Source organism: Streptomyces sp. NPDC026538 (assembly GCF_055567535.1).
Genome location: NZ_JBVHQG010000016.1, coordinates 85,274 through 198,112, shown reverse-complemented (window position 1 = coordinate 198,112; position 112,839 = coordinate 85,274). Strand labels below are relative to the sequence as shown.

Genomic DNA, 112,839 nt, shown 5'->3' with positions numbered 1-112,839 from the left:
TCGCGGTCACGGACGGCCCGCTGGACCTGCCGGGCCGGCCCGTTCCGGTGCACACGCCCGGCCACACCGACGGGCACACCGTCTACCACCTGCCCGACGCCGGGATCGTCATCTCCGGTGACGCCCTGGTCAGCGGCCACCGCACCGCGCGCCTGACCGGCCCGCAACTGCTGCCCGACATGTTCCACCACGAGCGCTCCCGGGCGGTGGAGTCGCTCGGCGTCATCGAGACGCTCGACGGGGACGTGCTGCTGCCCGGACACGGCCCCGTGCACCGGGGATCCGTCGCGGCGGCCGCCCGGCAGGCCCGCGAACGCGCCGTCTAAAGTCGGGCCATGGCCTTGCAGATCAGCGCCACCAACCCGGAGCACCCCGCGCTCCTGCTGGAACTCCCCTGGGACGTCCCGCTGGAGGAGTGGCCCGAGGACTACCTCGTGCCGCTCCCCCGCGGCATCTCCCGGCACGTGGTGCGCTACGCCCGGGCCGGCAGCGAGGTCATCGCCGTGAAGGAGCTGGCGGAGCGCCCGGCGCTGCGCGAGTACGAGCTGCTGCGCGACCTGGACCGGCTCGCCATCCCCGCCGTCGACCCGCTCGCGGTGATCACCGGCCGTACCGACGCGGTGGGCGAACCGCTGGAGTCGGTGCTCGTCACCCGGCACCTGGGCGGCTCGATGCCGTACCGCTCGATGTTCGAGACGACCATGCGGCCGGCCACCATGCACCGGCTCATGGACGCCCTCGCCGTGCTGCTCGTGCGACTGCACCTGGCCGGGTTCGCCTGGGGCGACTGCTCGCTGTCCAACACGCTGTTCCGGCGGGACGCGGGCGCCTACGCGGCTTATCTGGTGGACGCCGAGACCGGCGACCTGCATCCGCAGCTGAGCGACGGGCAGCGGGAGTACGACCTCGACCTGGCCCGGGTCAACATCAGCGGCGAGCTGCTCGACCTGGAGGCGTCGGGGGCCCTGCACCCCTCGCTGGACCCGATCGAGTTCGGGTTCGAGATCTGCACCCGGTACGGCGAACTGTGGGAGGAGCTGACCCGCACCTCGGTGTATCCGGCCGGCAAGTACCACTACATCGAGCGCCGGATCCGACGGCTCAACGAGCTGGGTTTCGACGTGGCCGAGATGCAGATCGAGCACTCCTCCAACGGCGACAGCGTCACCTTCGTGCCCAAGGTCGTCGACGCCGGGCACCACCAGCGCCAGCTGCTCCGGCTGACCGGCCTGGACGCCGAGGAGAACCAGGCCCGGCGGCTGCTGAACGACCTGGAGAGCTGGATGGCCACCCAGGACGACTACGCCCCCGGCGACCCCCTGGCCGCCCGGCCCGAGGTGCTGGCGCACCGGTGGGTGCGGGACGTCTTCCGCCCCACCGTGCGGGCCGTACCGCTGGAGCTGCGCGGCTCCATGGACCCGGCCGAGATCTACCACGAGCTGCTCGAACACCGCTGGTACCTGTCCGAGCGGGCGCAGCACGACATAGGTCTGGACAGCGCGGTCGAGGACTACATCGAGAACGTGCTGCCCAAGGCCCGCGAGACCCTGGAGCCGGTCACTCCCGAATGAGTCAGTCGTGCGGCACCACGGCCACCGGGCAGTCGGCGTGGTGCAGCACCCCGTGCGCGACCGAGCCGATGCGCGCGCCGACCGCCGTGCGGTGGGCTCGCCGGCCGACGACCATCAGCTGGGCCCGGCCGGCCACCGAGAGCAGCACCTGGCCGGCGCTGCCCATCTCCACGTGCTCGGCGACCGGTACGTCCGGGAACCGCTCCCGCAGCGGCCGTACCGCCTCGGACAGGGCCTTCTTCTCGTAGGGCTCCAGCCCGCCGGTCTCGTCCAGCAGCTTCAGCGAGCCCGGGCTGTAGGCGAAGACCGGCGGCAGGGTCCAGGCCCGGACCACGCGGACCGTCGCGCCACGGGCCGCCGCCGTCTCGAATGCGAACTCCAGCACGGCCGCGCTGTCCTCCGCCCCGCCCTGCTGGCCCACGACCACCTCCCGCCCGGCGGCCTCGGCCACGGGCCGGTCCCCGGCACGCACCAGGACCACCGGCCGGGCGGCCTCCGCGATCACCTGCTGCCCCACCGAGCCCAGCAGGAACCCGACGACCGGCCCGTACCCGCGCGAGCCCAGCGCCAGCACCTCGGCCCCGGCGGCCGCCTCGGCCAGTACCTCGACCGCCCCGCCCTCCAGGACGTCGACGCTCACCGCGAGCTCCGGATACCGCCCGGTGATCGCACGCACCGACTCGGCCACCCCGTCCGCCACCCACCCGTGCTGGGTCTCCCGGTCGCCGCCGAGCGCCTCCTGCTCCTCGTAGCGCCAGGCGTGCATCACCCGTAGCGGCAGACCGCGGCGCACCGCCTCCCGGGCCGCCCAGTCCAGAGCCGCGAGGCTCTCCTCCGTACCGTCGACCCCTGCCGTGATCGGGCGTGTCATGCACCGGCCTCCTCGTCGGTTCCGCGTCTGCGTGATCAGTCTTCCGCACGGACGGGTGCCCGCTGTGCACCGGCGTACAAGAGCGAAGGCGGGCGATCGAACATACGATGGGCGGGTGCGGTGGCCGCGCTTCTCCAGGAGGGCCCGCCGTACCGGGAAACCAACGGCTCGGGGTGGGAGACGTATGGCACAGGCTGCCGACGCAGCACGGACCGTCATCATGACCGTGGACGACGACCCGGGGGTCTCCCGTGCCGTCGCCCGGGACCTACGGCGCCGTTACGGCGCGTCCTATCGGATCGTGCGCGCGGAGTCCGGGGAGTCGGCGCTGGACGCGCTGCGGGAGCTGAAGCTGCGCGGCGACCTGGTGGCGGTGATCCTGGCCGACTACCGGATGCCGCAGATGAACGGCATCGAGTTCCTCGAACAGGCCCTGGACGTGTACCCGGGCGCCCGGCGCGTGCTGCTGACCGCGTACGCGGACACCAACGCGGCGATCGACGCGATCAACGTCGTCGATCTGGACCACTATCTGCTCAAGCCCTGGGATCCGCCCGAGGAGAAGCTGTACCCGGTCCTCGACGACCTGCTGGACTCCTGGCGGTGCAGCGACTACAAGCCGGTGGCGGCCACCAAGGTCGTCGGGCACCGCTGGTCGGCCCGGTCCTCGGACGTGCGGGAGTTCCTCGCCCGCAACCAGGTGCCCTACCGCTGGTACTCGGTCGAGGAGCCGGAGGGCCAGCGGCTGTTGGCGGCCGCCGGGGCCGACGGGCAGCGGCTGCCGCTGGTGATCACACCGGACGGCACGCCCCTGGTCGAGCCGGAGGCGCCCGAACTGGCCGCCCGGGTGGGGCTCGCGACCACGCCCACGGCGGACTTCTACGACCTGGTGGTCATCGGCGGCGGCCCGGCCGGGCTCGGCGCGGCGGTGTACGGGGCGTCGGAGGGTCTGCGGACCGTGCTCGTGGAGCGCGCGGCGACCGGCGGGCAGGCCGGGCAGAGCTCCCGGATCGAGAACTACCTGGGCTTCCCGGACGGCGTGTCGGGGGCTCAGCTCACCGACCGGGCCCGGCGGCAGGCCGCCAAGTTCGGCGCGGAGGTGCTGACCGCCCGCGAGGTCACGGCACTTGAGGTCAGCGGGGCCGCCCGGGTGGTGCACTTCGCGGACGGCTCGGCGATCGCCGCGCACAGTGTGATCCTGGCGACCGGTGTGCAGTACCGGCAGCTGGAGGCGGAGGGCTGCCTCGGCCTGACCGGCTGCGGGGTGTTCTACGGCTCCGCGCTGACCGAGGCCGCCTCCTGCCAGGGCCACGACGTGTACATCGTCGGCGGCGCCAACTCGGCGGGCCAGGCGGCCATGTACCTGTCCCGGTTCGCCAAGTCCGTGACGCTGCTGGTGCGCGGCGCCGACCTGTCGGCCTCGATGTCGTACTACCTGATCCAGCAGATCAACGAGGCCCCGAACATCTCGGTGCGCGGCCACACGGTGGTCGACTCCGCGCACGGGTCCGACCGGCTGGAGCGGCTGACGCTCCGTCACTCGGTGAGCGGCGAGACCGAGTCGGTCGAGGCGCAGTGGATGTTCGTGTTCATCGGCGCGGCTCCGCTGACCGACTGGCTCGGCGACACCGTGCTGCGCGACGGGCGCGGGTTCATCCTGGCCGGCCCCGATCTGACGGTCGACGGACGGCCGCCGACGGCCTGGGAGCTGGACCGGCCGCCGTACCACCTGGAGACCAGCGTGCCCGGAGTGTTCGTGGCGGGCGACGCTCGTGCCGAGTCCGCCAAGCGTGTCGCGTCCGCCGTCGGAGAAGGAGCCATGGCCGTGATGCTCGTCCACCGTTATCTGGAGCAGTCATGAGCGGGCAGCTGTGCCCGTGCAGCCCGAAGGAGATCGGCGCGCTCTTCCTCTTCGAGAAGCTGGAGCCGGAGCAGCTGGCGCGGCTGTGCGCCGCGGGCCGGGTCGAGCGGTTCGAGCCCGGTCCGGTCTACACCGAGGGTGAGCCCGCCACCTGCTTCTACGTGATGATCGAGGGCACCGTGGTGCTCTCCCGGCAGGTCGGCGGGGACGACGTCGAGGTCACCCGGACCTCGCAGACCGGGGTGTACGCGGGTGCCATGCAGGCCTACCTCGGGGACCGGGTGCGGCAGGCGTACAACAACTCGATGCGGGTGACCGAGCCGACGCGGTTCTTCGTGCTGCCGGCGGACACCTTCGCGGACATCATGCGCGAGTGGTTCCCGATGGCCGTGCATCTGCTGGAGGGCCTGTTCTTCGGCTCGAAGAACACCCAGGCGGCGATCGGGCAGCGCGAGAGGCTGCTGGCGCTCGGCTCGTTGTCCGCCGGGCTCACCCACGAGCTCAACAACCCGGCCGCGGCGGCCGTCCGGGCCACGTCCACGCTGCGCGAGCGGATCGCGAAGATGCGGCACAAGCTAGCGGTGATCGCCGAAGGGCCCTTCTCGCGGGAGCAGTTGGCCGGGCTGATCGAGATCCAGGAGCGCACCGCCGAACGGGTCGCCAAGGCCCCGGCGATGAGTCCGCTGGAGGCCACCGACCGCGAGGACGCGCTCTCCGACTGGCTCGACGACCACGGCATCGACTACGGCTGGCAGTTGGCGCCGACCTTCGTGCAGGCCGGGCTGGACATCGACTGGCTGGAGCAGGTCTCGGCGGCGGTGGACGAGGAGATCCTGCCGAACGCGGTCGGGTGGCTCAACTACACCATCGAGACCGAGCTGTTGATGAACGAGATCGACGACTCCACCACCCGGATCTCGAACCTCGTCGACGCGGCCAAGCAGTACAGCCAGCTGGACCGGGCGCCGTACCGGGTCGTGGACGTGCACGAACTCCTCGACAGCACCCTGCTGATGCTGTCCGCCAAGATCGGGCAGGACATCCAGGTGGTCAAGGAGTACGACCGTACGCTCCCGCCGGTCCCCGCCTACCCCGCCGAGCTCAACCAGGTGTGGACCAACCTCGTCGACAACGCGGTGTGCGCGATGAAGGACGGTGACGGCGTCGGGCAGGGCACGCTGACCGTGCGGACCGCGCTCGACCACGAGCACCTGCTGGTCGAGTTCCGGGACACCGGGACCGGGATCGCGCCGGAGATCAAGGACCGGATCTTCGACCCCTTCTTCACGACCAAGCCCGTGGGGCAGGGCACGGGTCTCGGTCTGGACATCTCGTGGCGGATCGTCGTGAACAAGCATCACGGCACCATGCGGGTGGAGTCGGTGCCCGGGGACACCCGGTTCCAGGTACTGCTTCCGCTGACCGCCGAAGCGCCCGAGGCAGAGGCGCCCCGATCATCTGAGGAGACGGTATGAGTGGCGACACCGCGATCGACCCGAGCATTCCGCCGAGCGGTGCCGGGTGTGTGGAGTGCGACAAAGCGGGGGGTTGGTGGTTCCATCTGCGGCGGTGCGCGCAGTGCGGGCACATAGGGTGCTGCGACGACTCGCCCGCCAAGCACGCGACGGCGCACTTCCACGAAACGGGGCATCCGATCATTCGTAGTTACGAGCCGGACGAGGGATGGTTCTGGAACTACGAGACGGAGGAAGTGTTCGAGGCGGGACCGGAGTTGGCACCACCGGAGAGCCATCCGGCGGACCAGTCCGTGCCGGGTCCTGCGGAGCGGGTGCCGGAGGACTGGGCGGAGGTATTGCGGGGTTGAGCGCCCAAAGGGGCGGGGGGTCTGTGTGTCTGGCGGGTGCGGGTGGATTGTGGCTGGTCGCGCCCACGCGGCGAAGCCGCATGTGGTACGGCCCCGCGCCCCTCGGGTGTCTCCCGTCGCCCTTCCCAAAAAGGAACTGTCGGCACTGCGTGTGAGGATGGGGCGTGTCGCAGAGATCCTTTTCCACTCCCCTGATCGGGCGCGAGGGCGAACGGGCCCGCCTTGCCAGGGCGCTTGACCGGGCCCGGGACGGCAGTGGGCAGGCCGTGCTGGTCGCCGGGGATGCCGGGGTGGGGAAGACCCGGCTGCTGGACGAGGTGGCCGGCCGCGCGGCTGCCGCCGGGGCCACCGTCGTCGTCGGGCACTGTGTCGATCTCGGTGACGTCGGGCTGCCGTATCTGCCCTTCACCGAGATCCTCGGGGTGCTGGCCGCCGACGCCCGGTTCGCCGCGGCCGTCTCGGCGCATCCGGGGGTGGACCGGCTGCTCGGAGCCGGGTCGGACGCCGCCCGGGACGCGGACGCGCGGCTGCGGCTCTTCGAGGGGGTCACCGGGCTCTTCGCGGACCTCGCCGCGACCACGCCCCTGCTGCTGGTCCTGGAGGATCTGCACTGGGCCGACCAGTCCTCCCGGGACCTGCTGCGGTTTCTGCTCAGCCGGACCGGACCGGCCCGGGGGCTGACCGTACTGGCCTCCTATCGTGCGGACGACCTGCACCGCCGGCATCCGCTGCGGCCGCTCCTCGCCGAGCTGGTGCGGCTGCCCGCCGTGGAGCGCCTTGAGCTCCGGCCGCTCGCCGACGCCGAGGTGACACGGCTGGTGCGGGCCCTGACGGAGCGGCCGCTGTCGGACGCGGCCGTGCGGGACATCGTCGAGCGGGCCGAGGGCAACGCCTTCTACACGGAGGAACTGGTGGCCGCCGCCGACGCGGAGGGGATGCCCTCCGGGCTCGCCGACCTGCTGCTGATCCGGGTCGAGCAGTTGCCGGAGACGGCCCAACGGGTGCTGCGTACGGCCGCGGTCGCCGGGCGCCGGGTGGGGCACGACCTGCTGCGGGACGCGGTCGGGCTGCCGGAGGAGGAGCTGGAGTCGGCGCTGCGGGAGGCGGTCGGACGGCAGCTGCTGGTCCCCGGTGACGGGGACACGTACACCTTCCGGCATGCTCTCGCACGGGAGGCGGTCTACGCCGATCTGCTGCCGGGGCAGCGGTCGCGGCTGCACGGCACCTTCGCGAGGCTGCTCGCCGCGGGCGGGGGCGGCGCGGCGACGGCGGCCGAACGGGCCCATCACTACCGGGAGAGCCACGATCTGCCCGAGGCGCTGGCCGCGTCCCTGGAGGCCGCCGACCACGCCCGGCGGGTGGGTGCCCCGGCCGAGGAGCTGCGGCAGCTGGAGACGGCCCTGGACCTGTGGCCGGCCGTGCCGGGCGAGGCGCGGCCAACGGGTGAGGGGCTGGACCGGGTGACCTTGACGCTGCGGGCCTCGGCGGCGGCCGCGCACGCCGGTGACGCGCACCGGGCGGTGTCCCTGACCCGGGCCGCGCTGGCCGGTACCGGACAGGACGCGGATCCCGAACTCGCCGCCCGGGTGCGCTACACGCTCGCCGGGAACCTGATGACCGTCGACAACCTCGCCGCCGCGTTCGCCTACAGCAGCGAGGCGCTCGCGATGATCCCCGCCGATCCGCCCTCGCGGACCTGGGTGTGGGCGGCGGCCACCCATGTGATGGCGGCCCGCCAAGTCGGCGACGACGACACCGCGCTGCGGGTGGCCCGGCAGGCCCTGGAGGTCGCCGAACGGATCGGTGCCACCGCGGCCCGCGCCGACCTGCTGATCTCCCTGGCCCGCCTCGAAGGCGGCGGCCGCCGCAGCCTGGAGGGGCGTGCCCGGCTCAGGGAGGCCCGCGAGCTGGCCCGGTCGGCCGGGGACGCGCCGGTGGAGATACGGGCGTTGTTCGCCCTGGCCACCGGCTGCTTCGAGGCGGGCGAGTTCCAGGAGTGCCTGCCGTGGATCAACGAGGGGCTCGACCGGGCCCGGCGCTCGGGGCTGCTGTCCTCGCCGTACGCCGCGGAGATGCGGTATCTGCGGCTGCTGGTGCTGTACACGCTGGGGCACTGGGACGAGTGCGTGGGCTCGGCCGACGCCGACCCGGCGCCCGGCTTCGCCAGGGGGCCCGCCCTGTACGTGGCGCTGGCCCGCGGCGAGCCGGATGTCGTGGAGCGGGGCCGGGCCCTGCTCGGGGAGCCCTTCGACTGGATGGGCCGGCTCGTCGGGGGCATCGTGCTCACCGACGCGGCGGCACTGCGCGGTGATCCGGAGGAGGCGGTGGCGGTGATGCGGGACTCGGTCGCCGCGCTGGCCGACGAGTCGGGGCGGCTCGCGGACGTGACGGTCCGGCTGGCGGCTCTGGCACTGGCGGCGGTCGCGGACCGGGCGGCCGAAGTGCGCGGCACCGGCGGCGAGGGCCGTTGGAGGGACCTCGCCGGCGAGCTGGTGGAGTCGGCCCGGGTCTCGGCCGCCCGGCAGGGTCCGGAGGGACAGGCCTGGCTGGCGCGGGCGGAGGCGGAGTGGACCCGCGCGGTGTCCGGGCCGGACGCGGCGGCCTGGGAGAAGACGGTGGCCGCGTTCGCGCACGCCGATGTCTACGAGCTGGCTCGGGTCCGGCTCCGGTACGCCGAGGCCCTGTCGGCCGACGGCCGCCGTGCGGAGGCCGAGGAGCAGGCGCGGGCGGCGCGGGAGACGGCCGTGGCGCTGCGGGCCGTGGTGTTGCTGGAGCGGCTGGACGCGCTCTTCGGCCGGCCCGCCGGGGTCCGGGTCTCTCCGCTCACCGCCCGTGAGCGGGAGGTGCTGCGGCTGCTGGCGCTCGGCCGCAGCAACCGGCAGATCGGCGAGGAACTGTTCATCACCGGCAAGACGGCGAGCGTCCATGTCTCCAACATCCTCGCCAAGGTGGGTGCGGCGAGTCGTACGGAGGCGGTGGCGATCGCCTATCGCGAGGGCCTGATCACCCCGGAGCCGACGGCCCAGGGGTGATCAGGGCATTGCACGGGTTCAGCGGTCGCAGTCGAGACCGGCCAGGTCGACGGAGTCGGCCATGGCCTGCATTCCCTTGTCGTTGGGGTGGATGTGGTCGCCGCCGTCGAGGAACGGCAGCATCCGCGCCTGGTCGTAGGGGCTGCGCAGGATCCGGTCGAAGTCGGCGGTCCCGTCGAACTCCCCGCTGGTGCGGATGTACTGGTTGACCTGCTGGCGTACGGCCTCGCCCGCCGGGTCCCACTCCGACCAGCCCTCGAACGGGCCGACGGTCGAGGCGACCACGCACTTGCCGGCCGCGTGCGCCCGCCGGGCGATCTCCTGGTAACCGGCGATCAGGTCGGCCGCGGTGACCCCGGTGTGGGCCTTGATGTCGTTGACCCCCTCGAAGAGGAAGACGGTACGGACACCCGGCTGGCTGAGGACGTCGCGGTCCAGCCGGTGAAGAGCCGCCTGCCCGGCGCCGTCCGCGAGGACCTGGTTGCCGGAGATCCCCTCGTCGGCCACGCCCTTGACCTCGGTGTCCGCCTTCTGGAGACGGCGGGCGAGGTAGTCGGGCCAGCGGCGGTCGAGGTCGGTGGTGGACGCCCAGCCGTCGGTGATGGAGTCGCCGAGCGCCACCACGGCTCCGGTGGCCGGGTCGGACGGCCGTACGGAGACCGAGTCCAGGTACCACCAGGAGCCGGTGGTCTCCCTCCAGTTGGCGGCGCTCTCCTCGGCGGTGTGGTCGCCCTGGGTGGCGTAGGAGGTCTGCATCGCCATCCAGTGGCCGGTGGCGGGGCCGGCCGCGTCCGGGCTGTGCAGGCTGACGACCAGGTTGCTGCCGGCGGGCAGGCTGCCGGGCAGCGGGTCGCTCCAGGCGGTGGCGCCCGCCGGCACGGTGACCGTGCGGGCGCCGTCGAAGGTGAGCCGCTTGTTGCTGCCCGGCCTGAGGGCGGCGCCCTGGCTCTGCAGTCCCGCCCAGACGCTGTCCAGGGTCAGCGGCCGGTCGCCGAAGGCGTTGGACAGGCGCACCCGCAGTCCGCTGCCGGCGGCGCTGGTGTGCACGACCAGCCGGTAGCCGCGGTCGGCGGTGCCCTGTCCCATCTGGTCGGCGCTGGCGCCCCAGGTGACGACGTCGTGCCGGGCGGAGACGGCGGCCCCGGAGGAGGGCTCCCACACGGGTGCCGCCTGGGCGGGCCCGGTCTGGCAGGCGACCGTCGCCAGCAATACGGCGGCGAGGCCGAGGAGGCGCGCGAACCGGCCGGTCACCGCGCGAGGTCCTTCAGCGTGACGGAAGCGCCGGGCTTCAGCGTGACCGTCCGTGACTTGCCGCCGTAGGCGACCGTCGTCGTGCGGCCGCCGACACTGCGGATCCGGGCCTCGGTCGGCTTGCCGTCGCGCCAGCTCAGGTCGACGACGAAGCCGCCGCGCGCCCCCGCTCCGGTGACCTTTCCGGAGGCGGCCCAGGCGGCGGGCAGGGCGGGCAGGAGTTCCAGGTGGCCGGGGCGGGAGTACAGCAGCATCTCCAGGATCGCGGCCGGGGTGCCGAAGTTGGCCTCGATCTGGAAGATGCCCCGCCCTTCCTCGACCTGGTAGATGTCGAAGAGGTTGGGTGAGGTGCCGTTGCTGCCGTTGTCGGAGGGGCGGAGGTTGCGGACGACGAGCTGGTAGGCCTTGTCGGCGTCCTTCAGGCGGGACCAGCACAGCGAGCGCCAGGCGTTGGCCCAGCCGAAGCTGTCCATGCCGCGGGCGGTGAGCAGGGCGGTGGCGCCCTTGACGATGTCGGCGGGGGTGGAACCGTCGGGGCGGATCCGGTCGCCGGGGAAGAGGTTGATCAACGGCGAGAGGTGGCGGTGGGTGGTCTCGCCGAGGTTGTCCGGGGACATCCACTCCTCCAGCCAGCCGGTCTTGGGGCTCACCACCGGCAGGTAGAGGCGGTCACGGAGCTTGCCGATGGTGTCCGCGTATCCAGCATCCCTCTTCAGCTCGGCGGCCGCAGTCCGGAAGTTGCCGAACAGCATCCACACCTGTTCCTGGGCGTAGGTGATGCCCTTGGCGTCCAGCGGTCCCTGCTCCGGCGACCAGTCGCTGTCCGCGATCAGCACCTCCTTCCCGTCGTCCAGGGTGGTGGTGAGCAGCCGCGCCTCCCAGAACTCGCAGGCGCCCTTGAGCAGAGGGTAGATCTTCTCCAGGTGGGCGCGGGACTGGGTGAACTCGTAGTGCTCCCACAGGCTCTGGCACAGCCATGCGTTGCCCGCCGGGTGCCACCACCAGCCGCCTCCGCCGAAGGGGTTGGTGGAGATGGCGACGGTCCAGCCGGCCACCTTGCCGCTGGAGTTGCGGTAGCGGTTGCGGGAGTCCTGGAAGAGCCGCTGGGTGAGGTCCGTCCAGGACGGGAGCTGGTCGACGCAGTAGTCGGTGTAGGCGTCGAAGCACTGGGACAGGCCGAGCCGGTCGGACATCCAGTAGTTCATCTGGATGTTGATGTCGGTGTGGTAGTCGCCCATCCAGTCCGGGTCGTTGCCGTCCAGCCAGAGGCCCTGGAGGCCCATCGGCAGACTGTCACGCGACCCGGCGATCATCAGGTAGCGGCCGAACTGGGCGTAGGCGGCCTCCAGTTCCGGGTCGGGGTCACCGGTGTCGGCGCGGGCCTGGATGCGCGCCCAGGTGTCGAGTTCGCGCTGGTCGGCCGTCGAGGTGCCGAGCGACAGGTCGAACTGCCCGAACAGCGCCCGGTGGTCGGCGGCGTGGGTACGCAGCAGCGAGTCCGCCGAGTGCCGGGCGGCCGACTTGACCTTGGTGCGGGCGAGCGCCCGCGGGTCGAGGGACAGGTCGCGGTAGTCGGCGGCGGCGTCCGGCGCGTAGTTCGTACCACCGCTGACCACGACCGTCAGCTCCCGGCAGTCGGTGAAGGTGATGTGCGAGCCGCTGACGCGCACGCTGCCACCGCTGCCGTACGCGTTCACGGCGGCCCCGTACTTCAGCCCGTTGGCGAAGGATCCGGCGAACGACTCGGCCGTGCCGCCGGTCTCGCCGTGGGTGCCCTCGAAGGTGAGGGTGCCGGTGTAGCGACCGCCGCCGTCCTGGCTGAAGTGCACCACGATCACGTCGTCGGGGCGGCTGGCGAAGATCTGCCGCCGGTAGGTCACCCCGGAGCGGACGTACGACGCCGAGACCACGCCGTTGTCCAGGTCGAGGGTGCGGCGGTAGTCGGAGACGGCGCCCAGGTCGTGGTCGGGTATCTCGACGACGAGCCGGGCCAGCAGGGTGAGCGAACCGAAGTCGGCGCGGCCGTAGGGGAACTGGCCGTCCGAGTCGAGGGTGTCGTTGAGACCGCCGGTCCACAGGGTGGCGTCGGTGATCAGGAGGAGCTCACGACCGGAGTCGTTGCTCGCGAGGGCACCGAGCCGGCCGTTGCCGACGGGCAGCCCCTGCGTGATCATCGACCCGTCGTCGGCGGGCGCCTGCCACCAGAGCCGGTGACGGGAGGAGGCGAGCGGCTCGGAGGACCGCAGCGGGGCGGCGGAAGCGGTGAAGGAGGGGAGCCCGGCGAGGGCTCCGGTGGCCGCGGCGAGGGCGAGGAAGCTACGTCTGCTGGGGTGATTCTGCATGACGGATCCTTTTGAAGTAAGGGCGAAACATCGCGCCCCTTTCGGGGGCGCGGGGAACTGCGCGGCCGGCCCCCACCGGCCGGCAGTTCCCGACGACGCACGTACCGGGTCGGCTACCGGGGAGACTTGGGAACGTCGATCCGGTCGACGTCCGGCGCGTACCCCGACCCGCTGTCGAAGGTGATCGTGTTCGCACCGGCCTTCAGGGTCACCGGCACACTCACCGTCGAGACGGTCCCCCAGTCCCCGGTGGACGGGAACTTGTGGCTGGTCCCGCCCCCGGAGTTGGCCGCGATCGTGGCCGGCCGCGAGTCACCGCTGACGTACGCGACCTTCACCAGATAGGTGCCCGCCTTGTCGACGACGACGTTGTTGAAGGTCAGCTTGCCGCCGAGGTACAGGTTTCCGACCTTCTTCTGACCCGAGCAGGCGTCGCACCCGGCGACGGAGGCGTTGCCGCTCAGCGTGTTGGCGCTCGCCTCGGCCTCATAGCCGGTGGCGGCCAGCGCGCTGCCCTTGGGCGTCACGGTGAACAGCCGCGAGCCGTGCGCCGGCAGCGCCTCGGTGATCTTGCTCGAGTACGAACCGAGGTTCTCGCGGTTCCACACGTCCCGCACCGACGCCTTGCCGGTGAAGCCCAGGGCCGTCCAGTCGGCGGTGACCGACGCGGGCGAGTCCGCGAGGTTGAACAGAGCCACCGTGTAGGTGCCGTCGGCGTTCTTCGCGGCCCAGACCTGCTGCGGGTCGGACGGGGTGATGGGCCGGGCCGGCGGGTTGTCGCTCTGGTCGATGCCGATGACCTCGCGGTTGGTCAGCAGCGAGACGCCGTAGTCGTCGAGCTTGGTGATGTCGTCGCCGGTGAACAGCGGCGACTTGGCGATGGCCCAGAGCGTGGCGTAGCTCTGCCGTTCGGCCTTGGTGAGGCCGTCCATCGCGCCGTTGCCGACGTCGAGGGAGTCGAGGTCGTTCCAGCCGCCGGGGCCCGCCTTGCCGGTCCAGGCCGGGGTGTCGTCCCAGCGGTCGTCGACCGAGTTCTCCCAGCTGACCAGTGTGTTGCAGTAGCACTCGACGTCGGTGTCGATGCGCCAGCCGTTGGTGTACTTCTGCCAGTCGGCGGCGTGCCCGAAGTCCAGGGACCAGGAGGCCTCCAGGTGGATCGGGCGGCCGGTGGCGGTGATCGCCTTGTTCCAGGCGGCCACGTCGGCGACGTTGTCGTACTGGTCGCCGCTCTTGCCGGAGCCGGGGCCGACGCCGTCGAGCTTGAGGAAGTCATAGCCCCAGCCGGCGATCAACTGGGCCTGGGAGTCTATGTACTTCTGCGCGCACGGCTTGTCGAAGTCGATCTTGTACGCGCTGTCCCAGCCGTTCGTGGTGCGCAGGTCGTCGTAGACGATGTCGGCGGTGGTGCAGCCGTCGGCGTTCCAGATCGGCGTCTTGCCGTCGCCGTAGGCGCCCTTCTCCAGACCGGCCGGGAGGTAGATGCCGGCTTTGAGGCCCTTGGCGTGGATGTGGTCGGCGACGGCCTTCATGCCGCTGGGGAAGCGGGCGGAGTCGGCCTTCTGGCGGCCGTACTGGTCGTAGCCGGACTTCCAGTTCCAGTCCATCCACCAGCCGGCGTCGATGTTGACGTACTCGTAGCCGTAATTCTTCAGCTTGCTCGCGAGGGCGTCGGTCTGCTTGAGGACGTTCGCCTCGGTGAGGTAGCTGTAGTCGCCCTGGTCGTTCAGGCCCGGGTACTTGGACGACTGCATGCTCCAGCTGGACCAGCCCATGTAGGGCTTGGCGGCGATCGGGGCGGGGGTCTGGGCCTGGGCGGCCGGTACGGCGGCCGCGAAGGCCGCGGTGAGGGCCAGCACGAGGACGGTTCTCAGCCCGCGTACGGGCAGGACGGATTGCGAAGGTGACCGCATGGGCCCTCCAGGGTTCGGGGTCTTGGGCGGCTCAGCCCTTGCCCATTGGGGTGGGAGACGAGGTGATGAAGGACTGGATCGCGGTGGCCGCGGCCCCGCGCGCCCACTCCTCGAAGGGGAGTGGACGGGTCTGTACGTCGCACTGCGCGGCGGAGCCGAAGGCGGCCGCGGTGAACGAGTCGAGGATCTGCTCGGCGAAGAGGTCGTAGGCGGCGAGTCCCTCGCCGGAGATGATCACGCGTTCGGGGCCGAAGAGGTTGGCCACGGTGGCGATGCCCCGGCCGATGGCCTCACCGGCGCTCGCGTACACCTCCCGCGCTCCGGGCACGCCGTCGTGGGCCAGGGCCACCGCCTCGGCGGAGTCGGTCACCTGGCGGCCGGTCACCTCGCGCATGCGGGTGACGATCGCGGCGTCCCCGGCGATCGCCTCCACGCAGCCGCGGTTGCCGCAGTGGCACAGGGGTCCGGCCGGGTCGATGGCCACATGGCCGATCTCCCCCGCCACCCCGTGCGCGCCCGCCACCAGCCGGCCGTGGATCACGAGTCCGCAGCCGATGCCGGCGCCGACGGTGACCACGGCGAAGTCGGAGAGCCCGACCCCGGCGCCGAACCACTGCTCGGCGACGGTCAGGGCACGTACGTCGTTGTCGACGACGACCGGCAACCCGGTCGTCATGGCGGCGAGTTCGGCCAGGGCCACGTCCCGCCAGTCCAGGAAGGGCGAGTAGCGCACGACCCCCTCGGCGCGGTCCACGTCGCCGGAGACGGCGATCCCGAGGCCCAGGACGGGGGCGCCGAAGTCCTCGGCCTCGGTGCGCAGTTCGTGGGTCAGTTCGGCGATGGAGGTCAGGACGGCCTTGGCGGCGCGGTCCGTGACCGGCAGCCGGCGGGCCAGCCGGATCCGGCAGCACAGGTCGGTGAGGACGGCGATGACCTCGTCGCCGGTGACCTTGACCCCGATGAACAGGGCGCGCCCGCCGTCGACCCGCACCAGGTTGGCGGGGCGGCCGAGGGCCGGCCGGGCCTCGCCGTCGACGTCCTCCGCGAGATACCCGGCCGCCAGCAGCGGCCGGACGGCCTTGGTCACGGCCGCCGCCGACAGGCCGGCCCGGCGGGCCGCCTCCAGTCGGGTGAGGGGGCCGTGGGACAGGACCGCGGTGAAGATCTGCGAGACGGCCGGCGTGTGGGCCGGGAACGTCTCGGCTCGGGAGGTGGAGCGCATGGCCGGGAACTTAGGTGGCTTATTTTCCGCTGTCAATAAAAGAAACAGGAATCACCTGAAGGTTGACTGTGAGGCTGCCGTGGCCTTCAAATGGCGGGTGACGTGGGGGCGTTGGCTCGTGTTCCACCAGTGACCTCGATCCGGTTCCACCAGTGACTTCGATCCGGTTCCACCGGGGGGAGCGATCCGGGTGCCCGGCCCCCCGACAGGGCACCCGGATCAGCGGTGTGGCGTGCCCGTCAGTGGCGGGCGGCCGGCGTGTTGGCCTCGGTGACGTTGACCGCGGCCCAGGCCTGGTCGACCGTGCGGTACTCGACGCCGCTCGCGCCGTAGAGGTCCTTGGCGGCCTTCAGCGTCGCGATCCGCGCGCCGTGGAAGTCGGTCGAGGAGACCATGTACCGGGTCAGGGCGCGGTAGAAGATCGCCGTGGCCTTGGCGCGGCCGATGCCCTGGACCGTGGAGCCGTCGTAGGTCGGCGAGTCGTAGGTGGTGGCGCCGATCTTCTTGTGGCCGCTGCCCTCGGCGAGCAGGTAGTACGCGTGCGAGGAGACACCGGAGCCGGCGTGCACCTCGGCGTCCGACACCTCGGGCGACCAGTAGTCGACCGTGCCTTCGAGGCGGTCGAGCGAGGGGTGGTCGAGGCGGCGCAGGAACTTCTGCTGCAGGCCGAGCTTCTCGCCGAGCAGGTAGTTCGGCGGGTTCTTCGGGTTGTTCGCGGAGAACTCCACGTTCGAGCCGAAGACATCGGCCAGCGACTCGTTCAGGGCGCCCGGCTCGCCGTACTGGTTGCCGTCGTTGTCGACACGGGTCGGTTCGAGCTTCGCGGTCGCGTCCACCACGCCGTGGGTCAGCTCGTGGCCGGTGACGTCGAGGACGACCAGCGGCTTCTTGATCTCCTGGCCGTCACCGTCGCCGTACAGCATGCAGCCGCAGTCCGAGTCCCAGAAGGCGTTGCCGACCTTCTTGCCCCAGTGGACCATGGCGCGGGCGGGCTTGGAGTTGTTCGCTATGCCCTTGCGGCCGAAGGTCTTCTTGTAGAAGTCCAGGGTCTTGGTGATGCCGTACTGGGCGTCGGCCGCGGCGCTGCCCCGGCTGCTGGTGGCGCCGTTTCCCCAGTTGTCGGTGGTGCTGGTGAACTTGGTGCCCTGCGCGAAGCTCTCGGTCTCCTTGCCCTTGGCGTCCCGGGTCTCGGTGCCGTACCGGGTCGGGTCCTTGAGCAGGAAGCTCTTGCGGGCGGTCTGCGTGGTGGTGAGCGGGACCTTGCCGACGAAGAGTGACTTGCCGAAGCCGTGCGCGGTCGCCGGGTAGCGGGCGGCGGCGGAGACGGACGCGCCGGCGAAGGCGTCGGCGTGGGCTCCGATGCCGGTGACCGGGTCGAGGGTCTCGCCGCGCTCGCGGAGGCTCTCCAGCACCTTGGGCGAGAGGAACTCGTCGTTGTCCGGCGTATTGCTGCGCACCGTGCCGGTGAGGGCGTCGACGACGACCGTACGGGAGCCGTCCGAGCCGTCGACCGTCACCTGGTAGGCCAGGGCGGAGGCACCGCCGCGGGCGTCCACCACGAGTGCGGCGGTGCCGGCGTCGCCGTCGGCGGCGGAGGCGGCCTTCTCCTCGGCCTGGCGGGCCGTCAGTTTCGCCTCGGTGGTGGCGGGCCGGACGGCATGGTCGGCCGCACGGGTGACGCCGATGTAGGCCAACCGACGGGAAAGATGGACGACGAGATCGCCGCCGAGTACCGGCATGCCCCGGTGGGTGCGGACGAAGCGGACATGACGCGCCCCCTCGGGGTCGATCATCACGTCCTGTGCCTGGAGTTCGTCGCCCGCGCCGACTCCGGTCGCCGAGGCGTGGGCGAAGGCCGCGGTCCGTGCCGCGGTCACCACCTGCGCGGCCGTCGTGGCGGCGGCCGTGGCCTGCTGTCCCACCCCCGTGATGGGACCGGCGAAGGCCGTACCGGTCAGGGCTGTGGCGGCCGTCGTCACGGCGACGGCGACCGCCACGCTGCGTATGTGCGCGCTACGCACTGGTCAGGGTTCCTTACGTTCGAAGACGGTCGGCATCGATCACCCACCGCCTTGCGGCACGGCGCCGTCGAGGCGCCAAGGGGGCTGGTCGGGCCCCCGGCCGCAACCCTTCCGGACGAGTCATGTCCATGTAAAGCGCAGTTCGTCGGTTTTCTTGCGTTTAGTAGCAATACTTTGCGATTCCGCACCGCGTGGTGATCGCGGAGTGACCAACTGTGCGTCGACTGTGGAGATGTGACGGGATGCGAGAGGGTTCCCTGCACCGAATGTGACCCATCTCGCATCAGAGGCAGACAGAAAGGAGCTGGGTCCGGATGGTCTCGGCAAGGATGAGCAGAAGTGCGGTGCTCGGAGCGGTGGCGCTGTCGCTGCTCGCGGTACCGGCCCAGGCGGCGCCCATGAAGGCGGGAGCGGAGCCCCGCCCGGCCGCCGCACTGCCGGCGCCGGACACCGCGGGCATGGCCGCGGTGCTGAACTCGGTGGTGGCGAAGGGCGCGCCCGGCGCGATGGCGCGGATCGACGACGGCACGAAGGTCTACAGGACCACGCGGGGCGTGGCCGACCGGACCACCCGGCGAGCCATCACCACCGGCGACCGGTTCCGCGTCGGAAGTGTCACCAAGACGTTCTCGGCGGTCGTCCTGCTGCAGCTGGTGGACGAGGGCAGGCTCGCCCTGGACGCACCGGTCAACCGCTATCTGCCGGGGCTGCTGCCCGACGACCGCACCACCGTGCGGCACGTGCTCAGCCACCGCAGCGGTCTGTACGACTACACCGACGACCTGTTCGCCAGCAGTGTGTCGGGGTTCGAGGCGGTGCGGAACAAGGTCTTCACCTACCGCCAGCTGGTCGACCTCTCCCTGAGGAAGCCGCGCACCAACGCGCCGGGGGCCGCCTACTCGTACTCCAACACCAACTTCGTCATCGCCGGGATGCTGATCGAGAAGCTCACCGGGCACAGCGTGCGTACCGAGTACGAGAACCGCATCTTCAAGCCGCTGGAGCTGCGCGACACCTTCTACGTGCACCCCGACACGAAGATCCCCGGGCAGCACGCCAAGGGCTACCTCACCGCCGACAAGGCCGGCGTCGCGGCCGTCGACGCGACGGACCAGACGGTGTCCTGGGCGCAGAGCGCGGGCGCCATCATCTCCACCGCCCAGGACCTCGACACCTTCTACTCGGCGCTGGTCCGGGGCAAGCTGACGTCGGCCGCCCGCCTCGCGGAGATGGAGCGCTTCACCCCGGTCAACTCCAACACCTCCTACGGCCTTGGGCTGCGCCGCCGTGACCTGTCCTGCGGGATCTCGGTGTACGGCCACACGGGCGCCGTGCAGGGCTACTACACGTACGCCTTCACCACCAAGGACGGCACGCGCAGCCTGACCGCGCTGGCCAACGCCTCCAACAGCTCGACCGTGCTCAACACGCTGGCGGACACGCTGGAGCCGGCGTTCTGCGGCAAGCGCGCGGCGACGGGGACGCGGAGCGCCGGGAAACCGGTAGAACGGGAGGACATCGCACCGGCCGCGCCACGGGAGCAGTAGCAGCGGGAGCGGTATGCCCCGCCCCCGGCGAGGGAACCTCGCGCCCGGGCCGGACGTTCTACCGGCGACTCCCCCACCGGGCGCGATGTTCGGCCCCTGACCTCGCAGAGGCGGCGCGATGAGCGAGCTGGTCCCCGGGGGCAATCTGCCCCTTCCGGACGGCGCGCTGACGCTGCGGGTGCCCGGTCCCTTCGACGTCTCCGCGCTGATCACCGACGAGAGCGGCAAGGTCGGCGGCGACACCGACTTCGTCTTCTACAACCAGCCGGACGCCCCCGGCGTCCGGCTGCGCGGCGACACACTGACCGTCGAGCCGGCCCGGCTGCGGACCGGCGCCCAGCGCGTCACCCTCACGGTCACCGCCGCCGAGCCGGGCACCGCACTCGGCCGGCTGCCCGCCTCCGCACTGCATGTCACCGACCGCCTCGGCCGGACGGTGGCCCGGTTCGCCCCGCCGCGCCCGCAGACGGAGACCCTGCTGCTGCTCGCCGAGATATACCGCCGGGACACCGGCTGGAAGCTGCGCGCGGTCGGACAGGGATACGCCGACGGACTGGCGGGGCTGGCCCGGGACTTCGGGGTCGACGTCGTCGAGGACCGGCAGCCGGCTCCGGCGTCGCGCCCCACGATCCCCGCCCAGCGCACCGCGGCCGCGCCGCCCCGGCCCTCGGCGGCCGCGCTCCCGGACCCGGACGGCCTGCTGGGCCTGGTCAACTCCGCCCGCGCCCGGTCCGGCCGCCCACCGGTGGCCCCGGACGCCCGGCTCACCTCCGCCGCTCGCGCCCATGCCACCGCGATGGCCGACGCCGGCCGCCTGGCCACCGAGAGCCCCGACGGCGTCTCGCTCCACCAGCGGATCGATCGCACCGGATTCGCGTATGTCACGGTGGGCGAGCATCTCGTCTCCGGCCCGCGCACCCCGGCCGAGTTCGTCGACTACTGCCTGCGCACCGAGGGGGCCCGGCGCACCCTGCTCGACCCGGCTTTCACCCACGCCGGCCTGGCCCACGTCCAGGGTCCGAGGGGCGGGGACTTCTACTGGACCGCGCTGTGGGCCAGACCCCTCACCCCGGCCGAACTGACCCGCACCCGGGACGAGGTCGTCGACCTCACCAACCGGGAGCGGGTCCGGGCCGGGCTGCGGCCGCTCGCGGTGGATCCGCAACTGGCCACGGCAGCACAGGCGTACAGCACGGACATGGCGACCCGGGACTTCTACTCGCACACCTCCCCCGAGGGAACCCAGCCCTGGGACCGGGCCGCCGCCGCGGGCTCCCGGCGGCGCACCATCGGCGAGAACATCGCCTGCGGCCAGCGCTCGGCCGCCGAGGTGGTGGACGGCTGGATGAACAGCCCCGGCCACCGGGCCAACATCCTCAAACCGGACTTCACCCACATCGGCGTGGGCTTCGCGGGCGGCGGCCGGGCGGGCACCTACTGGACCCAGCTGTTCGGTGCCTGAACCGATACGGTCCGTGATCTTGGCGGAACGGGTTCGTCCGGGACACCATGCCCGGCATGAAGGGTGATCTCTTTTCCAGTCAGCACATGGTGGAACCGGCCGTCGAGCCGGGCATGACGATCGAGAACGCGAAGTGCGTCCGGTATGCCGTGAACGGCGAGATGCACGCACGCCAGGGCGCGATGATCGCGCACCGCGGAAATCTGAAGTTCGAGCGCAAGGGCCAGGGCGTGGGCGGGATGCTCAAGCGCGCGGTCACCGGCGAGGGTCTGCCCCTGATGTCCGTGCAGGGCCAGGGCGAGGCCTGGTTCGCACACGAGGCACAGAACTGTTTCATCGTCGAGGTCGAGCCCGGCGACCAGTTCACGGTCAACGGCCGCAACGTCCTGTGTTTCGACGCTTCGCTGTCGTACGAGATCAGGACCGTGAAGGGGTCCGGCATCGCAGGCGGCGGTCTGTTCAACAGCGTGTTCACCGGACACGGCAGCCTGGGGCTGATCTGCGACGGCAATCCGCTGGTCATACCGGTCTCGCCGCAGGCGCCGGTATATGTGGACACGGACGCGGTGGTGGGCTGGACGACCCAGCTCCAGACCTCGCTGCACCGTTCGCAGTCCATCGGGTCGATGCTGCGCGGCGGTTCGGGGGAAGCGGTCCAGCTGATGCTCCAGGGCGAGGGCTACGTCGTGGTGCGGCCGAGCGAGGTGACCCCGCAGAAGGCTCAGCAGCACTGACACCCGCGCGCGGTGATCCACACCACGCAGGCAACCCCGGCGGCCGTACCGACGTCTTGATTCACAACAGCGAAGCCCTGGCCCCTGCGGCCAGGGCACAATTCGGACGCACTATACACAATATGTATACACATGATGTATAGACGACGTGTAGACGCGTCCCGCGTAGAGAGGCACCCATGTCACCCATGTACGGCAAGGCAGTCGCCCCGGAGTACCAGGGCGCGTTGACCTCCCTGTCCGTGAACTCGTCGCTCGTCGACGTGCTGGCCGAGGGCATCGATCGGCTGCGGGAGGCCGAGCGGTCGGGTCGGCACGACGAGGAGGCGCGCTGCGGTCTGGCCGTCGCCGAGGCACATCGGCGCCTCGGCCAGGTGGGGGACGCCGACCGGGCCTGGAAGGCGAGTTACCGTGCCGCCCGGGCGGCCGGGGACACGGCGGCGATGGCGTGGGCGCTGTGGAGCGGCGGCACCCTGGCCCGGCAGCGCGGCGCGTTCCCGCTGGCCCGGCGGCTGCTGGGGCTGGCGGCCGACCTCGGCGAGCGGGGCGGGGATGTCGTCGTACGGGGCTACTCACTGGCCGGTCTCGCCGAGACCGGCCGCATCCAGGGCGACTACGCGGCCGTGGGCCGGCTGCACGAGCAACTGCTCGCCGAGGCCCGGCGGCGCGGAGAGGCCCGGCACACGGTGTGGGCGCTGGAGGGCATCGCGCAGATGCATCGCAACACCGGGTCGTACGACCGGGCGTACGCGCTCTTCGAGGAGGCGGCCGGTATAGCGGCACGGGCGGAGGACCGGCGCGGGCACGCCTGGGCGCTGCGCGGGCTCGCGGACATCGTGTCGGTGCGGGACGGCGACAGCGAGCGGGCACTCGCGCTGCTGTCCGAGGCGGAGCGGTCCTGCCGGGCGATGAACCTGTCCAGCGCGCTGGCCTACAACCACAAGATGCGCGGCAACGTCCTCTACCGGGCCGGGCGTTATACGGAGGCGCGGGAGCTGTACGAGCTGGCCCTCACGGAGTTCCGCGCCATGAGCGAGCCGCGCGGCGAGGCGCTGTCACGGCTCGGGCTGGCCAAGTCGCTGGCCCGGCTGGGCCGTGACCGGGCGGAGACGGCGGCCGAACTCGCCGACCTCGCGGGCGTGCTGGAGCGGGCCGGCCTGCGGCACGCCCGGGACATGGTGACCCGGGCCCAGGCGGAGTTCGGCGTCGGGGCGGAGGCCGTCCGATGACCGCGCCCGCACCCGTCACCGCTCCCCCGCACGCGCTCGTCCGGTGCCGGGAGCTGGTGCGGCCCGCACTGGCCGCGGCGGTGGGACGGCTGCACCCCTGGGTCGGCGAGATGGCCGGGTACGCGTTCGGCTGGTGCGAGGTCGGCGGTTCCCCTGCCGCCGCCCCGGGCGGCAAGGGCGTCCGGCAGGCGCTGGCGGTGCTCGGCGCGGAGGCAACCGGCGCGCCCGCCGAGCGCGGGGTTCCGGCGGCGGTCGCGGTGGAACTGGTGCACGCCTTCTCGCTGCTGCACGACGACATCATGGACGGCGACGCCACCCGGCGCCGCCGCCCGGCCGTCTGGCAGGCGTACGGCACCGGACCGGCCGTCCTCGCGGGCGACGCCCTCTTCGCACTCGCGGTCGAGACCCTGGCCGCCGCTCCCGGCGGACCCGGCGCCCTGCGGCTGCTGTCGGCCGCACTGGCGGACCTGGTGCACGGGCAGGCGGACGATCTGCTGTTCGCGGCGCGGCCCTGGACCGGTGTGTCGGTACGGGAGTACCGGGTGATGGCCGAGCGGAAGACGGGCGCGCTGCTGGGGTGCGCCGTCGCGCTGGGGGCCGCGCTCGGCGGCGCGCCCGAGGCCACGGTGGGCGCGCTGGACCTGGCCGGACGCCATCTCGGCGTGGCGTTCCAGCTCGTCGACGACGTGCTGGGCATCTGGGGCGACCCGGCCGTCACCGGCAAGCCCGTGCACGGCGATCTGCGGGAGCGGAAGAAGACGTATCCGGTCCTCACCGCGCTCGGCTCGCCCGCCGGACCCCGGCTGGCCCGGCTGCTCGACACGCCGGGGCAAGCCGGGGCGGCGGCCGCGTTGACCGAGGAGGCGGGCGGACGCAAGGCCGCGCTCGCCGAGGCCCGCCGGCACACCGCCCGGGCCGAGGCACTGCTCTCCGGGCTGCCGCTCGCGTCGGCGGAACTGCGCGGCCTGCTGGACTACCTGGTGCGCCGGGACCTCTGATCCGGTCCGGCCGGCCCCGTTCACCCGGATACCGGGCGTTTCGCGGTGGGTCGGCCAGCGGACCGCAGCCGGGCTTTTACCGTCGGTTACCCGCAGGTCGGGGCCCGGCCATCGGCCATTTTCCTCAAGTCCCGAGTGCCGGACTCCGTTTGAATGGAAGGCAAGAAGGGGCTCGGAGTTGCAGATTCTTTGAACAAACCCGGGCGCGTCCCGCGTACCTCTGGTTAAGACGAGGCAGGGGTTCCAGCGAGGGATGACGATGGTCAAGGCGCATGTCTCCGCACAGCAGTTGGTCGCCGGCAGGTACCGGCTCCTCGAGGTCGCCGACCGCGAGCCGAACCGCATCAGCTGGTACGCGGAGGACGTGCAGGCCGAACGACCACGTCTGCTGACCCAGATCGTGCTTCCCGACGCCCTCACCGAGGACGTGATACGCCGGACCACCTCCCGGATCCTGCGCACGTCCGAGGCCATGGGCGCGCTGCGGCCCGGCCGGGTCGCCATGGTGATCGACGCCTTCGAGGAGGCGGGCACGCTGTGGACGGTCACGGAGGTGATCGACGGCACACCGCTCAGTGAACTGCTCGCCCAGCAGCCCACGTTCGACTTCGTGCGGGCCGCCCGGATCGCCATCGAGGTGCTGGACGTGCTGGACGGCGCGCACGGCGAGGGCTACACGCACGGCGAGCTCAGCCCCGGCCAGATCCTCGTCCGTGACGAGGGCCCGGTCGTGATCACCGGGTTCGGGCTGGCCGGCGCGACCCTGGCCCCGCGGGTCACCGCACCGTCGTACGCCTCGCCGGAGCAGGCCAGAGACGAGCGCATCGGGCCGGCCGCCGACCTGTGGGCGCTCGGCGCGATCCTCTACACGATGGTCGAGGGACGGCCGCCGTTCCGGGACCGCGGCCGGCCCGACGCCACGCTGAAGGGCGTGGACCGGCTGCCGCTGCGCACCCCGCTGCGGGCCGGCCCGCTCACCCAGGTCGTCCAGGGGCTGCTGCGCAAGAACTCCCGTGAACGGCTGAGCCGGCCGGTGGTCCGGCAGGCGCTGACACGTGTTCTGGACGAGGACCCCGACGCGATCGGGCAGCCCGCCCCGGTCCCCCGGCTGCGCGGCGCCTACGTGGCGGCGCGGGCCTCGGGATGGAGCCGGACCACGATGATCGGGGGGACCGCGCTGGCGGTGGTGACCGTGTCGGTCGCGGTGCTCGCCGCCACCCAGGGGCTCCCGGGCGTCGGCTCCCTGGCCGGCTCGCCGCCGAGCGCCTCCGCGGCGGCCAGCGACGCGGGCAACCGCACGGAAGGCAACGTGCCCACCGCCTCGCCCTCCCCTTCCGCACCTCCTTCTTCCGCTCCTTCCTCCCCTGCGGCCTCCTCCCCTGCCTCCTCCCCCTCGAAGACGGTGCCGTCGCCGTCGGCCACGGCCGGTGCCCTCCCGGCCGGGTACCACCGCTACACCGCCCCGGAGGGCTTCTCCGTGGCGCTCCCCGCGGGCTGGAAGCGCGTCGACACCTCGCGGGTCGACGACGTCGCCTACCGGGTCACCTTCGGCCCGGGCGGCGACGACCCGCACACCCTGGCCGTCACCCACAGCACCCAGGCAGGACCGGACCCGGTCGCGGTCTGGCGGGACGACGTGGAACCGCAGCTGCAACAGCTCGACGGCTACCGGCGGATCGGCCAGATCAAGGCGACCACCTACCAGGGGTACAAGGCGGCGGACATGGAGTGGCTGTCCGGCACGGGCGCCGACCAGGTGCGCACCTTCGGCCGCGGCTTCCTGCTCGGCGGCGGCCGCAGCTTCTCGCTGCGCATCACGGCCCCCGCCGCGACCTGGGACGACGCCGCGAACACGCTGGCGCTGAAGACCTTCCTGGCCACGTTCCGGCCCTCCGCGAGCTGAGCCGCGATCGCCTGGTCCCCGGCCGTGCGGCAAACCCTGGCCAATGGGTCGATATAGGCTGCCCGTCGGTACGTACGCAGTTCGGCAGCCTTCAGGAGTGTCCTCCGTGACCCTAGCGATCGACCCGTCCGAGACGTCCAGCGCGTCCCCGGCTCCCCTGTCCGACCTCGTGGCGCGCGACGCCCGGGAGTTCGGCGCGTATGTGCGCACCGGAGGCTGGGCGTTCGGGCTGATGGTGGCCCGCAGTGTGCGGCCGGGAGGGCAGGGCGCGGACGAGACGCCGAAGGTGTCGGCGAAGGAGTTCGCCGAGCTGGCCGGCTGTTCCCCGGAGCGGGTGATGCGCTACTACAAGGCGTGGGACAGGGCCGCCGACGACGGGGTGGTCCCGCACTTCGAGGCCCTCGCCCCGGGCCAGGAGGTCGAACTCCCGGACTCCGACGTCTGGCTGGACTACTACGTCTCCCGCAACAGTGCGACGTCCGAGCGCGGCACCGCCATCAGTCAGGCCGCCGAGGCCGAGGGCATCCGGCCCACCAAGGCCCTCGAAGTGGCCGAGAACCCGACCGCGTTGCGGGCCGCGATCCTCGCCGACCCCTCCACCGCCCGCGCGGCCCGCTCGGCACTCCTCGACCGCATCAAGGAGGACCCGGACCTGCAGACCGTGCTGGCCCGTGACGTGGTCCGCACCGCCGACCTGAAGAAGGCCGTCGCCACCGAGAGCCGCTCGGCTGACCGCATCGGATACGTCCGCCAGATCGCCGAGTCCGGCCAGATCAAGACACCCGCCGGGCAGACCGTGGACGCTCCCGTCGGACTGCGGCAGGAGGCCGAGCGTCACCTGTCGCTCCTCGACGAGCTGGACGAGGACGAGGACACCGGCGAGTGGGCGACCGAGGCCTACGACACCATGAAGAACCTGGTCGTCGAGACGGTCGAGGCGGACCCCGAACTGCGCGTCCAGGAGAAGCGCACCAGGTTCTACAGCAGCCTGCAGAAGGCGACCAAGGCGTTCGAGGAGCTGACCTTCGACGACGCCCAGGACTTCTACGAGGACGACATGGTGCAGCGCCTGGAGGAACTCCAGCAGGCCATCGGCTCCTGCCTGGCGGCACTGCGCGGCACGAAGGGCGACTCCGTGGTGGATACCACAGTGCCTACCGCAGCGGATTCCGCTCGCGATTGAGCGTTTTTCGTGTGAGAGGGGTACTAGAAGGCACCCAGCCGATCGTTCTCGGAGGCCTCTCGCGTGAACCCCATCGTGCACAGGACCCTGGTGGTACAGCTCCGCGCGGACGGGACCGCCCGCTGCCCCGTCCTCGCCCATCTGTCGTACGACGCCGAAGACCCGTTCGCCGTCACCGCGGTGTTCACCCTGGACGGCCGGGTGCTGGCCCGATGGCGGCTGGACCGGGAGATGCTGAACGAGGGTCTGAGAGAGCCGGTCGGGGTCGGGGACGTACGGCTGCGTCCGGTACGGCAGGGGCGCTGGAGGGAAGTGCGCATGGATTTCCTCGGCGATCCCCTGCCCGGCGGCGAACGGCACCACGCGGTGGTGTTCGCGTGGGCGCCCGCGCTCGCCTCGTTCCTGAGCGACACCTACCTGGCCGTGCCGCCCGGCCGGGAGGAGGTCCGGGTGGACGACCTGCTGGCGGAGATCCTCGCCACCGGCTGAGTAAGCGCATGCCGGGCTGAGTAGCCGTACTCATGTCCGCGCCCCGGCGCCGCGGCCACGATGGGGCTCCCACGACGAGGAGTCCGCCATGACCGCAGTGCATCCCGCCCCGCGTCCCGTTCCGCACCGTGTGCCACGCCGGGTGCCGCCCGCCCTGCTGGCCGGGGTGGTGGTGGCCGGCATGGCCGTGTCGGCGTGGGGTGCCCGGGACCGTACGACCTGGTTCCTGGAGACGGTGTGGGTGCTGGCCGGCCTGCCGCTGGTGGTGCTGACCTGGCGGCGCTTCCCGCTGACGGGGCTGCTGGCCGGGCTCCTCACCGCGCACGCGCTGGTGCTCGCCGTCGGCGGCCACTACACCTACGCCGAGGTGCCGGTGGGCGACTGGGTGCGCGACACCTTCGGCCTGGACCGCAATCCGTACGACCGCTTCGGCCACCTCATGCAGGGATTCGTACCGGCCGTCCTGGTCCGTGAACTGTTCAGCCGTACCTCACCGCTGCGCGGCAGCCGCTGGCTGGCTCCGCTGACGGTGTGCGCCTGCCTCGCGTTCAGCGCCTTCTTCGAGCTGCTCGAGTGGCTCGCGGCCGAGATCGGCGGCCACGGCGCGGACGCCTTCCTCGCCACCCAGGGCGACGTCTGGGACACCCAGTGGGACATGTTCTGCGCGCTGGTCGGGGCGACGGTGTCGGTGCTGCTGCTCAGCCGGGTGCACGACCGGCAACTGCGGGCGCTGGAGACGGCTCAACGGGTGGTGTGACGGCGCCGGGACCACAGCGGCAGGCCGTACCAGCACACCAGGTACCAGACGACGACGGCCACGACCACCCAGGTCATCTTGCTGCCGCCGGTGGCCACCCGGAGGATCAGCACCAGCGCGGAGGCCATCGTGGCCAGCAGCAGGGACAGGCCGATCTGGGTCAGCCCGGAGGCCAGCCGCACCGCCTGTGGCTTCACCTTGCGGCCGGCGACCAGCCGGTGCAGGGAGACCGGGCCGATGAGGGCGCCCGTGGCCGCGGCTCCCAGGACGACGGTCACGATGTAGATCGTCTGGTCCACGTCGGACAACTCGGCGTACTTCTGCTGGAAGACCACGGTGAGCAGGAAACCGAAGAGGATCTGCACACCGGTCTGGGCGACGCGGACCTCCTGGATGAGTTCGCCCCACATCCGGTCGGCGCGCTCCTCCTCGCTCTCGTCGCGCCCCCGCCGCCGCTCCTGGTCGGTCATGGAGTCCGTGTAACCGCCCGGCCCGCCGTTCAAACGGCCCGGGCCGGGAGCGGCACGGTGGTGCCGTCCCGGCCCGGCGGGTGCTACCAGCGGTTCTCGACCTGGTCCTTGATCCGGCGGTCGTAGAGGTCGCGGATGGCGGCGACCGTCTCCGCCGGCAGTTCCGGGAGCTTGGCGGCGGCCGCGTTGCCGCGGGCCTGCTCGGCGTTGCGGGCACCCGGGATCACCGTCGTGACGCCCGGCTGGTCGATGATCCAGCGCAGGGCGAGCTGGGCCGGGGTGTAGCCCTCGGGGGCGAGCGCGGCGAACTCGGCGGCGGCCTCCACGCCCGTCGTGTAGTCCACGCCGGAGAAGGTCTCGCCCTGGTCGAAGGCCTCGCCGTGCCGGTTGTAGGTGCGGTGGTCGTCGGCCGCGAAGACGGTGTCCTTGGTGTACTTGCCGGACAGCAGACCGGAGGCGAGCGGCACCCGCGCGATGATGCCGACGCCGGCCTCCCGGGCGGCCGGCAGCACCTCGCGCAGCGGCTTCATGCGGAACGGGTTGAGGATGATCTGCACGCTGGCCACGCCCGGGCGGGCGATCGCGGTGAGCGCCTCCGCGCACGTCTCGACGCTGACCCCGTAGGCGGCGATGCGCTCCTCCTCGACCAGGGTGTCGAGGGCGTCGAACACCTCGCCGGAGGAGTAGACCGGGGTGGGCGGGCAGTGCAGCTGCACCAGGTCCAGACGGTCCACGCCGAGGTTGCGGCGCGACCGGTCGTTCCACGCGCGGAAGTTGTCCAGGACGTAGTTCTCCGGGATCTGGTCGACCCGGCGGCCCATCTTGGTGGCCACCAGCACGTGCAGGTCCGGCCTGCCGCTCAGGAAGGCGGCGATGGTCTCCTCGCTGCGCCCGTCGCCGTACACGTCGGCGGTGTCGAAGAAGGTCACCCCCGACTCGGCCGCGACCTCCAGAACGGCCAGGGCCTCCTTGTCGTCCACGTCGCCCCAGTCGGCACCGAGCTGCCATGTGCCGAGGCCGACGACCGATGCCCGCTGCTGTGACCTGCCGATTACGCGTTCGTCCATGGCGTCAGTCTGTCACCCGCCGCCGACAACGGTGTCAGAGGCCTCTCCACCCTCACCCACCCGCGCATCCTTCACTCACACGGGTGATTGTGTTCGACAGAAACCGGTGAGGCGCCACCCCGGCCCTAGCGTGTCGGCGTGACCGATCGTTCAGCGGACAACTTCCCTGCCCCGGACGGCTGGAGCCGTCGGGGTTTCCTGCGGTCCGCCGCCGCGCTGGCCGCCGTACCGGTGCTGTCGGTGGCGGATCCGGCCGTGGCCGCGGCCGAACTGCCCGGCTTCCCGGCGGATGTGGCGCTGTACCGCTCGGCGTACCGCAACTGGGTCGGCGAGATCACCGCGGACGGGCTGTGGGCCTGCGCCCCGGCCGACGCGCACGAGGTGCTCACCGTCGTCGACTGGGCCTGGCGCAACGGCTGGCGGGTCAGGGCGCGTGGCTCCTCGCACGGCTGGTCACCGTTGACCGTCACGGAGGGGACGGCCGCCGGCGACAGGGTGCTGCTCGTCGACACCGGGGCGCACCTGACGGGGCTGTCCCTGGACTCCGGGTCACAGGTGCGGGCCGGGACCGGGGTCACCATGGAGACGCTGCTCACCTTCCTCGAGGGCCACGGTCTCGGGCTCACCGCCGCTCCGGCGCCCGGCGACCTGACGCTCGGCGGGGCGCTGGCGATCGACGCGCACGGCACCGCCGTACCGGCCGACGGCGAGCGGCCGCTGCCCGGGCACACCTACGGTTCGCTGAGCAATCTGGTGCTGTCGCTGACGGCGGTGGTGTGGGACGAGGACGCGGGATCGTATGTCCTGCGGACGTTCCGGCGCGCCGACCCGGACTGCGCGGCCCTGCTCACGCATCTGGGCCGGGCGTTGGTGACCGAGGTCGTGCTGCGGGTGGGCGGCAACAGCAATCTGCGGTGTGTGAGCCGGACCGACATCCCGGCCGGCGAACTGTTCGCCGCGCCCGGTTCCGGCGGGCGGACCCTCGACGGTTTCCTGGCGCGGTCCGGGCGGGTGGAGGCGATCTGGTTCGCCTTCACCGAGTACCCGTGGCTGAAGGAGTGGAGCGTCGCCCCGGCCAGACCGCTGACCTCGCGCCACGTGACCTCGCCGTACAACTACCCCTTCTCCGACGTCGTGCCGACCGTGGTCGCCGACCTCGTGGGTCGGATGGTGTCCGGCGCGGCCTGGTATCTGGCGCCGGTGCTGGGCAACGCGCAGCTGGACGTGGCGGCGGTCGGGCTGGTGTCGACGCTGTCCTCGGACATCTGGGGGGCGTCGAAGAACACGCTGTTGTATCTGCGGCCGACGACGCTGCGGATCAACGCGAACGGGTACGCGGTGCTGACCCGGCGGGCCGACGTGCAGCGTGTTGTGCACGAGTTCACGTCGTTCTACCGGGAACGGCTCACCGCGTACGCCGCGTCGGGGCGGTTCCCCGTCAACGGGTCGGTGGAGATCCGGGTGACGGGGCTGGACGAGCCGGCCGATGTGGAACTGACCGGCGCGCAGGTGCCGTTGCTCTCCGCCCTACGGCCGAGGGACGGGGCGGACACGGCGGTGTGGCTGGATGTGCTGACGCTGCCGGGGACGCCTCATGCGGAGGCGTTCCTGCGGGAGTTGGAGCGGTTCCTGTTCGAGCGGTACGAGGGGACTCGGGTGGAGTGGTCCAAGGGCTGGGCGTACACCGGGTCCGCTGTGTGGAGTGACGAGGAGGTGCTCGGTACGAGGATTCCGGGGTCGTTCGGGGGTGCGGTGTGGGATGCGGCGGTGGAGACGTTGGATCGCCTTGACCCACACCGGGTGTTCAGCAATGGGTTTCTGGATGGGGTGGTGGTGCGCCGATGAAGGGGCGGGGCCGGTGGGGGCTGGTCGCGCACACGCGGCCCTGGCCGCATGTCGAGCACAGCCCCGCGCCCTTGAAGGGGCGCGTTGCCGGTGCCGGAGCCTAGAAGTAGTGACCCTCTTCCAAGTCCGCGAGCAGGTCCGCCTGTTCCGGCTTCCAGCCCAGGAGCTTCCGGGTCCGCTCGCTCGATGTCGCGTTGTCGATCGCGGCCACCATGCCCAGCCAGCCGAAGTGCGCCTCGGCCTCTGTGGGCGCGATGCTCTTCATCGGGACGTCTAGGCCCTCGGCGATCGCCGCGGCGATGTCCTTGAACGGGACCCCCTGATCGGCCGCTCCGTGCAGGGCCGTGCCCGCCGGGGACGACTCCAGGGCCAGGCGGTAGAGATGGGCCGCGTCCAGGCGGTGCACGGCGGGCCAGCGGTTGGTGCCCTCGCCCACGTACGCGGCGACGCCCGTCCGGCGGGCGACGTCGATCAGCTGCGGCACGAAGCCCTGGTCGCCACGGCCGTGCACGGTAGGGGCCAGACGGACCACCGAGCTGCGTACGCCGCGCTCGGCGAGGGCGAGTGCGGCCAGATCGCAGGCGCCGCGGTGGACGGCCGGTGCCGGGGTGTCCTGCTCCGTCGCCACACCGTCGACCGCGGCGAGCATCAGGGTTCCGGAGGTGACGACGAAGGGCCGGTCCGACCCTTCCAGGGCGGCCCCGATCGCCTCGATCACGCGCAGGTCGGTCTCCACGGCTCGTGTCACGTCCGGGAAGTCGTCGTGGTTGAAGGCGAGGTGCAGCACGCCGTCGGTCCCCGCCGCCGCGCGTGCCAGGTCCTCGGGGTCGTCGAGGCTGCCGCGGTGCACTTCCGCGCCCGCCGCCTTCAGGGCCTCGGCGGACCTGTCCGAGCGGGCGAGGGCGAGAACCCGGTGCCCGGCGCCGAGGAGTTCGGGGACGGCCGCGGAGCCGATGAAGCCGCTGCCGCCGGTGACGAATACCCGCATGGCCGGTGCTCCTTCGAGGGAGGGGTTGGTGGCTCCATCATTCGGCCGACGGGCGGCGCGCGTCCAAAGCCTGATGCGCAATGCGCAATGCGTTTCAGGCATCGGCGCAGGTCGTCGGCCGTACCCTGGAGGCATGGCTGATCCCGCTTCCGGCCCTGACCTCGATCTGCGGCTCGTCCGGTACTTCACCGTCGTCGCCGAGCAGCGGCACTTCGGGCGGGCCGCCGGCGTCCTGCACATCACCCAGCCGTCGCTGAGCCGCCAGGTCCAGCGTCTGGAGCAGGTGCTGGGGGCGCGGCTCTTCGACCGGACCCCGCAGGGGGCGCGGCTCACCGAGGCCGGTGAGGTGTTCCTGCCGCGGGCGAGGGCGTTGCTGACGGCCGCGGGCGAGGCCGCGGCCGTCACCCGGGCCGCCGCCGAGCCCAGCCGGATCACCGTCGGGTACATCAACGGGATCTTCGTCACCCCCGCCGTGCGCGATCTGCGCCGCCGCTTCCCCGATGCCGACGTGCGGACCCTGCACCTCGGCTGGAACGAACCGCGCGAGGCCCTGCTGGCGGGGCGCGTCGACGCGGTCGTGACCCGGCTGCCGTTGCGCACCGACCGGTTGCGGGTGACGGTCCTCTACGACGAGCCGCGTGTCCTGGTGGTCCCGCTGGACCACCGGCTGGCCGGGAAGGAGTCGGTCACACTCGACGACATCGCCGACGAGCCGCTGCCCCGGGGACGGGATCCGCTGTGGAACGCGTTCTGGCGCGTCGATCCCCGGCCGGACGGCAGCCCGGCGCCCGACGGTCCGTTGATCGGCGCGGTGGAGGACAAGTTCGAACACGTAGCCGCGGGGCAGGCCGTGGCGATCGTGCCCCTGGTGCCCGGTACGGCCATCCGCCCCGACCTGACCACGGTCCCGTTGCACGGAGTCGAGCCGAGCCAGGTGGTCCTGGCGACCCGCGCCGGGGACCACCACCGGCTGCTGACGGCCTTCCGCAGGTCGGCCGAGGCGGTGCTGACCGGCCCGGAGCCGGACTAGGGCCGGACCAGGGCGTGCTCAGGGTTGAGATCACGGGTCGTTCCCGCGGCGACCGTCATCCGACAGACTCGCCCGTTTCCCGACCGGCTTGACGCATTCCGATATGGGAATACGATGGCTGCCATGGCACGAGCAGCGACGACCTCGGACGTCTTCAACGCGATCGCCGAGCCGCAGCGCCGGGAGATCCTGGTCCTGCTGAGGGCGGGTGAGCGGCCGGTGACCGAGTTGGCCCAGGAGTTGGGGATGACCCAGCCCGGCGCGTCCAAGCACCTGCGGGTGCTCCGGGAGGTCGGGCTGGTGCGGGACCGCAAGGCGGGCAAACAGCGCCTGTACGGCCTGGACGCCCGCGGGCTGCGGCCGGTCCACGAGTGGGTCGGCGGATTCGAGCGGTTCTGGAACGAGAGTTTCGACCGCCTGGACACCTACGTGCAGGACCTCAAGCAGACACGGCAGGAGGAATGACCGATGGCAGGAGCAGGGCAGGAAACGCGGGCGGAGCCGACGACGGCCGACCGGGAGATCGTGATCTCCCGGGTCATCGACGCCCCACGGGAGCTGGTGTTCGAGGCTTTCACGGAGGTCCGGCACCTGTCGCGGTGGTGGGGTCCGGACGGGTTCACCACCACCACGCGGTCCTTCGAGTTCCGCGAGGGCGGGGAGTGGGTCTTCGTGCTGCACGGGCCGGACGGGACCGACTACTCCGAGTGGATCCGCTGGCTGCGGATCGTCCCGCCGGAGCGGATCGCGCTGCTGCACGGTGAGTACCGCGACGACCCGAACGCCTTCGAGTCGGTCCTGACCTTCGCGCCGGACGGCGCGGCGACCCGGATCGTGATGCGCACGGTGTTTCCCACCAGGGAACTGCGCGACGAGGCGGTCGAGAAGTACCACGCGATCGAGGGCGGCCGGCAGACCCTGAGCGGCCTGGCGGCCTATGTCACCGGCCTCGCGCGGAAGGAAGCGGAGGGCTGATGGCCGGGAAGGTTTTCTTCAGCGTGTCGATGTCGCTGGACGGATTCGTCGCGCCCGAGGCCGTGCTCGCCCAGGACCAGCTCTTCGCGCCCGACAGGCAGGACGACCCGGACGTTCGGCGCTGGATGGCACAGTGGACGGAGCTGCAGCAGTGGGTGTTCCCGCTGCGGTTCTTCCGGGAGAACCTGAAGCTGGGCGAGGGCGGCGAGGAGGGCCGCGACAACGACGTCGCGCGGGAGACGTTCGAGCGCACCGGCGCGAGCGTCATGGGCAGGCGCATGTTCGATCTCGGCGAGCGGTCATGGCCGCAGGAGGCGCCCTTCCACACCCCGGTCTTCGTCGTGACCCACACCGGGCGTGACCCGTGGGAGCGGCCCGGCGGCACCACGTTCCACTTCGTCGACGACGGCATCGAGCACGCCCTCGACCGAGCCCGCGAGGCCGCCGGCGACCGCGACGTCCGCATCGCCGGCGGCGGCGCGACGATCCTGCAGTACTTGAACGCCGGCCTGGTCGACGAGTTCTCGATCACACTGTCACCGGTGCTTTTCGGCGCCGGCACCCGCCTGTTCGACGGCGTGGACGCGTCCAGGGTCGCGCTGGAGCCGCTCCGTTCGGAGCCGTCTTCGCGGGTGACACACCTGACCTACGCCGTGCACCCACGGTAGCCGCGCGCCACCACTCCACCCTCCAGGGCGGCCCGCGCCTCAGGGCGTCAACTGGGCCTGGACGGCGGGGCCGTAGCGGTCGGCGAGGTCGTCGATCGCCGAGTCGCGCAGCCGTGGGCCGCGGGCGATGCCGTACATCACGCCCAGGCCGATGAGCTGGGCGACGGCGAGTTCGGCGCGCAGGGGGGCGTCGGGCCCGGCGAGCCGGGCGGCGACGCGGTCGACCACCTGGGCGCGGAAGTTGGCGCGCAGCACGTCTCCGTGGTCGCCGTGCAGAGGGGCGAAGACGATCCGCAGCAGCGGGTCGGCGCCCCGGTCGCGCTGGCCCTCCAGGACGTGCCGGACCATGTGCCGGCCCAGGTCGTCCAGGGGTGCGTCCAGCAGGGCGGCCGCGTCGGCGTCGAAGGACATCACGCGGGCGAACAGGCCGTCCTTGTTGCCGAAGTACTTGAGGATCAGCGGCGCGCTGACCCCGGCGCGTTCGGCGACGTCCTTGAGGGTGATGTCGGCGTGCGCGTGCCGGGCGAGGAGGTGGCGTGCGGCCTTGAGGATGGCGGCCTTGGTGGCCTCCGCGTCCCGGCGGGCGGGCGCGGGCGCTTGGGTGGTGTCGTTGCCGGTGTCGGGTCGGGTGCTCACGGCACTCATGCTCCCTCCAGCGCGTCGTCCCGCGCGCCCTGGAGGCGGGCCTTGGCGCGCGGGGCGTCGTCCGTGGCCTTGTCGCCGGGTATGGACAGGGCGGCCGCGCCGGCCACCAGCGCGATGACACCGGCCATCGTGAACGACAGCAGATAGCCGTGCAGCGTGGGCACCAGGGCGCCGCCGACGCGGCTGGTGTGATGGGTGAGGACGGCCGCCACGGCGGCGCTAGAGGTGGCCTGGCCGATGGTGCGCATGAGGACGTTGACGCCGTTGGCGGAGGCGGTCTGGCTCGCCGGGACGGCCCGCAGGATCAGCGTGGGCAGCGCCGAGTAGGCGAGGGTGGTGCCGGTGGCGACGACGGTGGCGCCCAGGATGATCATCCACAGGTCTCGGCTGTCGGCGATGCGGACCACGTAGCCGCAGGCGATGACCGCGGCGCCGAGGGCGAGGGTGATGCGCGGGCCGCGGGAGGCGGAGATCCGGGCGGAGAGCGGCGAGAACAGCAGCATGGTGATGCCACCGGGGAGCAGGCAGAGGCCGGTGGCCACGATGGACAGGCCGAGGCCGTATCCGGTGGCCTTCGGCGCCTGCACCAGCTGGGCGGTGACCAGGGAGTTGGCGTAGAAGGCGAACCCGGTGAGCAGGGCGGCGACATGGGACAGGCCGACCCGGGGCCGGGACACCAGACGCAGGTCGACCAGCGGCTGCTCGGTCCGCAGTTGCTGCCACCACCACAGGGCCAGCACGACGACGGTGGCGGCGAACAGCCCGAGGACGCGCGGGCTGCCCCAGCCCCACTGGCCGCCCTGCGAGACGCCGAGCAGCAGACAGGTCAGTCCGACGGCCAGCCCGAGCGCGCCGAGCACGTCGAACCGCCCCGGTTCGCGCACCGGTGACTCCCGGACCGCCCACCACACGGCCGCCACGCCCAGCGCACCGAGGAGGCTGGTCAGCCAGAACATGGTGTGCCAGTCGTAGTACTGCACCACCAGCGCGGCCAGCGGCAGCCCCAGCGCGGCGCCGATGCCGACGGTGGAGCTCATCAGCGCCACCGCCGATCCCCGCCGCTCGGGCGGCAGTTCGTCACGCAGGATGCTGATCGACAGCGGTACGACGGAGGCGGCGGCGCCCTGCAGGGCGCGGGCGGCGATGAGCACGGTGATGTCGGACGACAGTGCGCACATCACGGAGCCCACGGTCATCAGGGCGAGCGCCCCGGTCAGTACCCGGCGCTTGCCGTACATGTCACCGGCCCGGCCGAGCACCGGAGTGAGGACGGCCCCGGCGAGCAGGGTCGCGGTGACCATCCAGGAGACGGTGCCTGCCGAGGACCGGGTGAGCCTGGGCAGGTCCGGGAGCAGGGGGACGACCACCGTCTGCATGACGGCCATCAGGATCCCGCCGAAGGCCAGCACCGGGATGGTCAGCCGCTCCCGCAGCCGGGGCGGTGCGGCGGACGAGCCCGAGGGGCCGGCTGTCGGGGCGGGGTGATCCATCGGCGCTCCTGCGGACGGCACAGATAAGAAGGTGAATACCAATTCACCCTATCGAGTGAATGGCCTTTCACCAACTCGTGCCGACGGCGGGCGACTACGACCGGGAGTGCAGGGCGCGCGCCGCCCGGGGCCCGAGCCACCGCTTGAGCCGGCGCAGCACCTCCAGCCGTCCGGCCGCCTTGTCGATGCCGTAGTAGAGCTGCGGTGGAACGTACGGCAGCAGCGGCGAGTGACGCTGGCCGAGCAGGGCGAACATGCGGTGCGGGGGGAGGCCGATATAGCGGGGCAGGTTCTCGTACCACTGGGCGCTCAGGCGGGCGGCGCTCTGGGCGGAGACCAGCTCGGCCTTGCGCTGCCGCTCGTAGGCGACGAGGGCCTGCGGCACGGCGCCGTGCTCGCGCAGGGCAGCGGCGAGGCACATCGCGTCCTCCAGGGCGAGGGTGGTGCCGGCGCCGATGGAGTAGTGCGTGGTGTGGGCGGCGTCGCCGAGCAGGACGAGGTTGCCGTGGTGCCAGGTGCGGCTGACGAGCGTGCGGAAGGTGGGCCAGGCGGCCGCCGAGGAGCCACCGATCAGCGGCCGGCCGTCGAGGATGCCGGCGAACAGCTTCTCCAGCAGGGCCAGCTGGTCGGCCTCGTTCAGCGTGTCGAGGCCGAGGCCGGTCAGGGTCTCGGGGGCGCACTCGATGACGCAGGTGCTGTGCCCGTCGTCGTAGGGGTATCCGTAGCACCAGACCCAGCCGTGCTCGGTCTCGGCGAAGGCGAAGGTGAAGGAGTCGAAGGCCTTGGTGGTGCCGAGCCAGACGTAGTGGTTGCGGCCCTCGGTGACCTCGGCCCCGAAGGCCTCGGCGTGCCGGGTGCGCAGGGCACTGTGGATGCCGTCGGCGGCGACGACCAGGTCCGCCTCGGGAAGGTCGTCGGGCGTGATCTCGCTCTCGAACTCCAGCCGTACTCCCAGGGACCTGGCGCGTGCGGCGAGGATCTCCAGGAGGCGGTGGCGGCCGATGCCGTGGCCCGGGTCGCCGGGCTGCCGGGCCACCTGGTCGCGGACATGGGCGATGCCCTGGTGCCAGCGCACAGAGCTCTCCTCGACGGCGCGTGCCGACTCGGGGTCGTACGTGTGCAGCCGGTCCATCAGGGCACGCCAGTAGGTGACGCCCCAGCCGTAGGTCGAGCCCTCGGGGTTGCGTTCATGGACGGTGATGTCGTGGGACGGGTTCTGCCGCTTGAGCAGGATCGCTAGATACAGGCCGGCGGGCCCGCCTCCGACGCAGACGACCTTCACACGTACCCCTGGGTCTCACTGAAAGTGGCCGATTGGCACCGCAGAGTAGCAGCGGTGACGGGCCCGGCCGGGTTTTCGAATCGCGCCAGATTGACGGCGTGAGCCACGACACCCGGACGGCGGACCCTTGCGAAAGATCGACGGAAACGCCCCCGCCCGGGCAAGGAATTCCCCGTTCCGGTACCGCCGAGCCCCCGGCCACGGCAAGATCATCTTCGTTCAATCTTGTATGACATGTAGTCAATTGTCCTGATCACAGCCAACCCGATCCGGGCGATTTCTCCCGCTCGGAAACCGGCGGATAGGCATACGGAGTCATCACCCGCACCCAGCACAGGAGCATCCGTATGCCCGAGCTCACCCGCCGTCGCGCGCTCACCGCGGCGGCCGCCCTCGCCGCCGCGGCCGGTGCCCAGACCCTGGTCGCCCCCGGCACGCCGGCCGCCGCTCACCCGCAGGAGGGATCCCTCGAACCCTTCGACGAGGTCTACAAGGGCCGCCGGATACAGGGCCGCCCGTCCGGCATGGGCGACATGGGCGGCATGGCCGGCATGAAGGACATGAAGGGCATGGGCGGTCACCACCACGGACACGGCACCGGTTACGCGGTGTTCGTGGACGGGGTGGAGCTGCACGTCATGCGGAACGCGGACGGCAGCTGGATCAGCGTGGTCAGCCACTACGACCCGGTGCGCACCCCGCGTGCCGCAGCCCGCGCGGCGGTCGACGAGCTGCAAGGCGCCGCGCTGCTGCCGTTCCCCGCCAACTGACCGCCCCCACAAGGACTTCCGGAGCCTCGAAGCACATGACCATACGCAAGAACCAGGCCAGTCTGTCCGCCGACGAGAAGCGGCGGTTCGTCGCCGCCGTCATCGAGCTGAAGCGCAGCGGGCGTTACGACGACTTCGTACGCACGCACAACGCCTTCATCATGTCCGACACAGACGACTCGGAGCGCACCGGCCATCGTTCGCCGTCGTTCCTGCCCTGGCACCGCAGATTCCTGCTCGACTTCGAGCAGGCGCTGCAGTCGGTGGACTCCTCGGTGGCACTCCCCTACTGGGACTGGAGCGCCGACCGCACGGTCCGTGCCGCGCTGTGGGCGCCGGACTTCCTCGGCGGCACCGGGCGCAGCTCCGACGGGCGGGTGACGGACGGCCCGTTCGCCGCGTCGAGCGGGAACTGGCCGCTCAACGTCCGTGTGGACGGTCGTACTTATCTGCGCAGGTCACTGGGGGCCGGCGTGCGCGAGCTGCCGACCCGGGCCGAGGTCGACTCGGTGCTGGCCATGGCGACGTACGACATGGCGCCCTGGAACAGCGCCTCGGACGGCTTCCGGAACCATCTGGAGGGCTGGCGCGGGGTCAATCTGCACAACCGGGTCCACGTCTGGGTCGGCGGGCAGATGGCCACCGGGGTCTCCCCCAACGACCCGGTGTTCTGGCTGCACCACGCCTTCATCGACAAGCTGTGGGCCGAGTGGCAGCGCCGGCACCCGCAGGCGGCCTATGTGCCGGGCGGCGGGACGCCGGACGTCGTCGACCTGAACGAGACGATGAAGCCGTGGAACGACGTGCGGCCGGCGGACCTGCTCGACCACACGCGGTTCTACACGTTCGACGTCTGAGGACAGTTGAGGACAGCTGACGGCGGCTGCGGACGTCTGACGACGGAGGCTCAGGCGTCCGCCGTGCGGCACTCCGGGTGGCCCCAGCCCTGCCCGTTCTTCGCGATCGGCTCGCCGGCCGCGTAGGGGCGGCCGCACAGGCAGCGGCCGGGGAACTTGGCCTTGATGGTGCGCGAGGAGGAGCCGCCGGCGGCGGTCTTGCGGGGTGCCGCCTTGCGGCGCGGGGCCCCGGCGGAGGCGGCGGGCGTCGGCGACGGCGGCGGCACCGGGGAGCCGAGGGCGCTGCCCGCGGCCTCCTGGACCGTCGCCGCCTGGCTGGCCGCGCGGTCGGCGAAGTCGTTCAGCGGGTCGCCGTCGACCTGGTGGGCTGCGACGTACCGGAAGTCGACCGTGCGGCCGTCGAGGAGTTCGTCGATGCGTACGACCAGGTCCTGGTTGGCGACGGGCTTGCCCGCCGAGGTCTTCCAGCCGTTGCGCTTCCAGCCGGGCAGCCAGGTGGTGACCGCCTTCATCGCGTACTGCGAGTCCATCCGCACCTCGAGCGGCACGTCCGGGTCGACGGCCGTCAGCAGCCGCTCCAACGCGGTCAGTTCGGCCACGTTGTTGGTGGCCTTGCCGAGCGGCCCGGCCTCCCAGCGGGCCGGCGTCTCCGCGTCGTCGGACACCACCCAGGCCCAGCCGGCCGGTCCCGGGTTTCCCTTAGAAGCCCCGTCGCACGCGGCCACCACTCGTTCACGCATGGGCCCGATCATGCCACGGCCGGACGGGGAGCCCGCCCGTGGCCCGGTGTACCTCCTGGTCAGACGTCCTTGACCTGCGGCTGCTCGCCCTCGGTGGTGGTGAGGTCGATCACCGAGAAGTTGGCGCCCTGCGGGTCGGTGAGCGCCGCGAACCTCCCGAAGGGGCTGCTCATCGGACCGAAGCGCAGCACCGCGCCCTGCTTGGTGGCCCTGGCGACGGCCTCGTCACAGTCGTCGACGGTGAAGTAGACGTTGATGTACGAGGCCACCTCGGGCGGGAAGTCGTCGGTCATCCCCATCCGGCCGAGGACCGTGTTCCCGCCCACGTCGAACATCCGGAAGTCGACGTTGTCGTCCTCGACCTGCCTGGCCGTGTAGGAGAAGACGGCGGTGAAGAAGGCGTCGGTCTTCTCGGGCTCGCGGGTGAAGACCTCCGCCCAGCAGTAGGCGCCGGGCACGGCCGTGGCCTCGAAGCCCTCGTGGACGCCGCCCTGCCAGATGCCGAAGACCGCCCCGCCGGGCTCACGCGCCAGGCACATCGTGCCGAAGTCGCCGACCTGCATCGGCTCCATCAGCACCTCACCGCCGTTCTCCCGGATCCGCTCGGCGACGGCCGCCGCGTCCGGCGAGGCGAAGTACAGACACCACTGCGAATGCCCCTCCTGACCGGACATGGGCGGTACGACCGCGGCGACGGCCTTGCCGTTCGCGTAGGCCTGGGTGTAGTTGCCGTACTCCGAAGTCGACTCGCCGAACGTCCAGCCGAGGACCTCGCCGTAGAAGCTCTTGGCCCCCTCCAGGTCGCTGAACATCGCGTCGGCCCAACAGGGGGTTCCTTCAGGTTGTACCGCCATGGCCGCGGCCCTTCCGATCGCACGGACTCTGCCGGTTCCTCACGCTAGCCATCCGGCCGACCGTCCGCGCGCCGAACTCCGGACTCCGGCGGACACTGGGAAGGATGACCGAGCGGCCTTCGGCGGACGGGGCGCGGCATGACGGACGTGATGCGGGCGTGGACGGTGGCGCGGCCCGGACCGGTCGAGGCGGATCCGCTGCGGCTCGTCGAGCGTCCGGTGCCGGTGCCCGGAGCCGACGAGCTGCTGGTCCGGGTGCGCGCCTGCGGGGTGTGCCGGACCGACCTGCATGTCACGGAGGGCGATCTGCCGGTGCACCGGCCCGGGGTGACGCCGGGGCACGAGGTGGTCGGCGTGGTCGCGGGCCTTGGCCCCGACGTGGCGGACTTCGCGGTGGGTGACCGGGTGGGGGTGGCCTGGCTGCGGCGCACGGACGGGGTGTGCGCCTACTGCCGGCGGGGCGCCGAGAACCTCTGCCCGCACTCGGAGTACACGGGCTGGGACGCGGACGGCGGCTACGCGGAGTACACGACCGTGCCGGCGGACTTCGCCTACCGGCTGCCCGGCACTCTCGAGGACGTGGCGCTCGCGCCACTGCTGTGCGCCGGGATCATCGGCTACCGCGCGCTGCGCAGGGCAGCGCTGCCGCCGGGCGGCCGGCTCGGCCTGTACGGCTTCGGCGGCAGCGCCCATCTGTGCGCGCAGGTGGCGCTCGCGGAGGGCGCGACCGTGCATGTGCTGACCCGGGGTGCCGAGGCCCGGCGGCTGGCCCTGGAGCTGGGTGCGGCCTCGGCCCGGGACGCCTCCGAGTCGCCGCCCGAGCCGCTGGACAGCGCCGTCCTGTTCGCCCCGGTCGGCGATCTGGTGCCGGTCGCGCTGCGCGCCCTGGACCGGGGCGGGGTGCTGGCGGTGGCGGGCATCCACCTCAGCGACGTACCGGCACTGAACTACGAGCGGGAGTTGTTCTACGAGCGGGAGCTGCGCAGCGTCACCTCCAACACCCGTGGCGACGGGCGGGAGTTCCTGGCTCTGGCCGAGCGGCACCACGTCCACGCGACCACCCACGTCTATCCGCTGTCCGCGGCCCCCCAAGCCCTGCGGGACCTGAAGGCCGGGCGCTTCGACGGGGCCGCGGTGCTGGTCAACGACTTTTCCTGAGCCCAACCCGGGCCGGCCCCGGGCACCGGAGCGGGCCACCGGCGCGTGATCGGGAAACGCAACCTTTTCCACCCCGAACACCAGGTTTGCGCAACTAAGGCGCACAACCGCCCCTTTCGCGCCGTACCCGTAGATCACCACGGCTGTTTGGCTGGTCCTTGCGCAACGCCACCTCGCACACCACCGACCCTCCGGGTCACCTCTGTTCGCCTCTCTGCTGGAGGGAATGTGTCCACACCGGACAGCGTCATCGGTTCCGCCGTCGACGAGCCCGAGCCGGATCCGACCACCAACGGGGAGCTCACCAGCCTGAGCACCCGGGCGGCACGTCAGCTCGCCACGACCACCAAGTCAGAACCGCAGATGCAGGCCATCACCTCCCGGTGGCTGCTGAAGACACTGCCGTGGGTGGACGTCAAGGGCGGCGCCTACCGTGTCAACCGGCGCCTCCAACTGCGCACCGGACGCGGCCGGGTGAGCTTCGAGCAGAACGGCGGGGACGACATCCGGGTCATCCCCGCAACCCTCACCGAACTGCCCGTCCTGCGGGGGTACGACGACCTGGACGCGCTGACCCAGATCGCCGAGCGGTTCCAGGCCCGCGAAGTGCGCGCCGGGCAGGTGCTGTTCGAGGCCGGGCAGCCGGTCACCGAGACCTACCTGGTCGTGCACGGCCGCTTCATCCGGTTCGCGGCCGGCAAGTACGGAGAGGAGGAGGTCGTCGGGGTCGTCACCGACGGCGACCAGATGGGCGACGAGGCGGTCGGCCAGACCGACCCGCTGTGGCTCACCTCGGTCCGGGCGGAGACGGCGGGCGTGGTGCTGGCGCTGCCCTGGACGGTCGTCGAGGAGGTCATGGACCGGGTGCCGTCGCTCGGTGCGCATCTCCAGGCGTACGTCGACCGGCAGCGGCTGCCGATGAACCGCAAGGGCGAGGCCGGGGTGCCGGTACAGGCCGGCCACCGGGGTGAGCCGACCCTGCCGGGCGGCTTCGTGGACTACGAACTCGCGCCGCGTGAGTACGAGTTGTCGCTCACCCAGACCGTGCTGCGGGTGCACTCCCGGGTCGCCGACCTCTACAACAACCCGATGGACCAGACCCAGCAGCAGCTGCGTCTCACGGTCGAGGAGATCCGTGAGCGCCAGGAGTGGGAGCTGGTCAACAACCGTGAGTTCGGGCTGCTGCACAACATCGACTACGGGCAGCGGATCAGCTCCTTCACCGGCCCGCCGACCCCGGACGACATGGACGAACTGATCTCCATGCGCCGCAAGACCAAGGTGATCCTGGCGCACCCCAAGGCGATCGCGGCGTTCTTCCGGCAGTGCAACCGGCGCGGACTGGTGCCCCCGAGCGCGAACATCGACGGGCACGAGATCCCGGCCTGGCGCGGGGTCCCGATCTATCCGTGCAGCAAGATCCCGATCAGCGACGACCACACCAGCAGCATCATCGCGCTGCGCACCGGCGAGACCGACCAGGGGGTCATCGGCCTCTACCAGACCGGGATCCCGGAGGAGTTCCAGCCCGGCCTGAACGTTCGCTTCATGGGCGTCAACGAGCAGGCCATCATCAACTACCTGGTCACCGCCTACTACTCGCTGGCCATCCTGGTCCCCGACGCGGCCGGGATCCTGGAGAACGTCCAGCTCGGCCGCACCGCCGACTGACGGCCTGGAGCACAGTCATCATGACCACACCCACCACCTCCTACGTCCTGCCCGGGCCGCCGGACATCGCGCGGAGTCTGCGCCCGGCCAGGCGCACCGGGGCGGTCCCCGGACTGCACTACCGGCCGGCCGTGCCCGCCGACCCCGCCAAGTCCGCCGAGCTGGACCGCCGCCTGGAGACCTGGGCCCGGGAGCTCGACCTGTTCCCCGAGGCCTGGAAGGGGGACTTCTCGGGCTTCCAGTTCGGCCGGGCCGTCGTACTCCAGCATCCGGGCGGTCTCGACCTGGACCGGCTCACCGTCGCCGGCAAGCTGCTGCTGGCCGAGAACATCGTGGACTCCTGCTACTGCGAGGAGGACGAGGGGCGCGGCGGATCCCGGCGCGGACTCGGCGGCCCACTGATCATCGCCCAGTCGGCGCTCGACCCCTACCACGGCATCCCGGAGCTGGAGGAGGAGTGGCGCGAGGGCATCCGGGCCGACGGTCCGCTGCGCTCGTACCACTTCGCTCTCGCGGACTTCGCCGGGTTCGCCACCCCGAGCCAGACCGATCGGTTCGTGCACGACATCGCCCGGCTGCACCTCGGGTACCTGGGCGAGGCCGCCTGGATGGAGACGCGGTACATGCCGCGGATCTGGGAGTACCTGGTGATGCGGCAGTTCAACAACTTCCGGCCGTGTCTGTCGATCGTCGACGCGGTGGACGGCTACGAGCTGCCCGAGCCGCTCTACGCCCGCCCGGAGATCCAGCGGATCACCGCCCTGGCCTGCAACGCGACCACGATCGTCAACGACCTGTACTCCTTCACCAAGGAGCTGGCGAGCGATCCGGACCACCTCAACCTGCCCCAGGTGGTGGCGGCCAACGACCGGCGCGGACTGAAGGCGGCCTACCTGAAGTCCGTCGACATCCACAACCGGATCATGGCGGCCTTCGAGGAGGAGTCGGCCGCCCTGGGCGCCACCTCACCGCTGATCGCGCGCTACGCGGAGGGCCTGGCCGCCTGGGTCTCGGGCAACCACGAGTGGCACTCCACCAACACCAACCGCTACCACCTGCCCGACTACTGGTAGCGGCGAGCCCATCCGAAACACCGTCGGAAACACTTCGAGGAGCAACTGTTGACCACCGCCCCTGTCGCTCGGAAGACCACCACGTCAGCCCCGGTGCCGACCCAGTCCAGGTACCAGAACAGCGTCGCGGAGTACTGGAACGCCGAGGAGAACCCGGTCAACCTCGAACTCGGAAAGATCGACGACCTCTACCACCACCACTACGGCATCGGCGAGGCCGACTGGTCGGTGCTCGACGAGAGCGACCCCGAGCTGCGCAAGGAGCGCGTCACCAGCGAGCTGCACCGCCTGGAGCACGCCCAGGCCGAACTGCTTGCCGGGCATCTCGGCCCGCTCACTCCGGACGACCGGGTCTTCGACGCCGGCTGCGGCCGGGGCGGTGGCAGCATCGTGGCGAACCTGCGCTACGGCTGCCACGCCGACGGGGTCACCATCTCCGCCAAGCAGGCGGGCTTCGCCAACGACATGGCCCGCAAGCGGGGGGTCGGTGACAAGGTCCGCTACCACCACCGGAACATGCTGGACACCGGCTTCGAGACGGGCGCGTACGCGGCCTCCTGGAACAACGAGTCCACGATGTACGTCGAGCTGGAGCTGCTCTTCGCCGAGCACGCCCGGCTGCTGCGCCGGGGCGGACGCTACGTCACGATCACCGGCTGCTACAACAACGCCTACGGACAGGCCTCGCGCGAGGTGTCCCTGATCAACGCGCACTACATCTGCGACATCCACCCGAGGTCGGAGTACTTCCGGGCGATGGCCCGGAACCGTCTGGTGCCGGTCCATGTGGAGGACCTCACCGAGGCGGCCATTCCGTACTGGGAACTGCGCAAGCAGGCCGACCACCTGGTGACGGGGATCGAGGACGCCTTCCTGACCGCCTACAAGAACGGCAGCTTCCAGTACCTGCTGATCGTGGCCGACCGGGTCTGACCCGGCGAGGCGCAGGCGCGGGGCGGTGTCCGGGGACACCGCCCCGCGTCGTCGTGCGGGTCACTCGCCCGCGTACGCCTTCTTCAGCGCGGCGATGTCGAGTTTGCCCATCGTGTACATGGCCCGCGTGGTGCGGGTCGCCCTCTCCGGGTCGGCGTCGCCGATCATCTCGATCAGTCCCTCCGGGATGACCTGCCAGGACACGCCGTACCTGTCCTTGAGCCAGCCGCACGGGCCGGGTTCGCCGCCGTTCTCGGTGAGCTTGGCCCAGTAGTAGTCGACCTCCTCCTGGCCGTCGCAGTAGATCTGGAAGGAGATCGCCTCGGTGAACTTGAACTGCGGGCCGCCGTTGATGGCGACGAACTTCTGCCCGTTGGCCGTGAAGTCGACGGCCAGCACGGACCCCGCCTCCCCCGGTCCGGCCTCGTTGTAGCGGCCGACCTTCCCGACGCTGGAGTTCTTGAAGATCGACACGTAGTAGTGGGCGGCCTCCTCGGCCTGGCCGTCGAACCAGAGACACGTGGTGAATCCGTCGGTGGTCATGGACACCTCCTGGGGCGTGGAACAGGGTCATCCGTACCGACCCCCATACGGCGGGAAACTCATCGCTGATCGCCCACCGGTCCACCTAGCATCCCGACCATGACCTCTTCGCCGGCTGTTGAACCGTTCCGCATCTCGATCCCCCAGAGCGACCTCGACGACCTCCACGCCCGGCTGGACCGCACCCGCTGGCCGGCCGAGCTGCCGGGCGCCGGCTGGGAGTACGGCGTACCGACGCCGTACCTCCGGGAGCTGGCCCGGTACTGGCGGCACGAATACGACTGGCGGGCCGCGGAGGCGCAGCTGAACGCGTGGCCGCAGTTCACGACGACGATCGACGGCGCCCACATCCACTTCGCCCATGTCCGCTCCCCCGAGCCGGACGCCACTCCACTGGTCATCACCCACGGCTGGCCGGGCTCGATCGTGGAGTTCCTGGACGTGGTCGGCCCGCTCACGGATCCCGCGGCGCACGGCGGGGATCCGGCGGACGCCTTCCATGTGGTGGTGCCGAGCGTCCCCGGTTTCGGTTTCTCCGGTCCGACCACGGAGTCCGGCTGGGAGGCGGGGCGGGTCGCGGACGCCTGGGCGGAGCTGATGACGCGGCTGGGTTACGAGCGGTTCGGTGCGCAGGGTGGTGACTGGGGCGCGGCGATCTCGCGGGAGCTGGGCCGTGCCCATCCCGATCGGATGATCGGCGTGCACCTCAATCTGCTGCCCGGTGCCCAGCAGGCCACCGAGCCCACCACCGAGGAACTGGCCGCCCTCGATGCCGAGGAGCAGGCGAACACCCTCGACTCCTGGCGCCGCTGGGCCGCCTGGTCCCGGGAGAGCACGGGGTACGCCGTCCTGCAGAGCACCCGCCCGCACACCCCCGGCTACGCGCTCACGGACTCACCGGTCGGGCAACTCGCCTGGATCGTCGAGAAGTTCCGGGAGTGGACGGACTCCGAGGAGCTGCCGGAGGAGGCGGTGGACCGGGACCGGCTGCTGACCGACGTGATGCTGTACTGGCTGACCGGTACGGCCGCCTCGTCCGCCCGCATCTACTACGAGCGGGCGCACGCCACCGGCGCCCGCGCCACCGCGCCCTCCCAGCCGTCGACGGTGCCGACCGCCGTCGCCCTGTTCCCGGCCGAGCCCCAGCGTCCGCTGCGGCACAAGGCGGACCGCACGGAGAACATCGTGCGCTGGACGGAGTTCGACCGGGGCGGGCATTTCGCGGCGATGGAGGAGCCGGACCTGCTGGTGGGGGACGTCCGGGCGTTCTTCCGGCAGCTGCGGGAGCAGGACGCGCGCTGAACCGCCGTCAGGCGACCAGGCACAGACCGTTGTAGGGCCCGGGCGCCGGTCGGCCCGCGGCGGTCCTCCGGGCGAACTCGGAGTGGACCAGGGACAGCAGGCCGCCGAGGTCGTGGCCGAGGGCATGGGCGGCGGCCGCGAGGACCTCGGAGGAGGCCTCCTTGCGGCCGCGCTCGATCTCCGACAGATACGGCATGGAGATCCGGGCCGCCTGGGCGACGTCCTTGAGGGTGCGCTCCTGGTCCAGTCGCTCCCGCCGCAGGACGTCTCCGACCAGGTCACGCCAGAGGGGTTCCCTGGGCTCCGGGTCCGGCTGCCGCGGGCGGAGCGGGATGACAGGGGCATGGTTCGGCGGTTGGCTGCTCACTCCGACAGCCTAAAAGCAGTGGCCCGCCGCGGAAGGGGATCGGCAAACTGCCCGGCATGGATGCGGTCGAGTTCATGGGTGCGGGGCCGGAGCTGCGGGACACCTTCGACCAGGACGCGGAGCGGTACCGGCGCGCACGGCCCCGCTATCCCCGCTCCCTGGTCGAGGAGCTGAGCCGGGTCACGGGCGCCGGCCCGGGGGTGCGCGTGCTGGAGATCGCTCCGGGCCCCGGCCAGCTCACCGTGGACCTCGCCGGGTCCGGCTGCGCGATCACGGCCGTGGAGCTGGGCCCTTCCCTGGCCGCGGTGGCCCGCCGGGAACTGGCCGCGTTCCCGGCGGTGGACGTCGTGACCGCGGACTTCGAACGGTGGGAGTTGCCGCCGGAGCCGTTCGACGCGGTGGTGTGCGCGACCGCGTTCCACTGGATCGACCCGGTGGTCCGGGTGCCCAGGGCGGCCCGGGCACTGCGCGCCGGCGGACTGCTCGCCGTCGTCACCACCCACCATGTGGCGGGCGGCTTGGAGGACTTCTTCGCCGACGTCCAGGAGTGCTACGAGCGGTGGGACCCGGCCACGCCGCCGGGTCTGCGGCAGACCACCGAGTCGGAGATCTCCCCCGACACGACCGAGCTCAGCGGCTCCCCCTACTTCACGGACGTCACCGTCCACGGCCACGCCCAGGAGATCACGTACACCACCGATACCTATCTGGACGTCCTCCTCACCTACTCCAACCACCGCGCCCTGCCCGACGCCGCGCGGAACGGGTTGCTGGACTGCGTCCGGAAGCTCATCGACTCGCGGTACGACGGTGTGGTCACCAAGCGGTACTGGCACGAGCTGATCACGGCCGTACGCGTCGGGGTGTGAGCGTCTCCCCGCTGATCGCCGCCGAACGTCACCGGCTGTTTTCCGCCAGCCCGGTGAACGGTACGCATGCGGTGCGTCACCCCGGGTACCCGTCCGTCAAGCACGCATGAGATGTCCGATAGCGGGTACCCGGGCCAGGGCCATCAACTGGACAAGGCCGGAACGACACAGGCCGAAGAGGCACACGCCGTACCGTGACTTTCGTGGGGAGAGGTAATGAACACCGCCGGGATCCGGTCGGAAGCAGTGAGCACCGCGCAGTCTGTCGGGGAGCGCCAGGCGGAGGGGGAGCTGCCCGGGATAGAGGACCCGAAGACCGTGGCCCCGCGGGACGCGCGGGAGCTGTCCCGCCAGTTCTTCCGGCGGATCGGCGAGCTGGAGGAGGGCACACCCGAATTCCAGTACGCCCGCAACACTCTCATTGAAATGAACATGTCTCTCGTGCGGTTCGCGGCCGGACGGTTCCGCAACCGCGGCGACGACATGGAGGACATCGTCCAGACCGGGATGATCGGCCTGATCAAGGCCATCGACCGGTTCGAGCTGTCGCGCGAGGTCGAGTTCACCTCCTTCGCGCTGCCGTACATCGTGGGCGAGATCAAGCGGTTCTTCCGTGACACCACCTGGGCCGTACACGTTCCGCGCCGGCTCCAGGAACTGCGGGTCGAACTGGCCAAGGCGCGCGAGGAACTCTCCAGTCGCCTCGACCGGGAACCGACGGTCGCCGAGCTCGCCACGCTCATGAACCTGTCCGAGGGCGAGGTGGTCGAGGGGCAGCTGGCCTCCAACGGCTACAACTCCTCCTCCCTGGACGCCGCGCTCACCGGCGACGGCCCCGAGGACGGCGAATCGGTGCTCGCCGACTTCATCGGCGTCGAGGAGGACGGGCTGCGGCTCGTCGAGGACTTCCAGTCGCTGGCTCCGCTCATGGCCGAGCTGAGCGAACGGGACCGGGAGATCATCCATCTGCGGTTCGTGGAGGAGGCCACGCAGGCGGAGATCGGCGAGCGGCTCGGCTGCTCCCAGATGCATGTCTCCCGCCTCATCAAGCGGATCATCGCGCGCCTGCGTCAGGGGATGCTGGGCGAACTCGGCTGCGCCTGACGGCGGGCTCACGGGCGCTGCCCCGCACCGGCGCGTGGGGCGGCGCCCGTGGTGATCCTGGGTGGGGATGATCCGGTGTCCGACATCCGTCTCGGTGCGAGCCCGCTGTCGGTGCGAGCCCGCTGTCGGTGGGAGTCCGGAATCCGTCTTCAGTGCGCGAGGGGCACCAGCGCGCGGACCCGCTTGCCGACCGGTACCCGCTCGGCGGTGACCTCGGCGGCCAGGGCGTGGACGATCTCCAGACCGTGCCGGCCGACCCGTTCGGGATCCTTGGGGAAACGCCGGGGCAGCGCGGCACTGCTGTCGTACACGGAGACCAGGACCGCGCTGTCCGTACCCTCCAGCTCGAGGATGTACGGGCCGTTGCTGTGCCGGTCCGCGTTGGTGATCAGCTCACTCACCACCAGGAGCAGCTCACCGTCGGCCCGGGGGTCGATCGTGGCACACCACTCCGTCCTGAGCTGTTCCAGGAAGCGGCCCGCGAAGTCCCGCGCCTCGGCGATGCAACCCGGTTCACCGGTGTAGTGCGCCGCCCGCCGCAGCGGCTCCACGGGTACGTCGAAGCCAGTCGGTATCACTACCCCGCCCAGGTGTTCGATCATGCGTGTCTCTCCAGGAGGCCCGTCCGGCCCAGTCGCTGTTGACATCATGCTCGTACCCCAAGTGTCGTCCGGCAGTCCCCCGGGGCGTTCGCCTACCGCGCACAAAACGCGTCACGCTGGTCACACCGGCGGGGAACCGGCGCCTTCGGACTCCGGGGGCGCGGGGGGAGCAGAGCTGGGCGGGGCCTGCGGGGACGCCGGGGCGGCCGAGGACACCGCGGACTCGGAACCGGGCGAGGGCGGCGAGGGCGGGGCCGCCGACCTGGGGGTTTCCGACCCGGGGGATTCGGTCTTCGGCGACTCGAAATTGGGCGCCTCGGACTTGGGGGACTCCGTCTTGGGCGATTCCGTCCGAGGAGACTCGGTCTTCGGAGATTCGGTCTTCGGAGATTCGGTCTTCGGGGACTCGGTCTTCGGCGATTCGGTCTTCGGGGACTCGGTCTTCGGCGACTCCGACGAGGGCGACCGGGAGGACGGTGGCTTCGAGGACGGCGACTCGGACGAGGGCGGCCTGGAGGAGGGCGTTTCCGAGGACGGCGAGTTCGACGACGGGGGCTTCGAGCCGGGGCTGGACGGTCCCGACGGGCGGGTGGAGACCGGTGGGCACGGCGTGGTGCCGGGGCGGCCGGTCCCGCCCTGCGTGGGCGGGCAGCCGTGGTGGACCGGCGGGTTCATCGGGTTCGGATCGGCCGGGGGCTTCGCCGGGCGGTCCTCGTGCCCGGTGTGGTCACCCCGGTGGCGGCCGAACCAGTCGTCGTGCCTGTGGTCGAAGAGGACGAAGACGTTCACGATCTGCGCGGCGGGTGCGACGACGACCACGTTCGAGGGCCGGTACCCGGACCAGGCGCGGCCCGTGGTCCGCGGGGGGTTCTTCTGCGCGACCGGCGGGGTCAGCGGGTTGCCGCAGGCGCACCGCACCTGGGGTACCCCGTGCCCGTCGACCAGGACGGCGGTGCCCGTCTGGAGGACGGACTGGTACGTGGTCGAGCCGCCGTCGCGGTAGCCGTGGGCGGTGACCCGGGTGTCCGCGCGCAGCTGTACGGGGGTGAGGGAGCGCAGGTAGCCGGGGACGCCGGAGGGCCGGACGCCGACCTGGGCGGCGAACGCCCTGTTGCGCGAGGGCTCGGCCTGGAAGTACCTGATCTGCTTCTCGATGTCGCAACTGCCGCTGTTCTTCGTGCCGCTGTAGAGGCCGGGCGCCCCGCCGTCGACCCCGCGCACCTCGTTCGCGGGCACCGCCGAGTCCTCCGACACGGCCGAGGCGGCCGACGACGCGCCAGGTATGGAGGATGCCGGTGCGACGGAGCTCTTCGTGGCACTGGATTCGGTGAACGGGTCCTGCCCTGAGCTGTCGGCGGCCTGGAGGAAGACCTCGCCGCCCTTCCTCGAGCCGCCGCCGCCCGGACGGGTGAAGACCACGGCCAGGACCGCGGCGACCACGACGGCGGTGGTGAGCATCGCGACCCGGCGCGCGGACCGCCACCACGGCTGGTGCGGCTGTCCGCCCTGGCTGCCGCCGCCTCCGCCGCCTCCGCCGCCCGGCGGCTGGGAGGGCGGGACGGGGGGTGGTCCGGAAGGCCCGGACAGCGGGCCGGAGGGCGGTCCTGTGGGGCGGCCGGATGACGGCGGTCCGATGCTCACGCTCATCTCCCCGTTGTGAGGGACGGCATTCACGGCAAACGGCTTTTGCGAAAAATGCCTCATTTGATGCACAACGAGCCCAATGTGCGCCGGACCCGTACCGTCCGCAAGCCGACGCGGACGGCTCACCCGGCAGGCGGAGCGACAAGATGTTGCTTAGCGTGACAGCGTGAGCCCCCGAATCGCCTCCGCGCGGCCGGTGGCCGCGCCCGCCGGCCAGCCCGTCGCCCGGCACGGCTGGCCGCCTGCCCTCGCCGTGGTACTGGCCGCGCTGGCCGCCATGGCGGTGGTCGCCGCCGTGGGGCTGTGGGCGGCTGGTGCGGCGGACCTGCCGAGCGGCGCGTTTCTCCCGGTGCTGCTCGCGACCGTGGTGACGGCCGTCGGCGGCACCGTCGAACTCTCCGGCGACGCGGGCGACCTGGCCCGGACGAACGCCGGCCTGACCGTCGTACCGCTCTCGGTCATGCTGGTCGGGGCCCTGGTCGCCGCCGGGGGCTTTCTGCGGCCGCTGCGGCACCGGGCGGTGGCCGGCGCCCGGGAGCTGGCCGGCTGGGCGGCCCGGATCGCGGTGCTGTGGCTGCTCGCCCTGATCGGGCTCGCGCTCGGCGCCCGGCACACCTTCGCCGTGAACGTGGGCAGCGGCACGCTCAGTGACCTCACCGACCTGCTGGACGCCGCGCCGAAGGTGGGCTTCACGACGGACGTGCCGCTCACCGTCGTGTTCGGGCTGCTGTGGCTGGCCGGGATCCTGCTGCTGGCGCTGCTGGTGTCGCGCGGGGCGCCGCTGCCGGGGCGGCTGCTGCGCTTCCAGACGTCGGTGCGTCCCGCGGCGTTCGCGATGGTCGCGCTCGTGCTGGCGTACGTCGCGCTGGCCCTGGTGGCCGCGCTGGTCGCGATGGTGACGCGCGGGCACGCCAAGGAGACCCTCGCGGTGGTTCTGCTCGGGCTGCCCAACCTGGCGTGGCTGGCGCTCACGCTCGGTCTCGGCGTCACCTGGCGGGGCCGGGTGGACGGCCCGTTCGGGCTGCCGGTGCCGCATGTCCTCGCCGAGGTGCTGCGCACCCCGGACGTCTCGACCCTGAACCTCCGTACGATCACCGCCCACGACGGCCGCTGGTGGTGGCTGGCGGGGGTGGCCGCGGTGCTGCTGCTCGCTGCCGGGTTCCTGATGGCGGTGCGCTCACCGGCCCGGATCCGCGCCTGGCAGCACGCCCTGCATCTGGCGCTCGCACTCGCGCTGACGATGCTGACGCTCTGCCTGACCGGCCGGGTCTCCGCCCACTACGGCCTCTCGCTGCTCGGCATCGGCGACCTGGGCGGCAATCTGTCGGGCGAGCTGCTGCTCAAGCCGCGGCTGTGGTCGGCGGTGGGCCTGGGCGCGCTCTGGGGCCTGATCGCCGGATTCCTGGGCGCCCTGCTGGCCGGCCCGGTGCGCCGGCCGGGTGAGGTCGCGGCCAGATCTTGAGGCCTACCGCCCACGCTCACCGTCGGGGGTCACCACCCGGGTCGCGTGGTGACCGGCGCCGTCGCCGCCCGGCTCGGCCCGCTCGGTGAGATGCCGATCGGTGAGGTCCCCGCCGGTGCCGTCCCCGTCGGTGACGCCGCGGTCGGTCAGGTACGTGGACAGCCGGCGTCCGTCGCCGTACAGCCAGCGTCCCTCGGCCGGGTCGTACAGCCACATGGACTCCCCGTCGACCACCACCCCGATGCGCAGTCCGTGCGTACGGCCCCGGAAGGACTCACCGTCGAGGCCGCCGCCGGCCAGATCCTCGACGGCGTCCCGGTAGTCGGCGAGGACCTGTGCGGCCTGGGCCAGCAGCGGGCGCGGGTCGGTGGCGTCGGCGGACGGGCCGCCGGTCAGGGGCGGGTCCCGGGGCACGGTGACGAGGTAGCGGCCGTCGACCCAGGCGGCCCAGCCGTTGGCGCAGCTGATGTGGGCCCAGTCGCCGCGCCGCTCCACGAGCTGCACCGGCAGCAGCGGGTCCAGGGGCACGGTCGGCCGGGCCGGGTCGGGGGCCTCCCAGGCGGGCATGCCGTCGGCCGGCACGACGTGGGTGGGCCGGAACCCTGGGCTCGTGGTCATCGCCTCGCCTACTTCCGCATCACGGCGGGTTCGTGCCGGCGCAGCAGCCGCGACAGCACACAGCCGAAGGCGGCGGACAGCACCACCAGCATGACCATGTTGCGCAGCCAGACGCCCGCCGAGTGCCGGAAGAACGGGTCGGCGGTGAGCTTGCCCGGCACGATCCGGTGCAGTTCGACGGTGCCGGCCATGGCACCGAGCGCCCACCGGGAGGGGACCAGCCAGGCGAGCTGTTCGAGACCGGGTACGCCGTCCAGCTTCAGCAGCGTTCCGCAGAAGACGACCTGGACGACGGTGAGGAGCACCAGCAGCGGCATCGTCACCTCCTCCTTGCGGACCAGGGCGGAGATCAGCAGGCCGAGCATCATCGCGGTGAAGGAGAGCACGGCCACGGCCACGGTGATCTCCAGCAGGGGTGGCATCAACACCCCTTCGCCGCCGGGCGCGTTGATGTCGACACCGGCAAGGCCCACCTGGGTGAGCACCACCGCCTGGAGCACGGTGACGGTGCCGAGGACCACGACCTTCGACATCACGTACGCCGATCTGGGCAGGCCGACGGCTCTCTCACGCTGGTAGATGACGCGTTCCTTGACCAGTTCGCGCACGGCGTTGGCCGCGCCGGTCAGCACCCCGCCCACGCACAGGGTGAGCAGCGCGTTGGTCGCGGTGTCGAAGGTGAGTTTGTTGCCGGCGACGGCCCGGGCCATCGCGCCCATGACGAACGGCAGTCCGATCATGATGGCGAGGAAGGTCCGGTCGGCGAGGAGGGCTGCGGTGTAGCGGCGCACCAGGGTCGAGAACTGGGCTCCCCAGCTGCGCGGGCGCGGCGGCGGGGGCGCGGTGACCGGACCGGCGCGCGGTACGACGGGCTGCGCGCTGGAGTTCACGATGTACTTCCGGTGGTACGACGAGCCGCGGAACTCCCCCGCCCAGTCCCGGTCGGTGTCCCGCTCGAACGCCTCGAAGGCCTCGGGCCACTCGTCGAAGCCGAAGAAGCCGAGGGCGTCGCCCGGCGGGCCGAAGTAGGCGGTCCGGCCGCCCGGCGCCAGGACCAGGAGGCGGTCGCAGACGTCGAGGCTGAGCACGCTGTGGGTGACGACGATGACGGTACGGCCGTCGTCGGCGAGGCCGCGCAGCATGTTCATCACCGAACGGTCCATGCCCGGGTCGAGTCCGGAGGTCGGCTCGTCGAGGAAGAGCAGGGACGGCTTGGTCAGCAGCTCCAGAGCGACGCTGACCCGCTTGCGCTGCCCGCCGGAGAGGCTGTGCACGGGCTGCTCGGCGCGCTGTTCGAGGCCGAGTTCCCGGATGACCTCCTCGACCCGCTCCCGCCGCTCCGTCTTCGCGGTGTCCTCGGGGAAGCGCAGTTCGGCGGCGTAGGTGAGGGCGCTGCGCACGGTCAGCTGGACGTGCAGGATGTCGTCCTGCGGGACCAGGCCGATGCGCTGGCGGAGCTCGGCGTAGTCGCGGTAGAGGTCGCGGCCGTCGTAGAGGACGGTGCCGTGCTCGGCGGGGCGCTGGCCGGTGAGGGCGCCGAGCAGGGTGGACTTGCCGGCGCCGCTCGGCCCGACCACGGCGAGCAGGCACTTCTCGCCGACCGGGAAGGAGACGTGGTCGAGCAGGATCTTGCGGCCGCGGTCGACGGCGACGGTGAGTTCCTGGACGTCGAGGGAGACCTCGCCGGTGTCGACGTACTCCTGCAGTTGGCCGTCGACCAGACAGAACGCCGAGTGGCCGATGCCGACGACGTCCCGGGGGCCGACGGGGGCGCGGATGACGGTGCGGCCGTTGAGGTAGGTGCCGTTGTGGCTGTCGAGGTCGACGATCTCGTAGCTGCCGTCGGGGTGGGCGCGCAGTTCGGCGTGGTGGCGGGAGACGACCAGGTCGTCGACGACGACGTCGTTGTCGGTGGCGCGGCCGATGCGGATGGTGCGGGCGTGCAGCCGTCGTACCGAGGAAGGCTGCCGGAAGGTGCCGGTGCGGTTGGGCATCGAGACGGCGGAGGGGCGGTCCGGGGCGGGCGGCGGGCGGCCGACGAGGACCGCGCTCGGGCCGTCGGCGGGGCTGCCGAAGCGGATGACCGTGCCGGGGCCCACTTCCCATTCCCGGATGCGGCGGCCGTCGGCGTAGGTGCCGTTGGTGCTCTGCTCGTCCTCGAGGGTCCAGTGGCCGTCGGCGGGCCGCAGCACCGCGTGGTGCCAGGAGACCCGGGAGTCGTCGATGACGACGTCGCTGTACGGGTCACGCCCGACGTGGTAGTCGCGGCCCGGGCTCATCACCGTGGATCCCGTGTCGGTCTCCAGGACGAGTTCGGGCGCCGTCGAGGTGACCGGCCGCTCCGCCATGGCCAGAATTCTACAGATTTGTCAGCTTATACGCCTGACCGCGACCATCCGACCACGGGCCACCCGACCACGGGCCACCCGACTGCGGCCGCCCGGCCGACGGCTGTCACGTGTCAGGCCACGGGGACGACGAGGGCGGGGAGGGTGCGCTGCATCCGGAGGGCGTCGACGGACTCGGCGAGCAGTTCGTACTCGGTGGTGTCGTCCTGGACGGCGATCCGTACCAGCCGTCCGCCGGCCAGTTCGTCGGCGACGAGTTCCTGCCGGACCACGTCGGAACACCAGGCGCGAAGCAGACCGGGTACGTCCGAGACGGTCGCCCCCACCGGGACGAGTGCCCCCTGCGGATATCTGGGGTTCTCGGGTAAGGGGTCCAGCCGTTCCGCGATCCACGAGGCCCGGTCCCGTAACCACCACAGCGCCAGTGCCAGGGTCGGCGCACGGTAGGTGCCGAGCGGAACGCCGATGCGCTGACCGCCGCAGATGCCGTATGCCGTGACATGGCACAGGAATTCGTCGTGCACGATCACTCCCCCGTAGCTCGCCGGTGTGCCGTCGCGGGCCGGTTTTCCGGGCGGCTCCTGTGCGGTGAAGTGCTCCTGACATTCGAGTATGTTCACTTTCGAAACACTGTCACCACACCTTTCCGGCCAGTCTCTTGGCATATTCCGCCTGCGAATTGGCCGAAATGCTCCAGCTGTACGACCCCGCCTTCATTACCCGAGGGGTAATCGACCCGTCACGCGGATCCGGGCATGGTGGTGTCAACGGGTCGCCGCACACCGCGATCCACCCCCCGACCAGCAGTGACACCCTCGATGGAGGCTGATTCGCCATGTCCGTGAACACCGACCGTTACCAGACCGCCGCCGCCCGCTACTTCGAGGCCTGGAACGCCACCGAGCCCGAGGCGCTGAGCAAGGCGGTCGCCGAGGCCTGGGTCCCGGAGGGCTCGTACACCGACCCGCTCGCCGAGGTCTCCGGGCACGCCCAGATCACGGCCGTGATCGCGGCGGCGCACGAGCAGTTCCCGGGTTTCGTGTTCCGTCCGCTCGGGGCCGTCGACGGCCACCACGACACCGCGCGCTTCGGCTGGGAGCTGGTGAACGAGGCCGACGGCTCGGCACCGGTGGCCGGTTTTGACGTGGTCACGCTCAGCGAGGACGGCCGGATCCGGCAGGTGCTGGGCTTCCTGGACCGGGTGCCGACCGGGGCCTGAGCCGGCGCCCGCGACGAGTTCCCGCGCTCGCGGCGGTCTCCTGTGCAGGAGAGACCACCGCGAGCGGAGGACCACCATGAGTACGACCGCACGGCTGGACGTGGAGTTCACCGCCGTCCTGCGCAGGAGCCCGGAGAAGGGCGGCTGGACCTACGTGGTGTGGCCCGGGTCCGCGGAGTTCTTCGGCACCCGGGGGCTCGTCAAGGTCCGCGGGACGGTGGACGGACATCCGTTCCGGAGTTCCTTCATGGCCCTGGGCGACGGCACCCACGAGCTGCCCGTGAAGGCCGATGTCCGCGCGGCGACCGGCAAGGGTGAGGGGGACGCGGTGTGCGTCCGCCTCACCGAGCGCGTCACCGGTTGACGACGACGCCGTTCACCGATCGCCGACGACGTCGCTCAACGGTCGGCGACGACGTCGAGCGCCAGTCGACGAGGGTGCCGAACACCGTTCGACGACGACGCCGCTCACTGGTTGACGATCGCGTCGATCCGGGCCAGTTCCTCGGCGTCGAAGTCGAGGTTGCCGATGGCGCCGACGCAGTCCTCGACCTGCTGCGGGCTGCTCGCGCCGATCAGCGCGGAGGTCACCCGGCCGCCGCGCAGCACCCAGGACAGGGCGAGCTGGGCCAGGGTCTGGCCGCGGCCCTTGGCGACCTCGTCGAGGGCGCGCAGCTGGGCGACCAGGTCCTCGGTGACCGCGTCCGAGTTCAGGAAGGGGCTGTCGCTCGCGGCCCGGGAACCCTCCGGGATGCCGTCGAGGTAGCGGCCGGTGAGCAGGCCCTGCTCCAGCGGCGAGAAGACGATGGAGCCGACCTGGAGCTCGTCGAGGGCGTCCAGGACGCCCTCGGTCTCCGGGCGGCGGTCGAGCATCGAGTAGCGCGGCTGGTGGATCAGGAGCGGGGTGCCCAGTTCGCCGAGGATCCGGGCGGCCTCGCGGGTCTGCTCCGCCGAGTAGTTGGAGACGCCGACGTAGAGCGCCTTGCCCTGCTGGACCGCGGAGTGCAGGGCGCCCATCGTCTCCTCCAGGGGAGTCTCCGGGTCCGGGCGGTGCGAGTAGAAGATGTCGACGTAGTCCAGGCCCAACCGGTTCAGGGACTGGTCCAGCGACGACAGCAGGTACTTGCGCGAACCCCACTCGCCGTACGGACCGGGCCACATCAGATAGCCGGCCTTGGTGGAGATCACCAGCTCGTCGCGGTACCCCGCGAAGTCCGCCTTCAGCGCCTCGCCGAACGCCGACTCGGCGGCACCGGGCGGCGGGCCGTAGTTGTTGGCCAGGTCGAAGTGGGTGACCCCGAGGTCGAAGGCGCGGCGCAGGATGGCGCGCTGCGTCGTCACGGGCCGGTCGGGCCCGAAGTTGTGCCACAGGCCGAGCGACAGCGCGGGAAGCTTCAGGCCGCTGCGTCCGCTGCGGCGGTACGGCATGTCGGCGTAGCGGTCGGGGTGTGCGGTGTACAACGCGACTCCAGAGGGGTGGGCACAGGATCTACCGGTTCCACTCTTCCCCGAGCCTCCGCAGTGGTCCAACAGGAGAATCCGATGGAATTGTGCGGTTAGGCTTCTCAATCATGGAACTGCGCCACCTTCAGCACTTCGTCGCCGTCGCCGAGGACCAGCACTTCACCCGGGCCGCGGAACGGCTGCTGGTGTCCCAGTCGGGCCTGTCCGCCTCCATCCGGGCCCTGGAGCGGGAACTGCGGGCGCCCCTGTTCGTGCGGACCACCCGCCGGGTGACGCTCACCGAGGCGGGCCGGGCGCTGCTCGGTGAGGCGGAGCGCATCCTCGCACAGGTGCGGTCGGCGCACGAGGCGGTGGCCGCGGTGCAGGGCGTGCTGCGCGGGACGCTGGCGCTGGGCACCGAGCAGTGCATCGCGGGGGTGCATGTGGCGGGGCTGCTCGCCGCCTTCCGGCGCCGGCACCCGGACGTGGAGATCCGGCTGCGGCAGGCCGGTTCGGGCGCGCTCGCCGAGGAGGTGGCGGCGGGCCGGCTGGACCTGGCCTTCGCCTACCGCACCCAGGACGACACCGACCAGCTGCGCTCGGTGGCCCTGACCGGCGAGCCGATGACCGTGCTGTGCCATCCCAGCCACCGGCTGGCCGCGGCCGGCGCGGCGGTGGTCCCCGCGGACCTCGACGGGGAGGTGTTCGTGGACTTCCACCCGGACTGGGGGCCGCGCCGCACGACCGACTCGGCCTTCGCCGCGGCGGGCGTACGGCGCACGGTCGCGCTGGAGGTCAACGACGTGCACAGCCTCCTCGACCTGGTGGACGAGAACCTCGGGATCGCCGTCGTACCCCGGCACTTCCGGCACAAGCGGCCCTCGCTCACCGCGCTCGATCTCAAGGACACCGACGAGGCCGCGTACGAGACCGTCGCCCTGCTGCCGCCCGAGACGGCCACCAGCCCGGCGGCGCGGGCGCTGATCACCCTCCTCGAAACAGAGGGCCTGGCAACACCCCTGGAGGGCGCCCACCCCTCCTGACCTCGGCCTCCCGTCGGCGCAGACTCGTGAGCGTCCCCCACGACGACGGGGCGCAGGGGACATGGCGGAGCACACACGGCCTACGGTGCTGCGCGGCCCGGCGGGCCTGGCGGCGGCGACCGCGCCGGCCGGCCCGACAGGGGCGGCGCCGGCGGCGGCACGCCCGGCGGCCGAATCGACGGAATCGGCTGGTCATCGGTACCCGTTCCGCCAGGGCGCGTTCGCCCCGGTCACCGAGGAACGCACGGCCTTCGTTCGTGCCGCGAACAGGCGGCCCAGGAGGACGACGGTTGCACGCTCGCCTACGTCCACAACCCCGACCGCGGCGCCGCCGACCTGCTGATCCTCGCCGCGCAGGACTGCACCGGCGAGCCGCCGGCCCGGGTGCGGCTGCCGGGCCCGGTGCCGTTGGGGTTCCACGGAAGCCGGATTCCGGACGCATGACGAGCCGTGATGCGCGATCGTGGTCGCATGCATGCAAGGGACATCCTCATCGACGGCTTCGGCCGCATCCAGGAAGAAGTCCACGCCGCCCTCGACGGCCTCGACCCCGGCCTGCTCAACAGGCCCCCGGCTTCCGGCGCCAACTCCATCACCTGGCTGGTCTGGCACCTCACCCGGATCCAGGACGACCATGTGGCCGACGCCTTCGACCTCGACCAGGTGTGGCTGGCCCAGGGCTGGGAGAAACGCTTCGGCCTCGACCTGCCGCCCCGTGACCACGGGTACGGCCACACCCCCGCGGAGGTCGCGAAGGTCACGGTGGACTCCGGCGACCTGCTGACCGGCTACTACGACGCGGTGCACGAGCAGACCCTGGGGGTGCTGCGCGAGCTCCCCGCCAAGGATCTCGAACGGATCGTGGACACTCGCTTCGATCCGCCGGTCACGCTGGGCGTACGGCTGGTGAGCGTCCTGTCCGACGATCTCCAGCACGTCGGACAGGCCGCCTATCTGCGGGGGCTGCTTCAGAGCACGGAGGCGTAACCCGGCAGCACGACGTCCTCGATGAGGGCCGTGCGCTCGTCGAACGGGATGAACGCGCTCTTCAGGGCGTTCACCGTGACCGTGCGCAGGTCCTCGGCCGTCCAGCCGGCCTCCTCGACCAGCAGGGACATCTCCCGGGTCATCGTCGTACCGGACACCAGTCGGTTGTCGGTGTTGAGGGTGACCCGGAAGCCCAGCTCCTTCAGCGCGGTGATCGGGTGTTCGGCGATGGAGGTGGCGCAGCCGGTCTGGAGGTTGGAGGTGGGGCACATCTCCAGGGCGATCCGGCGGTCACGCACCCAGCTCGCGAGCCGGCCGAGCTTGTCGCCGGCGATGTCCTCGGTGATCCGCACGCCGTGTCCGATGCGCTGGGCACCGCACACCTGGATCGCCTGGTGGATGCTGGGCAGGCCGTGCGCCTCACCGGCGTGGATGGTGAAGGGCACGCTCTCGCGGCGCAGGTGCTCGAAGGCGGCAAGGTGGTCGGCGGGCGGGAAGCCGTCCTCGGCGCCGGCGATGTCGAAGCCGACGACTCCGGCGTCCCGGTAGGCGACGGCCAGCGCGGCGGCCTCGCCGACCCGGTCGAACATCCGCATCCCGCAGAGCAGGGTGCCCACCCGGACCGGCGTGCCGGCGGCAGCGGCCTTCGCCATACCGGCGGCAAGCCCCTCCTGCACGCTCTCCACGACCTCGCCCGGCGTGAGCCCGCCCTTGACGTTCAGCTCCGGGGCGTAGCGCACCTCGCCGTACACCACACCGTCCGCGGCGAGGTCGAGCACGTACTCCTCGGCGACGCGCCGCAGCCCCTCCTTGGTCTGCATGACGGCGAGAGTGTGCTCGAAGGTGGCTATGTACCGCACCAGGTCACCGGAGTTGGCGGCCTCGAAGTACCAGGCGGCCAGCTCGTCCGGGTCGGTGGTGGGCAGGGTGTGACCGACCTCGGCCGCGAGCTCGACGAGGGTGGCGGGGCGCAGGCCGCCGTCGAGGTGGTCGTGCAGGACGGCCTTGGGGAGGCGGCGGATCACATCGGCGTCTACGCGCGTAGCAGTCATGGCGGGGATTTCCTCGGCGGGTGATTCGGGGTGGCGGTCAGTCGGTGGGCTGGAGCAGGTCCCAGCGGTTGCCGTACAGGTCCTGGAAGACGGCGACACTGCCGTACGGCTCGTGCCGCGGCTCTTCCAGGAAGGTCACGCCGGCGGCGGTCATCCGGGCGTGGTCGCGGGCGAAGTCGTCGGTGTGCAGGAAGAACCCGACGCGCCCGCCGGTCTGGTCGCCGATCCGGGCGCGCTGTTCGTCGTCCTTGGCGCGGGCGAGCAGCAGTCCGGTGCCGCACCCCTCCGCCCCGGGCTCCACGACGACCCAACGGGAACCGTCCGGCCGCGGCGCGTCCTCGACCAGCCGGAACCCGAGAGCCTCGGTGTAGAAGCGGATCGCCTCGTCGTAGTCGCCGACGACGAGAGTGACCAGGGCGACGCGTCGCATGGGGGCCTTTCGGTGGAGCGGTTAGCGGGAGAGGTTATACGTAAAACGTAACGAACGCCAGTCGCTGCTTGCGAGGGACCGTGACGGGAGCGCCCCGTAAGGGGCGCGGGGCTGAGTCAATATGTGGCTACCGCCGCGTGGGCGCGAGCAGGCCACGGCCCGCACTGTCCGCACTGTCCGCACGGCGCGACGGTTACCGCTCCGCTTCGCCCTGCGCGACCTCCACCCGATGATGGAAGTCGATCATCCCGGTCGCGGACGCGGCACACGACAGCGCGGCGCACGCCGCGAGCAGCACCGCAACCCCGGAACCGGCCCGGCGCCGCCCCCGCGGCGCGGCCAGCAGCGCCGCCACCCGCCGCGGCACCGGCCCCGACGTCGCCCCCGACACGAACGCCGGCCGCTCGATGCCCCCGCCCTGTCCCGCCAGCGCGGCCCGGGCGATCGCACGGGCCGTCAGCCGCCGGTCCCCCACCGCGCGCGCCGCAGCCTCGTCGGCGACCCGCTCCACGGCCAGCCGTACCACGTCCCGGACCTGCCGCAACGCCGGATGGCAGTGCGCAGCGAGCTCCGCCGCGGCCAGGAAGAAGTGGTGGCCGCAGGCGTTGTGCGCCCGTTCGTGCGCGAACAGCGCCTCCCGTTCGGCCCCGTCGAGGCTGCGCAGCATCCCCGTGGTGACGACGATCCGGTGCGGCCGGCCGGGCAGCGCGTACGCGTCCGGACCCGGCGAGTCGACCACGCACAGGTCTCCCGCGACGGGCCCGCGGCCGGCCTCCGCACGGGCCGAACGGAAGGCGCGTGCCTGCCGGAGCACCGATCGCGCGCCGGTCCAGGTGCAGACGGCGAGAGCGCCTACCGAGAGGGCCGCGAGTGGCAGGGCGTAACGGTCGGAGACCGTGTGCAGCGGCCGGACCAGCTCGCCGAGGGCCGCGAAGAACGGCAGCGTGAGCAGGCCGGTCAGGACGAACGCGCCGAGCGCGGCCAGGGTGCACCCCGCGAGGGCGACGGCCGAGACGGTGATCACCCAGAGCGCGGCGGTGGGCGCCAGCCGGTCGAGGGCCCGCCGGGAGAGCGCCGGCAGCGCGAACGGCACCAGCAGCGGCAGGATCAGCAGCGCGGTCATGACGCCCCGGGCTGCTCGCCGCCGTCGAGCAGACTCCGCAGGACACGCTCGTCGTCGGAGCTGAGCTGGGCGACGAAGCGGGCGAGCACGGTCTCCCGGTCGCTGTCACGGTCGAGTTCGCTGTGCATCCGCTTCGCGGTCAGGCCCTGCGCGTCCTGGACGGGGAAATAGGCGAAACCGCGGCCCTGACGGTGCCGGTCGACCACGCCCTTGTCGTGCAGCCGGGTGAGGATCGTCGTCACGGTGGTGCGGGCCAGGTCCGTGCCGAGGCTGCGCTGCACCTGTCCGGGGGTCTGGGGCGCACCGGCGGCCCAGAGGGCGGCCATGACGCTCGCCTCCAGCTCACCGGCGGGCCGGCGTTCGTCCTTCGCGTCGGCCATGGAAGGTCTGTCACCTCTTCTTCGTCCACAGTCCGGCAGACCGTCTACGTCAGTGTAGTCGGACGGGCGGCCGGCACCGTCTGTCCGTCTGTCCGTCTGTCTGCCTATCCGTCCGTCCTGTACGTCCGCCCATTATGGGAGGCGGCGCGGCCGGGGAGGTGCCCCTTTTCTCGTCGGACGACGTACCGGGGCCGACGCCGAGGCACCGCGGGCCGGGCCGGGCGACGGCCCGGGCGGGGACGGCCCGGCGCACGCCTGGTTCCGGATCCTGCCGTACGCGGTCGGGGCGTGACGCGAGGAGCACGGGCCGTGCGGCCGGCGTCCGATGCGGGACGAGGTGCGGGCCGGCTGAGCCGGACCGTCAAACGGCCCTGGTGTGCAGGGCGTTCAGCTCGGTCAGCTCGTCCTCGGTGAACCGGACGGCGCCCGCCGCCACGTTCTCGGCCAGGTGGTCCGGGTTTCCGGTGCCGGGGATGGCGAGGACGTGCGGACCCTGGTGCAGGGTCCAGGCGAGTCGGACCTGGGCGGGGCTGGCGTCATGGGCGCGGGCGACCGCGAGGACGGCGTCGTCGTCGTTCTCGGTGGCGCCGCCCGCCCCGGCCTCGCCGGCGACGGCGAAGAACGGTACGAAGGCGATGCCGCGCTCGCCGCAGAGGCGGACCAGTTCGTCGGTGGCCGCGTCCCGCAGGTCGAGTCCCCAGCGGTTCTGCACGCACACCACGGGGGCGATGGCCAGGGCCTCGTCGAGATGGCGCGGTGTGACGTCGGAGACGCCGAGGTGCCGGACCAGTCCCGCCTCGCGGAGTTCGGCGAGGGCGCCGTAGTGCTCGGCGATCGAGTCCTGGCCCATCCGGCGGAGATTGACGACGTCGAGGTGGTCGCGGCCGAGCTGACGCAGGTTCTCCTCCACCTGCCCGCGCAGCTGGTCGGGGCGGGCGGAGGTGGCCCACTCGCCGGAGTAGTCGCGGAAGGGGCCGACCTTGGTGACGATGACCAGGTCGTCGGGGTAGGGGGCGAGCGCGGTGTTGATGAGTTCGTTGGCGGAGCGCAGTGCGGAGAAGTAGAAGGCGGCCGTGTCGATGTGGTTCACACCGAGTTCCAGGGCCTTGCGCAGTACGGCGACCGAGCGGGTGCGGTCACTCGGTGTGCCACGGTGGAAGGCGACGTTGCCCGTCAACCGCATCGCCCCGAAGCCGAGACGGTGGACGGGCAGATCGCCGAGGCTCCAGGTGCCGGAGGTGTCCGCGGTGATCGTTTCGGAGGTCATCGACGGAGTCTGGCACAGGGCACCCGATGGACGGGTCAGCAGTAGAGGTTGGTGCCCGCCGCGACACCGAGAATCTGTGTGAACTTCTGGTAGGCGCTCACCCGGCTCTGCACCTGTGCGGGGTTCTTGCCGTCGCACTCGAGGGAGCCGTTGATGGAGCGGATGGTCTGGCCGAAGCCGGCGCCGTTGACCATGGCGTTGTGGGGGGTCATCGTGCCGGGGCCGCTCTGGGTGTTCCAGTACCACAGGCCGGTCTTCCAGGCGACGGCCGAGTCGTTCTGCACCAGCCAGGGGTTGTCCAGCAGGTCGATGCCGAGGGCGTCGCCGGCCGCCTTGTAGTTGAAGTTCCAGCTGAGCTGGATGGGGCCGCGGCCGTAGTAGGCGGCCTGTCCGGCCGGGCAGCCGTAGGGCTGGCTCCAGTCGCAGTACGTCGGGTAGTTGGCGGTGTTCTGCTCGACGACGTACACCAGTCCGCCGGTCTCGTGGCTGACGTTGGCGAGGAAGGCGGCGGCCTCCTGCTTCTTGACGGTGTCACTGCCGGTGCTGCCGAAGCCGGGGTAGGCGCTGAGCGCGGCGGTGAGACCGCTGTAGCTGTAGAAGGAATTCCGGTTCGGGAACATCTGGTTGAACTGTGCTTCGCTGACGACGAAGCCGGCGGCGGAGGCTGTGGGGGCCGCCTGGAGCACCAGGGCGGAGCCGCCTATGGCGAGCGAGGTCAGGAGTGCGGCGATACGGCGCCTCGACACGGATCAACTCCTTTGCGGAGCACGGCCGCGCCCCACAGGGGGGAGCGGCCGCGGTGGGGGGTGTGAGGCACACTCAACTGCTTTGGTCTGTACCAGTCAAGGGTGTAGACCAGTCATTCAGGAATGGACCTTCGGTCGACGGCTTCCCCAATTGCTCCCGGAAACAGGCACGTCGGACCTTCGCCGACGCCCGGCATGGCAGCGGTCGGGCCCGGCGGCGTCGCCACGCCGCCGGGCCCGGAGAGCGGGCTGATCAGCTCAGCGGCTTGGCGAGGACCGCCTTGCGGTGACTGAACGTCTCGATGGAGTAGCGGCCGTGGTAGCTGCCCATGCCGCTCTCCCCCACCCCGCCGAACGGCAGCTCGGAGACGGTGAGATGGGCGACCGGGAGGCCGAGGCCGAGCCCGCCGGAGGAGGTCTCGGCGGCAATCCGGTCCCGGGTGTCGCCGGACTCGCTGAAGACGTAGAGCGCGAGGGGCTTGTCGCGGTCGTTGATGAAGCCGATCGCGCCGTCCAGGTCCGGGACGGTGACGATGGGCAGGATCGGGCCGAAGATCTCCTCCCGCATCACCGGAGACCCGGGGTCCACGTCGGCGAGCACGGTGGGCGCGATGTACTTGGCGGCTCGGTCGGTGTCGCCGCCCAGGGCCACCCGGCCCGAGCCGAGCAGTCCGCTGAGCCGGTCGAAGTGGCGCTCGTTGACGATCCGGCCGTACTCGCCGGACTCCTTGGGCTCCGTGCCGTACAGCGCCTGCACGGCCTTGACCAGCTCGGGTTCCAGGGCGGCGGCGGTCTCGGGGTCGGTCAGGACGTAGTCGGGTGCGACACAGGTCTGCCCCGCGTTCAGGAACTTGCCGCGCGCCAGGCGGTCCGCGACCACCGCCAGGTCGACGTCCCGGTCGACGAACGCCGGGGACTTGCCGCCGAGTTCGAGGGCGACCGGGGTGAGGTGCTCGGCGGCGGCGCGCATGACGATCCGGCCCACCGTGCCGTTGCCGGTGTAGAAGATGTGGTCGAAGCGTTCGGCGAGCAGGGCCGTGGTCTCCGGGACACCGCCCTCGACGACGGCGACGGCCTCGGCGTCGAGGTGGGCCGGCAGCAGCCGGGCCAGCGCGGCCGAGGTCGCCGGAGCCAGTTCACTGGGCTTGGCGACGACCGCGTTGCCCGCGGCGAGGGCACCGGCCAGCGGGGCGAGCAGCAGCTGGGCGGGGTAGTTCCACGGGGCGATGACGAGGACGACGCCGAGGGGGTCGTACTGCGTCCAGGCGCTCGCGTCGCCGCCCAGGTGCGCCGGGACCGGGGCGGACTCGGGGCGCAGCCACTCCGCCAGGTGGTCGAGGCTGTGGTCGATCTCCCGGACCGTGAAGTCGATCTCCGTGCGGTAGGCCTCGACGGCGCTCTTGCCCAGGTCGGCGTGGAGGGCGGCGGCCAGCTCGTCGCCGCGCTCCGTGAGCATGGCGCGCAGCCGGCGCAGCTGGTCGGTGCGCCACGCGAGGGGCTTGGTGCGGCCGGTGCGGAAGGTGGCACGCAGCCGCGCGACGACGTCGGCGGGCTGCTCGGGGGTGGACTGGTTCACGGATCCCTCGCTGGTGGTGCGTACGGGCCTGACGGCCCGGCTGGGTGTCGAACACTCGGATGCATAATGCAACCTTTCAGAGGCCGAAGTAAATTCCGCCACCACGGAACCACTTTCCGTCCTGCCCGGCGAACCCTGCCGTGGACATGCCTCAGGCCGCGAGCTCGGCCCGTCGCCGCCGCAGGTACGCCTGTTCGGGGAGCCCGTCGGCGAGTTCGATGGCGGTGTCGTACTCCCGCGCCGCCTCGTCGTCCCGGCCGAGGCGGCGCAGCAGGTCGGCCCGGACGGCGTGCAGGACGTGATAGCGGTCGAGGTCGAGCGCGTCGACCAGGGCGAGGGCCTTGTCCGGCCCCTCGACCTCGGCCACCGCGACCGCCCGGTTCAGCGCCACCACCGGAGAGCGGTCCAGGGCCGTGAGCTGGTCGTACAGCCGCAGGATCTGCCCCCAGTCGGTGGCCTCGGCGGTCCGCGCGTCGCTGTGCACGGCGTTGATCGCGGCCTGGATCTGGTACGGCCCCGGCCGGTCGCGGCGCAGACACCGCCGCACGAGTTCCTGCCCCTCCCCGATCAGCTTCCGGTCCCACAGGCCGCGGTCCTGGTCGGGCAGCGCCACCAGCTCGCCGCCCGCCGGACGCCGGGCGGGCCGCCGGGCCTCGACCAGCAGCATCAGCGCGAGCAGCCCGGCGGCCTCGGGCTCGTCCGGCATCAGCTCGTACAGCAGCCGCCCCAGGCGTACGGCCTCCGCACACAGCGCGGGATCACCGCCGTACCCCTCGTTGAAGATCAGGTACACGACGGCCAGCACACCGCTGAGCCGGTCGGGGAGGTCGGCGTCCTTCGGCACCCGGTAGGGGATGCCCGCGTCGCGGATCTTGGCCTTGGCGCGCACCAGGCGCTGGGCGAGGGTGGGCTCGGGCACCAGGAAGGCGCGGGCGATCTGGGCGGTGCTGAGCCCGCCGAGCAGGCGCAGGGTGAGGGCGACCCTGGCCTGCGGGGCGAGCGCGGGGTGGCAGCAGGTGAAGACCAGCCGGAGCCGTTCGTCGCGCACGGGGCCCTCCTCGGCCGGTGGGTCGGACGCGTACAGCCGGGCGGCCTCCGCGTGCCGGGCGTCCCGGGAGGACTCGCGGCGCAGCCGGTCGAGCGCACGGTTGCGGGCGGTGGTGATGATCCACCCGGCCGGGCTCGGCGGCACCCCGCTCTCCGGCCATCGGTCCAGCGCCGTGGCGAAGGCGTCCTGGACCGCTTCCTCGGCGAGGTCGATGTCGCCGAGGAAGCGGACGAGAACCGAGACCGCGCGCCCGTACTCGGCACGGAAGGCGGCCTCGACGTCGGCGGCGTCCGCCATCAGATCTGGTCCATGAAGGGCCGCACCTCGATCGGCAGCCGGGTGGCCAGGGCGGCCTTGCGTCCCCACTCCAGGGCGGCGTCCAGGTCCGCCGCCCGGATCAGGCTGATCCCGCCGAGGTACTCCTTGCCCTCGGCGTAGGGCCCGTCGGTGACCAGCACGTCACCGTCCTTCGGGCGCAGCATCGTGGCCGTCTCCGGGCCGTGCAGTCCGCCGGAGAAGACCCAGGCGCCGGCCGCGCGCAGCTCGTCGTTGAACACCTCGACATCGCGCATGATCGTGGCCATCTCGTCGGGCGGCGGCGGGGTGCCGTCGGCCGGCTGGACCACGCTGAGCAGGTAGTGCTTCATGACGTTCTCCTCGGTCGTCGTGGGGGTTGCTCGCCTTCTACACGAACGGCGGGCCCCCGGATCGACACCCCGCCCCGGACAGCCGAAAGAATCTTCTCCATGACCATCTCCGCACATCCGCTCGTCGCCCGCGCCCGGGAACTGGCCGATGGCCTCCTCTCCCCCGCCGCGGAGCGCGTCGACCAGGAGGGGGTGCCGGTGAGCCACATCGAGGCGATCAGACGCTCGGGACTGCTCGGCCTGAACGCACCGGTGGCGTACGGCGGCTCGGCGGCGCCCGCGGCCGTCGTACGCGAGACGGCGGAGATCCTGGCCGGGGCGTGCTGCTCGACCTGGTTCGTGCAGACCCAGCACCATACGCCGGTGCTGACCCTGGCCAAGGCCGAACTGCCGGTACGGGAGCGCCTGCTGGGCCCGCTGGCGCGGGGTGAGCTGCTGTCCGGGGTGGCGTACGCGCATCTGCGGTCGTACCCGCGTGTCCCGGTGCGGGTGCGGCGGGAGGGGGGCGGCTGGCGATTCCACGGCACCGTCCCCTGGTACACCGGCTGGGGCCTGAACGACGTGCTGCTGCTCGCCGGGGTGACCGAGGACGACGAGGCCCTGTTCGCCTTCGTCGAGGCACGGGAGCAACCGGGGCTGCGCCCGTCGGAGCCGATGCGGCTGGCCGCGCTCACCGCGTCCCGGACGGTGTCCCTGGACCTGGACGGCCTGCTGGTGGCGGAGGACGCGGTCGCGCTGCGGATGCCGTACGAGGAGTGGGCGGCGACGGACCGCCCGAAGTCCCGCAACGCCAACCCGGCCGTCTTCGGGATCACGGCGGCGGCCCTGGCCCTGGTGGACGAGGAGTACGCGGCTCCGCTGCGGGCCCGTACCGACGATCTCCGCCGCCGGGCCTACGCGCTCGCGGACCATCCGGTGCCGCAGGAACACGCCAAGGAGCGGCTGGCGCTGCGGGCCGAGGCGTTCACGCTGATGCGTACGGCGACCACGGCGGCCGTGGTGACGGGCGGCGGCCGGGCGATGTCCGTCACCGCCCGCGCCCAGCGCCTGGCGCGGGAGGCCCTGTTCCTCCTGGTCCAGGGCCAGACCGCCGCATCACGCACGGCCCATCTGGAGCAGCTCGCGGAGCGTCCCCGCTGAGACCGCTCGGCTCCCGGGCCGCTCAGGCGTACTCCACGGCCGCGTCCAGCAGCCAGTCCACCAGGTAGCCGGCGAAGGAGGAGCGCACCAGTACCCAGAACCCGGCCCGGCTCTCCTCGCGGGCGACCAGCACGACCTGGGCGCGGGCCAGCGCGGTCTGGGCGCAGCGGCCGGGGCCGAAGGCCCGCGGGTGCAGGTCCAGCGCGCAGCCGTGGGACAGCAGATCACGGGCGCGGGGGCCGCCGACCAGAAGGGTGGTGCGCTGGGCGGAGACATCGGTGACGGCGACCGGTTCGGTCCCGGCCGCCGAGCGGATCCGGTCCTCCAGCTCCCGCTCGGTGCCGGGCCGGCCCACCACCAGCCATTCGTCCGGGCCGAGCCACACCGCGGTCACCTCCGCCGTGTGCACCACGGTGCCGGGTTCCAGCGGCAGTGGGATTCCGAGGGCCAGGCCGACCGCGTCCGCCGCCGGGCCCTTGGCGTCCAGGCGGACGTTCACCTGGGCCAGGAAAGGGAGTTCGGCCAGCCGGATGGCGCCCCGGGAGGAGCGCGTCACGGCGGCGAGCCGGTGCGCGGCGTCGGCCAGGGGGCTGCGCTGCGCTGCGGTCGGGGCGGTGTCAGCCATCGCGGCGGGCTCCCTCGGGGTCGTAGAGGACGGGACCGGCGACGGTCACCGGCAGCAGCCGGGCGCCGACGGGTGCGTAGAGGCGTTCACCGATGCGGTCCCGGCCGCCCTTGACCAGGGCCAGCGCGAAGGTCCGGCCGAGCGCCGCGCTGCGGTAGCTGGAGGTGACATGGCCGAGCATGGGGACGGGCGGGGCGGGCAGCTCTCTCTCGGCGACCAGGTGGGTGCCTTCCGGGAGGAGGGCGCCGGGATCGTCCGTGACCAGGGCCACCAGGTGTTTGCGGTCGGGGCGGACGGTGTCGGGACGGGCGAAGGAGCGCTTGCCGATGAAGTCGGGCTTCTTCCTGGACACCGCCCAGCCCATGCCGAGATCCTGTGGGGTGACCGTGCCGTCGGTGTCCTGGCCGACGATCGGGTAGCCCTTCTCGGCGCGCAGCACGTGCATGGTCTCGGTGCCGTAGGGGGTGATGCCGTACGGCTCCCCCGCCGCGTACAGCGCCTCCCAGAGCGCGCGGGCCTGCCACGCCGGCACGTTGATCTCGTAGGCGAGTTCGCCGGAGAAGCTGATCCGGCACACCCGGGCGCCGAGGCCGGCGACGGTGGTCTCCCGCCATGCCATGAAGGGGAAGTCGTCGTTGGACAGGGCCAGTTGGGGCGCGACAGAGCCCAGGACAGCGCGCGACCTCGGGCCGACCAGCGCCACGGTGGCCCAGTGTTCGGTGACCGAGGTGCAGTGCACCCGCAGGTCGGGCCACTCGGTCTGCAGCCACTCCTCCATCCAGTCCAGGACTGCCGCCGCGTTACCGGTCGTGGTGGTGACCAGGAACCGGTCCGGGGCCAGCCGGATGACCGTGCCGTCGTCGAAGACCATTCCGTCCAGGCGGCACATCACGCCGTAGCGGATCATGCCGACCTTCAGGGTGCTGATCATGTTCGTGTAGAGCCGGTCCAGGAAGAGCGCGGCGTCCGGGCCCTGCACATCGATCTTGCCGAGCGTGGAAGCGTCCATGAAGGCCACGCCCTCGCGGGCGGCACGGCACTCGCGCAGTACGGCCGTCTCCCTGTCCTCGCCGTCCAGCGGGTAGTACCAGGGTCGCTTCCACTGGCCGACGTTCTCGAACAGCGCGCCGTGCTCGACGTGCCAGCCGTGCAGGGCGGTCGTACGGACGGGGTCGTGCAGCGCGCCCCGGTCGCGGCCGGCGAGGGCAGCGAAGGAGACGGGGGTGTACGGCGGCCGGAAGGTGGGCAGGCCGAGCGCCGAGACGTCCACGCCGAGGAGTTCGGCGACGACCCCGCTCGCCAGCACCCCGCCGGTCTTGCCCTGGTCGTTCGCGGTACCTGCCGTCGTGTAGCGCTTGGTGTGCTCCACCGAGCGCAGGCCCGCGCCGGTCGCCCGGGTCAGATCGGCCACGGTGACGTCGCGTTGGAGGTCGACGAAGCGGGGGGCGCCGGAGGCGGTGGGGATCGTGAAGACCTGCATGGGCGGGGTGTACGGCTGCGCGGGTACCGTCGGAAGGACGGGGGCCTCGGCGGTGTACCCCTCCGCCTCGACCGCCCGGGCCCCGGCCGCCGCGCCCTGGGCGAGGGCCGTGGCCAGGTCGAACGCCCCGTTCGCGGCGCCCGCGACCGCCACCGCCTGACGGCAGCCGTCGGGCACGAACGTGCCGAGCGTCTCGTCGTGGCGGAGCCTGCCGCCCGCCTGGCTGAACAGGTGCGCGACCGGGTTCCAGCCGCCGGAGACGAGCAGCAGGTCGGCGGCGAACTCCCGTTGTCCGACAGTGCCTTGATACGGGGCTACGGTCACGTCTTCGTACGCAGCGGCTGTCACGCCCACGTACGGGGCGACGGTCACGCCTTCGTACGGGGCCACGGTCACGGCGGTGAGCCGGGCGTCGCCCGCCGTGCCGGTGACCGCGTGTCCGGCCAAGACCTCGATCCCGGCGGACCGGGCGCGTTCGGCCCACTCCCCCGGCTCCGGCCGGGTGTCGACGACCGCGGCGATGTCCACGCCGGCCGCCGCCAGGTCGAGTGCGGCGGGGTAGGCGCTGTCGTTGGTGGTGAACACGACCGCGCGGTGGCCGGGCAGGACGGCGTACCGGTGGAGGTAGGTGCGGGCCGAGGCGGCCAGCATCACGCCGGGGCGGTCATTGTCGCCGAACGCGAGGGACCGCTCGTGGGCGCCGGTGGCGAGGACGACGTGCCGGGCGCGGATCCGCCAGACGCGTTCGCGCGAGACGTGCGCGGGGGCGTCGGCGCCGAGGTGGGCGGTGCGGCGTTCGACGGCGAGAAGGTGGTTGTCGTCGTAGTGGCCGAAGACGGTGGTGCGGCGCAGGACGCGGACCTCGGGGGCGGCTTCGAGGCGCGCGTGTGTCGCGGCCACCCAGTCGGGGAGCTCGCCGGTGCCGAGCAGGCTGCCGCCGGGTTCCGGCTGGTCGTCGGCGAGGATGACGCGGGCGCCGCTGGTGGCCGCGGCCGCGGCCACCGCGAGGCCGGCCGGGCCCGCGCCGACGACCAGCAGGTCGCAGTGGGCGTGTACGGCGTCGTAGCGGGCGGGGTCGGGGTCGGTGGCGAGGCGTCCCTGGCCCGGGAGGCCGGTGGCCACCAGGCCGTCGTAGAGCTCGACGGTCGTGGCGGGGAGCATCGGTTCGGGGAAGGGGGCCTCGATCTGGACGACCGCGTTGGGTTCTTCTGGGCCGGCGGTGAAGATGCCCCGGGGGCGGCCGAGTCTGATGCTGGTGGCGGCGTGGATGACGCCGTTGGCGAGGAGGGCGGAGGCGAGGGTGTCGCCTCGGTAGCCCTGGTATTCGGTGCCGTCGAAGGTGAAGGTGAGGGGGGTGGTGCGGTCGATTCGGCCGCCGGTGGGGGTGCGGTAGGGGTGGGTTGCGGTGGTGCGGGCGAGGGGGGTGTCGCCCCCGCCGCCCCTACCCGTCCCGTCCTCCAGGGGCGCTGCCCCTTCGACCCCGCTGGGGACCGCGCCCCCAGACCCCCCGTCGGCCTGAACGGCCTGGTCCTCAAACGCCGGACGGGCTGAGAAGGGCGCGGGCTGAGACGTCACCGGGTCGGCTGAGGGAGGCGGTGGTGGTTGCGTGGGCGCCGGGTGGGCTGAGGGAGGCGGTGGTGGTTGCGTGGGCGCCGGGTGGGCTGAGGGAGGCGGTGATGGTTGTTGAGTCACCGGGTGGGGTGGTGAAGGGGTCTCGCCTGGGCGGTAGACCGTCAGGATCTCGTTCGTCGATGTGTCGCGTACCGCGTTGAACCATCTGCGGCAGCCTGCCGTGTGGTTCCAGCGTTCGGCGAAGGGGCCCTTCGGGTTGGCGCGGAAGAAGAGGTAGCGGGCCCACTCCTCGTCGGTGAGGGACGCGGGCGCCTCGGGGTAGGGGACGTGGGCCTGGCCGCCGTAGTGGAACTCGGCCTCGTCGCGGGGCCCGCACCACGGGCAGGGGATGAGCAGCATGGTGGGGCTCCCTAGTGGGCCACCGCGGCCGCGCCGTGCTCGTCGACGAGCGCGCCGGTGGTGAAACGGTCGAGCGAGAAGGGGGCGTTGAGGTCGTGCGGGGTGTCGTGCGCGATGGTGTGGGCGTAGACCCAGCCGACGCCGGGGGTGGCCTTGAAACCGCCCGTTCCCCAGCCGCAGTTGAGGTAGAGGTTGGCCACCGGGGTGAGGCCGACGATGGGTGAGGCGTCGGGGCTGACGTCGACGATGCCGCCCCAGGTGCGCAGGACGTGGGCGCGGGCGAAGACCGGGAACAGCTCCAGGGCGGCCGCCATCTGCTCCTCGATGATGTGGAAGGCGCCGCGCTGGGTGTAGGAGTTGTACGCGTCGATGCCCGCGCCCATCACCAGTTCGCCCTTGTGCGCCTGGCTGACGTAGACGTGCACCGCGTTGGACATGACGACGGTCGGGTGGACGGGCTCCAGGAGTTCGGAGACCAGTGCCTGCAACGGATGGCTCTGGAGCGGGAGTTCGATGCCCGCCATGGCGGCGAGGACGGAGGTGTGGCCGGCCGAGCACAGAGCCACCTTGCCGGCCGCGATCGGGCCGGCGGTGGTCCGGACGCCGACCACCTTGCCGGCCACCACGTCCACTCCGGTGACCTCGCAGTTCTGGATGATGTCGATGCCGGCCGCGTCCGCGGAGCGGGCGAAGCCCCAGGCCACGTAGTCGTGCTTGGCGATGCCCGCGCGCGGCTGGTAGGTGCCGCCGAGGACCGGGTAGCGCACCTCGGGCGAGGTGTTGACGATCGGGCAGACCTCTTCGACCTGATCGGCGTCGAGCCACTCGGCGTCCACGCCGTTGAGGCGGTTGGCCTCGACCCGGCGGACGCTGTCGCGGACGTCCTGGAGGCTGTGGGCGAGGTTCAGCACGCCGCGCTGGGAGAAGAGGATCGGGTAGTCGAGCTCCTCCTCCAGGCCCTCCCAGAGTCTCAGCGCGTGTTCGTAGATGCCCGCGCTCTCGTCCCAGAGGTAGTTGGAGCGGATGATCGTGGTGTTGCGGGCCATGTTGCCGCCCGCCAGCCAGCCCTTCTCCAGGACCGCCACGTTGGTGATGCCGTGGTTCTTCGCCAGGTAGTGGGCGGTGGCGAGGCCGTGTCCGCCGCCGCCGACCACGATCACGTCGTACGAGCGCTTCGGCTCGGGGGTGCGCCAGAGGAAGTCCGGATGGCCGGGGAGGTCGGCGCCGGGGGTGCGGGGGCTCATCGGACGTCTCCGTCGTGCGAGAGGTGGGGGTAGAGCGGGTGCGCGGCCGCGAGGGTCGCGGTGCGGGCGCGCAGGGCGGACACGTCGGGGTCGGGCTGGAGGGCGAGGGCGATCACGTCGGCCACCTCGGCGAAGTCCGCCTCGGTGAAGCCCCGGGTGGCCAGGGCGGGGGTGCCGATGCGCAGGCCGGAGGTGACCATGGGCGGGCGCGGGTCGAAGGGGACGGCGTTGCGGTTGACGGTGATGCCGATCTCGTGGAGGAGGTCCTCGGCCTGCCGGCCGTCCAGGGGCGCGGTACGGAGGTCGACGAGGACGAGGTGGACGTCCGTGCCCCCGGTCAGCACCTTCACTCCGGCCGCGGCGGCGTCGGGGCGGGTGAGGCGCTCGGCGAGGATGCGGGCGCCGGCCAGCGTGCGGGCCTGGCGTTCGGCGAACTCGGGGGTTGCCGCGACCTTGAAGGAGACGGCCTTCGCGGCGATGACATGCTCCAGCGGGCCGCCCTGCATTCCGGGGAACACCGCCGAGTTGATCTTCTTGGCGAGGTCGGCGTCGTCGGTGAGGATGACGCCGCCGCGCGGTCCGCCGAGGGTCTTGTGCGTGGTCGTGGTCACCACGTGGGCGTGCGGGACGGGGCTGGGGTGCAGTCCGGCCGCCACCAGACCGGCGAAGTGCGCCATGTCGACCATGAGGAGGGCACCGACCTCGTCGGCGATCCGGCGGAACGCCGCGAAGTCCAGGTGCCTCGGGTACGCCGACCAGCCCGCGATGATCATCTTCGGGCGGTGTTCCTTGGCGAGCCGCGCCACCTCGTCCAGGTCCACGAGGTTGTCGGCCTCGGAGACGTGGTACGGAACGATGTCGAGCAGCTTGCCGCTGTAGTTGAGGCGCATGCCGTGGGTGAGGTGGCCGCCGTGCGCGAGATCGAGGCCGAGGACGGTGTCGCCGGGCTTGAGCAGGGCGAAGAAGACGGCGGTGTTGGCCTGGGCGCCGGAGTGCGGCTGGACGTTGGCGTAGCCGGCGCCGAAGAGCGACTTGACGCGCTCGATCGCCAGCCGCTCGGTGACGTCGACGTGTTCACAGCCGCCGTAGTAGCGGCGGCCGGGATAACCCTCGGCGTACTTGTTCGTCGCGACCGAGCCCTGCGCCTCCATCACGGCGGTGGGCGCGAAGTTCTCGGAGGCGATCATCTCCAGGGTGGACTGCTGACGGTGCAGCTCGGCACGGAGCGCGGCGTGCACCTCCGGGTCCAGCTCGGCCAGGGGCGTGTTCAGCGCGTTCATGCGGGGTTCGCGATCCTTTCGACGGCCTCAGCGCCCCGAAGGGGCGCGGGGAACTGCGCGACCAGCCACGAAGCACCCGCAGCCGACCGACGACACATCGCGGCACTCCTCTCCGATCCCTCACCCACGGAGACGACTCATCCCCGGATCGAACAACGGCTCCTCGGCCACCACCGCCGCCACCCGCTGGTCGAAGTACCCGATCTGAACGCCGGTCCCGGGCACCGCCAGCTCCACCGGCAGCCACGCGTACGCGATCCCCTTGCCGATCGTGTAGCCGTAGGCCGCGCTGGTCACGTAGCCGACCGCGCGCTCGCCGTCGTACACCGGCTCCTTGCCCATGACGACGGCCCGTGGGTCGTCGATGGTGAGGCAGCTCAGCCGGCGCCGTACCTCCGTCCTGCGCCGCTCCAGCGCGGCCTTGCCGACGAAGTCGCCCTTGTCGGGTTTGACGGCGAAGCCGACGCCGGCCTCGTAGGGGTCGTGCTCGTAGGTCATGTCGGTGCCGAAGGAGCGGTAACCCTTCTCCAGGCGGAGGCTGTTGAAGGCACCGCGGCCTGCGATGATCCCGCCGAGCGGCTCGGCCGCCCGCCAGAGGGTGTCCCAGAGCTTCTGGCCCTGGTCGGCGGTGGTGTACAGCTCCCAGCCGAGCTCGCCGACATAGGACAGTCGCATCGCGGTGACCGGTACCGAGCCGATGTAGGCGCGCTTGGCGCGGAAGTACTTGAGGCCGTCGTCGGAGAAGTCCGCGTCGGTGAGGGGCTGGAGGACCTCGCGGGCGAGCGGGCCCCACAGGCCGACGCAGCAGGTGCCGGGGGTGATGTCGCGGACCTGGACCCGTCCGTCGGCGGGGAGGTGGCGGGTGAACCAGGCGAGGTCCAGGTTGCCGTTGGCGCCGACCTGGAAGAGGTCGCGGGCGAGCCGGGCGACGGTGATGTCGCTGCGGACGCCGCCGTCGTGGTCCAGGAGCAGCGTGTACGTGACCGAGCCGACGGACTTGGCGACCTTGCCGGTGACCAGGCCCTCCAGGAAGTCGGCGGCGCCGGGGCCGGAGACCTCCAGGCGCTTGAGGGCGGTCATGTCGTACAGCGCGACCGTCTCGCGGGTGACCTGGGCCTCGGCTCCGACGATCGGCGACCAGTAGCGGGCGGCCCAGTCGTTGGGGGTGGGGATCGAACGGCCCTCGACCAAGACCGCGTTGGTCTCGTACCACTGGGGGCGCTCCCAGCCGTTGGCCTCCAGGAAGAACGCGCCGTGTTCCTGCTGGCGGGCGTGGAAGGGGCTGGTGCGGATCGGGCGTGGCTTTCCGCTCGGCTGGAGGGGGTGGAGGATGTCGTAGACCTCGACGAAGTTCTGGCAGTCGCGGGCCAGGACGTACTCGGGGGCGAGCTGGTGCGGCTCGAAGCGGTTGATGTCGCACTCGTGCAGGTCGAAGGACGAGCAGTGGCCGTCCACCAGCCATTCGGCGACGGCCCGGCCGACGCCCGCGGAGTGCGTGACCCACACGGCCTCGGCGACCCAGAAGCCCTTCACGTCCGGGGACTCGCCGAGCAGCGGGTAGCCGTCGGTGGTGAAGGAGAACAGGCCGTTGATGCCCTCCTCGACCTTGGCCTCGCGGGTCGCGGGGAGCAGCGACCGGGTCTCGGTCCAGGCGTCCGCGAAGTCCTCCTCGGTGAACTTCAGGACGGAGGGCATCTGTTCGGCCTCGTCGAAGGAGAGGATGTCGTCCGCGGAGACGGGCATCGGGCGGTGGCCGTAGGAGCCGATGCCGAGGCCGTCGAAGCGGTCGCGGTAGTAGAGGTCGGCGTCCTGGTGGCGCAGGATCGGGCGGACGGCCTCCTCGGTCTGGCCGGCGAGGGCGGGGACCGGGCCGGTCCAGGCGAGTTGGTGGGCGAGCGGCGTGAGGGGCAGGTTCATGCCGACCATGCGGGCGATCCTCGGGCCCCAGATGCCGGCGCAGCAGACGACGATGTCGGCGGGGAGTTCGCCCTGGTCGGTCACGACACCGGTGACGCGGCCCGCGCTCTGGCGGACGTCGAGGACCTCGTGGCGGGCGAGGAAGCGGACGCCGCGCTCGGTGGCCCGGCGGATCTGGGCCTCGACGGCGAGCACGGCCTTGGCGATGCCGTCGGTGGGGACGAGGAGGCCGCCGAGGACCCGGTCACGGTTCACCAGCGGGTGGCGCCGCACGCATTCGTCGGCGCTCACCAGGTGTGCCTCGACTCCCCAGGCGGTGATCCAGCCGTGGCGGCGGTGGAGTTCGGCGAGGCGCTCGGGGGTGGTGGCCACTTCGAGGCCGCCGACCTGGAGGAAGCAGGGCTTGCCGTCGACGTCGAGGGAGCAGAACTTCTCGACGGTGTAGCGGGCCAGTTCCGTCATGGTCTTCGACGGGTTGGTCTGGAAGACCAGGCCGGGGGCGTGCGAGGAGGAGCCCCCGGTGGCGGGGAGGGGGCCCTGGTCGACCACGGTCACCTCGGTCCAGCCGCGTGCGGAGATCTCGTCCGCGAGGGCGGCTCCCACGACGCCCGCTCCGATGATGACCACTCGGGGTCCCGCCATCGCCCAACCTCCGAACTTGAGACCGGTGCAGTTGCTTTGTGCGCAACGTGATTCAGGCTGCGCAACTCAATGTGCCCGTCGTCGAGGAGGGGTGTCAAGAGGTCCGGTGACGTCGGGAAACGGCCGAAAGTCAGTGGGGCACAAGGCGACGCCCGGCGGGCGGTGCGCAGTGTGCGCACCGCCCGCCGGGCGTACTGGACCGGCCTTTCCGCGCTCCCCGCTACTTCAGCCAGGCGTCGACCTTGGCGCGGTTGGCGTCCACCCACTTCTTGGCCGCCGCGTCGTCCGACATCTTGTCCACGGCGATGTACTTGGCCACGGTGTTCTGGTCGTCGTTGGTCCAGTTGAACTTCTTCACCAGGTCGTACGCCGGGCTGCCCGACTTGGCGAAACCCGCACTGACGATCTTGTCCAGGTCGTAGACGGGGTAGTCGCAGGCGACCTTCGCCGCGTCGGCGTCACAGCCCGTCGTGTACTTGGGCAGTTCCACCTTCACCAGCGGTATCTCGGAGAGGAACCACTGCGGTTCGTAGAAGTAGCCGATCAGCCACTGCTTGTTCTTCTCGGCCGTCCGGAAGGCCTGGATGAGCGCGGTCTCGCTGCCCGCGTACACCACCTTGAAGTCCAGCTTCAGGTTCTTCACCAGGGCGGCGTCGTTGGTGACGTACGACGGGTCACCGTCCAGCAGCTGGCCCTTGCCGCCCGACTCGGACGTCTTGAACCGGGCGGCGTACTTGTCGAGGTTCTGCCACTTGGTGATGTCCGGGTGTGCCTTGGCGAGCCACGGCGGGACGTACCAGCCGATGATGCCCTTGTTGCCGGTCGAGCCGGCCTCGACGGCCGTCTTCTGCCCGGTGATGTACTTCTTCTTCAGATCGTCGTGGCCCCAGTTCTCCAGGACCGCGTCGACCTCGCCGGTGCCGAAACCCTGCCAGGCGATCTCCTCCTTGAGGTCCTTCTTCTGCACCGTGCAGCCGAGGTCGTGTTCCGCGACGTACGCGACGACCGCCGCGTCCGCCTCGTAGCCCACCCACGGGTTGACGGCCAGGTTGAAGGTGCCGCACTTGCCGCCCGAGGACTTCGAGCCGGCCGAGGTGTCCTCGCCGACCTTCGCCCCGCCGCAGGCCGTGAGGGTGAGGCCGAGGACGGCCAGGCCGGCCGCGCCTATGCGCCAGTGTTGTGCCATGGTGTCGGTGCTCCTTATGCCCGGGTGCGTCGCGCCGCAGCCTGAGTGATCCGGTCGAACATGACTCCGAGCAGGACGATGGCGAGCCCCGCCGCCAGCCCCTTGCCGTACAACTCGCCCTGCGAGAAACCGGCCACGACGTCGTAGCCGAGGGCGCCCGCGCCTACCAGGCCGCCCACCACAACCATCGACAGCACGTAGATCAGGCCCTGGTTGGTCGCGAGGGTCAGGGCGCCGCGTGCCATCGGCAGCTGGACCTTGGTGATGATCTGCCAGGTGTTGCACCCGGCCGAGGTGGCCGCCTCCACGGTGGACTCGGGAACGTTCCGCACCCCGTCCGCGATGATCTTGATCGCCACGGGTGCCGCGTAGACGACGGCCGCGACGATCGCCGTGAAGCGGGTGGCGCCGAAGAGCGCCAGGAACGGCACGAGATAGACGAACGGCGGCATGACCTGCGCGGCGTCCAGGGCAGGCCGGATCAGCCGGTCCGCCGGCGCGCTGCGGCCCATCCACACGCCGACGACGGCACCGAACAGCATCACCAGGACGGTGGCCACGGCGGTCGAGGCGAGCGTGGTCATGCTGTCCGACCACAGGCCCGTGCCGACCAGCAGCCCGACGCAGGCGCCCGCCGTCGCCGCGGCCCGCCACCCGCCGAGGACGGCGCCGAGCGCGACCAGGGTGGCGCCGACGAGCCACCACGGGGAGTCGGTGAGCAGCGTCTGGAACGGGTTGAGCAGGCCGTTGGTGAGGGCCTCCCGCAGGGCGTTGGTCAGGCCGGAGAGATGGTCCTGGAGCCAGGTGGTCGCGGTGTCGGCGGCACTCGCGATGTGGGTGCCGGCGGTGCCGTCGCCGGGGAACTCGGCCGCCCAGACGTAGGTGTGGGAGAGGTAGACCAGCACGGCGGCCGCGATGCCGCCGGCCGCCGTCAGCGGGCGGCGCCACGTGCGGAACGGGCCGTCGGCGCGGCGGACCTGGGTGCGGGCGGCCGCCGCCGTGGTGACCCGGTCGAGCACGATGGCCATGACGACGATGGCGAGTCCGGCGTTGAAGGCGGTGCCGACGTCGAGGGACTGCAGGGCCTGGACGACGGTCTTGCCGAGGCCGGGCGCGTCGATCAGGGCGGCGATGGTGACCATGGCCAGGGCGGCCATGATGGTCTGGTTGACGCCCATGACCACCGTGCGCCGGGACATCGGCAGCAGCACCTTCAGCAGCTGCTGGGTCCGGGTCGCGCCGAGCGAGTCGGCCGCCTCGACGGTGGTCTCGGGGACCGAGCGGATCGCGTGCGCGGTGATGCGGATGGCGGGCGGTGCCGCGTAGATCACCGTGGTGATCACCGCGGAGGCCCCGCCGATCAGGAAGATCAGGGTCAGCGGGGCGAGATAGACGAAGGTCGGCATCGTCTGCATGAAGTCGAGGAAGGGCGTCATGATCCGGTTGAACCGGTCGGAGAGCCCGGCCCACACCCCCAGCGGGATGCCGATGAGCAGGGCCACCAGGACCGCCGACAAAGTCAGCGCCAGGGTGTCCATGCTCTCCTGCCACAGGCCCTGGAGCCCGAAGAAGGTGAAGCCGGCGACGGCCAGCAGGGCGACCCGCCAGTTGCCCACGGCCCAGGAGACGTAGCCGGCGATGCCGACGACGCCGAGCCAGCCGATCTGCGGGACCGGGCGGGAGCCGGTGGGCTGGGAGATCAGCGACTGGACGAAGGTCACCAGGTTGTCGACGACCAGCCGGATCTCGTTGAAGAAGTAGAGGAAGACCGGGTTGGAGTTGCGGTTGGAGCCGATGGTGTCGTTGACGTCGTTCAGCCGGCGGTGCAGTCCGGTGAGGTCGGCGGCGGCCAGGGTGAGCGTCTGCCGGCCACGCAGCACGGTGAAGAGCACCAGCCAGACGACCAGGATCGCCGCCACCACCATGGGGCGGCTCACCTTGTGGCGCAGGGTGGTGACAGGCGCGGTCGCGTCGGCGACGGCGGCCGTCACGCGCCGCCCTCCTGTCCCGCGACGACGGCGAGGATCTCCTCGTCGCCGACGATGCCGAGCAGCTTGCCGTTCTCGACGACCTTGACCGGCTTCTCGGCCGCGAGCACCGCCCGGGTGGCCTCGCGGACCACCACCTCCGGGCCCATCTCTGGTCCGTCCAGGGCGTCTTCGGGGGTGACCGGCCGCATGATCCAGCGCAGGGTGAGGACGTCGCCGCGCGGCACGTCCTTGACGAAGTCCCGTACGTAGTCGTCCGCGGGGGCGCCGACGAGTTCGTCGCCGGTGCCGCACTGGACCGTCCTGCCGTCCCGCATGATCAGGATGCGGTCGCCGAGTTTCAGCGCCTCGGAGAGGTCGTGGGTGATGAACACCATGGTCTTGCCGACCTCGTGGTGCAGGCGGATGACCTCGCTCTGCATGTCACGGCGGATCAGCGGATCGAGCGCGGAGAACGGTTCGTCGAAGAAGAGGACGTCGGGGTCGCCGGCCAGGGCGCGCGCGAGGCCGACGCGCTGCTGCATGCCGCCGGAGAGCTGGTCGGGGTAGGAGTTCTCGTATCCGGCGAGGCCCACCAGTTCGACGACCTCCAGGGCCTTCCTGGTCCGTTCGGCCCGGCTCATGCCCCGGATCTCCAGGCCGAACGCCACGTTCTCGACGACCTTGCGGTGCGGCAGCAGACCGAAGTGCTGGAAGACCATGGAGAACTTGCTGCGCCGCAGCTCCCGCAGCCGCCGGGTGTCGGCGCCCCGGATGTCCTCGCCCTCGAACACGACCTCGCCGGCGGTGGGTTCGATCAGCCGGGTCAGACATCGCACCAGGGTGGACTTGCCGGACCCGGACAGGCCCATGACGACGAAGACCTCGCCGGGCGACACCTCGAAGCTCACGTCCCGTACGGCGGCGGTGCAGCCGGTGCGGTCCATGAGTTCGCGGCGGGTCAGCCCGCACAACTCCTCGGAGCCCGGCACCTGGTCGGCCTTCGGCCCGAACACCTTCCACAGCCGGCGCACGGAGATGACCGGGGTGCGGTCCCCGGGGTCCTGGGACGAGTCGCGCCGCTGCGACACCTCGGTCTGGGCTGGGGTCATGATCGGCCTCTTTTCGCCGTCAGCCGCGGAACCAGTGCTGCGGCCGGGGTTGGATGTTCTGCCAGACGTGCTTGGGCTCTCGGTACTCGTCCAGGCCGGTCGGTCCCAGCTCGCGGCCCACGCCCGAGTGCCCGAAGCCACCCCATTCCGCTTGCGGCACATAGGGGTGGTAGTCGTTGATCCACACGGTGCCGTGGCGCAGCCTGCGGGCGACCCGCTGCGCCTTGCCCGCGTCCTGCGTCCAGACGGCTCCGGCGAGGCCGTACTCCGTGTCGTTGGCGATGCGGACGGCGTCGTCCTCGTCCCGGAAGCGCTCCACGGTGAGCACGGGTCCGAAGGACTCCTCGTGCACCACCCGCATGTCCTGCCGGCACTCGTCGAGAACGGTGGGCGGGTAGTAGAAGCCGTTCGCCAGCGCGGGGTCGTCGGGGCGCGCGCCGCCGCAGCGCAGTACGGCGCCCTCGGCGAGGCCTGCGGCGACATACGCCTCGACCTTCTCGCGGTGCTGTGCGGAGATCAGCGCCCCGGTCTCGGCCTCGGGGTCGAAGGGGCCGCCCAGACGGATGAGTTGGGCGCGGCGCACGACCTCGTCGACGAAGGCGTCGTGGATCGGGTCCTCGACGATGAGCCGGGCACCGGCCGAGCAGACCTGCCCGGAGTGCAGGAACACGGCGGTGAGCGCGAAGTCGACGGCGGTGGCGAAGTCGGCGTCGGCGAAGACCACGTTGGGGTTCTTGCCGCCGAGTTCGAGGGCGACCTTCTTCACCGTGGCGGCGGCCGTGGCCATGAGGCGCCGGCCGGTGTGCAGTCCCCCGGTGAACGACACCATGTCGACGGCCGCGTGCTCGGCGAGCGGCGCGCCCGCCTCGGGGCCGGCGCCCAGCACCAGGTTGGCGGCGCCGGCCGGGAGGCCCGCCTCGTCGAGGGCCTTCATCAGCAGGACCGAGGTGGAGGGGGTGAGTTCACTGGGCTTGAGGACGACGGTGTTGCCCGCGAGCAGGGCCGGGGCGACCTTCCAGGAGGCTTGCAGGAGAGGGTAGTTCCAGGGGGTGATCAGGCCGCAGACGCCGACGGGCTCGTAGGTGACCCGGCTGAGCGCGTCGTCGCGGCCGGTGTTGACCACCCGCCCGGCGTTGGTGCCGGCGATGCCTCCGTAGTAGCGGAAGCAGGCGACGACGTCGGCGATGTCGTACTCGCTCTCCACCAGGCGTTTGCCGGTGTCGAGGGACTCGGCGCGGGCGAACTCCTTGGCGTCGCGCTCGATGATGCCGGCGGTGCGCAGCAGCAGCGCGCCGCGCTCCCGCTCGGGGGTGTGCGGCCAGGGTCCGTCGTCGAAGGCGCGCCGGGCCGCGGTGATCGCGGCCTCGGTGTCGGGGCGGGTCGCCTCCGAGACCGTGGCGACGAGGGTGCCGTCCGCCGGACAGCGGATCTCGCGCCGGCCGCCGGCCACCGCCGCACGCCATTCACCATCCACGTACAGATCTGCCACGGCCGCGCCCTTCGAGCCCGAATTCGTTGCGCATTGTGCATTGGATTGCTTTTGGTGGAACACCCTGACGAACGGACCGACCGCCGTCAAGAGTCCGGGCGCACTGCGCTACCCGGCCTGTTTCCGGGCGTCACGGTGCCGGTGGTAGACGGCGTCGGACGGCGGCAGCGGTTCCTTGCCGAGGATGAGGTCGGCCGCCTTCTCGGCGATCATCATGACCGGGGCGTAGATGTTGCCGTTGGTGACGTACGGCATCACCGAGGCGTCCACCACGCGCAGTCCGTCCACTCCGTGCACCCGCAGGGTCAGCGGGTCGACGACGGACATCGCGTCCGTGCCCATCTTGCAGGTGCAGGACGGGTGCAGGGCGGTCTCGCCGTCCTTGGCGACCCAGGCGAGGATCTCCTCGTCCGTCGCCACGGACGGGCCGGGCGAGATCTCCCCGTCGTTGTAGGGGGCGAGTGCGGGCTGGTTGAGCAGCTCGCGGGCCACCCGGACCGCCTCGACCCACTCGCGGCGGTCCTGCTCGGTGGAGAGGTAGTTGAAGCGCAGCGCCGGGTGTTCGCGCGGGTCCTTGCTCCGGATCTTCACCGAGCCGAGGGCATCGGAGTACATGGGCCCGACATGGACCTGGTAGCCGTGGCCGCCGGCGGGCACGGAGCCGTCGTAGCGGACCGCGACGGGCAGGAAGTGGAACATCAGGTTGGGGTAGTCCACTTCCTCGTTGCTGCGGCAGAAGCCGCCGGCCTCGAAGTGGTTGGTCGCGGCCGGCCCCTTGCGGAACAGCCACTGCAGGCCGATGAAGGGAGCCCGCCACTTCGCCAGGTAGGGCTGTACGGAGACGGGCTGCTTGCAGGCGTACTGGATGTAGACCTCCAGGTGGTCCTGGAGGTTCTCGCCGACGCCCGGCAGATCGTGGACGACGTCGATGCCGAGGGCGCGCAGCTCCTCGGCGTTGCCGATGCCGGAAAGCTGGAGCAGCTGCGGGGAGTTGATCGCGCCGCCGCACAGGATGACCTCGGCTGCCCGGACCTGCCGGAGGGCACCCCTGCCCCGCTGGTACTCGACACCGACGGCCTTCTTCCCCTCGAAGAGGACGCGGGTGACGAGGGCGCGGGTCCTCACGGTGAGGTTGGGGCGTTTCCTGGCGGGCTTGAGGTACGCCTTGGACGCGGACAGGCGCCGGCCGCGGTGCACGTTGCGGTCGAACCTGGCGAAGCCCTCCTGCCGGTAGCCGTTGACGTCGTCGGTGGGCGGGTAGCCCGCCTCCTCGGTGGCCTTGAGGAAGGCGGAGAAGAGCGGGCCCGCGGCCGGGCCGCGTTCCAGCACGAGCGGTCCGTCATGGCCACGGAACTCGTCGTCGGGGTCGGCGGCCAGACAGTTCTCCATCCGGCGGAAGTACGGCAGGCAGTGGGCGTAGTCCCAGGTCTTCATGCCGGGATCGGCGGCCCAGCGCTCGTAGTCCATGGGGTTGCCGCGCTGGAAGATCATCCCGTTGATGCTGCTGGAGCCGCCCAGCACCTTGCCGCGGGCGTGGTAGACACGACGGCCGCCCATGTGGGGCTCCGGCTCGGACTCGTACTTCCAGTCGTAGAAACGGCTTCCGATGGGGTACGTCAACGCCGCGGGCATATGGATGAACACGTCCCACGGGTAGTCCGGGCGGCCCGCCTCCAGCACCAGTACCCGGTTGCCGGGATCGGCCGAGAGCCGGTTCGCCAGTGCGCTGCCGGCCGATCCGCCGCCGACGATGACGAAGTCGTACTGCAAGGGAGCCATCGTGCCTCGTCTCGCTCGCGCCGTCGATGTGCGCGGCATGCTAGTACGGGTATCGCTATGCGCTCTAGGTTGCGAACAACGCAACTTGTAAGATCTTTGTTCACATCGCGTTACTTGGGTGCTGTTGTTTACTCCGCGTATAGTTCCGTCATGAGCAACTACAGTCCGGACACCGAAACGAACGGCTCATCCTCCGGCGGCGTACAGTCCGTCGACCGCGCCATCAGCGTCCTGGAGATCCTCGCCCAGCGCGGCGAGGCCGGCGTGAGCGAGGTGGCCGCCGAGATCGATGTACACAAGTCGACCGCGTTCCGCCTGCTCGGCGCCCTGGAGGCGCGCGGTCTGGTGGAGCAGGCGGGCGAACGGGGCAAGTACGCGCTCGGGTTCGGCATCGTGCGTCTGGCGGGCGCCGTCACCGGGCGTATCGACGTCACCCAGCAGAGCCGGCAGGTGTGCGAGCGGCTGGCCGAGGAGATCGGCGAGACGGTCAACATCGCGGTGATGCAGGAGCACTACGCGATCAACCTCTACCAGGTGCGCGGTACGGCCGCCGTCACCGCGCACAACTGGGTGGGCCAGTTGACCCCGTTGCACGCCACCTCCAGTGGCAAGATCATGCTGGCCCATCTCCCGGCGAAGGAACGGGCCGCGCTGATCTCGGACGGGGGCCTGAAGAAGCTCACCCCGCACACCATCTCCACGAAGGCGAAGCTGGAGAAGAACCTCGCCGAGGCCCGGGAGCGCGGTTACGCCTGGACACTGGAGGAGCTGGAGATCGGGCTGCATGCCATGGCCGCGCCGATCCGGGACCGGGAGGGCAAGGTCATCGCGTCGATCAGCGCCTCCGGACCGTCCTACCGGTTCACCGAGGAACGTATGCACGAGCTGGCTCCGGTGCTGGTCGAGGGTGCGCACGAGATCAGCCAGCGCATGGGGTACCTGGGCTGAGCGTCCCGGGGACGACCGCCGTACGGCCCGCGTCCGCGTTCCGCGCGGGGCACGGGCGCCGCTCTCGCTGCTTCATTCCGGCTGCCGGGTACCGAGCCGCTCGTGGACCCAGTCGTGGAAGGCGCCGATGTGGTGTTCGCTGGGCACCAGCACCCCGCCCTTGGCGTACAGCCGTGAGCTCATCCCGGGCTGGGTGCGCTCGCAGGCGTCGAAGTCCTGGCGGTTGACCCGGTCGAAGAGCTCCACGGACCGGCTGACGTCCCTGCCGCTCTCCACGACGTGCGGAAGGTAGAGCCAGTCGCACTCGACGACCGTCCGGTCGACGGCCACCGGGTACATCCGGTGGAAGATCACGTGGTCGGGCACGAGGTTGATGAACACCTGCGGTTTCACGGTGATCGCGTAGTACCGCCGGTCCTGGTCCGCGGCGACCGAGGGGATGCGGTCCAGCCCCTCGGAGCCGTCGACGGTGAAGCCCCGGACGTCCGCGCCGAACTCGGCGCCGTGGCCCACGTAGTACTGCGCCGCGTAGCCGTCGGCGAACTCGGGCAGCACCTCGGTGAGTTCGGGGTGGATGGTGGCGCAGTGGTAGCACTCCATGAAGTTCTCGACGATGAGCTTCCAGTTCGCCCGCACGTCGTAGACGATCCGCCGGCCCACCGCGAGGTGGTCGATGTCGTAGTGCTCGATCGACGCGGTGTCGCCCAGCCGCTCGACGACGGCCCCCAGCACGTCCTCCTCGAAGGAGGGCGGGTCCTCCGCGAGGCACACCCACACATAGCCGAGCCATTCCCGCACGGCCACGCCCACCAGGCCGTACTCGGTGCGGCCGACGTCGGGCATCTTGGTGAGGTTGGGTGCCGCGACCAGCCTGCCGTCCAGGTCGTAGGTCCAGGCGTGGTACGGGCACTGGAAGGCGCGCCGGACCTCGCCGGTAGCCTCGGTGCACAGCCTGGCCCCGCGGTGCCGGCAGACGTTGAAGTAGGCACGGACCGCCCCGTCCCGGGCCCGGGTGACGAGGATGCTCTCGCGGCCGACGTCCACCGTGCGGAACGCGCCGGGCTTCGGCAGGTCCGCCGCGCGGGCGACGCAGAACCACATCGTCTCGAAGATGCGTTCCTGTTCCTGGGCGAAGACCCCGGGGTCCGTGTAGGCGGAACCGGGGAGGGTGGCGATCAGGCTGTCCGGCAGGCTGGTCGAGGTCACGGTGCACTCCTCGGAGAACGTCGGGGGTCGGTGGGACGGCGCGGGCGCCAGAAAGTCGTGGGACGGCGCGGGTGCCGGGTCAGGACGCGGTGGTGCCGAACTGCTTGCGCAGGCGGGTGAAGAGCCGCGGCTGGTTCATCCCGAGCACGGCGACCGGCCGGCCCGCCCGCCGGTAGACGGCGAGGAAGCTGCGGTCGTCGGTCGAGCCCTCCTCGACCGACACCTCGTCGGCCCCGGCGGCGTGCCCGACGAACTGGATCTTCACGCCGTACTGGTCCGACCAGAAGTAGGGGGGCCTGGGGACAGCCGGTTGCGTCGCGCCGTACGCGAGGAGCGCGGCGACGGCGGCGGCCGGCCGTTCCAGCGCGCCGGTCCAGTGCTCGACCCTGCGATGGCCGCCGGTGTGCGGGTCGTACCAGTTGGCGCAGTCGCCCACGGCGACCACCCCGGCCACGCTGGTCCGCCCGTCGGCGCCGCACTTCACGCCGTTGTCGAGCGCGACGCCGGAGCCCTCCAGCCACTCGACGCAGGGCCGCGCCCCCACGCCCACGACGACGGTGTCGGCGGGCACGCTGCGACCGTCCTCCAGGAGAACCGCCGCCACCTGGCGCTCGCCGTTCAGCCCCTTCACCCCGACCCCGCACAACAGCCGTACACCGTGGTCGGCGTGGAGGGCGGCGACGACGGCGCCCATGGCCGGGCCGAGCGGTCCGGCCAACGGGGTGGGCGCCGCCTCGACCACGGTCACGTCGAGTCCGAGGCCGTACGCCGTGGACGCGACCTCGGCGCCGACGAACCCGCCGCCGATCACCACGAGGCGGCCGCCCCGGGAGAGATCGCGTCGCAGGGCGCGGGCGTCGTCGAGAGTGCGCAGCACATGGACCCCGGCGAGGCCCTCGGTGCCGGGCAGGGTACGGGCCGCGGCGCCGGTCGCGACGACCACGCCGTCGGCGCGGACCTCCCGGCCGCCGGCGAGCCGGATCGCCCGCCCGGCGCGGTCCAGCCCGATGGCGCGCGCCCCGAGCAGCCACTCCGCACGGAGTTCCTCGTCGTCCCGCTCCAGCGCCAGGTCCGCCTCGCCGAGGGTGCCGGCCAGGAACTCCTTGGACAACGGCGGCCTGTCGTACGGGCGATGGGGCTCGTCGCCGATGACGACCAGCCGGCCGTCGTACCCCCGCTGCCGCAGCGAGCGCGCGGCCGACAGTCCGGCCAGGGAGGCGCCCACCACGGCGACCGTCCTCACGCCGCGCCCCCGGCGAGCCGGGCGGCGACGCACGGCGGCAGGTTGGGGGCGTCGGCGGAGAGCCGGACATAGACCGTGCCGTCCTCGACGACGACCTCGTGGGTGCGGACCGGGCGCTTGGCCGGGGGTGCGTCCACGGCGCCGGTCCGCAGGTCGAACTTGGAGGCGTGCAGGGGGCATTCGACCTCGCGGCCCTCCAGCCAGCCGTCGGCGAGCGAGGCGTCCTGGTGGGTGCACGTGTCGTCGATGGCGAAGAGCTCGCCGTCCTCGGTGTGGAACACCGAGACGGGCGGGTCGATATCGAGCCGGTGGGCCTCGCCTCGCGGCAGATCCGCGAGACGGCACGCGGGAATCATCATGACACCTCGGTGCGTATAGCGAAACGGATTGCGATGAGCGCAACGTCAGTTTGGGGGCGGTTCCGAAGCGTTGTCAAGGCGTTCACCCGCCGGTTTGCGCGGGCCGCGACGACGGCTCCCCGAGCCTGCGAAGTGCCCCCGAAAGCAAGGGTGAACAGGGAAAACAGGCGTCCCTTCGCGTGTGACGACGCGGCCCCGCCCCGGTGCCGTGGAAGGCTCCGTCGGCGGAGCGGGGCCGCGTCGTCGGGGCGGGGCCGCGTCGTCGCGGGGGCGGTCAGAGACCGCGGTCGATCCACTCCCGGATCGTCACAGGAGCAGCACCGAGCGCAGCACGTCACCGTGACGCATCCGCTCGAAGGCCTTCTCGACCTCGTCCAGGGCGATGGTCTCGGTGACGAGGGCGTCCAGGTCGAGGCGGCCCCGCGGACAGAGGTCGATGCGCATCGGGAGGTCACGAAAGGGCGGACAACCCCCGTACCAGGGCGACTTCAGCGCCCCGCCCCGGCCGAGACGTCCAGCCGCGGCAGTTCCGGTTTCATCTCCGGGGTTGGAAACGCCGAACAGCCCCACCGGCCCGGCGAGGTCACGGGCGCAGAAGGCCTGCCGGCAGGTCTCCGGCCGCCCCGCCATCCCGGCGAGGTCACGGGCGCAGAAGGCCTCCCGGCAGGTCGCCGGCCGCCCCGCCATCCCGGCGAGGTCACGGGCGCAGAAAGCCTGCCGGCAGGTCTCCGGTCGCCCCACCGGCCCGGGAGACCGACGCGCAGGACGGCCGGCCGTGGGATCTGACGGCGCGGCAGACGGCGAAACCTGTGGCGGAGTCCTTCACCGCCGAGCCGACCGTGAGCCGGCTGGTGACCGGGAAGTCAGTCGTCGTCCGGGCCGGGGACCACGACCAGGAAGGCGTCCGTCCGCAGATCCATCACGACCGTCGCGGGCTCGCCCTCGGCGCGGCGCTCCGCCGCGTACTCCTCCGCCGGCCACGATCCTCGCGGAGCTCCGGCGGGGAAACGTTCCAACACCTTCGCGCTCATGGCGGCAGACACCTCCAGCGTCCTTCGTCCGGCCGGATCCGGCCTCTGTCCTGCGGTTCGTCTGCCCGCGATCGGCGCGTACATGCCCAGGGAGCCGGCGCGGGCCCGCCGTCCGCCGTCCGTCGTCCCCGGTCGACCGTTCTCGCCGGCGGGCAGATCATGGAATCCGCCGCATCCGAAACGGCGGCACACGGGGAAGTGATCTCCAGGGGGGCCGACGCGGAGGACGCAGAGCTGATGAACGCTGACGACGACGCCTCGGGTCTGCGTTGCCTGGTGACCGGGGCGACCGGATACATCGGTGGCAGGCTGGTGCCGGAGCTGCTCGCCGAGGGCCATCGGGTGCGCTGCCTGGCGCGCTCCCCCGGCAAGCTGCGCGACCACCCGTGGGCCGGCCAGGCGGAGGTGGTGCGGGGCGACGTCACGGAAGCCGCCGACGTCGCCGAGGCCATGCGGGGCGTCGACGTGGCCTACTACCTGGTGCACGCTCTGGGCAGTGGCGACGACTTCGAGGCGACCGACCGGAAGGCGGCGCGGATCTTCGGCGAGGCGGCCCGGGCCGCGGGGGTACGGCGCATCGTCTACCTCGGCGGTCTGACGCCGTCGGGTGTGCCGGAGTCCGAGCTGTCGCCGCATCTGCGGTCCCGGGCCGAGGTGGGCCGGATCCTGCTGGGTTCAGGGGTGCCCACGACCGTGCTGCGGGCCGCGGTGGTCATCGGTTCGGGCTCCGTCTCCTTCGAGATGCTGCGCTATCTCACCGAGCGTCTGCCGGTCATGATCACCCCCAGCTGGGTGCGCACCCGTATCCAGCCCGTGGCGGTCCGGGACGTGCTGCGGTACCTCGTCGGCAGCGCCCGGATGCCGGCCGGCGTCAGCCGCGCCTTCGACATCGGCGGCCCGGACGTCCTGACCTACCGCGACATGATGGTGCGGTACGCGGCGGTCGCCGGACTGCCCCGCCGGGTCATCTTCCCCGTGCCGGTGCTGACCCCCGGCCTGTCCAGTCACTGGGTCGGACTGGTCACCCCGGTCCCCGCGTCGATCGCCCGGCCGCTGACCGAGTCGCTGCGCCACGAGGTCGTCTGCCACGAGCACGACATCGCGCGGTACGTGCCGGACCCTCCCGGGCATCCGTTCGGCTTCGACGAGGCGGTACGGCTGGCTCTGCAGCGCATCCAGGACGCGCAGGTGACCACCCGCTGGTCGTCGGCGTCGGTGCCGGGCGCGCCCAGCGACCCGCTGCCCACCGACCCCGACTGGGCGGGCGGCAGCCTGTACACGGACCGGCGGGAGCTGACCGTGAACGCCTCACGCGAGGCCCTGTGGCGGGTGATCGAGGGGATCGGCGGGGACAACGGCTGGTACTCCTTCCCGCTGGCCTGGGCGGTGCGGGGCGGCCTGGACCGGCTGGTGGGCGGGGTGGGGCTGCGCCGGGGGCGGCGGGACGCGGCACGGCTGCGGGTCGGCGACTCGCTGGACTTCTGGCGGGTGGAGGAGATCGAACCCGGGCGTCTGCTGCGGCTGCGGGCCGAGATGCGGCTGCCGGGTCTCGCCTGGCTGGAGATGTACGCCGACACGGACCCCGGGGGCCGTACCCGCTACCGCCAGCGGGCCATGTTCCATCCGCACGGGCTGCTCGGCCACGCCTACTGGTGGAGTGTCTCCCCCTTCCACACGGTCGTGTTCGGCGGCATGGCCCGCAACATCGCACTCGCCGCGGCCCGCGCCCCGGTCACCCCCTCGAGGGAATTCACGCCCCGCGGGTGACGGCCGCATCCGCAGGGCCGGCCGGCCCGGAAGCAGCCCACCGGCCACCCGCCATTCGACTCCGGAGAAGCACCATGAACGTCTCGGTCGTCCTGTTCACCGCCGACCTGCGTCTGCACGACCATCCGCCGCTGCGGGCGGCCGGCGAGGCCCGCGAGGTGGTCCCGTTGTTCGTACGCGACACGGGCGTCTCGGACGCCGGCTTCGCCGTGCCCAACCGGATGGCCTTCCTCGCCGACTGCCTGCGGGACCTCGACGGCGGTCTGCGCAAGCGGGGCGGCCGGCTGGTGGTGCGCTCCGGCGACGTCGTCGATGAGGTGTGCAAGGTGGCCGCCGAGACGGACGCCGACGAGGTCCACCTGGCCGGCGACGTCAGCGCCTACGCCCAGCTGCGGGAACGGCGGCTGCGTCGGGCGCTGGAGCCGGAGGGGCGGCGGCTGCACGTGCACGACACCGTGACCACCGCCGTGACGCCAGGTGACCTCACCCCGGCCTCCTCGGACCACTTCGCCGTCTTCACCCCGTACTTCCGCCAGTGGTCCGCAGTGCGGCTGCGAGACGCGCTGGCCGCGCCGCGCACCGTGCGGGTCCCGGACGGCGTCGGCTCCGAGGAGCTGCCCGCCCGCGCGGATCTCTCCGGGGTCTCCGAGGGCCTGGCGGCCGGCGGGGAGACCGCGGGCCGCAGGCGCGTGTCCGCCTGGCTGCGCGACGGGATCGCCGCGTACGAGGACCGCCGCGACGACCTGGCGGGCGACGCCACCTCCCGGCTCTCGCCCCATCTGCACTTCGGGACGCTCTCCTCCGTCGAACTGGTCCACCGGGCGCGCCGGGCGGGCGGACCCGGCGCGGCGGCCTTCGTACGGCAGCTCGCCTGGCGTGACTTCCACCGTCAGGTGCTCGCCGCCCGGCCCGCGACCGCCACGGCCGACTACCGGACCAAACGTGACCACTGGCGCTCCGAGTACGCCGCGCGCGAGGACATCGAGGCCTGGAAGGAGGGGCGCACCGGATACCCGGTGATCGACGCGGCGATGCGCCAGCTGCGTCACGAGGGCTGGATGCACAACCGGGGCCGGCTGCTGGCCGCGAGTTTCCTCGCCAAGACCCTGTACGTCGACTGGCGCGTGGGCGCCCGCCATTTCCTGGACCTCCTGGTCGACGGCGACGTCGCCAACAACCAGCTCAACTGGCAGTGGATGGCGGGCACCGGCACCGACACCCGCCCCAACCGCGTCCTGAACCCCGTGACCCAGGCCAAGCGCTACGACCCCGACGGGGCGTACGTCCGCCGCTGGGTTCCCGAACTCGCCGCGGTCGGCGGCCCGGCGGTGCACGAGCCCTGGAAGCTGCGGGGGCCGGAGCGGGCCGGTCTCGGCGACTACCCGGACCCGGTGGTCGAGCTGTCCGAAGGCCTCGCCCGCTTCAAGAGGGCTCGCGCCCACGACTGAAGGACCCCGCGCATGGCCACTCCGCACAGGCTTTTCGGCGACCAGCTCGGCCCGCACTTCCTGGCCGCCGGCGACGCCGGCCCCGACCCAGGCGCTCCGGTCGTGACGACCGACGCCAGGTCGGCCTTCCGGGGCCGGCGCTTCCACCGGACCAAGGCCCCTCTCGTGCTGTCCGCGCTGCGGCATCGCGCGGCCGAACCGGGCGACCGGGTGCGGTACGTGCGGGCCGAGACCCACCGCGAGGGACTCCGGCAGGCCGTCGGTGACAGCGCGACTGGTTCCACCGCTGCTTCGTCGACGGCTACGACCGCGTGATGCCGACGAACTCCTGCGCGCGGCGAGCCGGCGGGGCGACGGTCCGCCCTGACTCCGGTGGCCGGCTAGCCGCGGTGCAGCTCCGCCAGCACCTCGCGGGCGGCGCGGGCCCCGGAGGCGAGGGCGCCCTGGACCGAGCCGGTGGCGCGGTGGTCCCCGCACACATGGCGACCCGGGCCCACCCGGGTGGTGCGGCTGAGCGGCCACGGGGGCGGCATCGCGGGCAGCGCGTCCCGGACCGTGCAGGTGGTGAGCAGGTCCCAGCCGGCGGTGTCGGTGCCGTACGCCTCGGCCAGCGCCGCGCGCACCGACGGCTCCCGTCCTTCCTCGGCCGCGCCGAGGACCGAGGTGGCGACGAGCGCGGAACCGGCCGGCGCGTGGCCCGGGACCACGTCGCTGAGGACGCAGGTGTTGAGGAAGCAGCGGCGCCCGTCGACGAGGAGGGTGGGCTCGCCCAGCGGCGAGCGCGGGGCGACGTGGTGGTACGTCGTCACCGTCCGCCCGCCGGGGACGTCCAGGCCGGGGAGCAGGCCGGCGGCCGGGCCCGGGCCGGTCGCCACCACCGCGGCACGTGCGGGCACCTCGGTGCCGTCGGCCGTGACGGCGCCGTCGTCGGTGAGGGCGGTCACCGGTGTGTCCAGCCGGACCGTCCCGCCGGGCAGGGCGGCGGCGAGCGCGTCGGGCACCGCGCCGATCCCGGCGGCCGGCAGGCACAGGGTGCCGCGCAGCATGCTGCGCCAGACGAGGTGGAAGAACCGGCTGGACGTCTCCAGGTCGTCCTCCAGGAACACGCCCGACAGGAACGGCCGGAGGAACCGTTCGACGAAGTCCTCGGACAATCCGGCGGCGGCCAGCGCGGTGCGGGTGGTGCGGTCCTGCGACCGCTTCACCAGCCGTACCGGGGAGAGCATGTCCCGGGCCGACAGCAGCGCGAGGGCCGCGAGGTCGCGGGGGCCGGCGACCCGCCCCGTGACCAGGTCGGGCAGGGTGCGGGGCCGCCGGGTGGGGTCGCCGAAGCGCAGCGGGCCGCCGTCCCCGGTGTGGACGAGGAAGCCGGGCGTGAACGGCCGGAGCCTGAGGGCACGCAGCGACAGCCGGCGGCGGACCTGGGGATACGAGGTGTTGAAGACCTGGAAGCCGCGGTCGACGACGAAACCGTCGACCCGGTCGGAGCGCATCCGTCCGCCGACCGCGTCGGACGCTTCGAGAACCCGGACGTCGAGCCCGGCACTCAGCAGGTCCCGGGCGCAGGCCAGTCCGGCGACGCCTGCGCCGATCACGAGAACGTCGGGGGTTCGGGCGGACGCTGGCATGGCGGGCCCCTCGGCTGTCGGGCCGCCGGGTGGGGTCCCGGCCGGCGTCGGCCGTGCGCGACGGCGCACGCGTGCGGGAATGACTTCCCGTCCCCCGTGTACCCCGGATGCGGCTGCCGCTGCCCGACCTCCCCGGAAGTGACCGTCAGGCCGGTTCGCCGGACGGTCCTTCCCGGTGGGCGACGGCGAGGACGTCGAGGGCGTGCTGCAGGCTCGGCGGTCGGAGCATTCCGCGGACCGACGGACCGGACCAGCCGGGCCCGCCCAGCACGACGAGGGGACGGCGGCGCGCCCCCCTCACCCCCCACTGGGTGTCGGCGACGTGCCGCGCCAGCGGCAGGCTGGCCGTGGAGCGCGCCTGCGCCCACAGCACCACGGCCGACGGGCCCAGCCGCCGCACCGCCGCCGCGAGCGCCTCCGCAGGCACGGCGGCGCCGAACATGCGGGTGGGCAGCCTCAGTTCGCCCAGTCCGGCGTTGAGCGCCTCGATCGGCAGGGTGTGCTGCTCGCCGGGCACACAGGCCAGGACGACGGGTCCGGTGCCCTGCCGGGCGGGCGGCGGAGTGCGACGGCGCAGGGCGGTGGAGACGTGCCAGGACAGCAGGTGCTCGACCTCGACGTAACGGTCGCCTGAGGAGGCCCACTTGCGTCCGACGGCGTGCAGGGTCGGCACCATCACCTCCTGCCAGGCGACGGCGATGCCGTACTGCTCCACGGCGGCGGTCAGCAGTTCCTCGACGGCCGGGGAGTGCAGCCGTACGGCCGCACGGGCCAGCCCGCGGCACTCCTGGCGCACGTCGGCGAGCGACAGCGCGCCGGCCGCGTGCGAAGGACCGCGGTCCGGCGGGCGTACCGTCGTTCCGGCCGCCCCCGGCGGTGCCTCGGCCGTCTCCCTGGCGGCGCGGGCGGCCTCGGCCGGCGGCACCCCCGACGAGGTCAGCCGGCACATCTCCTCGAGCACGGCCACGTCCTGCGGGGTCCAGCGGCGGTGCCGTCCGTCGGCGCGGACCGCGGGCCCGACGCCGTAGCGGCGGTCCCAGGAGCGGAGCGTGGTGGGCGACACCCCCAGCCGACGGGCCAGTGCCCCGGTCGTCAGGGGCACGTCCGCCGCCTTCGCGGACCGTCCGGGCCGGTCCTGCACCTCGGCGTGCGGGGAGTCCCCGCACGCGGATGGCTGACTCATGGCAGCGACTATACGACGCAGAACCGATGCGAGTTGATGAACTGGTTCGGCCCCTCGGACGATGGCGGTGTCAGGGCTCACGGCGGCGGCCGTCCCCGGTCCGCCCTTCCGGCAGCCGTCCGGCCGGGCCGCGAGTTCCCTGCAGATCGTCGTGCGACGTGAGGAGCCGCTGTCATGAGCCCGCAGGACAGTGCCGTCGCGTCGGCGCCGGCGGCGGAGTCCCTCACCGACGAGGAGCTCGCGCGCGGGCTCGTGGCGGGTGACGAGGACTGCCTGGAGGCGGCCTATCGCCGCTGGTCGGCCTTGGTGCACACGCTGGCCTGGCGCTCCCTGGGCGATGCCAGGGAGGCGGAGGACGTGACCCAGCAGGTGTTCCTCGGGGTGTGGCGCGGGCGCGGGGGCTTTCGTCCGGAGCGCGGCTCGTTCGGCGGCTGGATCACGGGGATCACCCGGCGGAAGATCGCCGACGCGCTGGCCGCCCGGACCCGCCGGCTCGCCCTGGTCGCGTCGGCCGGCTCGTCGCTCGCCCTGGTCGATCCGGCGGCCCGGCAGCCCGACGCGGCCCTCGACCGGGTCATCCTCCTGCACGAGCTGGCCAGGCTGCCCGCCCCTCAGCAGCGGGTGCTCCGGCTGGCCTTCTACGAGGACCTCACCCACTCCCAGATCGCGGAACGCACCGGCTGGCCGCTGGGCACCGTCAAGAGTCACGCCCGCCGTGGCCTGCGCCGGCTGCGCGGCTGTCTCCAGCAGGAGGCGGGCGACTGAGCCGTTCACCGGTTCGCCTCCCGTACGCCTTTCGATGCAGAAACGGTGCGGAGCTTCGTACGGGTCGGCAAACTCCGCCCGCTCCGGCACTGACGTCCCGCTCTACACATAAAGAGGAAATAAGAGCAGAATGTCTGATAGCGGCGTATAACGCACGCATCAGACGCGGTCAGGCCTGCACAGTCAAAGGAGACGACTCATGGCCAACGTCTCGCACGGCAGAAGCGACATATCGAGCCACCCCGATGTAGGCGAGATGCGGGAGCGTTACGCCCGCATGCTCGGCGGTCGTGATGTGGCCCTCGTGGACGGACCGGTGTTCCTGCTCGGTCTGTACTGCGCGGCGTCCCCGTGGATCCTCCACTACGCGGCGAGCCAGCCGGCGCTGATGACCCACAACCTGATCATGGGCATAGCGATAGGCCTGCTGGCGCTGGGGTTCACCCGGGCTCCGGAGCGCATGTACGGCCTCAGCTGGGCCATGTGCGCCCTGGGTATCTGGATGATCATCGCGCCCTGGGTGGTCGGCCGCAGCCCGGACACGGGCGTCATCATCAACAACGTGATCATCGGCGCGCTGACACTCTGTCTCGGGGTCGTGTGTGCCGCTTCGTCGGCCCGGCGGACGCCCATTCCGTAGCCACACAGAACTCCCCCTCAGAAGGGAGGACGCGGGACCGGTCCGGTGACGGCGGACCGGCCCCGCCGCGTTGGTCACCGGCCGGGCACCAGCCAGGGCTCCTGCGGGAGCGGACTGCCGGTCTCGATGAGGGACTTGAGGTTGGACAGCACGGCCGGCCAGCCGGCCGAGATGGCGCGCAGCTCGTCCTCGCCGTCCAGGTCCTCATGGGTGACGGTGAGCCGGACGATGTCGGCGTGCGGCTGGATGTCGAAGGTGACCCGGGAGTGCCGGTCCGGCTCACCTTCGTGCTCCGGCGCGGCCCAGCTGGTGACCAGCCGGGTGGGTCGCTCGCTCTCGACGACCGTGCCGACCACGTCGGCGATGCCGGAGCCGTCGGTGCGCACATGCTCCCAGCGGGAGCCGGGCCGCCAGTCGGAGACGTTGGAATGCCCCCAGTAGACGGCGGTCAGGTCGGCGTCCGTGAGAGCGTCCCAGACCTTCTCGGGGGTGCTGGCGATATAGGTGACGTAGACATAGCTGGGCTTGTCGCTCATGGCTTCCTCGGCTCGTCGCTTCAGGTCGCCGAGCGCGCGCAGCCGCGGGCGCTCGAACTTGTCGATCCACCGCTCCTGGATCTCGTGGAGCGGCACGGGGTTGAGGTAGTGCAGCTTCTCCCGCCCCCGCCGCACCGTGCTGATCAGGTTCGCGGCCTCCAGGACGGCCAGATGCTGGGTCACCGACTGCCGGGTCATCGCGATGCGCTCGCACAGCTCGCCCAGCGTCTGCCCGTTCTGCTCGTGCAGCCGGTCCAGCAACCGTCTGCGCGTGTCGTCGGCGAGCGCCTTGAAGACCTGGTCCATCCCACCGTCATCCTCTGATCGCACACTCAACGTTATGCAGTCAGATACCTGCATGTCAATGTCGGCAGCGCGTGGCGCGCCCTCGGACCCCCACGCCGAACGAGATCCACACGTCCGGCGGCAGCTCGGGCAGGCCCGGCACCGGGCGGGTCTCCTCCGTCCAGGCGTCGCCCGCGAGCTCGGCCGCGACCCGCCGCCAGAAGGCGACGGCGCCCGGGTTCTCGTACTGGAACGCGATCTCCCAGCTGCCCGGATGCCGGGTGAGGACCTCACGGACGGTCCGCATCCCGAGGCCCGACCGGCGGGCGCCGCGGACCACGAAGAAGCTGTTGAGCACCCGCACGGGCGCGCCCAGGCCCCGGACGAACGCGAAGCCGACCGGATGCTCGCCCTGTACGAACAGGTAGGGCGCCCAGTCGGGCGAGGAGAAGGCGTCCTCGACGCGTTCGCTGCGGAACGTCCCGTCGGGACCGGGCAGGAGCCGGTGGAACTCGGACAGGTCGTGGCGGAACATCAGCCACAACCGTTCGACGGCAGGGCGGTCCTCGGCGGAGGCCGGGCGGACGACGACGTCGGTTTCTGTGGTGTCGGACATGAAAAAAGCCTCACCCGACGGGAGTTGATCCCGCCGGGAGAGGCTGACGTGTGGTCCGGAGACTACACCGCGACCGGGCTGTCCGGTGTCGCGTACTCCTCGTCGATCTCCCTGCGCCCGAACGGCCACACCTTCTCCAGGCGGGCCCAGATCAGGAACGCCACACAACCGAGGACGAGCCAGGCCAGGGACCACTCGATGGGGTGGCGGCCCGGGGAGTTCTTGTCGGCGTAGCCGTAGATCACGCACCAGCCGGCGAAGGCGACGACGCTCGGCACCGGGTAGAGCCACATCCGGTACGGCCGTTTCAGCGTCGGCCGGCGGCGGCGCAGCACGGTGAGCGCCACGATCTGGGCCAGTGCCTGCACGATCACCATCACGGTGGTGAGCAGCTGGATGAGCGTGGCCAGGTCGGTGTGGCGGCCGATCAGGAAGCCGATCGCGGTGATCACGCCCATGGTGGCCAGGCCCAGCGTCGGGAAGCGGTGCTTGGGGTGGAGCTTCTCGTAGGGGCGGAAGAAGACCCGGTCCCGGGCCGCGTCGTAGGGCACCCTGGAGCCGCCGAGCAGGCCGGTGAAGACCGAGGCGAAGGCAGTGATCAGGATCAGCACGGTCACCGTGTCGGCGGCGCCCTTGCCCCACGTCTCCTCCAGGACCGCGGAGGCCACCGAGGTCGAGGCGATGTCGCCCGGCTTCGTCATGCGCTGCCAGTCGATGACGCCGAGCGTGCCGATCTGCAGCAGCAGGTAGATCGCCATGATGCCGACGATCGAGAAGAGGATGGAGCGCGGCAGGATGCGCCCCGGGTCCTTGATCTCGGCACCCATGTAGGCGGTGGTGTTGTAGCCGAGGTAGTCGTAGATGCCGATGGTCAGGCCCGCGGCGAAGCCCAGCCAGAAGTGGTCGCTGGTCAGGTCGAAGGCGTGCGCCGGGTAGGTGAAGGCGAGGTGCGGGCTGAAGTCGGAGGCCGCGGCGACGATCACCAGCAGCACCGAGGCGATCATCACCGTCCACATGACGGCGGTGATCCGGGCGATGTGCTCGATCCCCCGCCACAGCAGGAGCACCACCAGGGCGATGATGCCGAGCCCGACCAGGTCGCCGGAGGTCTGGCCGAGGCCGGGGGCGAGATAGCCCAGGTACTGGACGAAGCCGACCACGCCCGTGGACATGATCAGCGGGATGAAGAGCATCGCCGTCCAGACGAACAGGAACGGCATCAGGCGTCCGGTGCGGTACTGGAAGGCCTGGCGCAGGTAGACGTAACTGCCGCCGGAGCCGGGCATCGCGGCGCCGAGTTCGGCCCAGACGAGGCCGTCGCAGAGCGCGAGCAGGGCGCCCGCGACGAAACCGATCACCGCCTGCGGGCCGCCGAACGCGGACACCATCAGCGGGATGGTCACGAACGGGCCGATGCCGCACATCTGGCTCATGTTGATGGCGGTGGCCTGGAACAGGCCGACGCGCCGGACGAAACCGCCGTCGGACGGCGGGCTACCGGGACCGAGGGGACTACCGGGACTACCGGGACTACCGGACATGGGGGCTCCTGAGCGAGGCGCTGGGGAAGAGGCGGGACGCTGACGACGGACGGCGGCGATTCGGCGGGATGGCCGATAAAGTTAAGGAGCCTTACTAGATGCGTCAAGTATGCGTCAGGAATCGGTGAGAATGGTGTGATGGCCGCCAGCGACGTCGTAGAGCAGCAGGAACAGCCCTGGAGCCGGCAGCGACTGCGCAGCACCAACGAGCGGCTGCTGCTGGACCGGCTGCGCCTGCTCGGTTCCGCCTCCCGCGCCCAACTCGCCCGCGAGACCGGCCTGTCGAAACCGACGGTCTCCAGCGCGCTCGCGGCACTGGAGTCGGCGGGCCTGGTCCACGAGGTGGGCACCCATGCGCCGGAGCGCGGCCGCACCGCCGTGCTGTACGCCCCCGACCCGTCGGCCGGGTACGCGCTCGGCGTCGACGTGGGCCGCGGCTGGCTGCGGGTGGCGGTCGCCGACCTGGACGGCACCCTGGTCGCCCGCTCCGACGTGCGCAACCGCGCCCGCGGCTCGGGCGCCATGGCCGACCTGCTGGTCACCACCGCGCGGCAGGTCGTCGCCAACTCCGGGGTCGATCCGGCCGAGGTGGTGCACGGGGTGGTGGGCACGCCGGGCGTGTACGACGAGCGGCAGCGACGGGTGCGGTACGCGATGCACCTCCCGGGCTGGGGGCGCGCCGGGCTGTTCGACCGGATGCACGAGGAGCTGGGCGTCCCGCTGGAGGTGCACAACGACGCCAATCTCGCGGCGCTCGGCGAGTACACGTACGGCGTCGGAGCGGGCAGCCGACTGTTCGCGTACATCATGATCGGCACCGGTCTGGGGATGGGGGTCGTCAGCGAGGGGCGGCTGTTCACGGGCGCCCACGGGCTCGCCGGGGAGATCGGCTTCCTGCCCTGGCCCGGGCGACAGCGCAAGCCGGAGCGGCTGGAGGACGCGGTGTCGGGGGTGGCCGTGGTCGAGGCGGCGCGCCGGTTCGGGATGACCGGGCAGCTCACCGCGAAGTCCGTGTTCGACGCGGCCCGGCAGGGCGACCCGGCTGCCGTCGAGGCGGTACGGCTCGAGGGCGAGCGGATCGCCCATACGGTGGCGGCCGCCGCGGCCGTACTCGACCCCGACCTGGTGGTGCTCGGCGGCGGTGTCGGCCACAGCGTCGACCTGCTGCTGCGTCCGGTCCGGGACCATCTGCGCACGCTCACCCCACTGCGCCCGAAGCTCGCGCCCAGCCGGCTCGGCGAGGACGCGGTGCTGCTCGGCGCGGTGGCCACGGCCCTCGGCACCGCCCGTGACCTGGTCTTCGAGCGCAGGTCGGCCGCGTCCTGAATCCGCCGCCGCCAACTCGCGCGGGCGCCACGGTGATTGACACGGCCCTCTTGGGACCCTAGCTTGAGCCGGGTTAGTAAAGTTTCCTAACTTTACGAGCCTGGAGACCACCGTGTTCCCTCGCCGCGCCCCCGGACACCGCCTCGCCACGGCCGCCGTGGCCCTGGGCCTGCTCGGTTCACTCAACACCAGTGCCTGGGCCGGGGCCCGCGACCCGGCCCACGGGCCCGCCCGGATCACCCGTGTGCCGTCCACCGCCGGGTCGGGGACCCCGCTGTCCGGCTATGCGATCCGGTCGACGGCCGACGTGAGCGACTCGGCGGCCGCGATCTCCTCCCCCGGCTATCCGGCCAAGGGCTGGTATCCGGCGGGCCCCCGCTCCACGGTGCTGGCCGCACTCCTCTCCGACGGCGCCTACGACGACCCGTTCGTCTCCACCAACCTGCAGAAGATCCCCAAGTCACCCTTCCAGGTGCCCTGGTGGTATCGCAGCGACTTCACCGTGACGGACACCTCCCAGCGCACCTATCTGGACTTCAGCGGGGTGATCTCGGCGGCCGACGTGTACGTCAACGGCCACCGGGTCGCGACGACCGCCGACGTCACCGGCGCCTACACGCACCACGAGCTGGACGTCACCTCCCTGGTGACGTCCGGCACGAACACGGTCGCCTTCCGCATCCAGCCCAATAACCCGAACAAGAACCTCACCATGGGCTGGCTCGACTGGCTCCAGCCCCCGCCCGACCAGAACATGGGCATCGTCCGTGACGTCCTGGTCCGGCGCGGCGGCCCGGTCGCGCTGCGCGACGCGCACGTGGTGACGAAGCTCGCGGTGCCGTCCCTCGCGACGGCCGACCTGACGGTGAAGGCACAGGCCCGCAACGACTCGGACACCCCGGTCACCGCCGAGGTCTCGGGCACGGTCGCCGGGGTGGCCGTCACCAGATCGGTCGCCCTCGCCGCCCACCAGACCAAGACCGTCGCCTTCACCCCCGCCGACGTCCCCGGCCTGCACCTGACCTCCCCGAAGGTGTGGTGGCCGGCCGGCATGGGCGGCCAGCCGCTGTACGACCTCGACCTCACCGCCTCGGTCAGCGGGACGGCGTCGGACACCGCACACGAGAGCTTCGGCATCCGCGACGTGCGGGCCCCGCTGAACTCCGACGGCGCCCGCCAGTACTCGATCAACGGCCGCAGGCTGCTGATCAAGGGCGGCGGCTGGTCACCGGACGAGTTCCTGCGCTGGGATTCGACCTACGTCGAGGACCGCCTCAGGTACGCCGTGGACCTGGGCCTCAACGCCATCCGGCTGGAAGGCCACATCGAGCCCGACGAGTTCTTCGACCTCGCCGACCGCCTCGGCGTCCTCACCCTGCCCGGCTGGGAGTGCTGCGACAAGTGGGAGGGGCAGACCAACAGCGGCGAGAGCGGCGAGAAGTGGACCGCCGCCGACTACCTGGTCGCCCAGGCCTCGATGGCCGCCGAGGCCTCCCGGCTGCGTGACCACCCGAGCGTGATCTCCTTCCTGATCGGCAGCGACGCCGCGCCCGACGCGAAGATCGAGAAGAGCTATCTGGACGCCCTGGACGCCGCCGACTGGGCCGCCCCGGTGGTTCCCGCCGCCTCGGACAAGTCGGCTCCCCAGCTTGGCAGTTCGGGCATGAAGATGACCGGCCCCTACGACTGGGTCCCGCCGGGCTACTGGTACGCCAAGCGCGAGGGCGGCGCCACCGGCTTCAACTCGGAGACCAGCGCCGGCCCGGACATCCCCACCCTCGACACCCTGCGCCGGATGATGACCCCGGCCGAACTCGACACCCTCTGGAAGAACCCGGACGCCAAGCAGTACCACCGCTCACCGTCCGCGACCTTCGGCACCCTGAAGATCTACGACGCCGCCCTCACCGGCCGCTACGGCGCCCCGAAGAGCCTCACCGACTACGTCCGCAAGGCACAGCTCGCCCAGTACGAGAACGTCCGCGCCCAGTACGAGGCGTACGGGCGCAACCAGACCGACGCCGCCAAGCCGTCCACCGGGGTCGTCTACTGGATGTTCAACAGCGGCTGGACGTCCCTGCACTGGCAGCTGATGGACCGTTACCTCGACCAGGGCGGCGCCTACTTCGGCGCGAAGAAGGCCAACGAGCCGCTGCACGTCCAGTACTCCTACGACGACCGCACGGTGGCCGTGGTGAACAACCGGCACACCGCGGAGTCCCGGCTCACCGCGCGGGTGACGCTCTTCGACCCGGACGGCACCCAGCGGTACGACCGGACCGTCACCGGTCTCTCGGTCAAGGGTGACGGCGCGCACACCACCGCGCTCACCCTGCCGGCGTCGGTGAGCGGGCTGGCGTCCACGTACCTGGCGCGGCTGGTCCTGACCGACGCGGCCGGCCGGGAGGTGAGCCGCAACGTCTACTGGCTCTCCACCAAGGCGGACACCCTCGACTGGGCGAGCACCGACTGGTACCACACGCCGACGACGGGCTACGCGGATCTGAAGGGGCTGACGTCGATGGCCCAGGTGCCGGTCACGGCCACGGCGTCGACCACGGCCGCGGACGGCATGTCGACCACCACGGTGACGGTCCGCAACGCCGGTACGGACAGGACTCCGGCGCTGCTGACGGACGTGCATCTCGTCGACGCGAACGGCAGGCCGGTGCTGCCGGTGCGCTGGTCGGACAACGAGGTCAGCCTGTGGCCGGGCGAGTCGGCGACCCTGACGGCCACCTACCGCACCGCCGATCTGCACGGCTCGGAGCCCCGGGTGCGGGTCTCCGGCTGGAACGCGGCGGAGCGGACGGTTCCGGCAGCCGCGCCGGAACCGTCCGCCGAGCTCAGCTCACGTTGAGCGCGGTGTCGTCGATGACGAAGGACGTCTGGAGGGTCGATCCCTCGACGCCGGTGAACTTGATGGTGGCCGTGGTGCCGGCCAGGGAGGAGACGTCGATGCTCTTGAGGACGTATCCGGAGGCCGCGTTGAGGTTGGAGTACGTGGCCAGGGTGGTGGATCCGGCCGTCACCGTCAGCTTGTCGTAGGCGGTGCTGGTGGTGGTCTCCGCGGTGTCCACGTGCAGATAGAAGCTGAGGGTCGCGGAGCAGCCGGACGGAATGGTCACCGACTGGGACAGGGTGTCCGTGTGGGCGGATCCGTAGCCGTCGAGCCAGGCCTTGTACGAACCGGTGCGGGCGGCCTCGCTGCTGGAGTTGGTGATGACCCCGCTGCTCGCGGTCCAGGTGGTGTTGCCGGACTCGAAACCGGGGTTGCCGAGCAGCTGGGCGGCGGTGCAGGTGCCGCCACCGCCACCACCCCCGCCGCCTCCGCCGCTGCTGCCGCCCCCGGCGAGCCAGGCGGTGGCGTTCAGGGCGAGGGCCGCGTTGGTGGCGCCGCTGTCGTTCCAGCCGTCGTACAGCGTGTTGCCGGACTGGCCGGTGCCGTCGTCGATGGGCGAGCTGTCGCCCCAGAAGGCGACCCGCCCGCTGCCGAAGGTGCTGGTGGCGAAGAAGGCGCCGGTGTTGCCGGAGTAACCGCTGCGGTAGAGGAGGCCCTTGACCGCGGAGTTGTCCGACGGCTTCAGGGTCGCCGTCGTACCGTCGGCGATCAGGCTCTTGGTGACGGTGCCGAAGGAGCCGTGCAGGACCGGGTCGGTGCTGTCGCTGATCGCGGCCGGGTAGCCGGAGCTGATGTCGAGCGTGTCGATGGAGAAGCCGAATGGGTCGGTCGAGTCGACGCTGTTGTTCGTCATCAGGTCGTTGAAGATCTCGACGGCGTCCTCGCCGTCGTTGTTGCGGTCGGCACCGGTGTGGTCGGAGACCATGAACAGGCCGCCGCCGTTCTTCACGAAGTTCATGATGGCCGTCTTCTCGGCGGTCGTGAACAGCGTGTTCGGCTCGGGCAGTACCAGCGCGTCGAAGTTCGACAGGTCGGTCGTCGACGAGCCGCCGTACGTCAGCGCGCTGGTGGCCGTCTTCAGGCTGTAGCCGCCGGTCTTCTGGAGCGCGACGCCCCATGACGAGAGGGCGCCGGTCCAGTCCGTCTCCGAGGAGGGTGAGGAGTCCTGGGAGAGCGGGTCGGGCTTGCTGGTGGAGATGATCCAGTCCGCGTTGCCGGCCTCCTCGGCGTGGCCGTCGTCGAACAGGACGCGGTAGGTGGTGGCCGCGTGCGCGGGGGCGGCCGCGGTGCCGACCTGGAGGGCGGCTCCCGTGGTGAGCAGGGCGAACCCGGCCAGGGCGGTGGTGATTCTGTGGCGGGATCTGCTGGATCCGAACATCCGGCGAACCTCCATGAGGGGGTGGGGTAGGGCGGTGGGGGCGCCAACTCTTCGCGCGTAGAACCTGGTTGAGATTTCTACACGCGTCGACTCATTGAAAGGTACATGGCATGTCGGATCGATGAACAGAAAACCGCTGTAACAACCGGAGGGGACTGCCTGTCAGTTGAGCGGGCAGATTGGACTTCAGCGGAGTAGCGGCGAAGAGGGGCGGACATGGAGATCTCGGGCATCATCAGTGCCATCATCATCGGTATCATCATCGGTGTGCTGGGGCGCCTGGTCGTTCCCGGCCGTCAGCACATCGGCATTCTGCTGACCATCGTCGTCGGCATCGTGGCGGCGCTGCTGGGCTCGGCGATCGCGGCCGGCTTCGGCGTGGCGGACACCAAGGGGCCGGACTGGATCGAGTGGTTCATCCAGATCGCACTGGCGGCGCTGGGCGTGGCGGCTCTCGACCGGACCAGGGCCCGCCGGTAGCCGAAACGCGCCGCTCACATCGCGTAGAGGTACGGCGTGGTCGTGCTCAGCGCGTGGAAACCCAGTCGCTCGAGGATCGGCCGGCTCATAGAAGACGCGTCCACCTGCAGATAGCGACAGCCGTGAGCCGCGGCGGCACGGGCCCGATGGGCTACCAGGGCGCGGTAGACACCGCGTCCCCGCCACCCTTCCACCGTGCCGCCGCCCCACAACCCGGCGAATCGCGTCCCCGGCACCAACTCCATACGCGCGGCGCTCACCGGCTCGTCCCCGGCCAGGGCGACGACCGCGACCACGGTGTCGGGCTGCTGGGCGAGCCGCGTCTGCAACTGGTGCCGCAGCCGTGAACCGTCCGTGCCGAACGCCTTCTCGTGGACGTCCACCACGAGATCGACGCCCACCGCGTCCAGGGCCTGCACCACCCGGACGCCGTCCGGGAGTTCGGCGTCGACAGACAGCTCGGCGCCCTCGGCGATCATCAGCGTCTCCTCCGGCTCGGGCCGGAATCCGGCCTCGAGGAGCCTCGCCCCGAGGTCCGACGGGAGGTCATGGCTGTAGAGCTTCCACTCGAAGTCGCGGCCCAGCCCCCGGAAGCGGTCGATCTGCTCGGCGATCGCACGGTCCGCGGTCGTCTCGTTCAAGGCCGACCAGACAACGCCGTTCCATCCCTCACTGTCCGCCACCTGGCGCACCACGGCGCCGGCGCGCTCGATTCGCGCGCCGGGACCGTCGGGCCGGGCGCCCTCGCGCATGTCACGGTCGTACAGAGCGAGCACCGCTTGGTGATCCATCCGAGCACTCCACCAGCCGCGCGCCACCGCGGCAACGCAATTACCCGCTCCGGCGCGGCCGCACGGCCGCCAGGTTGTTGTACGCGGTATCGGCGTCGCTCCGCCGGTCAGCCGAGTTCGAGCGTCGTCACCCCGAAGACCCGCTCCAGGGCGTAGTCGCGGACCGGACCCGTGTACATGCGGGCGGTCTCGAACGACGGGGTGAATCCGGCCTCTTCGGCGAGGGCGACGCCCGCCGTGCTGATCTCGGGCACGTCGACGGCGACCTGCCGGCCGGCCGCCTCGGCCATCAGGGCGGTGAACACGGCGCGGGCGTCCTCGGCGGTGTCGCCGAACAGGGGGCCGATGCGCAGGCAATCGTGCCCGGGGCGGATCACGCCGTAACCGGTGATGCGGTCGCCGTCGTGGCGGACGAAGGCCCGGTGGCCGGCGCCGGTCAGCCAGGCGGCCACGAACCGCGGCCGGTCGGCCGGGCAGCAGGCGCCGTCGTACGCGGTGACGGCCGGCAGGTCGGTGGCGCGTGCCGGGCGGACACCCCCGGGGATCTCGGCGGCCGGGGCGTACCCCACGAACCGGGCGGTGCGGTAGGCCAGTTCGAAGCCCGACTGGCGGTAGTTGTCCTGCTGGGCCACCACTCCGTCGAGGCCGACCGTACGGGTGCCGGCGTGGGCCAGTGCGGTCTTCCAGGTGGCGAGGCCGTGGCCGTGGCCGCGCAGGTCGGCGCGGACCAGGTACCAGCCGAGGAAGGCGTAGTCGGGGCCGTGGTTGACGACGGAGACGGCCGACACCGGTGCGCCGTCGACGCGGCCGATGAAGAACCCTTCGGGGTCCTGGGCGAAGAAGGCGGGGAGGTCCGCCAACCCCGGATTCCAGCCCTCGTCCACGGCCCAGCCTCGGACCACCGGCCAGTCGTCGGGCGTGGCCTGGGTGACGACGAGGTCCTGGGGGGCCGGAGTGGTCATCGATGCGCTCCATTCAGCGGCTGGTCGGGGCGGCCCGGGCCGCCACAGGGTGCGGTCGGACAGCGCGGCGGGCGGTGCCGCGTCCGCAGCATCCTTCCCGATCGCCGGGCGCCGCACCACGCCGGGATCAAGCCGTCAACATGCGCAACAGGCCGCTTCGACGGGGCTGTTGACCGAAGCGGCGCGCCGGGACACGCACATGGCACAGGCCCCACCGGTCGGGGTCCGGTGGGGCCTGCAGGCACGTTTCTCGGCGTGCCGTCTCGGCAGCGCGCCGGACGGTCAGCGCATGCGGCCCGGCCGGAAGCGCCGGTGCAGGACGGTCCCGGCGATCAGCAGCGCCGCGCCGCCCGCGGCGGCGGTACCCGTGAGGTCCGTCCCGGTGTGGGCGAGCGTGGCCGTCGCGGCCGGTGGTGGGGCGGGGTGGACCGACTTGGGACCGGGGTGGGTCCTGACCGGGGTCGGGGTGGTCGGCGTCTCCGTGCTCGGGTGGTCGCCGGAGGTGTTCACGGAGGTGTTGCCGGTGGCCGGATTGAGTGCCCCGACCACGTTCACGCTGTTGCCGCTCACGTTGACCGGGAGGTCGACCGGCAACTGGATGCCATTGCCGGAGATCACTCCGGGGGAGTCCTCCTCGATGCCCTGCGCGGACGCGCCGCCGGTGGTGGCCGAGCCGCCGGACTTGCCGTTACCGGCGCCGCCGGTCGAGGCAGAGCCGCCGGACTTGCCGTCAGCGGTGCCGCCCTCGTTCACGCAGGTGTTGCCGGCCGCCGGGTTCAGGAGCCCCACCACGTTCACGGTGTTCCCGCACACGTTCACCGGGACGTGCACCGGCAGCTGAATGCCGTTGCCGGAGATCACTCCGGGCGAACCGGCCGCGACGCCGTCTGCGCCGGCGTCGGCCCAGGACGGGGCCGCGAAGGCCATCGCACCGGAGGCGGCGGCGACGGCGATCACACCGTTTCGGGTAACCCGTTTCATAGGTTCCCTGCCTTCCAGACATTGTTGCGGGCGCTCGCCCGCACCGGTTAAACCGTGGCCGCACCATGTGAGTTATGGCTTATCCACATTTCACCCCATCGAGTGACATCGTTATCGAACCCGGGGCAAAACCGTGTTAGGAGTCGGAAGACGGTGATCGCGGCAGGATACGGCGCCCCGGCCCGGCCCGCTCGCCGGGAGGCGTGCTCACCGGGACCCGCTTATGGTGATCGAAAGCCCTCTTCCCGGTCCGCCTCTTCTCGGTCCGCCACGGAGTGTCCCTGGAGGCCCTCGATGCCGGCCATGCCCCGTAACCGGCTCGCCGTGCGTCGCTGCGCCGGCGCCGGAGCCGTCGCGCTGGCCCTGCTCGGCGCGGGGGGTTCACACTTCCGGTCGAGAAACAGGAGGGGAAACCCCGCCGCATCCGCCGAGCCCGTCCGCCTTCCC

97 protein-coding genes and 3 pseudogenes (1 of these 100 running past the window's edge) are annotated in these 112,839 nt (G+C 71.8%); 45 read left to right on the top strand and 55 right to left on the bottom strand.

The window, feature by feature from the left end:
• Window positions 1–326 carry the 3' portion of an MBL fold metallo-hydrolase gene (locus tag ACZ4N4_RS42805; protein ID WP_453577910.1) on the top strand. The gene continues 424 nt to the left of window position 1, outside the view, so the window shows 326 of its 750 coding nt (coding positions 425–750); its start codon lies off the left edge, out of view; its stop codon occupies window positions 324–326.
• A gap of 9 nt (window positions 327–335) precedes the next feature.
• Complete coding sequence (locus tag ACZ4N4_RS42800) at window positions 336–1,571, top strand: DUF4032 domain-containing protein (RefSeq protein WP_467599436.1); 1,236 nt, start codon at window positions 336–338, stop codon at window positions 1,569–1,571.
• A 1-nt stretch (window position 1,572) separates the two neighbouring features.
• Here ACZ4N4_RS42800 and ACZ4N4_RS42795 read toward each other — a convergent pair whose 3' ends face one another.
• Window positions 1,573–2,442, bottom strand: coding sequence for a universal stress protein (locus tag ACZ4N4_RS42795; RefSeq protein WP_467599433.1), 870 nt, complete (start codon window positions 2,440–2,442; stop codon window positions 1,573–1,575).
• A gap of 184 nt (window positions 2,443–2,626) precedes the next feature.
• On the opposite strand from ACZ4N4_RS42795, the gene ACZ4N4_RS42790 reads away from it, so the two are divergent.
• The 4 genes from ACZ4N4_RS42790 (at window position 2,627) to ACZ4N4_RS42775 (ending at window position 9,160) form a co-directional block, all read left to right on the top strand.
• Window positions 2,627–4,303, top strand: a complete 1,677-nt coding sequence (locus ACZ4N4_RS42790; protein ID WP_453577901.1) for an NAD(P)/FAD-dependent oxidoreductase — start codon at window positions 2,627–2,629, stop codon at window positions 4,301–4,303.
• Complete coding sequence (locus tag ACZ4N4_RS42785; protein ID WP_467599430.1) at window positions 4,300–5,778, top strand: ATP-binding protein; 1,479 nt, start codon at window positions 4,300–4,302, stop codon at window positions 5,776–5,778. The genes ACZ4N4_RS42790 and ACZ4N4_RS42785 overlap by 4 nt, the downstream gene beginning before the upstream one ends.
• Window positions 5,775–6,128: a UBP-type zinc finger domain-containing protein gene (locus tag ACZ4N4_RS42780; protein WP_467599427.1), complete on the top strand. Its 354-nt coding sequence runs from the start codon at window positions 5,775–5,777 to the stop codon at window positions 6,126–6,128. Before ACZ4N4_RS42785 ends, ACZ4N4_RS42780 begins: the two co-directional genes overlap by 4 nt.
• Window positions 6,129–6,292: 164 nt before the next feature.
• Window positions 6,293–9,160 (top strand): helix-turn-helix transcriptional regulator, encoded by a 2,868-nt coding sequence (locus ACZ4N4_RS42775; protein WP_467599424.1) that lies wholly within the window; start codon window positions 6,293–6,295, stop codon window positions 9,158–9,160.
• An 18-nt stretch (window positions 9,161–9,178) separates the two neighbouring features.
• On the opposite strand, the gene ACZ4N4_RS42770 is transcribed toward ACZ4N4_RS42775, so the two are convergent.
• From ACZ4N4_RS42770 to ACZ4N4_RS42750, 5 genes are all read right to left on the bottom strand, one after another.
• Window positions 9,179–10,411 (bottom strand): SGNH/GDSL hydrolase family protein, encoded by a 1,233-nt coding sequence (locus tag ACZ4N4_RS42770; RefSeq protein WP_467599421.1) that lies wholly within the window; start codon window positions 10,409–10,411, stop codon window positions 9,179–9,181.
• Window positions 10,408–12,753 (bottom strand): glycosyl hydrolase family 95 catalytic domain-containing protein, encoded by a 2,346-nt coding sequence (locus ACZ4N4_RS42765; RefSeq protein WP_467599419.1) that lies wholly within the window; start codon window positions 12,751–12,753, stop codon window positions 10,408–10,410. The genes ACZ4N4_RS42770 and ACZ4N4_RS42765 overlap by 4 nt, the downstream gene beginning before the upstream one ends.
• A 113-nt stretch (window positions 12,754–12,866) precedes the next feature.
• Complete coding sequence (locus ACZ4N4_RS42760) at window positions 12,867–14,663, bottom strand: alpha-galactosidase D (RefSeq protein WP_467599416.1); 1,797 nt, start codon at window positions 14,661–14,663, stop codon at window positions 12,867–12,869.
• 31 nt (window positions 14,664–14,694) lie between these two features.
• Window positions 14,695–15,885, bottom strand: a complete 1,191-nt coding sequence (locus ACZ4N4_RS42755) for an ROK family transcriptional regulator (RefSeq protein ID WP_453577883.1) — start codon at window positions 15,883–15,885, stop codon at window positions 14,695–14,697.
• A 239-nt stretch (window positions 15,886–16,124) separates the two neighbouring features.
• Window positions 16,125–17,906, bottom strand: a complete 1,782-nt coding sequence (locus ACZ4N4_RS42750; protein WP_467599412.1) for a M4 family metallopeptidase — start codon at window positions 17,904–17,906, stop codon at window positions 16,125–16,127.
• Window positions 17,907–18,235: 329 nt separating this feature from the next.
• Here ACZ4N4_RS42750 and ACZ4N4_RS42745 point away from each other — a divergent pair, with 329 nt between their 5' ends.
• The 9 genes from ACZ4N4_RS42745 to ACZ4N4_RS42705 all read left to right on the top strand — a co-directional run bounded on the left by ACZ4N4_RS42745 (window position 18,236) and on the right by ACZ4N4_RS42705 (window position 28,208).
• The gene (locus ACZ4N4_RS42745) at window positions 18,236–19,453 is read left to right on the top strand and encodes a serine hydrolase domain-containing protein (protein WP_467599410.1); all 1,218 of its coding nucleotides are present in this window, start codon (window positions 18,236–18,238) and stop codon (window positions 19,451–19,453) included.
• Window positions 19,454–19,571: 118 nt separating this feature from the next.
• Window positions 19,572–20,915 (top strand): CAP domain-containing protein, encoded by a 1,344-nt coding sequence (locus tag ACZ4N4_RS42740; RefSeq protein ID WP_467599407.1) that lies wholly within the window; start codon window positions 19,572–19,574, stop codon window positions 20,913–20,915.
• A 56-nt stretch (window positions 20,916–20,971) separates the two neighbouring features.
• The gene (locus ACZ4N4_RS42735; protein WP_467599404.1) at window positions 20,972–21,649 is read left to right on the top strand and encodes an AIM24 family protein; all 678 of its coding nucleotides are present in this window, start codon (window positions 20,972–20,974) and stop codon (window positions 21,647–21,649) included.
• 188 nt (window positions 21,650–21,837) lie between these two features.
• Complete coding sequence (locus ACZ4N4_RS42730; protein ID WP_467599401.1) at window positions 21,838–22,878, top strand: tetratricopeptide repeat protein; 1,041 nt, start codon at window positions 21,838–21,840, stop codon at window positions 22,876–22,878.
• A complete protein-coding gene (locus ACZ4N4_RS42725) occupies window positions 22,875–23,876 on the top strand; it encodes a polyprenyl synthetase family protein (RefSeq protein WP_467599398.1) in 1,002 nt (333 codons plus the stop codon). Before ACZ4N4_RS42730 ends, ACZ4N4_RS42725 begins: the two co-directional genes overlap by 4 nt.
• 253 nt (window positions 23,877–24,129) lie before the next feature.
• Window positions 24,130–25,779 (top strand): serine/threonine protein kinase, encoded by a 1,650-nt coding sequence (locus ACZ4N4_RS42720; protein ID WP_467599395.1) that lies wholly within the window; start codon window positions 24,130–24,132, stop codon window positions 25,777–25,779.
• Window positions 25,780–25,885: 106 nt separating this feature from the next.
• A complete protein-coding gene (locus ACZ4N4_RS42715) occupies window positions 25,886–26,962 on the top strand; it encodes a hypothetical protein (protein ID WP_453577864.1) in 1,077 nt (358 codons plus the stop codon).
• 63 nt (window positions 26,963–27,025) lie between these two features.
• Complete coding sequence (locus ACZ4N4_RS42710) at window positions 27,026–27,451, top strand: SsgA family sporulation/cell division regulator (protein ID WP_453577862.1); 426 nt, start codon at window positions 27,026–27,028, stop codon at window positions 27,449–27,451.
• An 88-nt stretch (window positions 27,452–27,539) separates the two neighbouring features.
• Window positions 27,540–28,208: a DUF2238 domain-containing protein gene (locus tag ACZ4N4_RS42705; RefSeq protein WP_467599392.1), complete on the top strand. Its 669-nt coding sequence runs from the start codon at window positions 27,540–27,542 to the stop codon at window positions 28,206–28,208.
• Here ACZ4N4_RS42705 and ACZ4N4_RS42700 read toward each other — a convergent pair.
• Window positions 28,193–28,678, bottom strand: coding sequence for a DUF6328 family protein (locus tag ACZ4N4_RS42700; RefSeq protein WP_453577857.1), 486 nt, complete (start codon window positions 28,676–28,678; stop codon window positions 28,193–28,195). The genes ACZ4N4_RS42705 and ACZ4N4_RS42700 overlap by 16 nt on opposite strands.
• 83 nt (window positions 28,679–28,761) lie before the next feature.
• Window positions 28,762–29,745 (bottom strand): aldo/keto reductase, encoded by a 984-nt coding sequence (locus tag ACZ4N4_RS42695; protein WP_467599389.1) that lies wholly within the window; start codon window positions 29,743–29,745, stop codon window positions 28,762–28,764.
• Between the two features lie 138 nt (window positions 29,746–29,883).
• Between ACZ4N4_RS42695 and ACZ4N4_RS42690 the strand changes: the two genes are divergently transcribed.
• A complete protein-coding gene (locus ACZ4N4_RS42690; RefSeq protein WP_467599386.1) occupies window positions 29,884–31,590 on the top strand; it encodes a cholesterol oxidase substrate-binding domain-containing protein in 1,707 nt (568 codons plus the stop codon).
• A 100-nt stretch (window positions 31,591–31,690) separates the two neighbouring features.
• Here ACZ4N4_RS42690 and ACZ4N4_RS42685 read toward each other — a convergent pair whose 3' ends face one another.
• A complete protein-coding gene (locus tag ACZ4N4_RS42685) occupies window positions 31,691–32,578 on the bottom strand; it encodes an SDR family oxidoreductase (RefSeq protein ID WP_467599383.1) in 888 nt (295 codons plus the stop codon).
• A gap of 133 nt (window positions 32,579–32,711) precedes the next feature.
• Between ACZ4N4_RS42685 and ACZ4N4_RS42680 the strand changes: the two genes are divergently transcribed.
• From ACZ4N4_RS42680 to ACZ4N4_RS42665, 4 genes are all read left to right on the top strand, one after another.
• Entirely contained in the window at window positions 32,712–33,608 is an 897-nt protein-coding gene (locus tag ACZ4N4_RS42680; protein ID WP_453577847.1) for a LysR family transcriptional regulator, read from the top strand.
• 123 nt (window positions 33,609–33,731) lie between these two features.
• Window positions 33,732–34,073, top strand: coding sequence for an ArsR/SmtB family transcription factor (locus ACZ4N4_RS42675; RefSeq protein WP_453577844.1), 342 nt, complete (start codon window positions 33,732–33,734; stop codon window positions 34,071–34,073).
• 3 nt (window positions 34,074–34,076) lie between these two features.
• Window positions 34,077–34,583 carry an SRPBCC family protein gene (locus ACZ4N4_RS42670; RefSeq protein WP_467599380.1) on the top strand — a complete coding sequence of 169 codons (507 nt, stop codon included), beginning with the start codon at window positions 34,077–34,079 and terminating at the stop codon, window positions 34,581–34,583.
• Window positions 34,583–35,251, top strand: coding sequence for a dihydrofolate reductase family protein (locus ACZ4N4_RS42665; protein WP_467599377.1), 669 nt, complete (start codon window positions 34,583–34,585; stop codon window positions 35,249–35,251). Before ACZ4N4_RS42670 ends, ACZ4N4_RS42665 begins: the two co-directional genes overlap by 1 nt.
• Before the next feature lie 39 nt (window positions 35,252–35,290).
• Here the strand turns inward: ACZ4N4_RS42665 and ACZ4N4_RS42660 are convergent, their stop codons facing one another.
• The 3 genes from ACZ4N4_RS42660 to ACZ4N4_RS42650 form a co-directional block, all read right to left on the bottom strand.
• Window positions 35,291–35,896: a TetR/AcrR family transcriptional regulator gene (locus ACZ4N4_RS42660; RefSeq protein ID WP_453577838.1), complete on the bottom strand. Its 606-nt coding sequence runs from the start codon at window positions 35,894–35,896 to the stop codon at window positions 35,291–35,293.
• Entirely contained in the window at window positions 35,893–37,386 is a 1,494-nt protein-coding gene (locus ACZ4N4_RS42655; RefSeq protein WP_467599374.1) for an MFS transporter, read from the bottom strand. The genes ACZ4N4_RS42660 and ACZ4N4_RS42655 overlap by 4 nt, the downstream gene beginning before the upstream one ends.
• Before the next feature lie 94 nt (window positions 37,387–37,480).
• Complete coding sequence (locus ACZ4N4_RS42650) at window positions 37,481–38,668, bottom strand: FAD-dependent monooxygenase (RefSeq protein ID WP_467599371.1); 1,188 nt, start codon at window positions 38,666–38,668, stop codon at window positions 37,481–37,483.
• 347 nt (window positions 38,669–39,015) lie between these two features.
• On the opposite strand from ACZ4N4_RS42650, the gene melC1 reads away from it, so the two are divergent.
• Window positions 39,016–39,438 (top strand): apotyrosinase chaperone MelC1, encoded by a 423-nt coding sequence (gene melC1, locus ACZ4N4_RS42645; protein ID WP_467599368.1) that lies wholly within the window; start codon window positions 39,016–39,018, stop codon window positions 39,436–39,438.
• 35 nt (window positions 39,439–39,473) lie between these two features.
• A complete protein-coding gene (melC2, locus tag ACZ4N4_RS42640; RefSeq protein ID WP_450768168.1) occupies window positions 39,474–40,295 on the top strand; it encodes a tyrosinase MelC2 in 822 nt (273 codons plus the stop codon).
• Window positions 40,296–40,345: 50 nt separating this feature from the next.
• On the opposite strand, the gene ACZ4N4_RS42635 is transcribed toward melC2, so the two are convergent.
• A complete protein-coding gene (locus tag ACZ4N4_RS42635; protein WP_467599365.1) occupies window positions 40,346–41,047 on the bottom strand; it encodes a ribonuclease H family protein in 702 nt (233 codons plus the stop codon).
• A gap of 47 nt (window positions 41,048–41,094) precedes the next feature.
• Entirely contained in the window at window positions 41,095–41,889 is a 795-nt protein-coding gene (locus ACZ4N4_RS42630) for a VOC family protein (RefSeq protein WP_453577825.1), read from the bottom strand.
• A gap of 150 nt (window positions 41,890–42,039) precedes the next feature.
• Here ACZ4N4_RS42630 and ACZ4N4_RS42625 point away from each other — a divergent pair, with 150 nt between their 5' ends.
• The 4 genes from ACZ4N4_RS42625 (at window position 42,040) to ACZ4N4_RS42610 (ending at window position 46,724) form a co-directional block, all read left to right on the top strand.
• Window positions 42,040–43,047: a zinc-binding alcohol dehydrogenase family protein gene (locus tag ACZ4N4_RS42625; RefSeq protein ID WP_467599489.1), complete on the top strand. Its 1,008-nt coding sequence runs from the start codon at window positions 42,040–42,042 to the stop codon at window positions 43,045–43,047.
• A gap of 228 nt (window positions 43,048–43,275) precedes the next feature.
• The gene (locus ACZ4N4_RS42620; RefSeq protein WP_467599361.1) at window positions 43,276–44,718 is read left to right on the top strand and encodes a family 2B encapsulin nanocompartment shell protein; all 1,443 of its coding nucleotides are present in this window, start codon (window positions 43,276–43,278) and stop codon (window positions 44,716–44,718) included.
• Window positions 44,719–44,738: 20 nt separating this feature from the next.
• Window positions 44,739–45,791 (top strand): family 2 encapsulin nanocompartment cargo protein terpene cyclase, encoded by a 1,053-nt coding sequence (locus ACZ4N4_RS42615; RefSeq protein WP_467599358.1) that lies wholly within the window; start codon window positions 44,739–44,741, stop codon window positions 45,789–45,791.
• A gap of 48 nt (window positions 45,792–45,839) precedes the next feature.
• Window positions 45,840–46,724 (top strand): geranyl diphosphate 2-C-methyltransferase, encoded by an 885-nt coding sequence (locus tag ACZ4N4_RS42610; protein ID WP_453577818.1) that lies wholly within the window; start codon window positions 45,840–45,842, stop codon window positions 46,722–46,724.
• A gap of 60 nt (window positions 46,725–46,784) precedes the next feature.
• On the opposite strand, the gene ACZ4N4_RS42605 is transcribed toward ACZ4N4_RS42610, so the two are convergent.
• Window positions 46,785–47,267, bottom strand: a complete 483-nt coding sequence (locus ACZ4N4_RS42605) for a VOC family protein (RefSeq protein WP_467599355.1) — start codon at window positions 47,265–47,267, stop codon at window positions 46,785–46,787.
• 99 nt (window positions 47,268–47,366) lie between these two features.
• On the opposite strand from ACZ4N4_RS42605, the gene ACZ4N4_RS42600 reads away from it, so the two are divergent.
• Window positions 47,367–48,569: an epoxide hydrolase family protein gene (locus ACZ4N4_RS42600; protein WP_467599352.1), complete on the top strand. Its 1,203-nt coding sequence runs from the start codon at window positions 47,367–47,369 to the stop codon at window positions 48,567–48,569.
• A gap of 7 nt (window positions 48,570–48,576) precedes the next feature.
• Here the strand turns inward: ACZ4N4_RS42600 and ACZ4N4_RS42595 are convergent, their stop codons facing one another.
• The gene (locus ACZ4N4_RS42595) at window positions 48,577–48,936 is read right to left on the bottom strand and encodes a helix-turn-helix domain-containing protein (RefSeq protein ID WP_453577810.1); all 360 of its coding nucleotides are present in this window, start codon (window positions 48,934–48,936) and stop codon (window positions 48,577–48,579) included.
• A gap of 56 nt (window positions 48,937–48,992) precedes the next feature.
• Between ACZ4N4_RS42595 and ACZ4N4_RS42590 the strand changes: the two genes are divergently transcribed.
• Both ACZ4N4_RS42590 and ACZ4N4_RS42585 read left to right on the top strand, forming a co-directional pair.
• Window positions 48,993–49,805 carry a class I SAM-dependent methyltransferase gene (locus tag ACZ4N4_RS42590; RefSeq protein ID WP_467599349.1) on the top strand — a complete coding sequence of 271 codons (813 nt, stop codon included), beginning with the start codon at window positions 48,993–48,995 and terminating at the stop codon, window positions 49,803–49,805.
• Between the two features lie 216 nt (window positions 49,806–50,021).
• Window positions 50,022–50,909: an RNA polymerase sigma factor SigF gene (locus tag ACZ4N4_RS42585; protein ID WP_450768178.1), complete on the top strand. Its 888-nt coding sequence runs from the start codon at window positions 50,022–50,024 to the stop codon at window positions 50,907–50,909.
• A gap of 149 nt (window positions 50,910–51,058) precedes the next feature.
• Here ACZ4N4_RS42585 and ACZ4N4_RS42580 read toward each other — a convergent pair whose 3' ends face one another.
• Window positions 51,059–51,511, bottom strand: a complete 453-nt coding sequence (locus tag ACZ4N4_RS42580; RefSeq protein WP_453577805.1) for an ATP-binding protein — start codon at window positions 51,509–51,511, stop codon at window positions 51,059–51,061.
• Window positions 51,512–51,910: 399 nt separating this feature from the next.
• Window positions 51,911–53,152, bottom strand: a pseudogene (locus tag ACZ4N4_RS42575) (DUF6777 domain-containing protein); the annotation flags it as partial.
• Window positions 53,153–53,321: 169 nt separating this feature from the next.
• Between ACZ4N4_RS42575 and ACZ4N4_RS42570 the strand changes: the two are divergent.
• On the top strand, window positions 53,322–54,617 hold the full coding sequence (locus tag ACZ4N4_RS42570; protein ID WP_467599345.1) for a streptophobe family protein: 1,296 nt from the start codon (window positions 53,322–53,324) through the stop codon (window positions 54,615–54,617).
• 3 nt (window positions 54,618–54,620) lie between these two features.
• Here ACZ4N4_RS42570 and ACZ4N4_RS42565 read toward each other — a convergent pair whose 3' ends face one another.
• The 3 genes from ACZ4N4_RS42565 to ACZ4N4_RS42555 all read right to left on the bottom strand — a co-directional run bounded on the left by ACZ4N4_RS42565 (window position 54,621) and on the right by ACZ4N4_RS42555 (window position 58,107).
• Window positions 54,621–55,235: a hypothetical protein gene (locus ACZ4N4_RS42565; protein ID WP_467599342.1), complete on the bottom strand. Its 615-nt coding sequence runs from the start codon at window positions 55,233–55,235 to the stop codon at window positions 54,621–54,623.
• A gap of 8 nt (window positions 55,236–55,243) precedes the next feature.
• On the bottom strand, window positions 55,244–57,583 hold the full coding sequence (locus ACZ4N4_RS42560; protein ID WP_467599339.1) for an FHA domain-containing protein: 2,340 nt from the start codon (window positions 57,581–57,583) through the stop codon (window positions 55,244–55,246).
• A 113-nt stretch (window positions 57,584–57,696) separates the two neighbouring features.
• Window positions 57,697–58,107, bottom strand: a complete 411-nt coding sequence (locus ACZ4N4_RS42555) for a hypothetical protein (protein WP_467599486.1) — start codon at window positions 58,105–58,107, stop codon at window positions 57,697–57,699.
• A gap of 311 nt (window positions 58,108–58,418) precedes the next feature.
• Between ACZ4N4_RS42555 and ACZ4N4_RS42550 the strand changes: the two genes are divergently transcribed.
• Both ACZ4N4_RS42550 and ACZ4N4_RS42545 read left to right on the top strand, forming a co-directional pair.
• Window positions 58,419–58,802, top strand: a complete 384-nt coding sequence (locus ACZ4N4_RS42550) for a nuclear transport factor 2 family protein (protein WP_467599336.1) — start codon at window positions 58,419–58,421, stop codon at window positions 58,800–58,802.
• A gap of 76 nt (window positions 58,803–58,878) precedes the next feature.
• Window positions 58,879–59,166 (top strand): DUF1905 domain-containing protein, encoded by a 288-nt coding sequence (locus tag ACZ4N4_RS42545; RefSeq protein ID WP_467599333.1) that lies wholly within the window; start codon window positions 58,879–58,881, stop codon window positions 59,164–59,166.
• A 104-nt stretch (window positions 59,167–59,270) separates the two neighbouring features.
• Here the strand turns inward: ACZ4N4_RS42545 and mgrA are convergent, their stop codons facing one another.
• Complete coding sequence (gene mgrA, locus ACZ4N4_RS42540; protein WP_453577789.1) at window positions 59,271–60,263, bottom strand: L-glyceraldehyde 3-phosphate reductase; 993 nt, start codon at window positions 60,261–60,263, stop codon at window positions 59,271–59,273.
• Between the two features lie 110 nt (window positions 60,264–60,373).
• On the opposite strand from mgrA, the gene ACZ4N4_RS42535 reads away from it, so the two are divergent.
• The 3 genes from ACZ4N4_RS42535 to ACZ4N4_RS42525 all read left to right on the top strand — a co-directional run bounded on the left by ACZ4N4_RS42535 (window position 60,374) and on the right by ACZ4N4_RS42525 (window position 62,275).
• The gene (locus ACZ4N4_RS42535) at window positions 60,374–61,288 is read left to right on the top strand and encodes a LysR family transcriptional regulator (protein WP_467599329.1); all 915 of its coding nucleotides are present in this window, start codon (window positions 60,374–60,376) and stop codon (window positions 61,286–61,288) included.
• A 174-nt stretch (window positions 61,289–61,462) separates the two neighbouring features.
• Entirely contained in the window at window positions 61,463–61,732 is a 270-nt protein-coding gene (locus ACZ4N4_RS42530; protein WP_467599483.1) for a carotenoid oxygenase family protein, read from the top strand.
• Window positions 61,733–61,759: 27 nt separating this feature from the next.
• Window positions 61,760–62,275 (top strand): mycothiol transferase, encoded by a 516-nt coding sequence (locus ACZ4N4_RS42525; protein ID WP_453577784.1) that lies wholly within the window; start codon window positions 61,760–61,762, stop codon window positions 62,273–62,275.
• On the opposite strand, the gene ACZ4N4_RS42520 is transcribed toward ACZ4N4_RS42525, so the two are convergent.
• The 9 genes from ACZ4N4_RS42520 to ACZ4N4_RS42480 form a co-directional block, all read right to left on the bottom strand.
• Entirely contained in the window at window positions 62,257–63,327 is a 1,071-nt protein-coding gene (locus ACZ4N4_RS42520) for an adenosine deaminase (protein WP_467599326.1), read from the bottom strand. The two genes, ACZ4N4_RS42525 and ACZ4N4_RS42520, sit on opposite strands and share 19 nt — an antisense overlap.
• Window positions 63,328–63,364: 37 nt before the next feature.
• On the bottom strand, window positions 63,365–63,757 hold the full coding sequence (locus ACZ4N4_RS42515) for a VOC family protein (protein ID WP_467599323.1): 393 nt from the start codon (window positions 63,755–63,757) through the stop codon (window positions 63,365–63,367).
• 193 nt (window positions 63,758–63,950) lie between these two features.
• Window positions 63,951–64,880 carry a M56 family metallopeptidase gene (locus ACZ4N4_RS42510; RefSeq protein WP_467599320.1) on the bottom strand — a complete coding sequence of 310 codons (930 nt, stop codon included), beginning with the start codon at window positions 64,878–64,880 and terminating at the stop codon, window positions 63,951–63,953.
• The gene (locus ACZ4N4_RS42505; protein ID WP_453577773.1) at window positions 64,877–65,260 is read right to left on the bottom strand and encodes a BlaI/MecI/CopY family transcriptional regulator; all 384 of its coding nucleotides are present in this window, start codon (window positions 65,258–65,260) and stop codon (window positions 64,877–64,879) included. The genes ACZ4N4_RS42510 and ACZ4N4_RS42505 overlap by 4 nt, the downstream gene beginning before the upstream one ends.
• Before the next feature lie 361 nt (window positions 65,261–65,621).
• Complete coding sequence (locus ACZ4N4_RS42500) at window positions 65,622–66,527, bottom strand: oxidoreductase (RefSeq protein ID WP_467599317.1); 906 nt, start codon at window positions 66,525–66,527, stop codon at window positions 65,622–65,624.
• 35 nt (window positions 66,528–66,562) lie between these two features.
• A complete protein-coding gene (locus ACZ4N4_RS42495; protein ID WP_467599314.1) occupies window positions 66,563–67,273 on the bottom strand; it encodes a chitinase in 711 nt (236 codons plus the stop codon).
• Between the two features lie 253 nt (window positions 67,274–67,526).
• On the bottom strand, window positions 67,527–68,951 hold the full coding sequence (locus tag ACZ4N4_RS42490; RefSeq protein ID WP_467599481.1) for an aldehyde dehydrogenase family protein: 1,425 nt from the start codon (window positions 68,949–68,951) through the stop codon (window positions 67,527–67,529).
• 49 nt (window positions 68,952–69,000) lie between these two features.
• Window positions 69,001–70,194 (bottom strand): RNA polymerase sigma factor, encoded by a 1,194-nt coding sequence (locus ACZ4N4_RS42485; protein ID WP_467599311.1) that lies wholly within the window; start codon window positions 70,192–70,194, stop codon window positions 69,001–69,003.
• Complete coding sequence (locus ACZ4N4_RS42480; RefSeq protein ID WP_453384180.1) at window positions 70,194–70,544, bottom strand: YciI family protein; 351 nt, start codon at window positions 70,542–70,544, stop codon at window positions 70,194–70,196. Before ACZ4N4_RS42480 ends, ACZ4N4_RS42485 begins: the two co-directional genes overlap by 1 nt.
• Before the next feature lie 99 nt (window positions 70,545–70,643).
• On the opposite strand from ACZ4N4_RS42480, the gene ACZ4N4_RS42475 reads away from it, so the two are divergent.
• Window positions 70,644–71,684: an acyl-CoA dehydrogenase family protein gene (locus ACZ4N4_RS42475; RefSeq protein WP_467599308.1), complete on the top strand. Its 1,041-nt coding sequence runs from the start codon at window positions 70,644–70,646 to the stop codon at window positions 71,682–71,684.
• A gap of 22 nt (window positions 71,685–71,706) precedes the next feature.
• On the opposite strand, the gene ACZ4N4_RS42470 is transcribed toward ACZ4N4_RS42475, so the two are convergent.
• The 10 genes from ACZ4N4_RS42470 to betA all read right to left on the bottom strand — a co-directional run bounded on the left by ACZ4N4_RS42470 (window position 71,707) and on the right by betA (window position 88,376).
• Window positions 71,707–72,309 carry a sarcosine oxidase subunit gamma gene (locus tag ACZ4N4_RS42470; protein WP_467599305.1) on the bottom strand — a complete coding sequence of 201 codons (603 nt, stop codon included), beginning with the start codon at window positions 72,307–72,309 and terminating at the stop codon, window positions 71,707–71,709.
• Window positions 72,302–75,760, bottom strand: a complete 3,459-nt coding sequence (locus ACZ4N4_RS42465) for a sarcosine oxidase subunit delta family protein (protein WP_467599302.1) — start codon at window positions 75,758–75,760, stop codon at window positions 72,302–72,304. The genes ACZ4N4_RS42470 and ACZ4N4_RS42465 overlap by 8 nt, the downstream gene beginning before the upstream one ends.
• A gap of 11 nt (window positions 75,761–75,771) precedes the next feature.
• On the bottom strand, window positions 75,772–77,004 hold the full coding sequence (locus tag ACZ4N4_RS42460) for a sarcosine oxidase subunit beta family protein (RefSeq protein ID WP_453575772.1): 1,233 nt from the start codon (window positions 77,002–77,004) through the stop codon (window positions 75,772–75,774).
• The gene (glyA, locus tag ACZ4N4_RS42455; RefSeq protein WP_467599300.1) at window positions 77,001–78,284 is read right to left on the bottom strand and encodes a serine hydroxymethyltransferase; all 1,284 of its coding nucleotides are present in this window, start codon (window positions 78,282–78,284) and stop codon (window positions 77,001–77,003) included. The genes ACZ4N4_RS42460 and glyA overlap by 4 nt, the downstream gene beginning before the upstream one ends.
• A 120-nt stretch (window positions 78,285–78,404) precedes the next feature.
• Window positions 78,405–80,843 (bottom strand): GcvT family protein, encoded by a 2,439-nt coding sequence (locus ACZ4N4_RS42450; RefSeq protein ID WP_467599297.1) that lies wholly within the window; start codon window positions 80,841–80,843, stop codon window positions 78,405–78,407.
• A gap of 220 nt (window positions 80,844–81,063) precedes the next feature.
• Entirely contained in the window at window positions 81,064–82,029 is a 966-nt protein-coding gene (locus tag ACZ4N4_RS42445; RefSeq protein WP_453575764.1) for an ABC transporter substrate-binding protein, read from the bottom strand.
• A 14-nt stretch (window positions 82,030–82,043) separates the two neighbouring features.
• On the bottom strand, window positions 82,044–83,954 hold the full coding sequence (locus ACZ4N4_RS42440) for an ABC transporter permease (protein ID WP_467599478.1): 1,911 nt from the start codon (window positions 83,952–83,954) through the stop codon (window positions 82,044–82,046).
• A 62-nt stretch (window positions 83,955–84,016) separates the two neighbouring features.
• Entirely contained in the window at window positions 84,017–85,108 is a 1,092-nt protein-coding gene (locus tag ACZ4N4_RS42435; protein ID WP_467599293.1) for a quaternary amine ABC transporter ATP-binding protein, read from the bottom strand.
• Between the two features lie 19 nt (window positions 85,109–85,127).
• Window positions 85,128–86,597, bottom strand: a complete 1,470-nt coding sequence (locus tag ACZ4N4_RS42430; RefSeq protein WP_467599290.1) for an aldehyde dehydrogenase family protein — start codon at window positions 86,595–86,597, stop codon at window positions 85,128–85,130.
• A 108-nt stretch (window positions 86,598–86,705) separates the two neighbouring features.
• Window positions 86,706–88,376 carry a choline dehydrogenase gene (betA, locus tag ACZ4N4_RS42425; RefSeq protein WP_467599287.1) on the bottom strand — a complete coding sequence of 557 codons (1,671 nt, stop codon included), beginning with the start codon at window positions 88,374–88,376 and terminating at the stop codon, window positions 86,706–86,708.
• A gap of 150 nt (window positions 88,377–88,526) precedes the next feature.
• Between betA and ACZ4N4_RS42420 the strand changes: the two genes are divergently transcribed.
• The gene (locus tag ACZ4N4_RS42420; RefSeq protein ID WP_467599284.1) at window positions 88,527–89,324 is read left to right on the top strand and encodes an IclR family transcriptional regulator; all 798 of its coding nucleotides are present in this window, start codon (window positions 88,527–88,529) and stop codon (window positions 89,322–89,324) included.
• Between the two features lie 72 nt (window positions 89,325–89,396).
• On the opposite strand, the gene ACZ4N4_RS42415 is transcribed toward ACZ4N4_RS42420, so the two are convergent.
• The 5 genes and pseudogenes from ACZ4N4_RS42415 to ACZ4N4_RS42395 form a co-directional block, all read right to left on the bottom strand.
• The gene (locus tag ACZ4N4_RS42415) at window positions 89,397–90,530 is read right to left on the bottom strand and encodes an aromatic ring-hydroxylating oxygenase subunit alpha (RefSeq protein WP_467599281.1); all 1,134 of its coding nucleotides are present in this window, start codon (window positions 90,528–90,530) and stop codon (window positions 89,397–89,399) included.
• A 79-nt stretch (window positions 90,531–90,609) separates the two neighbouring features.
• Window positions 90,610–91,773: an NAD(P)/FAD-dependent oxidoreductase gene (locus ACZ4N4_RS42410; RefSeq protein WP_467599278.1), complete on the bottom strand. Its 1,164-nt coding sequence runs from the start codon at window positions 91,771–91,773 to the stop codon at window positions 90,610–90,612.
• A complete protein-coding gene (locus ACZ4N4_RS42405; protein ID WP_382530847.1) occupies window positions 91,770–92,132 on the bottom strand; it encodes a bifunctional 3-phenylpropionate/cinnamic acid dioxygenase ferredoxin subunit in 363 nt (120 codons plus the stop codon). The genes ACZ4N4_RS42410 and ACZ4N4_RS42405 overlap by 4 nt, the downstream gene beginning before the upstream one ends.
• A gap of 306 nt (window positions 92,133–92,438) precedes the next feature.
• Window positions 92,439–92,804, bottom strand: a pseudogene (locus ACZ4N4_RS42400) (S-(hydroxymethyl)mycothiol dehydrogenase); the annotation flags it as partial.
• A gap of 191 nt (window positions 92,805–92,995) precedes the next feature.
• Window positions 92,996–93,163: a hypothetical protein gene (locus ACZ4N4_RS42395; protein ID WP_351707570.1), complete on the bottom strand. Its 168-nt coding sequence runs from the start codon at window positions 93,161–93,163 to the stop codon at window positions 92,996–92,998.
• 237 nt (window positions 93,164–93,400) lie between these two features.
• Between ACZ4N4_RS42395 and ACZ4N4_RS42390 the strand changes: the two genes are divergently transcribed.
• From ACZ4N4_RS42390 to ACZ4N4_RS42380, 3 genes and pseudogenes are all read left to right on the top strand, one after another.
• Complete coding sequence (locus ACZ4N4_RS42390; protein ID WP_467599275.1) at window positions 93,401–94,930, top strand: SDR family oxidoreductase; 1,530 nt, start codon at window positions 93,401–93,403, stop codon at window positions 94,928–94,930.
• Between the two features lie 74 nt (window positions 94,931–95,004).
• Window positions 95,005–96,378, top strand: coding sequence for a cryptochrome/photolyase family protein (locus ACZ4N4_RS42385; RefSeq protein WP_467599272.1), 1,374 nt, complete (start codon window positions 95,005–95,007; stop codon window positions 96,376–96,378).
• A 12-nt stretch (window positions 96,379–96,390) separates the two neighbouring features.
• A pseudogene (locus ACZ4N4_RS42380) lies at window positions 96,391–96,645 on the top strand (cryptochrome/photolyase family protein); the annotation flags it as partial.
• Between the two features lie 113 nt (window positions 96,646–96,758).
• Here ACZ4N4_RS42380 and ACZ4N4_RS42375 read toward each other — a convergent pair.
• Together ACZ4N4_RS42375 and ACZ4N4_RS42370 are read right to left on the bottom strand one after the other, a co-directional pair.
• A complete protein-coding gene (locus ACZ4N4_RS42375; RefSeq protein WP_467599269.1) occupies window positions 96,759–98,006 on the bottom strand; it encodes an NAD(P)/FAD-dependent oxidoreductase in 1,248 nt (415 codons plus the stop codon).
• Between the two features lie 145 nt (window positions 98,007–98,151).
• Window positions 98,152–99,189: a MerR family transcriptional regulator gene (locus tag ACZ4N4_RS42370; RefSeq protein ID WP_467599266.1), complete on the bottom strand. Its 1,038-nt coding sequence runs from the start codon at window positions 99,187–99,189 to the stop codon at window positions 98,152–98,154.
• A gap of 174 nt (window positions 99,190–99,363) precedes the next feature.
• Between ACZ4N4_RS42370 and ACZ4N4_RS42365 the strand changes: the two genes are divergently transcribed.
• Together ACZ4N4_RS42365 and ACZ4N4_RS42360 are read left to right on the top strand one after the other, a co-directional pair.
• Window positions 99,364–99,954: an RNA polymerase sigma factor gene (locus ACZ4N4_RS42365; protein ID WP_467599263.1), complete on the top strand. Its 591-nt coding sequence runs from the start codon at window positions 99,364–99,366 to the stop codon at window positions 99,952–99,954.
• A gap of 199 nt (window positions 99,955–100,153) precedes the next feature.
• Window positions 100,154–100,594: an SPW repeat protein gene (locus ACZ4N4_RS42360; protein WP_453575730.1), complete on the top strand. Its 441-nt coding sequence runs from the start codon at window positions 100,154–100,156 to the stop codon at window positions 100,592–100,594.
• Window positions 100,595–100,668: 74 nt separating this feature from the next.
• Here the strand turns inward: ACZ4N4_RS42360 and ACZ4N4_RS42355 are convergent, their stop codons facing one another.
• The 3 genes from ACZ4N4_RS42355 to ACZ4N4_RS42345 form a co-directional block, all read right to left on the bottom strand.
• Window positions 100,669–101,436, bottom strand: a complete 768-nt coding sequence (locus ACZ4N4_RS42355) for an ArsR/SmtB family transcription factor (protein WP_453575727.1) — start codon at window positions 101,434–101,436, stop codon at window positions 100,669–100,671.
• Window positions 101,437–101,491: 55 nt separating this feature from the next.
• Window positions 101,492–102,031, bottom strand: a complete 540-nt coding sequence (locus ACZ4N4_RS42350; protein ID WP_467599259.1) for a GNAT family N-acetyltransferase — start codon at window positions 102,029–102,031, stop codon at window positions 101,492–101,494.
• Window positions 102,032–102,093: 62 nt separating this feature from the next.
• Window positions 102,094–103,572, bottom strand: a complete 1,479-nt coding sequence (locus tag ACZ4N4_RS42345) for an APC family permease (RefSeq protein WP_467599256.1) — start codon at window positions 103,570–103,572, stop codon at window positions 102,094–102,096.
• A gap of 138 nt (window positions 103,573–103,710) precedes the next feature.
• On the opposite strand from ACZ4N4_RS42345, the gene ACZ4N4_RS42340 reads away from it, so the two are divergent.
• Entirely contained in the window at window positions 103,711–104,898 is a 1,188-nt protein-coding gene (locus tag ACZ4N4_RS42340; RefSeq protein WP_467599253.1) for an ROK family transcriptional regulator, read from the top strand.
• 112 nt (window positions 104,899–105,010) lie between these two features.
• Window positions 105,011–107,758: a glycoside hydrolase family 2 protein gene (locus ACZ4N4_RS42335; RefSeq protein WP_467599250.1), complete on the top strand. Its 2,748-nt coding sequence runs from the start codon at window positions 105,011–105,013 to the stop codon at window positions 107,756–107,758.
• Here the strand turns inward: ACZ4N4_RS42335 and ACZ4N4_RS42330 are convergent.
• Window positions 107,745–109,178, bottom strand: coding sequence for a hydrolase (locus ACZ4N4_RS42330; protein WP_467599248.1), 1,434 nt, complete (start codon window positions 109,176–109,178; stop codon window positions 107,745–107,747). The genes ACZ4N4_RS42335 and ACZ4N4_RS42330 overlap by 14 nt on opposite strands.
• 216 nt (window positions 109,179–109,394) lie before the next feature.
• On the opposite strand from ACZ4N4_RS42330, the gene ACZ4N4_RS42325 reads away from it, so the two are divergent.
• A complete protein-coding gene (locus ACZ4N4_RS42325; protein ID WP_360486309.1) occupies window positions 109,395–109,658 on the top strand; it encodes a GlsB/YeaQ/YmgE family stress response membrane protein in 264 nt (87 codons plus the stop codon).
• 14 nt (window positions 109,659–109,672) lie between these two features.
• Here ACZ4N4_RS42325 and ACZ4N4_RS42320 read toward each other — a convergent pair whose 3' ends face one another.
• The 3 genes from ACZ4N4_RS42320 to ACZ4N4_RS42310 form a co-directional block, all read right to left on the bottom strand.
• Window positions 109,673–110,449 (bottom strand): GNAT family N-acetyltransferase, encoded by a 777-nt coding sequence (locus ACZ4N4_RS42320; RefSeq protein ID WP_467599244.1) that lies wholly within the window; start codon window positions 110,447–110,449, stop codon window positions 109,673–109,675.
• A gap of 107 nt (window positions 110,450–110,556) precedes the next feature.
• A complete protein-coding gene (locus ACZ4N4_RS42315; RefSeq protein ID WP_467599241.1) occupies window positions 110,557–111,411 on the bottom strand; it encodes a GNAT family N-acetyltransferase in 855 nt (284 codons plus the stop codon).
• Window positions 111,412–111,693: 282 nt separating this feature from the next.
• Window positions 111,694–112,392, bottom strand: coding sequence for a chaplin (locus ACZ4N4_RS42310; protein WP_467599238.1), 699 nt, complete (start codon window positions 112,390–112,392; stop codon window positions 111,694–111,696).
• Window positions 112,393–112,839 lie beyond the last annotated feature (447 nt).

Coding starts and splice junctions, on each gene's coding strand:
- ACZ4N4_RS42800 (WP_467599436.1), top strand. CDS start 336: ATGGCCTTGCAGATCAGCGCCACCAACCCGGAGCACCCCGCGCTCCTG.
- ACZ4N4_RS42795 (WP_467599433.1), bottom strand. CDS start 2,442: ATGACACGCCCGATCACGGCAGGGGTCGACGGTACGGAGGAGAGCCTC.
- ACZ4N4_RS42790 (WP_453577901.1), top strand. CDS start 2,627: ATGGCACAGGCTGCCGACGCAGCACGGACCGTCATCATGACCGTGGAC.
- ACZ4N4_RS42785 (WP_467599430.1), top strand. CDS start 4,300: ATGAGCGGGCAGCTGTGCCCGTGCAGCCCGAAGGAGATCGGCGCGCTC.
- ACZ4N4_RS42780 (WP_467599427.1), top strand. CDS start 5,775: ATGAGTGGCGACACCGCGATCGACCCGAGCATTCCGCCGAGCGGTGCC.
- ACZ4N4_RS42765 (WP_467599419.1), bottom strand. CDS start 12,753: ATGCAGAATCACCCCAGCAGACGTAGCTTCCTCGCCCTCGCCGCGGCC.
- ACZ4N4_RS42760 (WP_467599416.1), bottom strand. CDS start 14,663: ATGCGGTCACCTTCGCAATCCGTCCTGCCCGTACGCGGGCTGAGAACC.
- ACZ4N4_RS42755 (WP_453577883.1), bottom strand. CDS start 15,885: ATGCGCTCCACCTCCCGAGCCGAGACGTTCCCGGCCCACACGCCGGCC.
- ACZ4N4_RS42745 (WP_467599410.1), top strand. CDS start 18,236: ATGAGCAGAAGTGCGGTGCTCGGAGCGGTGGCGCTGTCGCTGCTCGCG.
- ACZ4N4_RS42740 (WP_467599407.1), top strand. CDS start 19,572: ATGAGCGAGCTGGTCCCCGGGGGCAATCTGCCCCTTCCGGACGGCGCG.
- ACZ4N4_RS42735 (WP_467599404.1), top strand. CDS start 20,972: ATGAAGGGTGATCTCTTTTCCAGTCAGCACATGGTGGAACCGGCCGTC.
- ACZ4N4_RS42730 (WP_467599401.1), top strand. CDS start 21,838: ATGTACGGCAAGGCAGTCGCCCCGGAGTACCAGGGCGCGTTGACCTCC.
- ACZ4N4_RS42725 (WP_467599398.1), top strand. CDS start 22,875: ATGACCGCGCCCGCACCCGTCACCGCTCCCCCGCACGCGCTCGTCCGG.
- ACZ4N4_RS42720 (WP_467599395.1), top strand. CDS start 24,130: ATGACGATGGTCAAGGCGCATGTCTCCGCACAGCAGTTGGTCGCCGGC.
- ACZ4N4_RS42705 (WP_467599392.1), top strand. CDS start 27,540: ATGACCGCAGTGCATCCCGCCCCGCGTCCCGTTCCGCACCGTGTGCCA.
- ACZ4N4_RS42700 (WP_453577857.1), bottom strand. CDS start 28,678: ATGACCGACCAGGAGCGGCGGCGGGGGCGCGACGAGAGCGAGGAGGAG.
- ACZ4N4_RS42695 (WP_467599389.1), bottom strand. CDS start 29,745: ATGGACGAACGCGTAATCGGCAGGTCACAGCAGCGGGCATCGGTCGTC.
- ACZ4N4_RS42685 (WP_467599383.1), bottom strand. CDS start 32,578: ATGCGGGTATTCGTCACCGGCGGCAGCGGCTTCATCGGCTCCGCGGCC.
- ACZ4N4_RS42680 (WP_453577847.1), top strand. CDS start 32,712: ATGGCTGATCCCGCTTCCGGCCCTGACCTCGATCTGCGGCTCGTCCGG.
- ACZ4N4_RS42675 (WP_453577844.1), top strand. CDS start 33,732: ATGGCACGAGCAGCGACGACCTCGGACGTCTTCAACGCGATCGCCGAG.
- ACZ4N4_RS42670 (WP_467599380.1), top strand. CDS start 34,077: ATGGCAGGAGCAGGGCAGGAAACGCGGGCGGAGCCGACGACGGCCGAC.
- ACZ4N4_RS42665 (WP_467599377.1), top strand. CDS start 34,583: ATGGCCGGGAAGGTTTTCTTCAGCGTGTCGATGTCGCTGGACGGATTC.
- ACZ4N4_RS42660 (WP_453577838.1), bottom strand. CDS start 35,896: ATGAGTGCCGTGAGCACCCGACCCGACACCGGCAACGACACCACCCAA.
- ACZ4N4_RS42655 (WP_467599374.1), bottom strand. CDS start 37,386: ATGGATCACCCCGCCCCGACAGCCGGCCCCTCGGGCTCGTCCGCCGCA.
- melC1 (WP_467599368.1), top strand. CDS start 39,016: ATGCCCGAGCTCACCCGCCGTCGCGCGCTCACCGCGGCGGCCGCCCTC.
- melC2 (WP_450768168.1), top strand. CDS start 39,474: ATGACCATACGCAAGAACCAGGCCAGTCTGTCCGCCGACGAGAAGCGG.
- ACZ4N4_RS42635 (WP_467599365.1), bottom strand. CDS start 41,047: ATGATCGGGCCCATGCGTGAACGAGTGGTGGCCGCGTGCGACGGGGCT.
- ACZ4N4_RS42630 (WP_453577825.1), bottom strand. CDS start 41,889: ATGGCGGTACAACCTGAAGGAACCCCCTGTTGGGCCGACGCGATGTTC.
- ACZ4N4_RS42625 (WP_467599489.1), top strand. CDS start 42,040: ATGCGGGCGTGGACGGTGGCGCGGCCCGGACCGGTCGAGGCGGATCCG.
- ACZ4N4_RS42615 (WP_467599358.1), top strand. CDS start 44,739: ATGACCACACCCACCACCTCCTACGTCCTGCCCGGGCCGCCGGACATC.
- ACZ4N4_RS42605 (WP_467599355.1), bottom strand. CDS start 47,267: ATGACCACCGACGGATTCACCACGTGTCTCTGGTTCGACGGCCAGGCC.
- ACZ4N4_RS42600 (WP_467599352.1), top strand. CDS start 47,367: ATGACCTCTTCGCCGGCTGTTGAACCGTTCCGCATCTCGATCCCCCAG.
- ACZ4N4_RS42590 (WP_467599349.1), top strand. CDS start 48,993: ATGGATGCGGTCGAGTTCATGGGTGCGGGGCCGGAGCTGCGGGACACC.
- ACZ4N4_RS42585 (WP_450768178.1), top strand. CDS start 50,022: ATGAACACCGCCGGGATCCGGTCGGAAGCAGTGAGCACCGCGCAGTCT.
- ACZ4N4_RS42580 (WP_453577805.1), bottom strand. CDS start 51,511: ATGATCGAACACCTGGGCGGGGTAGTGATACCGACTGGCTTCGACGTA.
- ACZ4N4_RS42565 (WP_467599342.1), bottom strand. CDS start 55,235: ATGACCACGAGCCCAGGGTTCCGGCCCACCCACGTCGTGCCGGCCGAC.
- ACZ4N4_RS42560 (WP_467599339.1), bottom strand. CDS start 57,583: ATGGCGGAGCGGCCGGTCACCTCGACGGCGCCCGAACTCGTCCTGGAG.
- ACZ4N4_RS42550 (WP_467599336.1), top strand. CDS start 58,419: ATGTCCGTGAACACCGACCGTTACCAGACCGCCGCCGCCCGCTACTTC.
- ACZ4N4_RS42545 (WP_467599333.1), top strand. CDS start 58,879: ATGAGTACGACCGCACGGCTGGACGTGGAGTTCACCGCCGTCCTGCGC.
- ACZ4N4_RS42535 (WP_467599329.1), top strand. CDS start 60,374: ATGGAACTGCGCCACCTTCAGCACTTCGTCGCCGTCGCCGAGGACCAG.
- ACZ4N4_RS42525 (WP_453577784.1), top strand. CDS start 61,760: ATGCATGCAAGGGACATCCTCATCGACGGCTTCGGCCGCATCCAGGAA.
- ACZ4N4_RS42520 (WP_467599326.1), bottom strand. CDS start 63,327: ATGACTGCTACGCGCGTAGACGCCGATGTGATCCGCCGCCTCCCCAAG.
- ACZ4N4_RS42515 (WP_467599323.1), bottom strand. CDS start 63,757: ATGCGACGCGTCGCCCTGGTCACTCTCGTCGTCGGCGACTACGACGAG.
- ACZ4N4_RS42510 (WP_467599320.1), bottom strand. CDS start 64,880: ATGACCGCGCTGCTGATCCTGCCGCTGCTGGTGCCGTTCGCGCTGCCG.
- ACZ4N4_RS42505 (WP_453577773.1), bottom strand. CDS start 65,260: ATGGCCGACGCGAAGGACGAACGCCGGCCCGCCGGTGAGCTGGAGGCG.
- ACZ4N4_RS42500 (WP_467599317.1), bottom strand. CDS start 66,527: ATGACCTCCGAAACGATCACCGCGGACACCTCCGGCACCTGGAGCCTC.
- ACZ4N4_RS42485 (WP_467599311.1), bottom strand. CDS start 70,194: ATGGCGGACGCCGCCGACGTCGAGGCCGCCTTCCGTGCCGAGTACGGG.
- ACZ4N4_RS42480 (WP_453384180.1), bottom strand. CDS start 70,544: ATGAAGCACTACCTGCTCAGCGTGGTCCAGCCGGCCGACGGCACCCCG.
- ACZ4N4_RS42475 (WP_467599308.1), top strand. CDS start 70,644: ATGACCATCTCCGCACATCCGCTCGTCGCCCGCGCCCGGGAACTGGCC.
- ACZ4N4_RS42470 (WP_467599305.1), bottom strand. CDS start 72,309: ATGGCTGACACCGCCCCGACCGCAGCGCAGCGCAGCCCCCTGGCCGAC.
- ACZ4N4_RS42465 (WP_467599302.1), bottom strand. CDS start 75,760: ATGCTGCTCATCCCCTGCCCGTGGTGCGGGCCCCGCGACGAGGCCGAG.
- ACZ4N4_RS42460 (WP_453575772.1), bottom strand. CDS start 77,004: ATGAGCCCCCGCACCCCCGGCGCCGACCTCCCCGGCCATCCGGACTTC.
- glyA (WP_467599300.1), bottom strand. CDS start 78,284: ATGAACGCGCTGAACACGCCCCTGGCCGAGCTGGACCCGGAGGTGCAC.
- ACZ4N4_RS42450 (WP_467599297.1), bottom strand. CDS start 80,843: ATGGCGGGACCCCGAGTGGTCATCATCGGAGCGGGCGTCGTGGGAGCC.
- ACZ4N4_RS42445 (WP_453575764.1), bottom strand. CDS start 82,029: ATGGCACAACACTGGCGCATAGGCGCGGCCGGCCTGGCCGTCCTCGGC.
- ACZ4N4_RS42440 (WP_467599478.1), bottom strand. CDS start 83,954: ATGGTGGTGGCGGCGATCCTGGTCGTCTGGCTGGTGCTCTTCACCGTG.
- ACZ4N4_RS42435 (WP_467599293.1), bottom strand. CDS start 85,108: ATGACCCCAGCCCAGACCGAGGTGTCGCAGCGGCGCGACTCGTCCCAG.
- betA (WP_467599287.1), bottom strand. CDS start 88,376: ATGGCTCCCTTGCAGTACGACTTCGTCATCGTCGGCGGCGGATCGGCC.
- ACZ4N4_RS42420 (WP_467599284.1), top strand. CDS start 88,527: ATGAGCAACTACAGTCCGGACACCGAAACGAACGGCTCATCCTCCGGC.
- ACZ4N4_RS42405 (WP_382530847.1), bottom strand. CDS start 92,132: ATGATGATTCCCGCGTGCCGTCTCGCGGATCTGCCGCGAGGCGAGGCC.
- ACZ4N4_RS42395 (WP_351707570.1), bottom strand. CDS start 93,163: ATGAGCGCGAAGGTGTTGGAACGTTTCCCCGCCGGAGCTCCGCGAGGA.
- ACZ4N4_RS42390 (WP_467599275.1), top strand. CDS start 93,401: ATGAACGCTGACGACGACGCCTCGGGTCTGCGTTGCCTGGTGACCGGG.
- ACZ4N4_RS42385 (WP_467599272.1), top strand. CDS start 95,005: ATGAACGTCTCGGTCGTCCTGTTCACCGCCGACCTGCGTCTGCACGAC.
- ACZ4N4_RS42375 (WP_467599269.1), bottom strand. CDS start 98,006: ATGCCAGCGTCCGCCCGAACCCCCGACGTTCTCGTGATCGGCGCAGGC.
- ACZ4N4_RS42370 (WP_467599266.1), bottom strand. CDS start 99,189: ATGAGTCAGCCATCCGCGTGCGGGGACTCCCCGCACGCCGAGGTGCAG.
- ACZ4N4_RS42365 (WP_467599263.1), top strand. CDS start 99,364: ATGAGCCCGCAGGACAGTGCCGTCGCGTCGGCGCCGGCGGCGGAGTCC.
- ACZ4N4_RS42360 (WP_453575730.1), top strand. CDS start 100,154: ATGGCCAACGTCTCGCACGGCAGAAGCGACATATCGAGCCACCCCGAT.
- ACZ4N4_RS42355 (WP_453575727.1), bottom strand. CDS start 101,436: ATGGACCAGGTCTTCAAGGCGCTCGCCGACGACACGCGCAGACGGTTG.
- ACZ4N4_RS42350 (WP_467599259.1), bottom strand. CDS start 102,031: ATGTCCGACACCACAGAAACCGACGTCGTCGTCCGCCCGGCCTCCGCC.
- ACZ4N4_RS42345 (WP_467599256.1), bottom strand. CDS start 103,572: ATGTCCGGTAGTCCCGGTAGTCCCGGTAGTCCCCTCGGTCCCGGTAGC.
- ACZ4N4_RS42340 (WP_467599253.1), top strand. CDS start 103,711: ATGGCCGCCAGCGACGTCGTAGAGCAGCAGGAACAGCCCTGGAGCCGG.
- ACZ4N4_RS42330 (WP_467599248.1), bottom strand. CDS start 109,178: ATGTTCGGATCCAGCAGATCCCGCCACAGAATCACCACCGCCCTGGCC.
- ACZ4N4_RS42325 (WP_360486309.1), top strand. CDS start 109,395: ATGGAGATCTCGGGCATCATCAGTGCCATCATCATCGGTATCATCATC.
- ACZ4N4_RS42320 (WP_467599244.1), bottom strand. CDS start 110,449: ATGGATCACCAAGCGGTGCTCGCTCTGTACGACCGTGACATGCGCGAG.
- ACZ4N4_RS42315 (WP_467599241.1), bottom strand. CDS start 111,411: ATGACCACTCCGGCCCCCCAGGACCTCGTCGTCACCCAGGCCACGCCC.
- ACZ4N4_RS42310 (WP_467599238.1), bottom strand. CDS start 112,392: ATGAAACGGGTTACCCGAAACGGTGTGATCGCCGTCGCCGCCGCCTCC.